The sequence below is a fragment of the Dellaglioa sp. BT-FLS60 genome (assembly GCF_054941065.1).
In genome coordinates, this window is sequence record NZ_JBSOLI010000030.1 from 57,672 (window position 1) to 146,274 (window position 88,603).

General features: G+C 34.9%; 89 protein-coding genes, 1 pseudogene, 1 riboswitch and 1 other annotated feature (1 of these 92 running past the window's edge). Of the genes and pseudogenes, 76 read left to right on the plus strand and 14 right to left on the minus strand.

What is annotated here, in order from left to right:
- Positions 1-708, plus strand: the 3' portion of a protein-coding gene (locus ACVQ8P_RS02885; RefSeq protein ID WP_462297480.1) for a D-alanine--D-alanine ligase family protein. Its footprint begins 399 nt before the window's first position; the window shows 708 of its 1,107 coding nt (coding positions 400-1,107); the start codon falls outside the window, past its left edge; its stop codon occupies positions 706-708.
- A gap of 78 nt (positions 709-786) precedes the next feature.
- Positions 787-1,344, plus strand: a complete 558-nt coding sequence (locus ACVQ8P_RS02890; protein ID WP_462297394.1) for a DNA-3-methyladenine glycosylase I — start codon at positions 787-789, stop codon at positions 1,342-1,344.
- A 37-nt stretch (positions 1,345-1,381) separates the two neighbouring features.
- Here the strand turns inward: ACVQ8P_RS02890 and ACVQ8P_RS02895 are convergent, their stop codons facing one another.
- The 4 genes from ACVQ8P_RS02895 to ACVQ8P_RS02910 form a co-directional block, all read right to left on the minus strand.
- The gene (locus ACVQ8P_RS02895) at positions 1,382-1,864 is read right to left on the minus strand and encodes a universal stress protein (protein WP_462297395.1); all 483 of its coding nucleotides are present in this window, start codon (positions 1,862-1,864) and stop codon (positions 1,382-1,384) included.
- An 83-nt stretch (positions 1,865-1,947) separates the two neighbouring features.
- Positions 1,948-2,229: a hypothetical protein gene (locus ACVQ8P_RS02900; protein ID WP_462297396.1), complete on the minus strand. Its 282-nt coding sequence runs from the start codon at positions 2,227-2,229 to the stop codon at positions 1,948-1,950.
- Positions 2,230-2,559: 330 nt separating this feature from the next.
- Positions 2,560-3,831 carry a replication-associated recombination protein A gene (locus ACVQ8P_RS02905; protein WP_462297397.1) on the minus strand — a complete coding sequence of 424 codons (1,272 nt, stop codon included), beginning with the start codon at positions 3,829-3,831 and terminating at the stop codon, positions 2,560-2,562.
- Positions 3,832-4,140: 309 nt separating this feature from the next.
- The gene (locus tag ACVQ8P_RS02910) at positions 4,141-4,587 is read right to left on the minus strand and encodes a YueI family protein (RefSeq protein WP_462297398.1); all 447 of its coding nucleotides are present in this window, start codon (positions 4,585-4,587) and stop codon (positions 4,141-4,143) included.
- Positions 4,588-4,656: 69 nt separating this feature from the next.
- On the opposite strand from ACVQ8P_RS02910, the gene ACVQ8P_RS02915 reads away from it, so the two are divergent.
- Positions 4,657-5,274, plus strand: a complete 618-nt coding sequence (locus tag ACVQ8P_RS02915; RefSeq protein ID WP_462297399.1) for a DUF1054 family protein — start codon at positions 4,657-4,659, stop codon at positions 5,272-5,274.
- A gap of 25 nt (positions 5,275-5,299) precedes the next feature.
- On the opposite strand, the gene rpsD is transcribed toward ACVQ8P_RS02915, so the two are convergent.
- Positions 5,300-5,908, minus strand: a complete 609-nt coding sequence (gene rpsD, locus ACVQ8P_RS02920; protein WP_462297400.1) for a 30S ribosomal protein S4 — start codon at positions 5,906-5,908, stop codon at positions 5,300-5,302.
- A 386-nt stretch (positions 5,909-6,294) separates the two neighbouring features.
- On the opposite strand from rpsD, the gene ezrA reads away from it, so the two are divergent.
- From ezrA to thiT, 17 genes are all read left to right on the plus strand, one after another.
- Positions 6,295-8,016, plus strand: coding sequence for a septation ring formation regulator EzrA (gene ezrA, locus ACVQ8P_RS02925; RefSeq protein WP_462297401.1), 1,722 nt, complete (start codon positions 6,295-6,297; stop codon positions 8,014-8,016).
- A 149-nt stretch (positions 8,017-8,165) separates the two neighbouring features.
- A complete protein-coding gene (locus tag ACVQ8P_RS02930; protein WP_462297402.1) occupies positions 8,166-9,314 on the plus strand; it encodes a cysteine desulfurase family protein in 1,149 nt (382 codons plus the stop codon).
- Between the two features lie 18 nt (positions 9,315-9,332).
- The gene (thiI, locus tag ACVQ8P_RS02935; RefSeq protein WP_462297403.1) at positions 9,333-10,550 is read left to right on the plus strand and encodes a tRNA uracil 4-sulfurtransferase ThiI; all 1,218 of its coding nucleotides are present in this window, start codon (positions 9,333-9,335) and stop codon (positions 10,548-10,550) included.
- Between the two features lie 110 nt (positions 10,551-10,660).
- Entirely contained in the window at positions 10,661-11,149 is a 489-nt protein-coding gene (tpx, locus tag ACVQ8P_RS02940; RefSeq protein ID WP_462297404.1) for a thiol peroxidase, read from the plus strand.
- 310 nt (positions 11,150-11,459) lie between these two features.
- Positions 11,460-14,105, plus strand: coding sequence for a valine--tRNA ligase (locus ACVQ8P_RS02945; protein WP_462297405.1), 2,646 nt, complete (start codon positions 11,460-11,462; stop codon positions 14,103-14,105).
- A 74-nt stretch (positions 14,106-14,179) separates the two neighbouring features.
- On the plus strand, positions 14,180-15,493 hold the full coding sequence (locus ACVQ8P_RS02950; protein WP_462297406.1) for a bifunctional folylpolyglutamate synthase/dihydrofolate synthase: 1,314 nt from the start codon (positions 14,180-14,182) through the stop codon (positions 15,491-15,493).
- A gap of 49 nt (positions 15,494-15,542) precedes the next feature.
- Positions 15,543-16,223: a RadC family protein gene (radC, locus tag ACVQ8P_RS02955; RefSeq protein ID WP_462297407.1), complete on the plus strand. Its 681-nt coding sequence runs from the start codon at positions 15,543-15,545 to the stop codon at positions 16,221-16,223.
- A 209-nt stretch (positions 16,224-16,432) separates the two neighbouring features.
- Complete coding sequence (locus ACVQ8P_RS02960) at positions 16,433-17,437, plus strand: rod shape-determining protein (protein ID WP_462297481.1); 1,005 nt, start codon at positions 16,433-16,435, stop codon at positions 17,435-17,437.
- 99 nt (positions 17,438-17,536) lie between these two features.
- Positions 17,537-18,388: a rod shape-determining protein MreC gene (gene mreC, locus ACVQ8P_RS02965; protein ID WP_462297408.1), complete on the plus strand. Its 852-nt coding sequence runs from the start codon at positions 17,537-17,539 to the stop codon at positions 18,386-18,388.
- 13 nt (positions 18,389-18,401) lie between these two features.
- The gene (mreD, locus tag ACVQ8P_RS02970; protein ID WP_462297409.1) at positions 18,402-18,923 is read left to right on the plus strand and encodes a rod shape-determining protein MreD; all 522 of its coding nucleotides are present in this window, start codon (positions 18,402-18,404) and stop codon (positions 18,921-18,923) included.
- Positions 18,924-18,942: 19 nt separating this feature from the next.
- Positions 18,943-19,614 (plus strand): septum site-determining protein MinC, encoded by a 672-nt coding sequence (locus ACVQ8P_RS02975; protein ID WP_462297410.1) that lies wholly within the window; start codon positions 18,943-18,945, stop codon positions 19,612-19,614.
- Positions 19,615-19,616: 2 nt separating this feature from the next.
- On the plus strand, positions 19,617-20,420 hold the full coding sequence (minD, locus tag ACVQ8P_RS02980; protein ID WP_462297411.1) for a septum site-determining protein MinD: 804 nt from the start codon (positions 19,617-19,619) through the stop codon (positions 20,418-20,420).
- 45 nt (positions 20,421-20,465) lie between these two features.
- Positions 20,466-20,699, plus strand: a binding site (T-box leader).
- Between the two features lie 161 nt (positions 20,700-20,860).
- Positions 20,861-21,517, plus strand: a complete 657-nt coding sequence (locus tag ACVQ8P_RS02985) for an amino acid ABC transporter permease (protein ID WP_462297412.1) — start codon at positions 20,861-20,863, stop codon at positions 21,515-21,517.
- An 11-nt stretch (positions 21,518-21,528) separates the two neighbouring features.
- A complete protein-coding gene (locus ACVQ8P_RS02990; protein ID WP_462297413.1) occupies positions 21,529-22,167 on the plus strand; it encodes an amino acid ABC transporter ATP-binding protein in 639 nt (212 codons plus the stop codon).
- Positions 22,168-22,189: 22 nt separating this feature from the next.
- Positions 22,190-23,032, plus strand: a complete 843-nt coding sequence (locus ACVQ8P_RS02995) for an amino acid ABC transporter substrate-binding protein (protein WP_462297482.1) — start codon at positions 22,190-22,192, stop codon at positions 23,030-23,032.
- 15 nt (positions 23,033-23,047) lie between these two features.
- A complete protein-coding gene (gene cls, locus ACVQ8P_RS03000) occupies positions 23,048-24,496 on the plus strand; it encodes a cardiolipin synthase (protein ID WP_462297414.1) in 1,449 nt (482 codons plus the stop codon).
- A gap of 52 nt (positions 24,497-24,548) precedes the next feature.
- Positions 24,549-24,650: riboswitch (TPP riboswitch) on the plus strand.
- 46 nt (positions 24,651-24,696) lie between these two features.
- Positions 24,697-25,251, plus strand: a complete 555-nt coding sequence (gene thiT, locus ACVQ8P_RS03005) for an energy-coupled thiamine transporter ThiT (protein WP_462297415.1) — start codon at positions 24,697-24,699, stop codon at positions 25,249-25,251.
- Between the two features lie 129 nt (positions 25,252-25,380).
- Here thiT and ACVQ8P_RS03010 read toward each other — a convergent pair whose 3' ends face one another.
- Positions 25,381-25,491 carry a DUF4044 domain-containing protein gene (locus ACVQ8P_RS03010; RefSeq protein ID WP_462297416.1) on the minus strand — a complete coding sequence of 37 codons (111 nt, stop codon included), beginning with the start codon at positions 25,489-25,491 and terminating at the stop codon, positions 25,381-25,383.
- 63 nt (positions 25,492-25,554) lie between these two features.
- Positions 25,555-26,505 (minus strand): magnesium transporter CorA family protein, encoded by a 951-nt coding sequence (locus tag ACVQ8P_RS03015; RefSeq protein WP_462297417.1) that lies wholly within the window; start codon positions 26,503-26,505, stop codon positions 25,555-25,557.
- Between the two features lie 197 nt (positions 26,506-26,702).
- Here ACVQ8P_RS03015 and asnB point away from each other — a divergent pair, with 197 nt between their 5' ends.
- The 27 genes from asnB to ACVQ8P_RS03150 all read left to right on the plus strand — a co-directional run bounded on the left by asnB (position 26,703) and on the right by ACVQ8P_RS03150 (position 54,111).
- Positions 26,703-28,589 (plus strand): asparagine synthase (glutamine-hydrolyzing), encoded by a 1,887-nt coding sequence (asnB, locus tag ACVQ8P_RS03020; RefSeq protein WP_462297483.1) that lies wholly within the window; start codon positions 26,703-26,705, stop codon positions 28,587-28,589.
- 22 nt (positions 28,590-28,611) lie between these two features.
- On the plus strand, positions 28,612-29,811 hold the full coding sequence (gene dapG / locus ACVQ8P_RS03025; RefSeq protein WP_462297418.1) for an aspartate kinase: 1,200 nt from the start codon (positions 28,612-28,614) through the stop codon (positions 29,809-29,811).
- Positions 29,812-29,822: 11 nt separating this feature from the next.
- Positions 29,823-30,188 (plus strand): DUF3397 family protein, encoded by a 366-nt coding sequence (locus ACVQ8P_RS03030; RefSeq protein WP_462297419.1) that lies wholly within the window; start codon positions 29,823-29,825, stop codon positions 30,186-30,188.
- Between the two features lie 177 nt (positions 30,189-30,365).
- A complete protein-coding gene (gene mraZ, locus ACVQ8P_RS03035) occupies positions 30,366-30,797 on the plus strand; it encodes a division/cell wall cluster transcriptional repressor MraZ (RefSeq protein WP_462297420.1) in 432 nt (143 codons plus the stop codon).
- A 27-nt stretch (positions 30,798-30,824) separates the two neighbouring features.
- On the plus strand, positions 30,825-31,772 hold the full coding sequence (gene rsmH, locus ACVQ8P_RS03040; RefSeq protein ID WP_462297421.1) for a 16S rRNA (cytosine(1402)-N(4))-methyltransferase RsmH: 948 nt from the start codon (positions 30,825-30,827) through the stop codon (positions 31,770-31,772).
- Positions 31,773-31,796: 24 nt separating this feature from the next.
- Positions 31,797-32,177: a cell division protein FtsL gene (gene ftsL, locus ACVQ8P_RS03045; RefSeq protein WP_462297422.1), complete on the plus strand. Its 381-nt coding sequence runs from the start codon at positions 31,797-31,799 to the stop codon at positions 32,175-32,177.
- Complete coding sequence (locus ACVQ8P_RS03050) at positions 32,174-34,339, plus strand: penicillin-binding transpeptidase domain-containing protein (protein WP_462297423.1); 2,166 nt, start codon at positions 32,174-32,176, stop codon at positions 34,337-34,339. Before ftsL ends, ACVQ8P_RS03050 begins: the two co-directional genes overlap by 4 nt.
- 18 nt (positions 34,340-34,357) lie before the next feature.
- Positions 34,358-35,830, plus strand: a complete 1,473-nt coding sequence (locus ACVQ8P_RS03055) for a UDP-N-acetylmuramoyl-L-alanyl-D-glutamate--2,6-diaminopimelate ligase (protein WP_462297424.1) — start codon at positions 34,358-34,360, stop codon at positions 35,828-35,830.
- Between the two features lie 21 nt (positions 35,831-35,851).
- A complete protein-coding gene (gene mraY / locus ACVQ8P_RS03060) occupies positions 35,852-36,817 on the plus strand; it encodes a phospho-N-acetylmuramoyl-pentapeptide-transferase (RefSeq protein WP_462297425.1) in 966 nt (321 codons plus the stop codon).
- A 17-nt stretch (positions 36,818-36,834) separates the two neighbouring features.
- Positions 36,835-38,211 carry a UDP-N-acetylmuramoyl-L-alanine--D-glutamate ligase gene (gene murD, locus ACVQ8P_RS03065; RefSeq protein WP_462297426.1) on the plus strand — a complete coding sequence of 459 codons (1,377 nt, stop codon included), beginning with the start codon at positions 36,835-36,837 and terminating at the stop codon, positions 38,209-38,211.
- Position 38,212: 1 nt separating this feature from the next.
- Entirely contained in the window at positions 38,213-39,313 is a 1,101-nt protein-coding gene (gene murG, locus ACVQ8P_RS03070) for an undecaprenyldiphospho-muramoylpentapeptide beta-N-acetylglucosaminyltransferase (RefSeq protein ID WP_462297427.1), read from the plus strand.
- An 18-nt stretch (positions 39,314-39,331) separates the two neighbouring features.
- A complete protein-coding gene (locus tag ACVQ8P_RS03075) occupies positions 39,332-40,180 on the plus strand; it encodes a cell division protein FtsQ/DivIB (protein WP_462297428.1) in 849 nt (282 codons plus the stop codon).
- Between the two features lie 122 nt (positions 40,181-40,302).
- On the plus strand, positions 40,303-41,619 hold the full coding sequence (gene ftsA / locus ACVQ8P_RS03080) for a cell division protein FtsA (protein WP_462297429.1): 1,317 nt from the start codon (positions 40,303-40,305) through the stop codon (positions 41,617-41,619).
- A 17-nt stretch (positions 41,620-41,636) separates the two neighbouring features.
- Positions 41,637-42,869: a cell division protein FtsZ gene (ftsZ, locus tag ACVQ8P_RS03085; RefSeq protein ID WP_462297430.1), complete on the plus strand. Its 1,233-nt coding sequence runs from the start codon at positions 41,637-41,639 to the stop codon at positions 42,867-42,869.
- Between the two features lie 33 nt (positions 42,870-42,902).
- A complete protein-coding gene (locus ACVQ8P_RS03090; protein ID WP_462297431.1) occupies positions 42,903-43,319 on the plus strand; it encodes a cell division protein SepF in 417 nt (138 codons plus the stop codon).
- Between the two features lie 21 nt (positions 43,320-43,340).
- Positions 43,341-43,634 (plus strand): YggT family protein, encoded by a 294-nt coding sequence (locus tag ACVQ8P_RS03095; protein WP_462297432.1) that lies wholly within the window; start codon positions 43,341-43,343, stop codon positions 43,632-43,634.
- A gap of 4 nt (positions 43,635-43,638) precedes the next feature.
- Positions 43,639-44,421, plus strand: a complete 783-nt coding sequence (locus ACVQ8P_RS03100) for a YlmH family RNA-binding protein (protein ID WP_462297433.1) — start codon at positions 43,639-43,641, stop codon at positions 44,419-44,421.
- Positions 44,422-44,440: 19 nt separating this feature from the next.
- The gene (locus tag ACVQ8P_RS03105; protein ID WP_462297434.1) at positions 44,441-45,136 is read left to right on the plus strand and encodes a DivIVA domain-containing protein; all 696 of its coding nucleotides are present in this window, start codon (positions 44,441-44,443) and stop codon (positions 45,134-45,136) included.
- Positions 45,137-45,417: 281 nt separating this feature from the next.
- A complete protein-coding gene (gene ileS, locus ACVQ8P_RS03110; protein WP_462297435.1) occupies positions 45,418-48,201 on the plus strand; it encodes an isoleucine--tRNA ligase in 2,784 nt (927 codons plus the stop codon).
- 118 nt (positions 48,202-48,319) lie between these two features.
- Positions 48,320-49,294, plus strand: coding sequence for a diaminopimelate epimerase (dapF, locus tag ACVQ8P_RS03115; RefSeq protein ID WP_462297436.1), 975 nt, complete (start codon positions 48,320-48,322; stop codon positions 49,292-49,294).
- Between the two features lie 82 nt (positions 49,295-49,376).
- A complete protein-coding gene (locus ACVQ8P_RS03120; RefSeq protein ID WP_462297437.1) occupies positions 49,377-50,300 on the plus strand; it encodes an alpha/beta hydrolase in 924 nt (307 codons plus the stop codon).
- Positions 50,301-50,326: 26 nt separating this feature from the next.
- Positions 50,327-50,887 carry an NUDIX domain-containing protein gene (locus ACVQ8P_RS03125; RefSeq protein ID WP_462297438.1) on the plus strand — a complete coding sequence of 187 codons (561 nt, stop codon included), beginning with the start codon at positions 50,327-50,329 and terminating at the stop codon, positions 50,885-50,887.
- Positions 50,880-51,131 (plus strand): hypothetical protein, encoded by a 252-nt coding sequence (locus ACVQ8P_RS03130; protein WP_462297439.1) that lies wholly within the window; start codon positions 50,880-50,882, stop codon positions 51,129-51,131. The genes ACVQ8P_RS03125 and ACVQ8P_RS03130 overlap by 8 nt, the downstream gene beginning before the upstream one ends.
- A gap of 23 nt (positions 51,132-51,154) precedes the next feature.
- On the plus strand, positions 51,155-51,838 hold the full coding sequence (locus tag ACVQ8P_RS03135; RefSeq protein WP_462297440.1) for a 5'-methylthioadenosine/adenosylhomocysteine nucleosidase: 684 nt from the start codon (positions 51,155-51,157) through the stop codon (positions 51,836-51,838).
- Between the two features lie 19 nt (positions 51,839-51,857).
- Positions 51,858-53,006: a cysteine desulfurase family protein gene (locus tag ACVQ8P_RS03140; RefSeq protein WP_462297441.1), complete on the plus strand. Its 1,149-nt coding sequence runs from the start codon at positions 51,858-51,860 to the stop codon at positions 53,004-53,006.
- Between the two features lie 13 nt (positions 53,007-53,019).
- Entirely contained in the window at positions 53,020-53,361 is a 342-nt protein-coding gene (locus ACVQ8P_RS03145; RefSeq protein ID WP_462297442.1) for a DUF1831 domain-containing protein, read from the plus strand.
- A 150-nt stretch (positions 53,362-53,511) separates the two neighbouring features.
- Positions 53,512-54,111 (plus strand): DJ-1/PfpI family protein, encoded by a 600-nt coding sequence (locus ACVQ8P_RS03150; RefSeq protein ID WP_462297443.1) that lies wholly within the window; start codon positions 53,512-53,514, stop codon positions 54,109-54,111.
- 104 nt (positions 54,112-54,215) lie between these two features.
- Here ACVQ8P_RS03150 and ACVQ8P_RS03155 read toward each other — a convergent pair whose 3' ends face one another.
- Together ACVQ8P_RS03155 and ACVQ8P_RS03160 are read right to left on the minus strand one after the other, a co-directional pair.
- On the minus strand, positions 54,216-54,599 hold the full coding sequence (locus ACVQ8P_RS03155) for a S24 family peptidase (RefSeq protein ID WP_462297444.1): 384 nt from the start codon (positions 54,597-54,599) through the stop codon (positions 54,216-54,218).
- A 99-nt stretch (positions 54,600-54,698) separates the two neighbouring features.
- Positions 54,699-54,761, minus strand: a pseudogene (locus ACVQ8P_RS03160) (helix-turn-helix domain-containing protein); the annotation flags it as partial.
- A 233-nt stretch (positions 54,762-54,994) separates the two neighbouring features.
- Between ACVQ8P_RS03160 and ACVQ8P_RS03165 the strand changes: the two are divergent.
- The 5 genes from ACVQ8P_RS03165 (at position 54,995) to recD2 (ending at position 60,409) form a co-directional block, all read left to right on the plus strand.
- Positions 54,995-55,228, plus strand: a complete 234-nt coding sequence (locus tag ACVQ8P_RS03165; protein ID WP_462297445.1) for a helix-turn-helix domain-containing protein — start codon at positions 54,995-54,997, stop codon at positions 55,226-55,228.
- A 141-nt stretch (positions 55,229-55,369) separates the two neighbouring features.
- Positions 55,370-56,509, plus strand: a complete 1,140-nt coding sequence (gene mnmA / locus ACVQ8P_RS03170; RefSeq protein ID WP_462297446.1) for a tRNA 2-thiouridine(34) synthase MnmA — start codon at positions 55,370-55,372, stop codon at positions 56,507-56,509.
- Positions 56,510-56,608: 99 nt separating this feature from the next.
- The gene (locus ACVQ8P_RS03175) at positions 56,609-57,265 is read left to right on the plus strand and encodes a histidine phosphatase family protein (protein WP_462297447.1); all 657 of its coding nucleotides are present in this window, start codon (positions 56,609-56,611) and stop codon (positions 57,263-57,265) included.
- A gap of 9 nt (positions 57,266-57,274) precedes the next feature.
- Positions 57,275-57,925 carry a tetratricopeptide repeat protein gene (locus ACVQ8P_RS03180; protein ID WP_462297448.1) on the plus strand — a complete coding sequence of 217 codons (651 nt, stop codon included), beginning with the start codon at positions 57,275-57,277 and terminating at the stop codon, positions 57,923-57,925.
- A gap of 15 nt (positions 57,926-57,940) precedes the next feature.
- Positions 57,941-60,409 (plus strand): SF1B family DNA helicase RecD2, encoded by a 2,469-nt coding sequence (gene recD2 / locus ACVQ8P_RS03185; RefSeq protein ID WP_462297449.1) that lies wholly within the window; start codon positions 57,941-57,943, stop codon positions 60,407-60,409.
- A 54-nt stretch (positions 60,410-60,463) separates the two neighbouring features.
- Here the strand turns inward: recD2 and ACVQ8P_RS03190 are convergent, their stop codons facing one another.
- From ACVQ8P_RS03190 to ACVQ8P_RS03200, 3 genes are all read right to left on the minus strand, one after another.
- Positions 60,464-61,408 (minus strand): diacylglycerol/lipid kinase family protein, encoded by a 945-nt coding sequence (locus tag ACVQ8P_RS03190; protein WP_462297450.1) that lies wholly within the window; start codon positions 61,406-61,408, stop codon positions 60,464-60,466.
- Positions 61,409-61,550: 142 nt separating this feature from the next.
- Positions 61,551-63,227: a ribonuclease J1 gene (rnjA, locus tag ACVQ8P_RS03195; RefSeq protein ID WP_462297451.1), complete on the minus strand. Its 1,677-nt coding sequence runs from the start codon at positions 63,225-63,227 to the stop codon at positions 61,551-61,553.
- Positions 63,224-63,442, minus strand: coding sequence for a DNA-directed RNA polymerase subunit epsilon (locus tag ACVQ8P_RS03200; RefSeq protein WP_462297452.1), 219 nt, complete (start codon positions 63,440-63,442; stop codon positions 63,224-63,226). Before ACVQ8P_RS03200 ends, rnjA begins: the two co-directional genes overlap by 4 nt.
- 232 nt (positions 63,443-63,674) lie before the next feature.
- Here ACVQ8P_RS03200 and ACVQ8P_RS03205 point away from each other — a divergent pair, with 232 nt between their 5' ends.
- Entirely contained in the window at positions 63,675-64,148 is a 474-nt protein-coding gene (locus ACVQ8P_RS03205) for a hypothetical protein (protein WP_462297453.1), read from the plus strand.
- 60 nt (positions 64,149-64,208) lie between these two features.
- Here the strand turns inward: ACVQ8P_RS03205 and def are convergent, their stop codons facing one another.
- Complete coding sequence (gene def, locus ACVQ8P_RS03210) at positions 64,209-64,757, minus strand: peptide deformylase (protein ID WP_462297484.1); 549 nt, start codon at positions 64,755-64,757, stop codon at positions 64,209-64,211.
- A gap of 235 nt (positions 64,758-64,992) precedes the next feature.
- Here def and ACVQ8P_RS03215 point away from each other — a divergent pair, with 235 nt between their 5' ends.
- From ACVQ8P_RS03215 to holA, 13 genes are all read left to right on the plus strand, one after another.
- Positions 64,993-65,280, plus strand: a complete 288-nt coding sequence (locus tag ACVQ8P_RS03215) for a UPF0223 family protein (protein ID WP_462297454.1) — start codon at positions 64,993-64,995, stop codon at positions 65,278-65,280.
- Between the two features lie 5 nt (positions 65,281-65,285).
- Positions 65,286-66,059 (plus strand): inositol monophosphatase family protein, encoded by a 774-nt coding sequence (locus tag ACVQ8P_RS03220; protein ID WP_462297455.1) that lies wholly within the window; start codon positions 65,286-65,288, stop codon positions 66,057-66,059.
- Between the two features lie 165 nt (positions 66,060-66,224).
- Positions 66,225-68,072: a translational GTPase TypA gene (gene typA, locus ACVQ8P_RS03225; protein ID WP_462297456.1), complete on the plus strand. Its 1,848-nt coding sequence runs from the start codon at positions 66,225-66,227 to the stop codon at positions 68,070-68,072.
- A 105-nt stretch (positions 68,073-68,177) separates the two neighbouring features.
- Positions 68,178-68,459, plus strand: coding sequence for a DUF1507 family protein (locus ACVQ8P_RS03230; protein WP_462297457.1), 282 nt, complete (start codon positions 68,178-68,180; stop codon positions 68,457-68,459).
- Positions 68,460-68,471: 12 nt separating this feature from the next.
- Positions 68,472-69,650 (plus strand): FtsW/RodA/SpoVE family cell cycle protein, encoded by a 1,179-nt coding sequence (locus ACVQ8P_RS03235; protein WP_462297458.1) that lies wholly within the window; start codon positions 68,472-68,474, stop codon positions 69,648-69,650.
- An 18-nt stretch (positions 69,651-69,668) separates the two neighbouring features.
- Positions 69,669-69,995 (plus strand): YlbG family protein, encoded by a 327-nt coding sequence (locus ACVQ8P_RS03240; RefSeq protein ID WP_462297459.1) that lies wholly within the window; start codon positions 69,669-69,671, stop codon positions 69,993-69,995.
- Positions 69,996-70,001: 6 nt separating this feature from the next.
- Positions 70,002-70,553 carry a 16S rRNA (guanine(966)-N(2))-methyltransferase RsmD gene (gene rsmD / locus ACVQ8P_RS03245; protein ID WP_462297460.1) on the plus strand — a complete coding sequence of 184 codons (552 nt, stop codon included), beginning with the start codon at positions 70,002-70,004 and terminating at the stop codon, positions 70,551-70,553.
- Position 70,554: 1 nt separating this feature from the next.
- Positions 70,555-71,037, plus strand: coding sequence for a pantetheine-phosphate adenylyltransferase (gene coaD, locus ACVQ8P_RS03250; RefSeq protein WP_462297461.1), 483 nt, complete (start codon positions 70,555-70,557; stop codon positions 71,035-71,037).
- Positions 71,027-72,085 (plus strand): SepM family pheromone-processing serine protease, encoded by a 1,059-nt coding sequence (locus tag ACVQ8P_RS03255; protein WP_462297462.1) that lies wholly within the window; start codon positions 71,027-71,029, stop codon positions 72,083-72,085. Before coaD ends, ACVQ8P_RS03255 begins: the two co-directional genes overlap by 11 nt.
- A gap of 103 nt (positions 72,086-72,188) precedes the next feature.
- The gene (locus ACVQ8P_RS03260; RefSeq protein WP_462297463.1) at positions 72,189-72,839 is read left to right on the plus strand and encodes a helix-hairpin-helix domain-containing protein; all 651 of its coding nucleotides are present in this window, start codon (positions 72,189-72,191) and stop codon (positions 72,837-72,839) included.
- 60 nt (positions 72,840-72,899) lie between these two features.
- Entirely contained in the window at positions 72,900-73,379 is a 480-nt protein-coding gene (locus ACVQ8P_RS03265) for a ComE operon protein 2 (RefSeq protein WP_462297464.1), read from the plus strand.
- Positions 73,380-73,543: 164 nt separating this feature from the next.
- A complete protein-coding gene (locus ACVQ8P_RS03270; RefSeq protein ID WP_462297465.1) occupies positions 73,544-75,649 on the plus strand; it encodes a DNA internalization-related competence protein ComEC/Rec2 in 2,106 nt (701 codons plus the stop codon).
- Positions 75,650-75,654: 5 nt separating this feature from the next.
- On the plus strand, positions 75,655-76,680 hold the full coding sequence (gene holA / locus ACVQ8P_RS03275; RefSeq protein ID WP_462297466.1) for a DNA polymerase III subunit delta: 1,026 nt from the start codon (positions 75,655-75,657) through the stop codon (positions 76,678-76,680).
- A 51-nt stretch (positions 76,681-76,731) separates the two neighbouring features.
- Here holA and rpsT read toward each other — a convergent pair whose 3' ends face one another.
- Entirely contained in the window at positions 76,732-76,986 is a 255-nt protein-coding gene (gene rpsT, locus ACVQ8P_RS03280) for a 30S ribosomal protein S20 (RefSeq protein ID WP_462297467.1), read from the minus strand.
- Between the two features lie 281 nt (positions 76,987-77,267).
- Here rpsT and rpsO point away from each other — a divergent pair, with 281 nt between their 5' ends.
- From rpsO to ACVQ8P_RS03330, 10 genes are all read left to right on the plus strand, one after another.
- Positions 77,268-77,537 (plus strand): 30S ribosomal protein S15, encoded by a 270-nt coding sequence (gene rpsO / locus ACVQ8P_RS03285; protein ID WP_462297468.1) that lies wholly within the window; start codon positions 77,268-77,270, stop codon positions 77,535-77,537.
- Positions 77,538-77,683: 146 nt separating this feature from the next.
- The gene (locus tag ACVQ8P_RS03290) at positions 77,684-78,736 is read left to right on the plus strand and encodes an aspartate-semialdehyde dehydrogenase (protein WP_462297469.1); all 1,053 of its coding nucleotides are present in this window, start codon (positions 77,684-77,686) and stop codon (positions 78,734-78,736) included.
- A gap of 21 nt (positions 78,737-78,757) precedes the next feature.
- Positions 78,758-79,630 carry a 4-hydroxy-tetrahydrodipicolinate synthase gene (gene dapA / locus ACVQ8P_RS03295; protein WP_462297485.1) on the plus strand — a complete coding sequence of 291 codons (873 nt, stop codon included), beginning with the start codon at positions 78,758-78,760 and terminating at the stop codon, positions 79,628-79,630.
- 20 nt (positions 79,631-79,650) lie between these two features.
- Positions 79,651-81,378 (plus strand): ribonuclease J, encoded by a 1,728-nt coding sequence (locus ACVQ8P_RS03300; protein WP_462297470.1) that lies wholly within the window; start codon positions 79,651-79,653, stop codon positions 81,376-81,378.
- Between the two features lie 60 nt (positions 81,379-81,438).
- Positions 81,439-82,359 carry a hypothetical protein gene (locus tag ACVQ8P_RS03305; RefSeq protein WP_462297471.1) on the plus strand — a complete coding sequence of 307 codons (921 nt, stop codon included), beginning with the start codon at positions 81,439-81,441 and terminating at the stop codon, positions 82,357-82,359.
- Positions 82,360-82,674: 315 nt separating this feature from the next.
- Positions 82,675-83,862: an elongation factor Tu gene (gene tuf, locus ACVQ8P_RS03310; protein WP_462297472.1), complete on the plus strand. Its 1,188-nt coding sequence runs from the start codon at positions 82,675-82,677 to the stop codon at positions 83,860-83,862.
- A gap of 151 nt (positions 83,863-84,013) precedes the next feature.
- Positions 84,014-85,312, plus strand: a complete 1,299-nt coding sequence (gene tig, locus ACVQ8P_RS03315) for a trigger factor (RefSeq protein ID WP_462297473.1) — start codon at positions 84,014-84,016, stop codon at positions 85,310-85,312.
- Positions 85,313-85,485: 173 nt separating this feature from the next.
- Positions 85,486-86,751: an ATP-dependent Clp protease ATP-binding subunit ClpX gene (clpX, locus tag ACVQ8P_RS03320; protein ID WP_462297474.1), complete on the plus strand. Its 1,266-nt coding sequence runs from the start codon at positions 85,486-85,488 to the stop codon at positions 86,749-86,751.
- A 144-nt stretch (positions 86,752-86,895) separates the two neighbouring features.
- Complete coding sequence (locus ACVQ8P_RS03325; protein ID WP_462297475.1) at positions 86,896-87,963, plus strand: DUF916 and DUF3324 domain-containing protein; 1,068 nt, start codon at positions 86,896-86,898, stop codon at positions 87,961-87,963.
- 34 nt (positions 87,964-87,997) lie between these two features.
- Entirely contained in the window at positions 87,998-88,450 is a 453-nt protein-coding gene (locus tag ACVQ8P_RS03330; protein WP_462297476.1) for a hypothetical protein, read from the plus strand.
- Positions 88,451-88,603: the final 153 nt, after the last annotated feature.

Sequence of the window (88,603 nt, forward strand, 5' to 3'; positions counted from 1 at the left end):
TCATTTGATAAAGATTTAACGAAAAAAATGTTAACGTTAAACAATATCAGAAATACAAAGTACTTAGTTGTTAAAGCAAATAACCGTGCCGAAATGACTTATGCACATATTAGTAAAGAACTTGGGGATGTTGTGTTTATTAAACCAGCTAATCAAGGTTCATCAGTGGGTATTCATAAAGCGCATAATGAAAAAGAATTTATTGAAGGCTTAGAAGATGCCTTTTTATATGACACAAAGATTTTAGTTGAAGAATCAATTGAAAATCCCGACGAAATTGAATGCTCAATTCTTGGGAATACTGATTTAAAGGCTTCAAAATTAGGTGCCGTTATTGTACCTAAATCTGATGTATTTTACGATTATAATAATAAGTTCGTTGATGCTTCAGGTGTCGAATTTGAAATGCCAGTAGAATTACCAGACGAATTAACAAAAGAAATCCAGGACATGTCATTACGTGCTTTCGAAGCATTGGGTTGTCGTGGTTTAGCACGAATTGATTTCTTAGTTAAAGATGGTATTCCATATCTTGGTGAATTAAACACATTGCCAGGCTTCACAAATATTTCACTTTATCCACAATTGTGGGAAGTATCAGGTATTGGTTATTCAGAATTGATTGATCAATTAATTCAATTAGCATTTGATGAACATGCTGCTGTTAAAGAATTGCATTATGATTTTACTGAACTACCTGAAATCTAAATCTAAAATGAAGAAGATTACTAGTCTGGGAACAGCGCTAGTAATCTTTTTTAGTTAAATGAAACAGGAGGAGAGCGTATGGAAAGATGTCCATGGGCACAATCTGGCAATCAATTGATGCAAGATTATCATGATAAAGAGTGGGGGAAACCACTCTTTGGTGATCAACAATTATTTGGATTATTAAGTTTGGAATTAATGCAGGCAGGTTTGAGTTGGCAAACCGTGTTAAATAAGCGTGGTGCTTTTAACGCTGCTTTTGAAAATTTTTCAATTCAGAAGGTGAGTCAGTTTGATGATAGTAAAGTTGCTGAGTTAATGGCAAATTCAAGTATTATTCGTAACCAACGTAAAATTTTAGCAATTATTACGAATGCACAAGTCATTGTTAAAATGAATCAAGCTGGGCAAACATTTGATGCATTTTTATGGCAATTTGTGGTTAATAAACCAATCAATAATCTTTGGGGACATGCAGAAGAAGTTCCAGCAGAAACAGATTTATCAAAGCAGTTATCTAAGGCATTAAAAAAGTTGGGATTTAAGTTTGTTGGTCCGAAAATTGTTTATTCCTTGATGCAAAGTATGGGGATGGTAGATGACCACATCATTTCATGTGAATTTAAGACAAAATAAAAAGAAATTAACCTGAGTTGGTTAATTTCTTTTTTTGTTATTTAAGATTACTTTTAAGTGCAGGTACATTATTTAAATCAGTTCTAACAACTAAGACATCACATTCTGCTACTCGAGTGACATATTCTGTAACGGAACCAATTAATAAGCGTTCAACGGCATTTAAGCCAGTAGCGCCGATTACGATTAAGTCAATATCTAAATTAATGGGCACGTTTTTTGCAATAATTACTTTTGGAGAACCATATTCAATGGCATAATCAACGTTTTTAAGACCAGCTTTTTTGGCTTGTTCAATATATTTATTCAATGTTTCTTTTGCTGTATCACTAACTTGTTCAACCATTGACGTATCAAAACTTGAGATATTTTGGAATGCTCGAGTATCGATGACGTGTAAAAGATGAAGTGTAGAATCTTCGCCATTTCTTAAAGCTACTTGTACAGCCTTTTCAAAGGCTAATTTTGCTTCATCCGAACCATCTACAGGGACTAAAATATTTTTATATTGTTGTAACATGGTCATCCACCTCTTTCTTTTGTATACTTCTATTTTACGACAAATTTAATGAAAATAGAAGTAAAAACGGTTACAAATCTAGCTTAATGCATAAAAAAAGATAAAATAATGGTTAAAGCGCCAACGGTAAGACAAGCTAGAGCGACTAGCAGACCACAGAATATTGGAATGAAAATTAAGACTGAAACTAACCCGATTAAACTTTCAATGCTGATAATTAAACTAAAAATGAGTAATATAGATCTTAAAATACTATTTGTTTCGGGTTTAAATATCATAAAATTTTTGTTGCGATGTGAGAATAGGTAATAGCCAATGGTTAAAAGTAAGACTGAAAGAATGGCTAAAAGTATCCGAATTAACATAAAAAAACTCCCTTATTATTAGCATAAAAAAAGCCTGAACAAACAGAGTTTGCTCAGACCATCAAAGCCAAAAGCTTTGGAAAATCCGCGTAGTGCCGTTAATCATCTTCGTGAGTTGAGCCCGCAATGAAGCAGGTGGCATCGACTGTACTAACTTCTAACTACCAAGTGAAATGGCTTGAAATCAGCTAGCCTATTAAGTTGACGCCTAGATATAATTATTTGTTCGGTCAACATTCTAATAAGATAACGCGTACACTTCAGAACTTCATCCTTAATATAGCACAGACTTTTAGAACGTGCAACATTTTTGATGTAAGCGTCAACAGATTATTTTTTTACTGGATGTAATTTGCGATATTGTTCTTTAAGCGCTTGTTCATAGCGACCATTTGATTTTGGTTCATAGTAATTAGCCTCTTTTAATTTATCTGGCAGATACTGTTGTTTAACCCAGTCATTAGGGTAGTCATGAGGAAATTTATAACCAATACCATGGCCTAAATCTTCGGCACCTTTATAGTGGGCATCTTTTAAATGAGCAGGAATATCGCCAAAACCACCTTTTTCAATATCAGCGATTGCGTTGTTGATAGCAACATTAGCTGAGTTTGATTTGGGTGAAAGGCAAAGGTCAATGACCGCATTTGATAACGGAATTTTAGCTTCCGGAAAGCCAATTTTTTCAGCAGCTTGTACGGCAGTTACGGTTCTTGCGCAGGCAGCAGGGCTGCTTAACCCAATATCTTCGTAAGCCATCGTAATTAAACGTCTAGCAATTGTAGGCAAATCACCAGCGAGAATTAAGCGGCCTAAGTAGTGGAGAGCGGCATTAACATCTGAACCTCTGACTGACTTTTGAAAAGCGGAAATAACATCATAATGTGCGTCACCATCTTTATCATGTGTTAGTGCCTTTTTCTGCAGACATTCTTCTATGATTGTTAACGTTAGAGTAATGAGACCTGAAGCATCAGGCGGTGTGGATTTGGCAGCTAACTCCAGTGCATTTAGGGAACTGCGTAAATCCCCATTAGTTGCCCGAGCTAAATGTAATCGGGCATTGTCTTCTAGGTTAATGTTAAGGTTCCCAAGTCCAATTTCTTTATTGGCTAAGGCACGATCCAATGCAATTTCAATATCTTTTTCATCTAAAGGTTTCACTTCAAAAATCTGTGTTCGACTTCTAATAGCCGGACTGATAGTAATATATGGATTTTCAGTGGTTGCACCAATTAAAATAATTCGACCGTTTTCTAAATGTGGCAATAGGAAATCTTGCTTTGGTTTTGTTAATCGATGAATTTCATCTAAAAGTAAAATGACAGTCCCACTCATTTTTGCTTCTTCAGCAACAATTTCAAGATCTTTTTTAGAATCGGTTGCCGCATTTAATTTGCGAAATGCATATTGCGTTGATCCGGCAATAGCACTAGCAATACTCGTTTTTCCAGTGCCAGGTGGGCCGTATAAAATCATAGAAGAAAGTAGTTTTGCGTCGACCATTCGTTTAATGATTTTACCTGGTCCGACGAGGTGTTGTTGACCAACAACTTCTTCAATTTTTGTTGGTCGCATTCTAAAGGCAAGTGGTTGTAACATAAATGGCTCCTTTCGCGTTGTTTACTAAAGAATAGTATAGCATATTGCTCTTAATTAATTGTGGGGAGGCAACCGTAAATATGAGAGGTTAGCTGGAATATTTGGTATACTATAATAGAAAAGTGAGAACTGTTAAGCATTGAGTCGAGTTAGTAGAAAGTGTAGTAAGAAAGGGTGTTTCAAAGTTACTTGGCTATACCAATAGTGGTGTTTAGAACGGGAAATTATTGGCATTTTATGAATCTCGTTAGTTCAAATAATAAAAAACTTGAATCAGCACTTTTATGATAGGTGCTGATTCAAGTTATATTAGTCAAATAAATTTTCAAAAAATGATTTTTTCTTTGCTGGAGCGTCACTTTTAATAATGGGATACTTGTCATTAATAGCAACAACTGATTCGTTGATTGCCGTTTTTTCAGTTGCGATAACTAATCCCATAATTTCAGCGCCAACAGGATTTTCACTATTCGATGTCAATGTGAAATTAACATTATGCTTATGGAGTAACGTAATGTAAGGTGCTAATGTTTTTTGATCAATCATGCCGTTAATTAGGGCATGATAATCAGGATGTGTAACGAGTTCTTGTTCAAAACCAGCCATATTGTTGGCCGCAGTTACTTCATCAATTGTCATTGTTAAGCTAACCCGTTCTCTAAAGGTACCTAAGTATTTTCTTTGTTCATCGGGGTGAAGTTGCGGCGTTCCGTAAAGTCCGGATTGAAGATGTGGATCTAAATCATTTTCAGCCATTTTAAAGTACCACCTTTCAGTAAGTTATGTTTTTAGCATACCATGTTTGGATCAAAAGGAGAGAGTGAAATGTTTATTAAAGATGATTTTTTAGTTTTTAACGATCAAACGTTGGATGGTCGGTTAGAAAAAATTCGAACAATTATTGATCCTAAGTTTGAAATAGTGGGATCTGAGTTGTTACCATTTTTAGAAGAGCAATTGGGTGTGGAACTTTATTTGCATATTGCAAAACATGCCCGAAGGTCGAAAAATCCGCCACCTGATACTTGGATGGCATTTAGTGAAAATAAACGTGGGTATAAAATGATGCCACATTTTGAGATAGGTTTCTGGAATGATCGATTATTTATTTGGCTGTCTGCATTAGCGGATATTAAGGACAAGAGTTTGTACGAAAAGGGAATCAACGAATCAATTCCGGCAATCCAAAAACTAGAAGAGACATTTTTGTGGTCAGTAGACCATACGAATAAAGAAACAATCACCTTAGCGAGAATGATAACGCAAGAAGATAGTCAAAAATGGGGCGAGGTAAAAACTAAAGAATTATTGATTGGTCAAAATTTAACTACTGAAAATAAGTTTTTCATTTTAGATGAATATAAACAACTTGATTATTTGAAAGAGACTTTGATACCGTTAATTGAAATTTATAAAATTTGGACAAAAAAAACATCTCATTAAAAATGAGATGTTTTTTAGTTTGAAATTATAATTTGTTGTAGTATTCAACGATAAGTGATTCATCGATGTCTGCTTCAAGTTCTTCACGTTCTGGTAAACGAGTTAATGAACCCTCTAATTTATCAGCATCAAATTGTACAAATTGGGGACGACCAACTAATGCGTCCATTGCGTCTTTAACAATTTGTAAACTCTTTGATTTTTCACGTAATGAAATTACTTGACCAATTTCAACAGCGTATGAAGGAATATCAACGCGGTTGCCATCAACAGTAATATGACCATGGTTTACCAATTGACGAGCTTGACGACGAGTAGAAGCCAAACCTAAACGATAAACAACATTGTCTAAACGACCTTCAAGTAAAATCATGAAGTTAACACCATGTTTACCTTCGCGAATTGTACCAGCTTTAATGAACAAGTTAGCAAATTGACGTTCTGATAAACCGTACATCATACGGAGCTTTTGTTTTTCTCGTAATTGTAAACCATATTCTGATAATTTACGGCGATTGTTTTGACCATGATCACCGGGTGCATAAGGACGACGAGCTAATTCTTTACCAGTACCTGTTAAAGAAAGACCTAATCGACGTGAAACTTTCCAACTTGGGCCAGTATAACGTGACATATATAAATTCCTCCAATATTTGTTTTGGAGTAAAATAATCCTTTGTGAACTTAGTATTCGTGCAGTTTGTTTTGCAATGTTCACCTTTGCAGCTGAAAGGGTACTAATTGAACCAAGAAACTTGGGCAACAAACTGTTGACGAGCTTACCGTTCACCGCTGCATTATTTTACACAAGACTTATCATACTGTCTTTGAAGGTCAATGTCAATCAGTTTTCATGTTTGTTTGCAGACTAAGTTAATGTGTATTAATTAAGATTTATTTCAATATATTATACAAAAGCTAGTGAAGGCTTTAAAAGTCTATGATATAATGATTAGAAGCATAAAATTTGAATGTTGGTATTGAATATAAATTTTAGTAAGCTAAAGGCGGGATTAGGGTATGACACAGATTTTTGTTGGAATAATAGTAGTAGCCATTATTATCTATGCAACGGCGTTTTTTCTTCAGAAACGCAATGAAAAAAAATTCGAAATATTTCGTGGCCAAGTAGAAGCCGATTCTCATTCTGAAGTTGAAAAACAACTTCAATTGACGGAAAATTTGGGTCTAACAGGCGAGAGCCTTAAAACCTTTTCAGCGTTACAATCAGATTTTAAAGAAGTTCAAGAGTCAAAGTTACCTAAAATTACAATGCAAATTGATGAAGCTTATGAAGCAAATTCTAAATATCAATTTCTTTCTAACCGTCAATTAACGGCAGAGATTGATGTTAAGTTGATGTCCATTGATAAAACGTATGACGGTATCAATAAGGCATTAACCTCTTTGAAACAAAGCGATGAAAGTAACCATCAAGCCGTTGATACACTAGAAAAAAAATATCAAGATTTACGTAAAACCTTGTTGTCAAAAAACTTTTCTTATGGACCTAGTATTGATAAGTTAGAAGATAAATTGACAGGTCTTGAAGATGATTTTGATCGTTTTTCAACATTAACTAGTGCTGGAGACCATGATACAGCAGAAAAAGTTTTAAGTAAGTTAAGAGAAGATACGACATCTTTAGAAAAAATTCTTGATGAGATTCCACCTTTATATAAGAGTTTAAAAAATGAGTTTCCTGGGCAGCTTGCTGAATTACAATCAGGCTACATGAAATTAACGGATGAAAATTACAACTTTCCAGTTGGAGATGATATTCCCAAACAAATTGCCGAAATTCAAACACGCGTTGATAAAGCATTAGGTGAATTGGAAGTTTTGGAAGTTGCGTCAACAACGGTTGAAGTTAATAATATGGCAAATCAAATTGATTATTTATATGATGTTATGGAAAAAGAATTGAAGGCAAAAGATAAAGTTGAACAGCAAGAAAAAGGGTATCGTAAATTTATCGATCATGCTGAAAAGCAAAGCCAAATGCTTTTAGTTGAGCTTGATAGACTAGGTCAAAATTATGAATTAAGTCATAATGAATTGGAAGATGCACAAAAATTAAATCAACAGATTAAAGATATTAATGTACAATATGAGACTGACCAAACTGCTATTGCTTCAGATGAAGCAGTTTATAGTGAGATTGCTGATTGCCTTGAACAAAATTCTAAAGCATTAGAAAAAATTGAATTGACACAACGAGAAATTAATAGCAGTATCCAAGATTTACGTAGTGACGAAAAGAAAGCCAGTGCAACCATTCAAAGATTTGATATTGAGTTGCATCAACTCAAACGACAAGTTGAACAGGTTAATTTACCGGGATTACCAAACAGTTATTTAGACTTTTTCTATGTTGTTAGTGATGAGATTGAAGAAGTAGAATCAGCAATTGGTAAGTTGAAAATTAATATGGGTGAAATTGCCAAACAAATTATCGATATCGAAGCGGATCTTGAAAGTTTGCAAGATAAGACACATGATTTAATTGATAGTGCGTCATTATCTGAGAATTTAATGCAATATGCGAATCGATTCAAAAATTCAAATGAAGAAATAGTCATCGCATTTGAAAAGTCAAAACGTTTGTTTAACACTGATTTTAATTATGCAGCTAGTTTAGAAACAATTGCTACTGCATTAGACAAAGTTGAACCTGGATCATATAAGAAAATAGAAAAACAATATTATGACAGTATGGAAGATAGCTTTGAAACTGAATAACAGCCATTAAGTGGGGACTGAGACAAAAATATTTGTTCAGTCCCCACTTTTATATTTCAGAAAGAAACACCAGGGATGAATAAATAGTGTCAATCTGATACGAAGTATATTATAATAAGAAAAGTATTTTTCAGAAAAGAAGGTAGCTAATGATTTATTTTGATAATAGTGCGACAACAAAAATCGCACCAGAGGTTTTAGACACATACAATAAAGTGAGTGAAAAAGTATGGGGTAACCCATCTAGTTTGAATAATTTAGGTGAAGTTGCCTATAATTTATTGGAACAATCACGACAACAAATTGCGAGTCTGTTAAATGTATTTGAAGATGAAATCTTATTCACTGGTAGTGGAACTGAAGGCGACAATTGGATAATTAAGGGAACTGCTATGGCTAAAATGGCTCATGGTAAGCATTTGATTACGACGACTGTTGAACATCCGGCTGTAATGAATACAATGGCTCAATTGGAACAACTTGGTTTTGAAGTTACTTACTTGCCAGTTGATGATGAAGGTCGTATTAATGTTGATGATTTAAAAGCAGCTTTGAAATCTGATACTATTTTGGTTTCAGTTATGGCAGTTAATAATGAAATTGGAACAGTCCAGCCTTTAGTTGAAATTGGAGATGCATTAAAAGATTATCCAACGGTTCATTTTCACGTTGATGCGGTTCAGGCTATCGGTAAGGGTGTTCAAGCGGCTTTTATGAGTGATAGAGTTGATTTTGTGACATTTTCAGGGCATAAATTCCATGCACCACGTGGTGTTGGATTTATTTATAGTAAGCGAGGCCGCCATATTGAACCACTGCTTACAGGTGGCGGACAGGAACATAACTTGCGTAGTGGGACTGAAAATGTTCCTGCAATTGCCGGGATGGCAAGAGCTTTACGCTTACTATTAAAAGATGAAACTGAAATGGTTGCAAAACAAAAAGCTGTTAAAAAGCTGATTTTTGATCATATTAGTGACTTTAGAAAGATTACAACTTTTTCTAAAATTCAGCCAGATTTTGCGCCGCATATATTATGTTTCGCAATTGAAGGCGTTCGTGGCGAGTCAATTGTTCATGCATTTGAGAGTGAAGGTATTTATATCTCGACGACAAGTGCTTGCTCATCAAAGAAAAATCAAGCATCTGGGACTTTGCTGGCAATGCATGTTCCAGAAGCACTTGCTAAATCAGCTGTTCGAATTAGTTTTGATGAAAATAATACATTAGAAGAAGCAGAAGAATTTAATCGCGTTTTTGATATTTTATATCACAAATTTGAAAAAATTAATTCTTAATAACGAAAGGATGTCGACATGCAATATACAGAAATAATGGTCCGTTACGGTGAATTATCAACAAAAGGAAAAAACAAGAGGAATTTTATTGATCGTTTAGGCACTAACGTAAACAATAGTTTACATGATTTTGATAAATTAGTTGTTAAAGCCAATCGCGATCGTATGCATATCAATTTAAATGGTGATGATAGCGAGTTAGTGATGCAACGCTTATCACAAGTTTTTGGTATTCAAAATTTCTCACCTGCAATTCGGGTTGAACAAGATTTAGATTTAGTTAAAGAAACTGCGGTAGCAATGGTAAGTGAACAATTTGTTGAAGGCACAACATTTAAAGTTAATACACGCCGTTCAGATCATGACTTTGAATTAGATACTAATGAAATGAATGATGAATTAGGTGGTTGGATTTTGGATCACGTACCTGGTATTACGGTTAAAATGAAACAACCAGATATTATTTTGCGTGTTGAAGTTCGGGCAAATGGGATTTTCTTATCATCTGAAACACGTCTCGGTGCTGGTGGTTTGCCTGTTGGGACTGCTGGTAAAGGGATGCTGATGTTGTCAGGTGGGATTGATTCACCAGTTGCTGGCTATCTTGGTATGAAACGTGGCGTTTCAATGGAAATGGTCCATTTCTTCAGTCCACCATACACAAGTGAACAAGCTTTAGCTAAGGCTAAAGAATTAACGGTTAAATTGACACCTTATGTTGGCACAATTCAGTTCATTGAAGTACCATTTACTGAAATTCAAGAACAAATTAAGCATGACGTGCCAGCACCATACTTGATGACAATTACCCGTCGTTTCATGTTACGTTTGACAGAAAAAATTGCTGAGATGCGTAATGGATTAGCCATCTTTAATGGTGAATCATTAGGTCAAGTGGCTTCTCAAACACTTGAAAGTATGGTCGCAATTAACGATGTCACAACAATGCCAATTATTCGTCCAGTAGTTTCAATGGATAAAAATGAAATTATTGATGTTGCTAAGAAAATTGATACGTTTAACCTTTCAATTAAACCATTTGAAGACTGTTGTACTATTTTTGCCCCACCAGCACCTAAAACAAAACCTCGTTTAGATCGTTCAAGAGAATTTGAAGCACGTTTGGACATTGATGGTTTGATGGAACGTGCACTAGCAGGCATTAAAGTCAGCAAGATTCATATTGGTGACGAATATTTGAATGAAAATAGTGATTTATTTGCAGAATTGTTATAGACCCTTTAAAGATTAGAAATTTTTCTAATCTTTTTTTGTCCAATCAAATAAGTCGCTTCTTGATTGATAATTGCGTAGAATAAGGATAAATAAAGAAAGGGTGGTCAATTATGAAAGTAACTCGTCATGGTAATGAAATGGATACAGTTGGTGAAGCACCTAAAGTAGGCGCTATTTTTCCTACGGTTGTTGCATATGATGAAAATGATCAAGCAGTAACATTGCCTAAGAAAAATGGTAAGAAATTGTTATTAAGTGTTGTTCCAAGTATTAATACACGTGTTTGTAGTATAGAAACAAAACGATTTAATATGGAAGCGGATCATTTTAAAGATATTGAATTTATCACAGTTTCGGATGATACAAAAGAAGATCAAAAGAATTGGTGTGCAGCTGAGGGCATCACTAATTTGCAATTATTGCATGCTGACAAAGGTGATTTTGCCAAAGTTACGGGATTAGATGTGCCTGAATTTGGCCACATGGCACGAATGGTTTTTATTTTGGATGAAACTGGACAGGTAATTTATGAAGAACTCGTCACAGAAATTTCAGATGAACCAGATTATGCGACTTTACTTAAAGAATTAAAAAAATAAGATATTGACGATTTTCAGAATAAACGCTAGAATATGACTACAGACGAAGAACGGGAACACCAGTCATTTCAGAGATAAAATGCTAGGCTGAAACATTTTAATCAGACACTATGGTGGTAGCTCGGGAGTTGTTATTCTGAAACAAAGTAGGAATAACCGGACATTATTGGTTCGTTAAAAAAGTAATTAAGAGGGGTTAAAACCCAATTTAGGTGGTACCACGGCACTGTCGTCCTAAAACAGAAATGTTTTTTGCTGACGGTGCTTTTTTATGCCTAAAAATAAAATTAATGAATGAAAAGGAGAACTCATGACAAAAGAAGTTGAATTATCAACAAAATATGATCCAAGTCAGGTTGAACCTGGTCGTTATGAAGAATGGTTGAAAAAAGATTTATTTAAACCTAACGCTAACCCAGAAGCAAAGCCTTATTCTATTGTTATCCCACCGCCTAATGTTACTGGTAAATTGCATTTAGGTCATGCATGGGATACAACGTTACAAGATATTTTAATCAGACAAAAAAGAATGCAAGGTTTTGATACCCTCTGGTTACCAGGGATGGATCATGCAGGAATTGCCACACAAGCCAAAGTAGAAGCAAAGTTAGCCGAACAAGGTGTGACGCGCTACGATTTAGGCCGTGAAAAATTTGTCCAACAGGTTTGGGATTGGAAAGATGAATATGCTGATGTTATCCACAAACAGTGGGCAAAAATGGGCTTATCTCTCGATTATAGTCGTGAACGTTTTACGTTAGATGATGGGTTGTCAGATGCTGTTAAAAAAGTCTTTGTTAAGTTATACAACAAAGGATTAATTTACCGTGGCGAATACATTATCAACTGGGATCCTAAGGCAAGAACAGCTTTATCAGATATTGAAGTTATTCATCAAGATGATGAGGGCGCCTTTTATCATGTTAAATACCCCTTTGCTGATGGTTCTGGCTTTATTGAAATTGCAACAACACGTCCGGAAACAATGATGGGCGATGTTGCGGTTGCGGTTCATCCTGATGATGAGCGTTACAAAGATATTGTTGGTAAAAAAGTTATTTTACCCCTTGTTAACAAGGAAATTCCGATTATCACAGATCATTATGTTGATATGGGATTTGGAACAGGGATGGTTAAAATTACACCAGCCCATGATCCTAATGACTTTGAGGTAGGTAATCGTCATAACTTGCCTCGTATCAACACAATGAACGAAGATGCAACGATGAACGAAAATGCTGGCAAATATGTTGGTATGGATCGTTTTGAAGCACGTAAAGCAATCGTTAAAGATCTTGAAGCTGAAGACTTAATGATTAAGATTGATCCAATTACACATAGTGTTGGACATTCTGAAAGAACTGGGGTTCAAGTTGAAGCCCGATTATCAACACAATGGTTCGTTAAAATGAAACCACTTGCTGAAGAAGCTTTAAAATTCCAACAGGGGGAAGATAAAGTTGGATTTGTACCAGAACGATTTGAAAATACCTTTACACAATGGATGGAAAATGTTCATGATTGGGTTATTTCACGTCAATTATGGTGGGGTCATCAAATCCCAGCTTGGTACCATAAAGAAACTGGTGAGATGTACGTTGGTGAAGTTGCACCAACGGATATAGAAAACTGGGAACAAGATAATGATGTGCTAGATACCTGGTTCTCAAGTGCGCTATGGCCATTTTCAACGATGGGTTGGCCAAATACGGATGCACCAGATTTCAAACGTTATTTCCCAACAAATACGCTTGTTACAGGCTATGATATTATTTTCTTCTGGGTATCACGTATGATTTTCCAAAGCTTAGAATTTACCGATGAACGTCCATTTGAACATGTGCTTATTCATGGGTTAATCCGTGATGAAAATGGTCGTAAAATGAGTAAATCACTTGGTAACGGAATTGATCCCATGGATGTGATTGAAAAATATGGTGCTGATGCGCTTCGTTGGTTCTTATCTAATGGATCTGCACCAGGCCAAGATGTTCGTTTTAGTTATACTAAAATGGACGCCTCTTGGAACTTTATCAATAAAATTTGGAATGCCAGCCGTTTTGTTATTATGAATTTAGATGGTGTTGATAAGATTGAATTACCAGCTAAATCAGAATGGCAACTAGTGGATAAGTGGATATTAAGTCGCTTGAACACAACGGTTTCTGAAGTCACACGTTTATTTGATACATTTGAATTTGGTGAAGCCGGTCGTGCTTTATACAACTTTATTTGGAATGATTTCTGTGATTGGTATATTGAAATGAGTAAAGAAAATCTTAATGGTGAAGATCAAGCTGTTAAGCAAAATACACAACAAATTTTGGCTTATGTGTTAGACCAAACATTGAAATTACTTCACCCAATTGTGCCATTCGTGACTGAAGAACTTTGGTTAACAATGCCGCATGAAGGGAAATCAATTGTTGTGGCAGATTACCCAGTTGTGCATCCAGAGTTTGAAGATGAACAATCAGTGACTGATATGAATAATTTAATTGAATTAATTCGTGCCGTTAGAAATAATCGTGCAGAAGTAAATGCACCTATGTCTAGTGCGGTTGATTTATTGATTAAAACAACGGATGCTAAAACGAAAGTTATTTTTGAGGATAATCAAGAATTTATTCAACGATTCTGTCATCCTAAAGAACTTCAAATCAGCCCAGATGTTGTTGCACCTAAATTAGCAATGACGTCTGTTATCACAGGGGCAGAAGTTTACATGCCACTTGCTGAGTTGATTGATTTGAATGATGAAATTGCCCGTCTTGAAAAAGAAGTTAAAAAACTCGATGGTGAAGTTATGCGCGGAACTAAAAAATTAGGCAATGAAAAATTTGTTGCCAGCGCACCTGAAGCTGTTGTAACAAAAGAAAAAGAAAAATTAGCTGACTACCAAATTAAGTTAGCAGCAACTAAGGAAAGAATTTCTGATTTAAAAGCAGAAGCCTAACCTAACAAAATAGAAGTATTTCGGGTACAATAGACCTGAGATACTTCTATTTTTGTAGAAAGCGGGATGGGGAATTGATTACAACTTATGAGGAAACAATCGCATTTATTCACGGTCGAACACAGTTTAAAAAAAGTCCATCTTTGAGTCGGATGCGATCATTTATGCAACGCTTGGGTAATCCACAAAATCAGATTGACATGATTCATGTTGCTGGAACGAATGGTAAGGGATCGACAGTTGCCTTCTTACGTGAGCTACTAATAGCGCAGGGATTGACGGTTGGAACATATACTTCGCCTTTTATTGTGAAATTTAATGAACGGATTTCATTAAATGGACAAATGATAGATGATGATGCGCTGTTGAGTTTAGTAAACATTGTAAAACCAATCGTTGATGAGATGGACGTTGAGCTAGCTGAGCATGAGGGTGGGCCAACTGAGTTTGAAATTATTACTGCAATGATGTTTGTTTACTTTGGTGTCGTAAATCCAGTAGATATTGTAGTTGTTGAAACTGGGCTAGGTGGCAAGTACGATTCAACCAATATTATTGACCCACTGGTTTCTGTAATTACAACAATTGGCTTAGATCATATGAAAATTTTGGGTGACACGATTGAAAAAATAGCACAACAAAAAGCAGGTATTATTAAGACTAAGCGTCCCATTATTGTCGGTAAAGTAACGGATGAGGTTTTTAAGGTTATTGCTACCGAAGCCGAATTGAAAAATAGTCCTATCATTCGTTTAGGGACAGATTTTGAAGTTAAATCTGAAGGACCCAAATCGTCGTGGGAAGAAATTTTAACGTATACATCCAATGAAATGCACATTAAACAGTTATCCATACCATTATTAGGAGAATTCCAAGATGAAAATGCAGCAACTGCTATTGCTGCTTTTGAGCAAGTTGCTAATATTCAGGGCTGGTCAATTAGTGTGAAATCAATTAGGCAAGGAATTAGTGCGACAACGTGGCCAGGTCGTTTTGAAAAAGTGAATGATGAGCCATTAGTTGTTTTAGATGGCGCACATAATAGTGCAGCAATAGATAGGATTTCGCAGTTACTCCGAACACATTTTCAAGATAAAGAAATAACGATTATTTTTGCGGTACTTGCTGATAAACAAGGTGAACAGATGCTTGAAAAGTTAGCAGCGTTACCGAATGTACACATTATAGTGACACAGTTTGCTGGCCCACGACAAGTGACAAGAATGGCTGATTTTAAAATAAATCAATTTAAAAATGTCTCCTTTCAAGATAGTTGGAAGGAAGCATTAGTTCAGAGCGTTGGCACAATGTCAGCTGATGATTTGTTGCTTGTGACAGGTTCACTTTATTTTATTTCAGAAGTCCGCGGCTATTTTGTGTCAGAATAATTTAAATGAGTGAATTTCTCGTATTTAGTTAAAAATAGGAGGAATTGTGATGTCACTTATTTCTAATTGTCCAAGCGAGTATTTATTAGAACAAATTCAAAAGTATCAATGTGATCATTTAACAGATAAAGAATTGTTGACAGTTATTTTTGGCTTATTGTTAACCAAATCTGCAGATATTGAAAAACGAATTGACTATTTTACATCAAGGTATCAATCTTTGAGTCAACTAAAAAAATGTTGTTTAACAGATTACCAGTTATTAATGGGTGAAAAAAATCAGACCTCAGCTTTACATTTACAAGCCATTGTGGCATTTGGTAAGCGAATTAATCGTGAATCACATTTTATTTGTGGTCAAATTTGTTCTAGTCAGGATGCTGGCGAAAAAATGGTTGCTGAACTAGGTGGATTGAACCAAGAGTTTTTAATTGGCCTGTTTCTGGATACTAAGAATCAAATAGTAAAACAGGAAACGTTATTTATCGGCACTTTAAATTCGGCAACAGTGCATCCAAGAGATATTTTTGCAGTTGCTTTAAAGTATGGTGCGGCCAAAATTATATTGGTTCACAATCATCCGAGTGGACATGTGACGCCATCTAAGAATGATATTGTATTCTCTAAAAGGGTTGAAAAATGTGGTATTTTGATGGGTATTGAACTTTTGGATCATATTATTTCGGGTAACACTAACTATCTCAGTATGAAAGAAGAGGGCGTCCTTTAGGGGTGCTCTCTTGTTCTATGAAAATAGATATGATAAACTTAATAACGTTGCGGGTTTAGGAGTAGGCAACACGCAATGATGCAATTAATTTAAGATAATCTTAATGAAATTTAGTAAGTATTGAATGAAATGTAACTTTTAATTATGATATAATATGGAAACTATGAATAAAAGCGCCTAAAAGGCTGACGATGAAGGGAAGAAAGACTGTGTTTGGATTTGGAACAAAGAATATAGGAATTGATTTAGGAACAGCTAATACAATCGTGTACGTTGAAGGAAAAGGAATCGTTTTACGTGAGCCTTCAGTCGTCGCTAAAAATGTTAAAACGGATGAAATTGTTTCTGTTGGAGAAGATGCTCGTGCAATGATCGGCCGTACACCAAGTAGCATTGTGGCTATTCGCCCAATGAAAGACGGTGTAATTGCTGATTATGACACAACAGTCGCTATGATGAAATATTACATTCAAAAAGCTTTAGGTAAATCATCAGGTAAACCTTACGTAATGGTTTGTGTCCCTAGTGGTGTGACAGAAGTTGAAAAACGTGCTGTTATTGATGCAACTCGAGTTGCAGGTGCACGTGATGCTTATGTTATTGAAGAACCATTTGCTGCTGCAGTTGGTGCTGGGTTACCAGTTATGGATCCAACGGGTAACATGGTTGTCGATATCGGTGGTGGTACAACAGATGTTGCAACAATTTCATTAGGTGGGATTGTTTCAAGTCGCTCTATTAGAATGGCCGGCGATAAATTAGATGAGTCAATTGTGTCATACATTCGTCAAAACTTTAATTTATTGATTGGTGAAAGAACAGCTGAACAATTAAAAATAGACGTGGCATCTGCCTCAGTTAAAGAAGCAGATAAGATTGAAGATACAACGATTAGGGGTCGTGATTTAATTACGGGTCTTCCTAAAACGGTAACAGTTAAGGCAACAGATATTGCAGTTGCGATTCAAGAATCAATCGTTGAAATTATCACAGCAATCAAGGAAACATTAGAAGAAACGTCTCCAGAAATCGCTGCTGATGTGATTGATCACGGTATCGTATTAACGGGTGGTGGTGCCTTATTGAAGAACTTATCAGAAGTTATCGCTGAAGTGACAAAAGTGCCCGTATTTATCGCTAATGATCCACTTGACTGTGTTGCAATTGGAACCGGTGAATCATTAAAAAGTATTGATGTCATGAAGAAGAAATAGTTCTAAAAATCACATAGATTAAAAATAAAGAGGTTGGAGTTAATTCATCCAGCCTCTTAATTTTTTAGTTAATTATAAGGCAAATGGAGGATAGCGAACATGCAGAAATTTTTTTCAAATAGAAGACTAATCATCATTTTAATTGCCATTATTGTGAGTCTTAGTTTAATTTCATTTTCAATTTCCGTTAGAAATAAAAAATCAACACCACCGCTAATTCAAGAATTTGGCAATGATGTTGTTGGTCTATTTGATAGAGCAGTTAGTTACCCTGCAAAAGGCTTAAAAGGGTCAGTTGTTGGCATATCTGATCTTTTGAATACATACCAAGAAAATCAAAAATTAAAAAAACAAGTTGATGAATTGACACAGGTTAAGGTGCAATCAGATACGGTTAGAAATGAAAATGCACAATTAAAAAAAGAGTTGAAGTTGACTAGTACGTTGACTGATTACACATCAATTAACGCCTCTGTCTTAACCCGATTACCTTCTGGTTGGTTGAACCAACTTGTTATCAGCAAAGGTAGTGCATCAGGCGTTAAGAAGAATGCGCCAGTAATGGCTGGTTCTGGCTTGATAGGTCGTGTTACTGAAGTCAATAAAACGAATAGTAAGGTTGAGTTGATATCAACCACGAATGATTCTGTGGATAGATTCGCGGTACAAGTAACCAACTCAAGTGGTGCGATTGTTAATGGGTTAATTACTGGCTATGATAAAACAGATAGTCTTTTAACTATGGGGCAAATTACGTCTAAAAAAGCCTTGAAAAAGGGTGATGCAGTTGTCACATCTGGTCTTGGCGGGACAACACCAAAGGGGTTAAATATTGGTGTTGTTTCTAAAATTGAAAAAGGCGATTATGGGCTTGCATCAAAAATTTATATCAAGCCAGCAGCTGATTTGAGTGATTTAACTGTTGTGACAGTTGCTCAGACGTTAGATTAAAGGTGATGGATAGATGATAAATAAAAATAAACAGTACATTTTCCCTGTAGGACTTATTATTTCCTTTTTCTTGGATGGGACGATACAGTTTGCTTTTTCAGCACAATTGGAATCGCAAACAACAATTATGGTTAGTCATTTACTCTTGTTGTGGTTAATAATGGGGGTATTTTACTCAGATAATAAGCATCTAGAGTTATGGGCATTTGGTATTGGATGGGCATTTGACAGTTATTACGCGGGTATTCTAGGAATCTATATGATTCTTTTACCCTTAATTGTTTATTTAACTAAAATTGCATATCAATATTTTGAACCCTCATTCATTGTTTTATTACTCATTTATTTTATTGATTTAACGGTTTTAGAAGTCTCATATTATAGTATCAATGAAATGATTGGATTTGCGAATGAGTCGGTAACAACGTTTATTAGTACTTCGTTTGGACCAACTTTAGCATTCAATCTGGTACTATTTGTTATTTTGTACTATCCAATATCGAAATTAATGAACTCAGGTAATCGATACAATTAAGATTCAGGGGTGAACATAGATGCAGAGTGTTATTTTAAAAGGATATAAAGATGGTTATGAAATCATTCTTAAACAGGATTTTGGTTTCGATAAGATTTTGGGTGAACTTAGAGAATTATTTGATAATTTGAATGCTGAAAAGAAAAATACTGACGATACGATTATTTCGTTTGATATTAAAACTGAAAATCGATTGTTTACGGCAGAAGAAAAGCAAAGAATTGAAAAAATTATTTCTGAGTATCATAACTTTAAAGTACACAAAATTGAATCTAAAGTAATGACTATAGAAGATGCTAACATTTTGAAAGAAAATGAGAACGTTCATCTTTGCTATCGAACCATTCGGAGTGGTCAAATTGTTGATTTAAAAGGTGATGTGCTCTTTTTAGGTAAATTACATCAAGGTGGTCAATTGCGAGCTGCTGGTAATATTTTTGTTATGGGCGAAGTTCAAGGTATCATTCATGCTGGATTTGAAAATAATACAGACAGTATTATTGTGGGTGATGTTTCAGCTGCTTCCCAAGTTAGAATTGGTGAATTAGTGGATATTATAGATGATGAAAAGGTGACAAATAGTCAGGATACGGTAATCTATGTGAATGATTTACATATTATTGATTACGGTACTCGGAATGAATTAAAGTCACTTCGACCAAAATTATTTAATCATGCGGGAGGATATTAGAGATGGGAAAAGCGATTGTTGTAACATCTGGTAAGGGTGGCGTTGGTAAAACAACGTCATCTGCGAATATTGGAACTGCATTAGCACTTCTTGAAAAAAAAGTTGTTTTAATGGATTTGGATATTGGATTACGGAATTTAGACGTTGTCTTAGGCCTTGATAACCGTATCTTATTTGATATTGTAGATGTGGCTGAAGGCCGGGCCCGATTACATCAGGCTTTAATTAAGGATAAGAGATTCAATGAATATTTATACTTATTACCTGCAGCACAAAATACTGATAAGTCAGCTTTAGTTCCTGAACAGGTAAAAGCAATTGTTGACGAATTAAAAAAAGAATTTGACTATGTGATTATTGATTGTCCTGCTGGGATTGAACAAGGCTTTATGAATGCTGTTGCTGGAGCAGATATGGCTATTATTGTAACAACGCCTGAAATTTCTGCGGTTCGGGATGCAGATCGTGTTGTTGGTCTGTTAGAACAAAATCCATTACTTGAACAACCCAAATTAATTATTAATCGTATTCGTCGTCAGATGATGCAAGATGGTCAAGCAATGGATGTTGATGAAATTACGCGTCATTTGTCAATTGATTTATTAGGAATTATTGTGGATGATGATGCGGTTATTAGTACTTCTAACCATGGTGAACCAATTGTCTTAGATTCTAAAAATCCAGCTGGATTAGGCTATCGCAATATCGCACGTCGCCTACTCGGTGAAACAGTCCCATTAATGACGATAAAACAGCCACAAAAAGGTTTCTGGAAAAAAGTAGGATCATGGTTTAAAAAAGACTAGCCTCTTGACACGGTTAATGTTTGTGTGCTAAGTTGTTATCAATTAAGAAAAACGTTGAACAGAAGATTAAGACTTGAGTAAACTTTTAAAGAGAGTATCGTTTGCTGGGAAGATACAGTTTTCAAGTCTGAAACACATCTGCGAGTTGATTTCCTCAACTAGTTAACTAGGGAAGTTCGGGATAAGCCCGTTATAGCTGTAGTTTAATAAACTCGTTGAGATTAGATTCGTGAGAATTTAGTGAAGCTTGAGGTGGTACCGCGACTTGTCGCCCTCTATAGTCAATTTTGACTATAGAGTTTTTTTAGTTACTTTTATTAATCTACATAAGTTATTTTTCGTGAGAAAAATATAAATTTGAGGTGGCACCACGGTTATCGTCCTCTTGAGTCAATTTGACTTGAGAGGATTTTTTTATTTAATTAAAAGGAGATTATTCAATGACTTATATATTAGAAATTTTACCTTCATTATTAGATGGTGCTAAATTAACGTTGGAAATATTTTTTTGGACGATTATTGGTTCAATTCCGCTTGGTTTAATTGTTGGGTTAGGTTTGATTTCAAAAATAAAACCAATTAAATATTTTTTGAATTTTTATGTTTGGTTAATGCGAGGAACGCCATTATTACTACAATTAATTTTTGTCTTTTACGGGTTGCCTACGTTACAACAATTTCATATTCATATCGTATTTGGTCGATATGACGCTGCATTATTCGCATTTATTTTAAATTATGGTGCTTACTTCGCTGAAATTTTCAGAGGGGGATTGCAATCAATTCCTAAGGGACAATATGAGAGTGCAAAAGTTCTACGTCTCTCATATTGGCAAACAATTCGCACAATTGTGGTTCCACAAGTCTTTAAAATTGTTTTACCATCAATTGGGAATGAAATTATTAATTTAGTGAAAGATTCGAGTTTGGTTTATGTTATTGGACTAGGTGATTTATTGAGAGCGGGGAATGTTGCGACAAGTCGAGATGTGACACTTGTACCGTTACTTATGGTTGGAGCAATCTATCTGTTATTAACAGCTATCTTCACACTTATCTTAAAGAAAATTGAAAAACATTATAGTTATTACAAATAAGGAGTGATTCTATGCTAGAACTAAAAAATCTGACAAAGTATTATGGAAAACGATTGATTTTAGATGATATTAATTTAACAGTTAATGATGGCGAAATTGTGAGTATCGTTGGGCCATCAGGTGGTGGTAAAACGACATTATTACGATGTATTAGTGGGTTAGAATCAATCGATTCTGGAGAAATTTTGATTGATGCGTCACCATTTGATCCGTACCGTAATAATACTAATGAAAGTGTTATAGGGGTTGTTTTCCAAGAATTTCAACTGTTTCCACATCTTTCAGTGCTAGATAATATAACATTAGCACCGAAAATGGTTTTAAAGACTCATAAAGTGCAAGCTGAAGAAGAGGCACAAAAATTATTGGATCGGTTGTCACTAGGAAACAAGGGACAACTGTATCCTTATCAACTTTCAGGTGGACAGAAACAACGAGTTGCCATTGCACGCGCATTAGCAATGAAACCCAAAATTCTATGTTATGATGAGCCAACTTCGGCACTAGATCCAGCGCTACGCCAAGAAGTAGAAGATATGATATTATCATTGAAAGCTGATGGGATGACTCAGATTGTGGTTACACATGATGTGCCATTTGCTGAAAATATTGCGGATAAATTGTTAAAAGTAAAACCGCTTGAAGATTAGAGGATAACAAATGACTCAATTAATGAAAAAAATTATTTTTCTTATGCTATTCATGTTACTCTTTGTGGGATTAGCAGGCTGTAGTAAAGCTGGAACAAAAAATAATAACCAAACAATGAATACAACTGATAGTTGGAAAGCAATTCAAAAAAAAGGGACCGTCGTTATTGGAATTGATGACAGCTTTGTGCCGATGACCTTTAGACAAAAAGATGGCAAATTAGTGGGATATGATGTTGATTTAGCTAAAAAAGTCTTTAAAAAATATGGACTCAAAGTTGATTTTCAAACGATTGATTGGTCTATGAAAGAAACGGAACTAAAAAATGGCACAATTGATTTAATCTGGAATGGGTACACAAAAACGACGGCACGTGCTAAAACGGTTGCGTTTAGTCGAACTTATTTAACTAATAAACAAGTATTAGTGACAAAAAAAGCCAGCAAAATTACATCATTTGCTAAAATGCAGCATAAAATATTGGGTGTTCAAAGTGGATCTGCTGGATTTGATAGTTTAAATTTGCATCCGCGTATTTTAAAAGATACAATTCAAAATAAGGAACCTGTTCAATATGATTCATTTGATAATGCATTTATTGATTTGAACGCTGACCGTATTCAAGGCCTTTTAATTGATGATGTTTACGCGAGCTATTTTATTAAACATCAAGCAGACTCAGATGCATATAATGTGATTGATGGCAAATTCAAAACTGAAGATTTTGCTGTTGGTATGAGAAAATCGGATAAAACAATGCGATTAAAGATTAATACAGCAATCACTGACCTACAAAAAAAGGGTCAACTAGAAAAAATAAATCAAAAATGGTTTGGTAAGAACACAACTGTTCAGAATAATTAATTTCGGAGGAACCAGATGACATATGTAAATATTGCCGTATTACTTGTTTTTGTATTGAACTCACTAGCTGCAATCGTGACCGTTTTTAGAGAAAAACGAGATATTGCTGCAACTTGGGCATGGCTACTGGTGTTGACAATTATTCCTATCTTCGGCTTTTTAATTTATCTTTTCGTGGGAAAGAAAATTTCTAAAGAAAAGATATTTGATATTAAAACCCAAGGTCATATGGGTGTTGATCAGTTAGTCGATAGGCAAAAGCAAGAATGGGCTAGAGGAGAACTAACCACGAGTGGTAAATTTACCGATGATGTGAATGAAATTATGCACATGTTTTTAGAAATAGATAAATCAATTTTAACAAAAAAGAATGATGTTCGATTATTGACTAATGGTCATGATAAATTTGAAGCATTATTTAAAGATATTCGTGAAGCTAAACATCATATTCATGTTGAATATTACACCATTGAAGATGGTCGCATCGGGAATGAATTGTTAACATTACTTGAGGCTAAAGTTAGTGAAGGCCTTGAGGTTAGAGTTATTTATGATGCACTAGGGTCAAAAGGGACAACGAAAAAGTTTTTCAAACATTTTGAAGAACTAGGTGGGAAAGCAGAAGCCTTTTTTGGGTCGCGTTTTTCATTTTCAGATTTTCGATTGAACTTCAGAGATCATAGGAAAATTGTTGTCATCGACGGTAAGATTGGGTATATCGGTGGTTTTAATGTTGGTGATCAGTACTTAGGCGAGAGTGAAAAGTTTGGCAATTGGCGTGATACACATATGCGTATTTTTGGAAGCTCAGTTAACTCAATGCAAAGTCGATTCATTATGGATTGGAATGCAACTGCAAGAAACGACCAAATTAATTATCGCTCAATTTATTTTCCTAAAACGGAATCTAAGGGTAAAGTGAATATACAAATTGTATCCAGTGGACCTGATTCGGAAATTGAACAAATTAAAAAAGGTTATATTAAGTTAATTAATTCAGCTAAAAAATATATTTATATTCAAACACCATATTTAATTCCGGATGATTCCGTTATGGAAGCATTGGACATTGCCGTATCGTCTGGTGTTCAGGTTAGAATTATGGTGCCTTCGATGCCAGATCATGCATTTGTTTATCGTGCGACACAATATTACGCGAAAGATTTAACAAATATAGGCGCGGAAATATACCAATATAATAATGGGTTTTTGCATGCAAAAACGGTTGTAATTGATGATATGGTTGCTTCTGTAGGCTCGGCTAATTTTGATTTTAGAAGTTTTAAATTAAATTTTGAAGCCAATGCATTTATTTACGATGCAGATGTCGCTATTTTACTTAAAAATATTTTTGAAATTGATATGGAACAAAGTGATCTCTTGACGAAGAAGTATTTCAATGATCAATCTTATTGGTTGAAGTTTAAACAACAGTTCTCAAGACTACTTTCACCTATTTTATAATAATGAAAACGTTTGACATTTGTGGAGTTGTATGTGATATTATTAATTGGAGACCAACACAAAGGGGAGCCAGATATTTGGCTGAGAGTGAAGAAATTCAGACCCTTGGAACCTGTTTGTTAATGCAAACGTAGGAATTGTGTGTAGAAGATTAACACCTTCTTTGTGCTTGGTTTACTAAGTCAAAGGAGGTTTTTTTGTTGGAAAGAAAAAGATTATTAATTTTGCTAGAAGGGGTCATTATGGCTGCTTTAGCAATGGCGCTGTCGTTTGTACCTAATCCACCGAACATTGATATTGCACTGGGTATTTTACCTATTGTGGTGTACAGTTTAAGGCGTGGTTTGAAAATGGGGTTAATTATTGGATTATTATATGGGACTTTACCTATTTTAATCGGAACAGCTTATGTTTTAACACCCGTTCAGGCTATTTTAGAATATCCTGTTGCTAATTTTGTGTTAGGATTTGCTGGATTGTTCTCAACTCGCTTTTTGGGTCAATTACGGGCAAAAAATATGCGAGGTGCGTTACAAGCACTAACTTGTGCCATTTTATTGGCTGTCTTTTTAAAATATTTTGCTCATTTCGTGGCGGGCATTATTTTTTGGTCAAAATATGTACAGTGGGGATTGTCACCAGTTGTGTATTCAGTCGTTATTAATGGTGGAAGTATGATCGTTAACATGATTATTGCGATGTTAATTCTTAGTGTTATGCTTAAAAAAAGTCCAGGAATTTTTCTTGATAAATAATGATTAAAGTGAAAGACGGATACTATTATCCGTCTTTTTTTATACAATAAATGACTTGTTAACCGTAAATTTTAGACAAAAAAATTCACGACATATTTCAGCCGTGAATTTTCAATCGTTTTCATCTTATTAAGCAATTGACATAACTGCGGTTAAAACAACGCCACCGACTGTTACGAGAATCATTAACCACACGACAACCATCGTGATTTTTTGGAACGTAGATTTCTGTTTTTTCATGATTTACACAACCTCTCAAATCTAATAGTGTAACTATAACTTTTTTGATAGTCATATGTCAACTTAAAAATAGTCGTTTTTCTTTAAATAATAAGCGGTTAATAGGCAGATAATAAGGGTTATTAACTGTAACCACCAGAATGAAAATGAAATATTTGCACCAGGAAGTTTAACGTTCATGCCATACATCCCACCCATAATGGTTGGGATCGTTAATATAATTGTCATAGATGTTAAAACCTTCATAACAATATTCAGATTATTTGAGATAACAGATGACACCATTTCACCATAATTATCTAAAATTTTAGTTTGAATACTTGTCATGGTTTCAGCTTGTTGATTTTCAATTAGGACATCTGTAAGTAAATCATCCGTGGCTTTTTGTTTGAAATGTTCGTTTGAATCGGCCATTGATTTTAGGACGGGATTATTTTTTGTAAGTGCTGCGTCAAAATAAACTAAACTTTTTTGCATGGACATCATTTGATAATATTGTTCATTTTTGGTTGCTTTAGCAAGTGTTTTTTCGAGATTTTCAGTTTCTTGAATGATGTTATTTAGTGCAAATACAAAGTTTTGTGATAAATACCAAAGTAACTTTAAAGTGAATTGATCAGATGTCGTTGTTTTAATTTTGTGAATGGGACTATCTGAAATAAACTCATTGATAAAGTCGGGAACACTATTTGATATCGTAATGATAGCATCATCTGCTAAAACGATTGAAAAGGGAAATGTTTGATATTCTAAGTAGCCTAATGAATTTCGAACACGATGGGGATATTGCATTAGGACTAAGTCGGGAACAACGTTTTGAGATAATCCTTCAGTTCTTGAATTTTCTTGATCATCTAAAACCGCAGTGACATAATCTCTGGGCATGGCATGTTCGCTAACAAGTTCATCGATTTCGGCGTCAGAAGGGTTAGTGACATTAATCCAGCAAAGTTTGCTATATTCTTTTATTTTTTCAATTTTTCCTGATTCAGTTGATTTGTAATATTCTATCAATTATAAAGACTCCTTTATTCGTGATTCCAGTACTCAGTATACCAAATTTTTAAAGCTTTCGTTAATTCAGACATCTAGTTGTTAAGATTACCCCAAATACGCTATAATGAAAAGCATAACGATAACCTAAATTGAAATATATTGTAGAAACATCTATAATATAAGACATTGATTTTATGAAAATGAGGGATGAATATATGTGTGGATTTGCAGGCGTATTAAGTGACAGACATAAAAATACAGACAAAGATTATGACAAAATTGTTCATAATATGACAAAAATGATTGTCCATCGTGGACCTGATGATTCAGGCTATTTTAGTGACGATGATATTACAATGGGCTTTAGACGATTAAGTATTATTGATATAGAAGGTGGACACCAACCCCTTTCATATGAAAATGAACGTTATTGGTTAACATTCAATGGTGAAATCTATAATTATATTGAATTACGTGAAGCCTTAATTGCTGATGGCTATGAATTTAAAACAGATTCTGATTCAGAAGTTATTCTTGGTATGTATGCTAAATATGGGGCAGAAGCGGTTAAACAATTCCGTGGGATGTTTGGATTTGTTATTTGGGATACACAAGAAAAAACGTTTTTTGCAGCGCGTGATCAATTTGGGATTAAACCATTTTATTATGCGACAGCTGATGATAGCTTCTATTATGGCTCTGAAAGTAAGGCTATTTACAAAGTATTAAAAAATAAGACATTTGATAAAGATGCGCTTCAAGATTATATGACCTTTCAATTTGTACCAGAACCAGAAACGTTAACTAAAGAAATTGATATGTTACAACCAGGCCACTATTTAACTAAAAAAATGGGCGAAAAACCAGTTGTAACACAATACTTTTCTGCTGAATTTCATCCAGTAGTTCGGCCAGAAGAAACGTATATTAAACGGATTAAAGATGTTTTAATTGATTCTGTTGAAAAACATATGCGTGCTGATGTGCCAGTTGGGTCATTTTTATCAGGTGGGATTGATTCATCTATTATTGTTGCCATTGCTAAAGAATTGAATCCAAATTTGGAAACTATTTCAGTTGGATTTGAACGTGAAGGTTATAGTGAATTGGATGTTGCACAAGAAACTGCCGAGAAATTAGACGTTGCTAACTTTAGTTCTGTTATTACGCCTGAAGCGTTTATGAAGGCCTTTCCACATTTCATCTGGAATATGGATGATCCCTTGGCTGATCCGGCTGCTGTGCCTCAATATTTCCTTGCCAAAGAAGCTAGAACACGTGTGAAGGTTGCTTTGACAGGTGAAGGTGCCGATGAATTATTTGGTGGGTATACAATTTATCATGAACCAGAATCATTAAAAGGGTTTAAATATACAAAACCAATTAATGGTGCGTTGAACAAAATTGCCCAAATGATGCCCAAAGGAATGCGTGGACAAAGTTTCCTTCTTCGTGGGACAACACCAATGGAAGATCGCTATGTGGGTAATGCGTTTATCTTTAATGAAAAAGAAAAACAAGCCTTCTTTAAAGACTACAATAAAAGCCATCCTTTCCAAAGTATTACTGGCCAATATTATGATGCATCAAAAGATTACAATAAAATTGATCAAATGCAATTTATTGATATGCATACTTGGTTAAATGGTGATTTATTGCATAATGCTGATCGAACAACGATGGCACATAGTATTGAATTAAGAACGCCATTTTTGGATAAAGAAGTTTTTGCAGTTGCTTCAGAAGTACCTGCAGATTTAAGAATTGCACATGGTACAACGAAATATATTTTGCGTAAAGCGGCTGAAGGAATTGTTCCTGATCACGTTTTAAATCGTAAAAAATTGGGCTTCCCTGTGCCAATTCGTTTCTGGTTAAAAGAAGAAATGTATGATTGGGCTAAACAAATCATCAATGATTCTCAAACAGATGAATTTTTTAATAAACAATATTTCTTAGATTTATTGGATGAACATCGTGATGGCGTTCGGGATAATTCTAGAAAAATATGGACTGTTTTAACGTTTATGGTCTGGCATCGAATTTACGTTGAAAGTGATATGTTAGTAGATAGCGAAACAATGACAGAGAAAGCTAAATAATAAATAGTGGGAGTTCAAAATAATGACAATTATGGTTCAGAAATTTGGTGGCACCTCGGTTCAAGATGACGAGTCAAGGCGTGCTGCCTTGAAACACGTAAAGTATGCAGTCGATAAAGGGTACCAAGTAATTGTCGTTGTTTCTGCAATTGGGCGTCAAGGGGCTCCTTATGCAACCGATTCATTATTAGGACTTGTCGATGGCGAACAATCGCTACTTTCAAATAGAGAGCTTGATATGATTGTTTCTGTTGGTGAAACTATTTCTGCTGCAGTTTTTTCTGAATTGTTGAATAAAGAAGGTATTAAAGCAGCTGCTTTGACTGGACAAGATGCTGGTGTTGAGACAAATGATGACTTCCAGAATGCTAAAGTGATTAATATTAATACTGATTTAATTGATGCTGCATTCAACGATGCTGATGTTTTAGTTGTAACCGGATTTCAAGGGGCTACGAGCCAAGGTCAAACGACGACAATCGGACGTGGTGGAAGTGATACAACGGCAGCCTTACTTGGAGCAGCGTTAAATGCTGAACGTGTTGATATCTTTACTGACGTTTCAGGGATGATGACGGCTGATCCTAGATTAGTTTCAAAAGCTAAATTTCTTAAAACCGTTAGTTATGAAGAAGTGGCCAATATGGCTCATGAAGGCGCAAAGGTTATCCATCCGCGTGCCGTAGAAATTGCCCAACAAGCTCACGTGCCTGTTCGAATTCGGTCAACTTGGCAAGGACCTGAAGAAATGGGAACGCTTGTCACGGATCGTAATTTAGGCGTTAAACATTACCGAAGTGTAACCGGAATTGCTCATGTAACGGGGTTAACACAATTTACGATTGAAACAGCTAACCATACTGCTAAAGATGTTTTCAATTTAATGGCAGATAATAATTTGAGTGTTGATTTCATTAATATCTCACCTGGTAAAGTTGTTTTTAATTTATTTAGTGATGATGAAGCAAAAGCAAAACAATTATTAGCAGATGCTAAAATGTCTGTTTCAATCCTTAATAATTGTGCAAAAGTGTCAATCGTAGGTGCTGGTATGACAGGGACTCCTGGTGTCACATCAAAAATTGTGACAGTATTAGATGAACATCATATTAATATTCTTCAAACGACTGATAGTTATACGACAATTTGGATTTTGGTTCAACAAGACGATTTGAAAACTGCCGTTAATGCGTTACATGACGTCTTTTTAAACACGATCTAAAGGAGTACTTTATGAAACTCTTAACTTTTTTTGGAACTTGGTATGGGTCAATTATTTTAGTCGTTAGTTACCTTTTAATTTTATTGTTACTTAAACGTATCTTACGAAAGTATTGGCCTAAAAGGCTAAAAATTGTTGACTTCTTACCACCACTACTTCTCTTATTAACACATCTGTTATCAGTACAAGAATATAATTTATCACTTGTACCATTTGTCATACTGGCTTGGTGTCTAATTGGCATTGCTAGTGCATTGATGTTTGCGTATCGAGATGGGGAATTGATTTATGCCAAATTTTTCACAGTTATCTGGAAAATCACTGACATTTATATGATTCTTTGGTATCTTATTGTGTTAACGATGATTTTAATTTAATATTACTTGCCCCACCTTAATTATTTTAAATAAGATGTTTAAATCACTTAACCTAAAAGGGTTGAGTGATTTTTTTTATCTATAATACTTTGAAAATATAATGTTTTGAAATTAGGTGGTGGAATGTGGGGCATTGTGGTAAAATTTAAATAGTTACTACGAAGGGGGGCGTGCACAATGTTTATGGGTGAATTTAAACACACATTGGATGCCAAAGGCAGATTAATTATTCCAGCTAAGTTCCGTGAGGAATTAGGTGAAAAGTTTGTTGTTACGCGTGGTATGGATGGTTGTTTGTTTGGATACACACAAACTGAGTGGACGCTCCTAGAAGAAAAAATAAAAGCACTTCCTTTAACAAAAAAAGATGCCCGTGCTTTTGTGAGATTTTTGTATTCAGCAGCAACAGAATGCGAGTTCGATAAACAAGGTCGGATTAATATTCCCGTTCCTTTGAGGACCCATGCTAATTTAGAAAAGAAATGTGTCTTAGTTGGGGTTTCAAATCGCTTTGAAATATGGAGTGAGGAACGTTGGGCTAGTTTCTCAGAAAATGCAGCAGAAAACTTGGATGAAATTGCAGAAAATATGATTGATTTTGGTTTTTAAATAATGGTATGAAAGGAGACAAAAACTATGACGGCATTTGAACATGAAACGGTTCTCTTAAATGAAGCAGTTGATGGATTGGCAATCAATCCTGATGGTGTGTATGTTGATTGTACTTTGGGCGGTGGCGGACATAGTGCCTTAATATTGTCTCAACTAAGTCTGAACGGGCACTTATACGCTTTTGATCAGGATCAAACAGCTATTACATATAATGAAGAACATTTAAAAAAATACATAGAAAATGGGCAAGTTACGTTTATTAAACGTAACTTTAAAGACTTAAAGGTTGCCTTGTTAGAGCTTGGTGTGACAGAAGTTGATGGGGTGCTCTATGATTTGGGCGTATCATCACCACAGTTTGATGTGGCAGAACGAGGGTTTAGTTACCAACATGATGCACCGTTAGATATGCGCATGGATTTGAGTGCAGAATTAACTGCTAAAGAAATTGTAAATAATTGGACTTATCAAGAATTAATTAGAATATTTTTTAGATATGGTGAAGAAAAATTTGCCAAGTCAATTGCTCGTCAGATTGAAAGTGCTAGAGAAACTGAAGAAATTGTGACGACTAGTCAATTAGTTGAATTAATCAAACGAGGAATTCCAGCTCGTGCAAGACGAACAGGTGGGCATCCAGCAAAAAAAGTTTTCCAAGCTATTCGAATTGCAGTTAACGATGAATTAGGGGTTTTAGAAGATTCATTAGAACAAGCCATTGATTTGATTGATGTCACGGGGCAAGTTAGTGTCATTACATTTCAATCGTTAGAAGATAGATTGGTCAAAACCATGTTCAAAGAACGAACGAGCCTTCCAGAGTTACCACCAGGTTTACCGGTAATTCCAGATAATATTCAACCAGATTATGCATTAGTTAATAGAAAACCAATTTTACCATCAGAACTAGAGTTGCAGAACAACAGACGTGCACACTCGGCAAAATTAAGAATTATAAAACGACTGAAATAATGATTAATAAAGGGGTTACATCGCATGGCACAAAATAGTACAGCAAGACCAATACCAACAACGCCGTCAAAGAAGTACAGAGAAAGCCCAAGACAGCAACCAATACATAAAACACAAGTTGGAACACAGCGTGTGGCACTTTCTAAAATTGAAAAATCATTATTTGGTTTGATTGGTGTTATTTCTTTGATACTGATGATCACGCTAGTTTCAGCACAGGTAAAATTATCGAATAGTAGTCAGTTTTTACAAAATATCAATAGTGAAATAACAGCTATTCAAACTAAAAGTTCTGATTTAACACAAGAAGTGAACGAACTTGCTAGTAACAATCGACTAAATGGTATCGCAGATAAGAATGGTCTTAACTTAAGCGAGAGTAGAATAAGGAATGTAACGAAATGAATAATCAAAAACAACGAATGATAAATAACATGAAAAAGAAACGTAGAAACAGGCAAAGGTTTGGTGTGTTACTGATCCTGACTATTTTAGCGATTCTTTTGATGTTTATCATTCGTTTTTCTTATATTGTGATTGGTGGGAAAGTTTCAAATGTTAATTTAAGCAGTCAGACGCAACTACTTTATGAAAATAGTCGGATTGATAAGGCAAGTAGAGGGACCATTTATGATGATTCTAATCAGCCCATTGCCGAAGATACAACAAATTATTCTGTCTATGCGGTTCTTTCAAAAAAATATGTTGGTGCGAACAATAAAGCTTTGTATGTTACTGATAAGAATGAAGCTGCAAAAGTTATTAGTGATGCTATTGGGATGAAAGAAACTAAAGTTTACGATATTTTGAATGCAAAAAAGGGGATTTATCAAGTTGAATTTGGGAACGCTGGTAAAAACTTATCATTAGAAACAAAAAATAAAATAGAAGCAGCTGGGTTAAGTGGTATTTATTTCACTAAAACGCAGGCAAGATTATATCCTAACGGTGTATTTGCCTCTCATTTAATTGGTGTGACAAAAAGTACATCAAAAAAAGGTAACGCAACGTTATCTGGTGTGATGGGCTTAGAATCAGCATTTAACAAACAGTTGAGTGGAACAGATGGTTTGAAAAAGGTTCAAAAAGATAGTTATGGCTATCAATTACCGAATGCAAAGACAAAAACTAAACAAGTTAAAAATGGAAATAATATTTACACAACAATTGATACTAAGCTACAAACCTATCTTGAAACAACTTTGACACAGGTTCAAAAAAGTTATCAACCAAAATCAATGAACGTTGTGATTATGAATGCTAAAAATGGAAAAATTTTAGCAGCCTCGCAACGACCTACATTTAATGCGGATACCAAAAGTGGTATTTCAAAAATGTGGCGTGATTCATTAATTGAAGATAGCTATGAACCTGGGTCAACAATGAAAGTCTTTACGATGGCCGCTGCGATTGAGAATGGCGCATATAATGAAAATGCACTGTATAAATCTGGTGTTTTAAAAGTAGGGACTAAAACAGTTCCTGATTGGAACACATCAGGTTGGGGCTTGATCACATATCGAGAAGGTTTCGCTCGTTCAAGTAATGTCGGTATGGCTAAGTTAGAACAAGCAATGGGTCCTACAGCATGGCTTAAATATATTAAAAAATTTGGTTTTCTCAAAAGTACTAACTTCGGGTTACCAAATGAAGCAAGAGGAAGCATTGAATTCCAATATCCAATTGAACAAGCTGATACAGCGTTTGGACAAGGGATTAATGTAACAACGATGCAGATGATGCAAGGTTTTACGGCTTTTGCAAACAATGGTAAAATGGTGAAACCAACACTTGTGAATAAGATTGTTGATCCTAATACAGGGAAAACAACTTATAAATCTAAAAAAACGGATTTGGGACAAGTGATAAAAAAATCGACGTCTAAAGAAGTTTTAAGCATGATGCAAGATGTCGTCTATAAAGATTATGGAACGGGTAATGCCTTCAAACTGGATGGCTATAGAATTGCTGCCAAAACAGGGACAGCGCAAGTTGCCAATTCTGATGCCACAGGTTACCTAACAGGTGATGCAAATTATGTCTTTTCAGTTGTAGGGATGGCGCCGGCTAAGAATCCTAAATATATCATGTATGTGACAATGAAACAGCCACAGAATATGCAAGGGACAACAGGCAATGCAATTTTGGCACAAATTTTTAATCCATTGATGAAACGAACATTGGAAGAGGATAGTTCAACAGCTAAAGTATCATCTAAAACCAATGTAACAGTTTCAGACGTCAAGGGTAATAAGACGTCTTCAGCCAAATCAACATTGAATGAACAAAATTTGGATGTGGCAGTTATTGGAAATGGTAGAACAGTAGCCAAACAATATCCAGCTGCTGGTTCCACGGTATTATCAGGACGTAAAGTACTACTATTAACTGACGGTGAGAGAGTGATGCCTGAATTAACGGGTTGGTCGAAGAGTGATGCCGTTAATGCCGCAGAATTAATGGGCTTAAAATTAAAAACAACGGGTAGTGGCTATGTATCATCTCAAAGTATTAAAGCTAATACAGTTGTGAAAAAATCAGCAACAGTTAAACTAACGTTAAAATAAAAAAGGTGAATGGTAGATATGAAAGCAGATAAATTAATTCAAAGTTTAAAATTTAAGCAAGTATCGATGGCGATTGATCCCAAATTAGAGATTAAATTACTCACTCAGGATACAAGAGAAGTTGTTGAAGATAGTATCTTCGTTGCTGTAGAGGGCTATACGGTTGATGGCCATAATTTTGTCAGTCAAGCAGTTGAAAAGGGCGCGAAAATCATTATTGCCCGTAAACCAATTGATGTATCGGTTCCCGTTGTTTATGTGCAGGATACAAACCGTGCAATGGCAATTCTTGCTGATGTTTTTTATGGTGTTCCAAGTCAACAGATGAGGATGATTGGTGTTACCGGCACAAACGGTAAGACAACGGTCACTCATTTGATTGAACAAATTTATCGTGATTTAAACCAAAAAACGGGATTAATTGGGACAATGTATCGCAAAATAAATGACACAATTTATCCTTCGAATAATACAACACCTGATGTGATTACACTGCAACGGACTTTGGCAAAAATGAAACAAGAAGAAGTTGAGACGGTTGCAATGGAAGTTTCGTCACATGCATTGGTATTGGGACGTGTATGGGGCATTGATTTTGATATTGCTGTTTTTACTAATTTAACGCAGGATCATTTGGATTTTCATAAAACTATGGATAACTATGCGCATGCCAAAAGTATGTTATTCGCTCAGTTAGGTAATCATTACACAGCTTCTGGTGATGCAAAAGTAGCTGTTTTAAACTTTGATGACCCAGTTGCGCGAACATTTACGCAATTTACGTCTGCTCAGATTTTGTCATATGGGATTGAAAATGATGAAGCGATGATTCAAGCAAAAAATATTGAAATTAAAAGTCATGGAACTGAATTTGATTTGGTTCTTTTTGGCAAAGTGACTCATGTGACCATGCAATTAATCGGTTTGTTTAATGTGTATAATATGCTTGCTGCATTTAGTGCTGCCTATGCTGCAGGATTAAATGAAACACAAATTATTAAATCACTTGAAAAAGTGACAGGCGTTAAAGGCCGTTTCCAATTAGTTCCTTCTAAAACGGGTGTTAGTGTTATTGTTGATTATGCACATACACCAGATGGTTTATTAAATGTTTTAGAAACCATTCAAGACTTTGCTCAAAACAAAATTTATTGTATTGTTGGTTGCGGTGGTGATCGTGACAAGAACAAACGACCTAAAATGGCAAAAATTGCTGCAGATCATAGTGATTATCCCGTATTTACAATGGATAATCCCAGAACTGAAGATCCTAAACAAATTATGGCTGATATGTTGACGGGGATTCCAGAAAATCGTGCGACTGTTATAATGGACCGACATGAGGCAATTGCTGAAACAATCAAGAAAGCACAACCAGGTGATGTTGTTTTAATTGCCGGTAAAGGTCATGAAGATTATCAAATTCTTGGTCGAGAAAAAGTTCATTTTGACGATGTTGAAGAAGCAACGAAAGCACTAAATAAAAAATAACAATTAAGTGAGGATAAGACAATGACAAAACCAGAAATGATCATTCCATTGGTGAGTGGCTTTGCATTAACATTTATGTTTATGCCATTATTTATTGGCTACTTTAGAATGCGCAAACAAGGCCAAATGATTAGAGAAGAAGGACCAAAATGGCATGAAAAAAAGTCGGGGACACCGACTATGGGTGGCTTTGTCTTTAATATTGCCATTATTATTACAGCCATATGGACATCATTATGGGCTCATGCCATGACGCCATCAACAATGATTATGGTTTTCATCTTGTTTTTATATGCTGTACTAGGATTTTGGGATGATAGTATTAAATTATTCAAACGACAAAATGAAGGCTTAAAAGCTTGGCAAAAATTGTTAGGGCAAATCATTGGTGGCATCATTTTAACAGCTGTTTATATGCATGAAAAGTTACCTCTTTCAATTAATATTTGGGGATTCGGTGAAGTCTCAATTGGGATTCTCTATGCCATTTTTATTATTATTTGGTTAGTCGGTTTTTCTAATGCCGTTAATTTAACTGATGGCATTGATGGCTTAGTTTCCGGACAAGCAATTATTGCTTTCGGTGCATACGCTGTTATTGCACAAGCCCAGCATCAAGAAGATGTCCTTATTTTTTGTTTATCAGTCATTGGTGCTTTAATTGCGTTTATTTGGTTTAATCATAAACCGGCTAAAGTATTCATGGGAGACATGGGCTCGTTAGCATTAGGTGGCGCATTAGCGACTGTCTCAATTTTATTACATCAAGAATTATCGCTGATTTTCATTGGGATTATTTTCGTTTGCGAAACGGCAAGTGTTATTTTACAAGTGGCTTCGTTCAAATTAACCGGTAAACGTATCTTTAAAATGAGTCCAATTCATCATCACTTTGAAATGAGTGGTTGGAATGAATGGAAGATTGATATTGTCTTTTGGACGATTGGTTTAATTGCTGCAATTTTGACGTTAATAGTTATTTTATAAAGGGAGATTTAATTGGAATGAAGAAAATTACGAATTATCAAAATAAAAAAGTTCTAGTTGTCGGTTTAGCAAAGAGTGGGTTGAATGCTGCAAAATTATTAAAAGATTTAGGCGCATTCGTGACTGTGAACGATCATAAGAAGATTGATGACAATCCTGAAGCAAAGGAACTTTTAGCTGAAGGTATCAAAGTGATTACTGGTGGTCATCCACTCTCTTTACTAGATGAGGATTTTGAGTTAGTCGTAAAAAACCCTGGCATTCCATATACAAATCCATTGATTGCTAAAGCAATGGAAAAAGGATTACCCATCATTACGGAGCCAGAACTTGCTTACGAAATTTCAGAGGCACCAATGATTGGTGTTACGGGAACGAACGGTAAAACAACGACTACGACTTTAATCTCATTGATGTTGAATCAAGAGAGAAAACAAGGGCAGGCGTTCATGGCTGGTAATATTGGTATTCCATCTGTTTCTGTGGCAAGAAAAGCAACTAAAAATGATATTATTGTGACAGAATTATCGAGCTTTCAATTATGTGGTATTGATCAGTTAAAGCCTGAGATTGCAGTTATTACTAATATTTATGAAGCACATACTGATTATCATCAAACACGTGAAAACTATGTGAAAGCAAAAATGAGAATAACAGAAAATCAAGATTCAGATGATTTTCTTGTTGTTAACTGGGATTTGGAAGAACTTCATGAACTTGTTAAAGCAAGCCGTGCCCAAATTGTACCGTTTTCTAGATTAGACAAAATTGAAACAGGTGCTTACGTAAAGGATGACAATATTTATTATCAAGACGAATTAATTATGAAAACAGCTGATATTAATATTCCTGGTGAGCACAATATTGAAAATGCGCTTGCAGCTATTACGGTTGTTAAAATTAAAGGTGTAACAAACTCGGCTATTAAAGAAGTTCTATCAACATTTACGGGTGTGCGTCATCGGACACAGTTTGTTAGTGTCTGGCATAATCGTAAATTTTATAATGATTCAAAGGCAACCAACATTGAAGCAACTGAGATGGCTGTTAAAGGTTTTTCACAACCAATTATTTTGTTGGCTGGTGGGTTAGATCGTGGATTTACATTTGAAAAATTAGTTCCTGTTCTTAAAGAACATGTGAAGGCAATGATTGTTTTCGGTGAAACTGCTGATTTAATGAGAAGTGCAGGTGAAGCTGCGGGGATTACCGAAATTAAGCAAGTGACTGATGTTGTTGCGGCTGTACCGGAAGCTTATAAATTAAGCGCTGACAATGATATTATTTTGTTGTCACCGGCAGCAGCTAGTTGGGATCAATATCCATCATTTGAAGTACGTGGTGATGAGTATATAGATGCAGTTGAAAAACTAATGCAAGAAAAGGATAACTAAAATGAAAATTATTGTTTCTGGTGGTGGAACAGGTGGGCATATTTACCCAGCCTTAGCCTTGATTGAAGCGTTAAAATTAAAAGATCCAACGGCTGAATTTTTATATATTGGGACTGAAAAAGGACTTGAGAGTCGCATTGTTCCGGATAATGGTATTCCATTTAAAACCATTAAAATTCAGGGCTTTAAGCGATCATTATCAATGGAAAATATTAAAACGATTCAATTATTTTTAAAGAGTGTAAAAGACGCAAAAAAAATGATCAAAGATTTTGAACCAGATATCGTTATCGGGACAGGCGGGTACGTGTGTGGTGCAGTTGTCTATGCTGCTGCTAGAATGCATATTCCAACGGTTGTTCATGAACAAAATAGTGTTGCAGGCGTTACAAATAAATTTTTGAGTTACTTTGTTGATAAAGTAGCCATCTCATTTGAATCTGTTGCAGATCAATTTCCAAAGAAAAAAGTTGTTTTCACCGGGAATCCTCGTGCACAACAAGTGGTAAATGAGAAGAAAATTGAAGCATTATCTGAGTATGGATTAGTAGATGATGTTCCAACAATGTTAGTTTTTGGTGGTTCAAGAGGGGCTGCGAAAATTAATCAAGCGATGGTTGATGCAATTCCAGAATTGAATAAAAAACCTTATCAAGTATTATTTGTGACGGGTAATGTTCATTACGATAAAATTATGACTGAGTTAAATGGTGTGGCATTAAATAAAAATATTATTATTAAACCTTACTTGAATAATATGCCTAATTTATTAAGCAATATTTCTGTTATTTTAGGTCGTGCGGGTGCGACAAGTATAGCTGAAATTACGGCACTTGGGTTGCCTTCTATTTTGGTACCTAGCCCTTATGTCACGAATGATCATCAAACGAAAAATGCGATGAGTTTGGTTAATAATCATGCAGCAAAACTCATTACTGAAGATACTTTAACGGGTTCGAAATTAATTGAAGTTGCCGATGAATTGATGCTTAACGATGACGTTAGAATGCAGATGTCTGCTAATTCACGCAAAATGGGTGTACCAGATGCTGCTGATAAATTAATTGCGGTAATGGTAGATTTAATTAAAGCAAAAAAATAATCTAGGAGGCCAAAAAAGATGTCAAAAAATAAATTTTTTAAAAGTCGAAAAACTGAATTGACACCTTGGGAGGCCTTACAAGGTAAAAAAGAAAATAAAAGTAAACGTTTTGATTTTTTTGGTAATCCCAAAACAATTAGTGACCGCTTACCAAAATTAAAAAAATACCAGCACCATGCGCTTTATCAAAAAATGACCATTATTATTGGGTCATTTTTAGTGATTGGGCTGATTGCATTGTATTTTGTGTCGCCGTTAAGCAAAGTACGAACAATAGGTATTTCGGGTGAAAAAACGGTATCGAAACAACAAGTTGAAAATGCAAGTCAATTACATGTTAATGATCCGTTGTCGCATGCATTATTTAATAATAAATCGACTTTAAAGGCGATAAAAAGTGACTTACCACAAGTGAAATCGTTAACAGTTAGTCGCAAAAAGTGGAATGATATCAAGCTTTCAATTACTGAATATGATCTTGCGGGGTACATTGCTAAAGACAAAAAATATTATCAATTATTTTTGAATGGTGCAATTGGGAGTCGAGTATTTGCACAACCCACAGGTAATTATCCAACCTATTCAAAGTTTAATCAGACCGATTTATTGCAAAAAATGGTCAAACAATATCGAAAAGTGCCAGCAAAAATTAGAAATGGTATTTCAGAAATTGATTACAATCCATCAAAAGTGAATAATCAAAGAATTTACATCTACATGAATGATGGCAATAAAGTCATAGCAAATATTGGTGATTTTGCAAATAAAATGGCCTTTTATCCAAGTATTTCCTCAAAATTGAAGAAAAAAAATGTCATTGATTTGGAAGTTGGCGCATATTCTTATCCAGATAATAAGAAAAGTTAACGAAACTGATGTAGACGTTGTTATATCCTTTCTAAATGCGGTCTTACTGTGGTAAAATATGAGTACTATATCTTATAAAAAATAATATTAAAAATTATACTGTAAGGGAGGTTCTTTTTCAAATGAGTGAAGCAGGTATATATGTTGGGTTGGATATTGGAACAACATCAATTAAAGTTATCGTGTCTGAATATGTTAACGGCCAGTTGAATGTAATTGGTATCGGTAATGAACGTTCAGCAGGCTTAAATAGAGGCATTATAGTCGATATTGATAAAGCAGTTGTTTCAGTCCAAAAAGCGATTAAACAAGCTGAAGAAAAAGCAAATATTCAAATTAGTGAAGTACATGTTGGCATTCCTGCTAATTTATTACAAATTATTCCTTGTAACGGTATGATTGCCGTTTCAGATGAATCAAAAGAAATTACAAATGAAGACGTTATAAATGTTGCAAGTGCAGCATTAGTTCAAAATTTACCACCTGAAAGAGATATGATCGATATCATTGCCGATGAATTCGTTGTTGATGGTTTTGATGGCATTAAAGATCCACGCGGTATGATTGGTGTCAGATTAGAAATGCATGGGTCCGTTTATACAGGGCCTAAAACAATTATTCATAATTTGAAAAAATGTGTTGAAAACGCTGGATTAACAATTAGAGAAACAATCGTAAATCCATTGGCACTTGCATCAGTTGCGATGTCAGATGGTGAAAGAGATTTTGGTACCGTACTTATTGATCTTGGTGGGGGTCAAACGACTGCTTCTGTGATTCACGATCATAAGTTGAAATTTACATATGTAGATCAAGAAGGTGGCGATTTTGTCACGAAAGATATTTCTGTGGTCCTTAATACCTCTGTCGAAAATGCTGAAAAATTGAAACGTAATTATGGCTTTGCCAATTCTGAATTAGCTTCAGAAGAGGATGTTTTTCCAGTTGATGTTGTTGGTCAAAGTGAACCAATTAATATCTCTGAAAAATATTTATCGGAGATTATTGAAGCAAGAATTTCTCAAATTTTGAGTAAAATAAAAAATTCATTGGATGCTATCAAGGCATTGGATTTACCAGGCGGTGTTATTCTGACTGGTGGTCTTGCAGCTTTACCAGGCATTGCAGAACTTGCATCTGAGATTTTACAAGTTCAAGTCAAAACCTATGTTCCAGACCAAATGGGACTACGATATCCTTCGTTTGCTCAAGCTTTAGGCTTGATTAATTATGCGGTTGGGCAAGATGAAGTCACATTGTTAACAAAGAGTGCAATGGGACTTGATATTGATCAAGCAAATTATAATGTTGTCGAACCAGACAGTGACAAATTTAAAAAGCAAGAAGCAAAAAGTAAAGTTAAAAAAACTAGAAAACCAAAAACATCGGGGGATACCTTAGAATCAGTTAAAAACTTTTTTAATGGGTTCTTCGATTAAACAGGAGGAAGTAAGTAATGGAATTTTCTTTGGACTCAAGTGAAGATAAAGGCGCAGTAATCAAAGTAATTGGTGTCGGTGGCGCTGGTGGTAATGCTGTTAATCGCATGATTGACGAAAACGTTTCAGGTGTTGAATTTATTGCATTGAATACTGATGTTCAAGCATTAGAAAGTTCAAAAGCAGAAGTTAAAATTCAATTAGGACCTAAATTAACTCGTGGTTTAGGAGCTGGTGCAACGCCAGATATTGGAAGTAAAGCTGCACAAGAAAGTGAAGAAGCAATCACTGAAGCAATTGACGGCGCAGATATGATCTTTGTTACTGCTGGAATGGGTGGTGGTACCGGTACCGGTGCTGCTCCTGTTGTCGCTAAGATTGCTAAAGATCAAGGCATTTTAACAGTGGGTATCGTAACACGTCCATTTACATTTGAAGGACCAAAACGTAGTCGTTTTGCTGCTGAGGGAATTGCCAATCTTCGAGATCAAGTCGATACATTAGTTGTTATTGCTAACAACCGTTTACTTGAAATTATTGACAAGAAGACACCAATGCTTGAAGCATTCCAAGAAACAGATAATGTTTTACGTCAAGGTGTTCAAGGTATTTCTGAATTAATTACATCACCTGGTTTAATTAACTTGGATTTTGCCGATGTTAAAACAGTGATGGCTGATCAAGGGACTGCATTGATGGGAATTGGTTCTGCTACTGGTGAAAATAGAACTGCTGAAGCAACGAAAAAAGCAATTTCTTCACCATTATTAGAAGTTTCAATTGATGGTGCAAAACAAGTGTTATTAAATATTACTGGTGGTGCTGACATGAGTCTTTTTGAAGCGCAAGAAGCTTCTGAAATCATTTCACAAGCAGCATCTGATGAAATTAATATTATTTTTGGAACATCAATCAATGAAGATTTAGGCGATGAAATTGTTGTAACAGTGATTGCAACTGGTATTGATGATGTTAAAGAAGAAAAAAAAGCAACCGTTCATACACGAACATTACCAAGAACTGATGCGCCTAAAGCAACACCAACTGAAAAACAAGAAGATCGTTTTGATGATTGGGATATTATGCATTCATCAAGTAAACCTGAAGAAAAGAAATCAACAGAGTTTGACAATGTTGAAAAGCCAAGCTTTGATGTCTTTAAAAATGATATCAGTAATGATGAAGAATCAGCCGGTAATGATGACAGTTTAAGTACACCACCATTTTTCAGAAGACGTCGTAAAGATTAAGTAAATTGAATCAGTGGGGAGGGTACAGTTATTATGGCTTTTGAAAAAATTGGTCGTTTTTTTGGACTAGCAGAAGATGATGATGATTTTGAAAATGATGGTTATCAAGCTGAAGAGTCTATGCAGACTTCGTCATTGAATAAAAGTAATAAGGTTGTTTCAATCAATGGTAAGCATAGCCAGCCACAAAAAATTAATTTATTTGAACCTAGAATTTATTCTGACGTTAAAGATATGGCAACGCATTTGTTACAAAATCAAGCAATTGTTGTCAATTTTCAAAAGATGGATGATGTTCAATCTAAACGCATTGTTGATTTTTTGTCTGGAACCGTCTTTGCTGTTAATGGAACAATTCAAAGAATTGGAGATAATATTTTTCTCTGTACGCCGAACTCATTTATTGTTGAAGGAAACATGGCGGATAATATTTTTGAAACATTCGAATAAAAGAAAAATCGAGGTGTATCTATGATTGAATTAATTCTACTTCTGGCTAGGGTCATTAGATGGGCGTTCAATGCTTATGAGCTGGCACTCTTTGTTTATGTTTTAATGTCATGGTTTCCGGGTGCGTATAATACACCAGTTGGTCATTTCTTAAGTAGAATTTGTCAGCCTTATCTTGCATTTTTTGATCGCTTTATTCCGGCAATTGGTGGTATTAGTTTTTCACCAATTATCGCGATTATTGCATTAGGTTTTATTCAAAATGGTATTATGGGACTTTTAAATACGTTAATTTCTCCTTTAATTGGAGGGTAGTAATATGAATGACATCATTTACCAACATTTTAGAGCTGATGAAAAAGACATTATTGATACATTGTCGGATTATATTGAACAAGCCAAATCAGAATATAGAGCTGTTTTAACACATTTTTTAAATCCTAGAGAAGCTCATATAGCAACTTATCTATTAGGTCAAAATGATGAAATTAGTATGAAATTGTTTGGTGGTACCGAAAATGCTGAGCGACAAAGATTGCTTTTTTATCCAGCATATTTTGATGTTCAGGATAGTGATTTTGATTTACAACTCATTGAAATCAAATATCCAGTCAAATTTGCGACGCTGAAGCATGGTCAAATTTTGGGTACATTGGCTAATGCAGGATTGGATAGAGAAGTTATTGGAGATATTTTAACGGATGGCCAGCAATGGCAGGTTGTTGTTGAGAAAAAAATGGCAGATTATTTGATAAATCAAATTGATCGCATTGGTAAAATTAAAGTTTCTCTTGAAGAAATTCATTTTTCTCAAATCGTTACTGTCATAGATGAATGGCAATCACAATCCGAATTGGTTGCATCATTGCGAATTGATTCAGTTATTTCAGCTGTTTATAATATGTCACGACAAAATGCTAAAAACTTAGTTAATTCTGAAAAAGTGAGTTTGAATTGGCAAGTTATTGATAAGCCTGATTATGAATTGGCAGAGTTTGATGTTCTATCAATTCGTGGATTCGGTCGAATTAAATTAGATTTCATTGCAGGTAAGACTAGAAAAGATAAATATAAATTAGAGTTATCAGTATTAAAAAAATAAATTTTGAAGGACGTGCAAAATGACTTTAAGTCCATTAGATATTCACAATAAGGAATTTAACGTAAAATTAAGAGGTTATGATCAAGATCAAGTTAATGATTTTCTTGACAAAATTATTAAAGATTACGAACTAACTTTGAAAGAAAACGAAAATTTAACTGATGAAGTTAAAACGAGTAATGAAAAATTGGAATACTTTAATGATTTGAAAGATTCATTAAACCAATCAATTATTGTTGCCCAAGAAGCTGCAGACCGTGTTAAGATTAATGCTAAACGTGAATCTGAAATTATTAACAAAGAATCACAAAAACAAGGTCATGATATTATTGATGAAGCCAACGAAAAGGCTAAACATATTATTGATATGGCTTCAGAAAAAGCTAAAAAATTAGCTGTTGAAACGGATGACTTGAAGAAACAAGCACGTATCTTCCGTCAACGTCTCAAAGTTATGATGGAATCACAATTAGAAGTTGTTAAAAGTTCTGATTGGGATGAAATTTTAAAACAAGGCGAAACAAGTACGTATTCTGAAATTCAAGACGTTTTAAAACGTGAAGAAGATAAAGAAAAACGTGAAGCCAAAGAAATTAAAGAAACAGTTAATAATGATGATGTCGTTGTTACTGAAATTATTGCTGAATCAGATGACAATAAAATTTCTGAAAAAAATGATCAAGATACAATGGTTATCTTCCCAGATAACAACTAGATTTGAGAACAATAATTATATGATATATTCTTAGCGAATCGATGATAGTGTAAGATCGATAATCACTGTTATATAATTTATCCTCTCAATGAGTTAAATTAAACTGAAATAATAAGTAAGTTTAATCGGATTCATCTCCGTTACCACGATGGTTGAGTGAAATAGGGCTTCTATGAAGTCGTATTTCTAAATTTGGGTGGTAACACGAAGACTTCGTCCCTTGTAACGGAGTCTTTTTTTTGTATAATGAAATAAAATAACTTTTAAAAGGAGTTCATACTATGAAAATGAAAGAAACCTTAAACTTAGGTAAAACAGAATTTCCAATGCGTGGAAACTTGCCCGTTAAAGAGGTTGAACGACAAGAGGCATGGAATGATGATAATGTTTATGAATTACGCCAAAAATTGAATGAGAACAAACCAAGCTTTGTTTTACATGATGGTCCTCCATATGCTAATGGAAATATTCATATGGGACATGCTTTGAATAAAATTACAAAAGATATCATTGTTCGCTCAAAATCAATGATGGGGTTCAGAGCACCCTATGTTCCTGGTTGGGATACTCATGGGCTACCAATCGAACAACAATTGGTTAAACAAGGTGTCGATCGTAAAAAAATGTCAAAAGCTGCATTTCGTGAACTTTGTGAAAAATATGCTTTAGAACAAGTTAATTTACAACGTGAAGACTTTAAACGTTTAGGAGTAGCAGCTGAATGGGACAACCCATACATGACGTTACAACCTGAATTTGAAGCTGAAGAAGTCAGAATGTTTGGTGAAATGGCTCAAAAAGGCTATATCTATAAAGGTAAAAAACCAATTTATTGGTCACCATCATCAGAATCAGCCTTGGCTGAAGCAGAAATCGAATATCAAGATATTAAATCACCATCAATGTATATTACATTTGATGTCGTTGATGGCAAAGATATTTTAGATACTGATACAAAAATGATTATCTGGACAACCACACCATGGACAATCCCAGCTAATTATGGTGTCGCTGTACATCCTGATTATAAATATATTCAAATTGATGCAGATGGCACAAAATATGTTGTTGCTGAAGAACGTTTGAGTGTTTTAAAAGAAGAATTTGATTGGGAAAATGTTGCTGTCTTAAAAGAATTTTCTGGTCGCGATATGGAATACATGACAGTTCAACATCCATTATATGACCGGACATCATTAGTTATTCTTGGTTACCATGTTACTTTAGATTCTGGTACTGGTCTTGTGCATACAGCTCCAGGACATGGTGAAGATGATTTTATTGCTGGACAAAAATACAAATTACCTGTTGTGTCTGTTTTGGACGAAAAAGGTGTTATGAATGAAGAGGCTCCTGGGTTTGAAGGTATCTTCTATGACAAAGCTAATCCATTAGTGACAGACCAATTGAAAGAAAATGGTCATTTACTTAAATTATCATTCTTTACGCATAGTTATCCACATGATTGGCGTACAAAGAAACCAGTTGTTTTCCGTGCAACAGCACAATGGTTTGCATCTGTTGAAATGTTCCGTGATGATATTTTAAAAGAAATTGATAAAGTTGATTTCAAAAATGAATGGGGTAAAGTCCGTCTTTACAACATGATTAGAGACCGTGGCGATTGGGTAATCTCACGTCAACGTGCTTGGGGTGTCCCATTACCTATCTTCTACGCAGAAGATGGCACACCTATTATTACACCAGAAACGATTGAACATGTGGCACAATTATTTGAAGAGCATGGATCAAATATCTGGTTCAAGCATGATGCTAAAGCATTACTTCCTGAAGGATTTACAAGTGAACATAGTCCTAACGGTGGTTTCACCAAGGAAGAAGATATTATGGATGTTTGGTTTGATTCAGGATCTTCACATCGAGGTGTGTTAGGAAAACGTGATAACTTAACGTATCCTGCAGATTTATATATGGAAGGTTCAGATCAATATCGTGGTTGGTTCAATTCAAGTATTATTACATCTGTTGCAACCAATGGGATTGCGCCATACAAACAATTGATGTCACAAGGTTTTGTACTTGATGATAAAGGCCATAAAATGAGTAAATCACTTGGTAACATTATTTTACCAAGCAAAGTTATCAAACAATCAGGGGCTGAAATTATCCGTTTATGGACAGCATCTGCAGATACATCTTCAGATGTCGCTGTTTCAATGGACATTTTAAAACAAGTTTCTGAAACATATCGTAAGATTAGAAATACATTTAAATTCATCTTGGCTAATACAACTGATTTTGAACCAAGTAAAAATGCCGTTGCGTTTGATGATTTAGCATCTGCAGATAAATATATGTTAATTAAATTAAATGCCTTTTCAAAAGAAGTTTTAGATGATTATGCAGAATATGATTTCTTAGCAATCTATAAAAAAGTCATTACATTTATTTCAAATGAACTATCAGCTTTCTATTTGGATATTGCAAAAGATATTGTCTATATCGAAGCTGAAGATAGTTTTGAAAGACGTTCAATGCAAACAGTTCTTTATCAGATTGTGATGACAATGGCGAAGTTGTTAACACCTATCTTGCCACATACAACTGAAGAAGTTTGGGACTATTTGAAAGAACCAGAAGACTATGTTCAATTAAGTGAAATGCCAGAAGTGTCACATTTTGATGGTGAAATTAAAATTGTTGAAAATTGGCAAGCCTTTATGAAGATTCGTTCATATGTCTTAAAATCTTTAGAGGATGCGCGTGATGCGAAGTTAATTGGTAAATCATTCGAAGCAAAGGTTAGTTTATATGTGACTGATTCTGACAAAGCATTACTTGATGCACTCGATACAGATGTTCGTCAACAATTGATTGTGTCTGCTTTGGATATTCTATCATTTGATGATGCACCAGAGGATGCTACTAAATTTGATGGCTTAGCTGTTAAAGTTGAAGTTGCAACTGGGGAAGTTTGTCAAAGATGTCGTATGGTTAAAACAGATGTTGGTGAGGATCCTGAATTACCAACACTTTGTCATCGTTGTACAACAATTGTTAAAGCAAGTTATCCAGAAGCAGTTACAGAAGGTTTTGAAAATTAAATAAGTCAAAAGGGGAATAACGTCAAGTTATTCTTTTTTTTGAGCTAAAATGATTACAAATTTTAAAATATAGGGTAAGATATAGGCTATACAATGACAGTGAGAGCAGGTGTTTAATGTGCAATTAATAAAAGTACATGGATCAGAAAACGATTTTTTTCTTTTAGATCAAACGAAATTAGAGAACCCTTTATCTGATGAAGCATTAAAAAATTTAGCCATTAAAATGTGTGACCGAAATTCTGGTCTACATGGTGGTTCAGATGGTATTTTAGTTGTTAATAAATCAGCGCATACTGATGTTTTAGGCCAAATGAGAGTGATTAATGCTGACGGGACAGAAGCAAGCATGTGTGGGAATGGCTTGAGAACGGTTGGCCGTTATTTAGAAAATCAATTTGGAAAAACAGAATTTAAAGTTGAGACGATGCACGCTGATTTAAAGGTTAAGAAAGCACCAAACTTGAAGTCAGACGTCGCTGCGTACAACGTGGAAATCTCACCCGTTAGTTTTGCGGCAGAAACATTACCACTATTTTTGAACCGAGAAACGTTGATTAATGAAATTGTGCCTGAATTTTCAAAGACGTTAAAATTTTCAGCTGTTTCGGTGCCTAATCCACATTTAATTACGTTTGTTGATCATGAAACATTGGAAGGCCCAGAACTTGGAAGAATTGCCACTTATTTAAATGGTGAGAATCCTTATTTCCCTGATGGCGTCAATGTCAGTTTTGTTGAAAAATTAACGAGTAATTCTATTTTTGTTAGAACCTATGAACGTGGGGTTGGTTTCACAAATGCTTGTGGGACAGCCATGTCTGCTTCAAGTTTAATGTTTGTGTTATTGAGTCATGACCAAGTGCCTTTTGAAACTGAAATAAAGGTTAAAAATCCTGGTGGAATGGTTAAAACGATTGTGCATCAAACGGAGCAAGGCAATTATTGGATGTCTTTAATTGGGAACGCAACTAATGTTGCTAATGTGACGGTTGATTTAGATGCTGCCATGATTGGTGATTTTTCTAATGCAGAATGGGTTCCAACGAATGAACAAGATGCTTATTTAGATTTTATCGCAAGTATCGTATAATTTAATTAGGATAAGGGGCATAAATGACTGTCTTTTATCCTTTTTTTAATTTAAAATAAAAGGAAACGCTTGGGGAAAATGAATGAAAAAATGGCTTATCGGAATTTGTATGGCACTTTTAATAATTGGTCTTGTGATTTTTGGAATCAGTTACTATTTGTTTAATTATGCTGAAACACCGACCACTAAAGGATTTATTAAGCCTGAACCAATCAGTGCCGAAGTGAAGAAAGAAAATGCATGGTTAAAACAAGTTAAAAAGCTAAATTGGGAAATCACGTCCAAAGATCATTTAAAACTTAAAGCAATTTATGTGCCAGCGGACAAAACAACGGAAAAAACGGTCTTTGTGGCACATGGCTTCATGAGCAATAAAGAGGGAATGGTCCGATTTATCCATTTTTATCATGATCTGGGATATAACGTTATCGCGCCAGATGCTAGGGCACACGGTCAAAGCCAAGGTAAGTATATTGGTTACGGTTGGTTAGAAAGAAAAGATAATTTACAGTGGCTTAACAAAGTGGTTGATTATCAAGGTAAAAATGCAAAAATCACTTTATTTGGGATTAGTATGGGTGGCGCTACGGTCATGATGTTGAGTGGTGAGAAGAAGTTACCAACACAAGTGAAGGCTATTATTGAAGATTGTGGCTATACAAGTGTGGCTGATGAGCTGACTTATCAGTTAAAACAGATGTATCATTTGCCTAAAATTCCAATCATTCCAGTTGCTAGTCTCATCTCTAAAGTGAAGGCTGGTTACTCATTTTATGAAGCAAGTTCAATTAAGCAATTACACAAGAATAAGTTACCAGTGTTATTTATTCATGGTGGTGCGGATACTTTTGTGCCAACTGAGATGGTTTACAAAAATTTTGCGGCAACAAAAGGACCTAAAGAAATCTTTGTTGTGCCAGGTGCAAAACATGGTGCTTCGTTTACCAAAGATAATGTTGGGTACCAAAAGAAAGTAACCCATTTTTTAAAGCAATATTTTAACTAAATAAAGTAAGATGACGAGGTAATTAAATGAATTTAGAAGAAAAAGTTTTAGCTGAAGATTCAATTTTTAAAGGCCATGTCATAGAAGTTGTCAATGAAACAGTTGCGTTACCTAATGGTGAACAATCGCATAGAGAAATCGTGCATCATCATGGCGCTATTGGTGTGCTGGCGGTAACGGATGAAGACAAGATTGTTTTAGTTAATCAATGGCGAGCACCCATTAGAAAAACATCCTTAGAAATTCCAGCTGGTAAAATTGATAGTGCTGATCATGACTTAATTGAGACAGCGACACGTGAACTTAATGAAGAAACCCGCTATAAAGCAAAACAGTTAACTAAAATTTATGGATTCCATTCTGCATTAGGCTTTGCTGATGAGTATTTAACGTTATTTAACGCAACTGGTTTGGAACCTGTGGAGACTGAGCTACCGCAAGATACTGATGAATTTTTAAATTTGATTGAGTTGACGTTTGATGAGGTTCAGTTTAAGATTAAATCTGGTGAAATCACAGATGTTAAAACTATTTTAGCGGTTGCCCATTGGGAAATCGAACGATTAAAAGGTGAGAGACATGGATGATGAAACAAAATTATCAAGAAGTGAGTACCAAAGATTACAAGAATTAGAGAATGAGCCTGAATCTCGTCAGAAAGAACGACAACGGGTTGAAGAACAGGATGAGTATCCTACAAGAAGCTCTTTCACAGAACAACCAAATGAAACACCTAAAAAGAATCGATTAAATCGCGCTTTGAATTGGACCATTGGTATTCTAGTAGTCGCAATTGTGATTGTGTTTTTAATTTTATTCTTTTTACCCTAAATATAAAACGGAGGTCATGAATAATGATATATGGTATTTTATGCGCAATGGAAGAAGAAATTATTTCACTTAGGAGTCATTTAGAAAATCGAACAGATAAAGAAATTGGTGGGATTGCTTTTTATACTGGCCAAATTAACAAAAATGACGTTGTTTTGGTGAGATCAGGTATTGGTAAGGTTCAAGCAGGAATGACAACTGCACTTTTAATTGCCGAATTCGGTGTAACAGCAGTGATTAATTCTGGTTCAGCTGGTGGGATTGGCCAAGGCCTTAAGATTGGTGACGTTGTTTTAGCGACGGAGGTTGCTTATCACGACGTTGATGCAACTGCATTCGGATACGAAATTGGCCAGTTACCACAGCAACCAACTAAGTTCTTGGCAGATACAAGTTTAAATGCTGCCATTCAAAAAGCAGCGCAAGATAATGATTTGGTTATCAAACCAGGTCTTATTGTGTCAGGGGACCAATTTATTGCTAGTCAGAAACAAACAGACGTCATCCTTAATCATTTCCCAGATGCGCTTTGCAGTGAAATGGAAAGTGCAGCAGTTGGTCAGGCAGCCTATCAATTTGGCGTGCCATTTGCCATTGTGAGAGCCATGTCAGATGTTGCCGACCAAGAAGCTGGTCAAACATTTGACGAGTTTATTATTGAAGCTGGCCAAAAATCAGCTCAAATGATTTTATCCCTATTAAATTAAAGGAGACCAAAGAAAATTAATGTCAGGAATATACTTAGATAACGCAGCAACTACACCAATGGCTAGTGAAGTCATTGAAGTCATGACAGATGTTATGAAGAATACTTTTGGAAATGCCTCAAGTCCTCACCAATTTGGACGTTCGGCACGAATGGTGCTTGACGATAGTCGACAAGTTATTGCTGACAGTATTCATGCCAAGGACTCAGAAATTATTTTTACAAGTGGTGGAACCGAGAGTGATAATACGGCTATTATGCAGACCGCAATTCAAAGAAAATCACTTGGAAAGCATTTAATTACGACAGCAGTAGAACATCAGGCTATTTTAAAATCGATGCAGTATTTAGAATCCATTGGCTTTGAAGTTACTTATCTACCAGTTAATGAAGATGGTGTTATTAATCTGGAAGATTTTAAAAATGCTTTAAGGGATGATACGATTTTAGTGTCAATTATGATGGGAAACAATGAAACGGGGAGTCACATGCCGATTCATGAAATTGGTGAGATTTTGAAAGATCATCAAGCTTGGTTCCATACGGATGCAGTTCAAGCATATGGTCTATTGGATATCGATGTTAATGCAGATCATATCGATCTGTTATCAACATCAGCGCATAAATTGAATGGTCCGAAGTTTTTGGGTTTCTTGTATAAACGAGAATCAGTCTTTTTCCCATCATTTGTTAAAGGTGGAGAGCAAGAAGATAAAAGACGTGCGGGGACAGAAAATGTACCAGCCATCGCAGGTTTCGCTAAAGCAGTGTCATTGGTTTCTGATGATGAGAAAAAAGCACGTCAAGTGAAATATCAGGGATTTAAGCAACAAATTATAGCAGGCTTACATGCTAATCAGATTGATTTTGAAATTAATGGGTTACTTTCGGATGATAACTTACAACATGTCTTTAATATCTGGATTAAAGGCGTTCAAACCGAAGTCCTACAAACCCGTTTGGATTTGGCTGGTGTTGCCGTCTCTGGTGGTTCTGCATGTACTGCGGGTAATTTGGAACCTTCTCATGTGTTAATAGCCATGTATGGTGAAAAAAGCCCACGAGTGGCTGAATCTATCCGTTTGAGCTTCGGAAAAGACAATACGGCTGAAGAAATTGATCTGTTTGTCAGTCAACTTACTAGAATCGTTAATCGGTTAAAAAAATAGGAGGTCGTTCATTATGGCATTTGAAAAAAGCGTTCAACTTTTGGGAGACACAGCAACTTATGAGTTAAGTCTTAATGTAAAAAAATACACATTAAGAGATTTAGGGTTTGCAGAAACTAAAGCAGGCAATTTTCAATTGGAGAGATCTTTAGATCCTAATTCACCTTTTAATCAAGGAATTAAAGTTAAAATTATTGTTGATAAATCTTTAAGTGGGTTCAAAATGTCAACGACAACAGCGAACGGACTTAAAGCAGTTAATATTTTTAAAGATGAAGATAAAAAATCTGAAACTGAACAATTTAATTATGTGATTGGACAGCTGATTGATCGGGATGTCTTGAAGAAAAACTAATCGCATTATTAATAATTAATAGAATCAATAATTAAAAAGCCTACTCATTTTAATCAAAAAATGAGTAGGCTTTTTTTGTAATCTCAGGAAAAACGTTTACAGTACGAATTAATTCGTATATAATAATTTTAACAAGGAGGGGATTTAACCATGAGTAAGATAATGTTATTGTTGCCAAATGGGTTTGAAGCAATTGAAGCTGGCGTTTTTACCGATGTGATGGGCTGGAATATGATGGAAGGAGACCATTCAACTGAGCTTGTGACAGTGGGCTTGCATCCAATTGTAAAAAGTACATGGAATATGCAAGTAAAACCTGAATATCAGTTGCATGAAATTGAGTTAGATACATTTGATGCGCTGGTTATTCCCGGTGGTTTTGAGGAATCTCATTTTTATGATGATGTTTTTAGAGATGAGGTTACTAAGACCATTAATTATTTTAATGAACATAATAAAATAATAACGACTGTTACTGTTTGTTATGGCGATTTATCGTTTGAACGGGCCAACATCCTTAAAGGTAAAACAGTCACATCCTATATTTATCCAACTAGTTTAGGTTTTAAGCAATTGAGTGGTTTCAGAGACAGTCTGCCGCAATACAACGTTATCAAACAGACAAAGGGAAAAGTTATTGCGTCTGTTAATCCTGGAACAGCTTTTAAGGCTGCTTTTTTGTTACTTGAAAAATTAACAACTTATGAAAATGCAAAATACATCAAAAATATAATGGGATTTAGTGCGTAAAATATTAGTTAAGGCTCAGAATTATGTCAAGGCGTTGTTGTATCTTAAATGTTGTGACCTGATAGTTATTATATTTGAAAATTTATGAGTTAGATAAAAATGAATTATAACTGAACTTTTAACATTATTGCTTTACCCAAAATTTTAGCCGAATTATCAAGAATAATTGGATCAAAGGCAGGATTATCAGATAGTAAATTTAAAGTATCTTTTTGGTATTTAGCTCGTTTTAAAATGATTTTTGAATCAGAATTAACTAATATAGCGGCAATCTCACCATCTTCAATGGTTGATTGCATATGTATTAATATGACACTATTCATTGGAATAGTTGGTGCCATAGATTCATCATCAGCTTTTAAATAGAATAAATTGTCTGTAGGAATCGATTCAGCGGTTTCGCTAATATAATTGGATATATTTGTATCTGAAATAATTGGGCCATTAAAAGGGCCTTGATTAATGACAGGAATGCGAATAATATTCAATGTATCATTTTTGATGTTTGCGAAACGTGGATCAATAAAAGATTTTGGAACATTGAAAAAGTCAGCGATTTTTTGAATATTACCGGGTGTTGGTGTAGAAGTACCTTTAACATACCCCGTTAAGGTACTTTTTGGTATTTTTGTAGAATTGGAAATATCTATTTGTTTTTTATTTTTTTAGATAATAGATTATTGATATTATTAGAAATAATCTGTCGTGTTTCAATCTCTCGTGGCGTTAATTCACCTCTTGCCATAGGACATCTCCTTCTTGCTTTCTTTGTTCTTGTTATTATAACCTACTTAATTCGAACTTTTCAATAAATGGTTGATTGATGATGAATTACGATTTAATACATATATTAGTGCGTTGCTAATTTAATGGAGGAAATGAAATGTTTCAAATGACTCTAGGTGACTTACGCAGACATATAGGTTGTACAGTTGAAGAACTATCGGAAATTTTAGATATAGATGCAACATTATTAGTGAATTATGAAAAAGATAGTTCAAATATTCCAATGAATTTATTAATTAAAATAGAAAAACTATATGGAATTTCAGCAGATTATGTATTTTTAGGTAAAGAGGTAGATTTTAAAGTAAGTCAGAATAAAATAAAAAATTAATGGATGCAATAAATGAATCAACCTTTTACGACACGCTAGGCTTGTATTAGTTCAAATTATTGGTATAATAGTATTTACTGAAATAGTGCGACCTTCAAATCGTAGATTTTTTCAGAATCTAATTGAAATGATGGTGATAGTATGCCAGATAATAGTAAAACTCGTGTCGTTGTTGGGATGAGTGGTGGTGTCGATTCGTCAGTTGTGGCTTATTTATTAAAGCAACAAGGTTATGATGTTGTCGGTGTCTTCATGAAAAACTGGGACGATACGGATGAAATGGGTGTCTGTACGGCAACGGAAGATTACAAAGATGTTGCTAAAGTAGCCAACAAAATCGGAATTCCTTATTATTCCGTTAATTTTGAAAAGGAATATTGGGACCGTGTCTTCACTTATTTCTTGGATGAATATAAAAAGGGTCGGACACCGAACCCTGATGTGATGTGTAACAAAGAAATTAAGTTCAAAGCATTCTTTGACTATGCAATGGAACTTGACGCTGATTACATTGCAATGGGACATTATGCACAAGTTGAGCAAGATGCTGACGGGATTATGCATATGTTACGTGGTGATGATAGCAACAAGGACCAAACTTATTTCTTAAGCCAATTATCACAAGAACAAATTCAAAAAGTAATGTTCCCAATCGGAAACATTGAAAAACCAGAAGTGAGACGAATTGCTGAAGAAGCAGGTCTTTCAACTGCAAAGAAGAAAGATTCAACCGGTATTTGTTTCATCGGTGAACGTAACTTTACGAAGTTCCTTGGCGAATATTTACCTGCACAACCAGGTAATATGATGACAGTTGACGGTGTTAAAATGGGCGAGCACTACGGCCTAATGAACTACACTATTGGTCAACGTAAAGGTCTTGGTATTGGTGGTACAGGTGAAGGTAACGATCCTTGGTTCGTTGTTGGGAAAGATTTAGCAACGAATACATTGATGGTGGGTCAAGGCTACCATAATGATTTGCTTTACGCAGATTATCTTGAAGCTTCAGAGTTAAGTTTCATTTCACCCATTGATCGTTTTGGTAATGATTTCCATATCACTGCTAAATTCAGATATCGTCAGACAGATGTCGGCGTAACCGTTCATTTAAATGACGCGCATACAGAAGCGACCGTTACTTTTGACGATCCAGTACGTGCCATTACACCTGGACAAGCTGTTGTCTTCTATGACGGCGCAGAATGCTTAGGTAGTGGTATCATTGATGCTGCATTTAAAAGTTCAAATGAAGGTTCAAAACAATTACAATACGTTTAAAATTAATGAAGGTATCAACAAAACAAATGTTTTGTTGGTGCCTTTTTATTTTTGTGGCATAATATAATAGAGATGAAAAACGAAGGGGTCTATTGACTGATGGTTAAACTATATTTTATTCGACATGGTAAAACAGAATGGAATCTTGAAGGCAGATATCAAGGTGCAAATGGTGATTCACCATTATTGAAGCAAAGTTATACTGAAATTCAACAACTGATTACCGCGCTTAAAACAACGCAATTTGCTGCGATATATTCAAGTCCCATCAAACGGGCCAAAGATACCGCAGATTTGCTTAATGCTGGACTGAATCAAGGATTAAGCGTCGTTTTAGATGCACATTTAGAAGAATTCCATTTAGGCAAGATGGAAGGGATGGCGTTTACTGATGTGGCGGTCAAATACCCAGCAGAGCTTGATGCCTTCCGTAACCACCCAGATAAATATGATCCTAAAAATATTAATGGTGAAACTTTTGAAACTTTATTAGCACGAATGGTGCCAACCATTAAAAAAATTGTGGCACAAAATAATGTGGATGCGAATATCTTGATTGTGAGTCATGGAGCTGCGCTTGGGGCCTTGATTCAAACTTTATTAGGGGTTCCTTTAAAAGACTTACGTAAACATGGTGGTTTATCGAATACCAGCACCACTATTTTAGAAACTAAAAATGGTACTGAGTTTAACTTAATTAAATGGAATGATACGAGTTATTTAGACAGAGAGCGCGACGAAAGTGATGTCGTTTAAGGAGTAACAATGAGTAAGAGAGCAGAAAAAGAAGCAGAATCAAAACAGCTAATTCATCAATTGGTTGAAAAGGTTGAACAAGAGCCAGATAATCAACAGGCCTATTATGAACTAGGCAGTTATTTAACAAAATTAAAAGATTACCCTCAGGCCGAAGAATTGTATAAAAAAGCACTCTCACATTTTGATGGGCAAAGTGATTTATTGCAATACGGCCTTGGTAATGTCTTTTATGAGGCGGAGCTTTATTCTGAAGCCATTCAATCGTTTCAAAAAATAACAAATCAAGCAATGAAAGAAAACGCCTTTTTAATGCTTGCTCAATCATATATGGCGCAAGAACAGTATCAACAAGCCTTGGCGTTCGCTATTACGGCGCAAGAAATAACTCCTAAAAATCCGGATACCAATGAATTAATTGGGGATATTTTCTTGGCATTAGGTCAATTTGAAAATGCGGCACGCTACTACGATTTAGTGCTTGAAGTAGATGCGCATCAGGCAAAAGCTAACTTTCAACGAGGTCTTGCCAATATGGTTTTAGGCCTTGAATTTGAGCCCTATTTTGAACTTGCTAAAGCTTCAGATCAAGCCTATTTTGCTGCTCAAAAACAACGCTTAAGTGAAATAGAAGCCTTTATAAAATTACGTGATAAATAAGAAGGATGTGAAAGAATGGTTGCTCAGAAACTAAGTTTATTTAATGATGGTTCTCAAAACGATGATGCCCAAGCTTATTTAGTTGGGAAAGTTGCAACCATTTTTTTTCAAAGCCAAGATAGTTTTTACAAAGTGATTTTAATTCACAGCGTTGAAAGTAATTTGGAATGGCCGGAAGATGAGGTGGTTGTTACTGGGAATTTTGCTGATATTAAGGAAGAAGCTATTTATCGTTTTTATGGTCAACAAGTGGAACATCCTAAATATGGAAAGCAATTTCAAGCTAGTAATTATCAAAACGAAACGCCGACTTCAAAAATGGGGCTCATCACTTATTTATCTGGTGCGGAATTTAAGGGAATCGGTAAAAAAACGGCGGAAGCAATTGTTGACAAGTTAGGGACGCAAACGATTGATAAGATATTAGCAGACGATACGGTGCTTGATTCATTAGAGCTATCGAATAAGCAGAAAACAACACTCTTAGAAACCGTTCGAGTGAATAATGGGATGGAACAAATTATTATTGGCTTAAATGGTTTTGGATTTGGGAGCCAATTAGCTGCAACCATTTATCAAACGTATAAAGAAAAAACATTGGATATTATTCAAGAGAATCCCTATCAATTGGTTAATGATATTGAAAATATTGGTTTTAAAAAAGCAGATCAAATTGCTGAAGAATTAGGCTTTGCGGCTGACTCATCTGGGCGCATTCAAGCCGGTATTTTACAAAGTATTAATGATTTATGTCAACAAGATGGCGATACTTATGCAACGGCAGAGCCATTGATGACGGCTTCGTTACAATTATTGGAGAGTAGTCGACGCGTTAGAATTGAACCAGAAGCCATTTCAAAAGAACTCATTAATCTAGCTAAGTCTGGGATGGTTGTGGGTGATGAGCAACGGATTTATCTGAAAAACTTATACCATGCAGAATATCAAATTGCTGAACATTTAAAAAGATTGCTGTCATCAGGTAAAGAAAAAGCCGGCTTAGCAGAAAAAGACCTTGATAAAGCAATTCGCAAAATTGAGAAAAAGCTTGATATGAATTATGGGGCATCACAGATTGATGCCATTAAAGCTGCGATGCAAGCGCAAGTATTTTTGTTAACAGGTGGGCCCGGAACAGGGAAAACGACTGTTATTAACGGTATTGTTGAATTGTTCGCTGAATTAAATGACTTTTCTCTTGATATTAATAGTTATGGTGAAGGACAAACGTTCCCAATTCTTTTAGCTGCGCCGACTGGTCGAGCTGCAAAAAGAATGACTGAGACAACGGGCTTGCCAGCCAGCACAATTCACAGACTTTTAGGTTTAACGGGTAGAGAATCAACTAATGACGTTGAAACGAGAGATTTAGAAGGTGGGTTATTAATTATTGATGAAATGTCGATGGTTGATACCTACTTACTGAATACGTTACTGAATGCGATACCTACGGATATGAAAGTTATTTTGGTGGGGGATAAGGATCAATTACCTTCAGTTGGACCTGGACAAACCTTTTACGATTTATTAAAAAGTGATTATCTTGAACGAAAAGAACTAACGGATATTTATCGTCAAGGTGACGGTTCATCCATTATTTCACTTGCGCATTCAATTAAAAAGGGTGAATTACCCGCTGATTTTACGCAAAATCAAAAGGATCGTTCATTTTTCGCAAGTCGTGAATACCAAGTTGAATCCATTATTAAACAGGTGGTCGAGCGAGCTAAGTCTAAAGGGTTTACGTCAAGTGATATTCAAGTTTTAGCACCGATGTATCGTGGGGCTGCAGGTATCAATCGCTTGAATGAGATGTTACAGGATATTATGAATCCACTGGAAAATAGTCGACAAAAAGAAGTTCTTTTTAGAGATCAAAAATTTAGAATTGGCGATAAAGTATTACATCTGGTTAATAGTCCTGAGAATAACGTTTTTAATGGTGATATTGGAAAAATTGTTGGGATTACATTGGCGAAAGATAGCGAGGATAAGGTTGATGAACTCGTTATTGCGTTTGACCAAACCGAAGTGACCTACAGACGAAATGAATGGCAGAAGATTACGTTGGCTTATTGTACATCCATTCATAAGTCGCAGGGTAGTGAGTTTAAAATGGTGATTTTACCGATGGTTTCGCAATATAAACGCATGCTTAAACGTAATTTACTTTATACTGCCATTACACGGGCTAGTGAGTTGTTAATTTTACTTGGCGAAGAGCGATCATTTGAAGAGTGTGTGGAGAATGAATCAGCTAACCGAAAAACCACTTTGTTATTACGCATTGAACAGATTTTTGATGGTGATATCAAAAAAGTGGTTGAGGTGACTGAGCCTATGCAAGCAGAAAAAACGACTACTAAAGTGGAAAAAGTCGTTCAGCCTATGCCAGATGTCATTGAAAAATTTGTTTTAACGAAGACTAATATTATGGATGGTTCAATCGATCCCATGATTGGGATGGAAAATGTGCACCCATAGAAAAAAGCTTAATTATCTCATTAGAGGTAATTAAGCAGAGGTAATTAAGCTTTTTTAGGCAATCCAGAATGGATACGATGAGACCGTATAGGTGATTTCAAAGAAACGTGTGCCTAAATCTTCACCATCAATTTGACCATATTCTAAAGAGTTGACGGTAAGTTTTATTTTATCTGATGTAAAGTGATGAACCCCTTTTTGGGTCACATGTCTACCAGAAAACATTAAAATAGCTAGATAGAGTAATTTAAGGGTCCTCGATTTTTCTATGATAATTAAATCTAAATTATTTTTAGCGGGATCCGCCATTGGTAAGATTGGAACGCCACCACCAAAGTAGGGATGATTGGATGTTGTTAAAAGAAACGCATTTTGATAGAATTTTCGCTGACCATTAACGTGAACGGTCACCGGAAATGAGCCTTGTTTTGATAGGGTGCTCAACAAGGCACTTAAGTAGGTAAGCGAGCCTAAATGGAGCTTATTTAATATTTTTTTTGAGCTTGATTGGTTTGCGATGCTAACAATTTGGGCATCAAAGCCTATGCCAACATTATTAACAAAGTATTTCTTTTCATGACGTGAAAATTCTTGTAGAACGCCAAGATTTAATAACTTAGGCGAAGTTGTCTTTAATATTTGTTCAAGTGCCACTAGTGGTGACTTAGGAATGCCAACGCCTCGAGCAAAATCGTTTCCAGATCCGGCGGGGATATAAGCAATAGGGATATCAAATGTGTCAGCGTTTTTAACGCCGTTAATACATTCATTTAAGGTACCATCGCCGCCAATGACTAGTATAATATGAGTATTATTTATTTCAGGCTGATAGTGTCTGGCATAATTTTCCGTTAAAAGGGAAGCATGACCAGTATATTTTGTTAAATGCGCGTTAAAATTGATTTGTTGTGTTACTAAAACTTTTTTGATGGATTGCCAAACTGATTTAGCATGACCGCTTCCAGCAGATTCGTTGACAACAATAAAATACTGATGCATGAGCTTCCCTCCTTAATGAGACACTAAACAAGTATAACTAAAATCTATAAAAATTTAAAGACAAAATTGCGTTAACGCCAGTTTAATTTTGTGATTGCACAAAAAAAGGACAACATTCTGAAATAAATGTTGTCCTTTTTCGTTAAACGATCACTAACATTGGTAAAATCATTGGTTTACGTTCAGTTTGTTCATATAAGAATTTTTGTAAGTCATCAACAATTGCATCATTGATCATGGCTTCCGTAATTTTATCGTTTTTCAATAAGCGACTCATGACACGGAATAAGCGACGGCGACCTTGGTTAATTAATTCACCAGATTCACGCATGTAGACAAATCCTCGTGATAATAAATCAGGTCCTGCTTGAATTTCATGTTTCTTCATGTCAATTGTTGCCACGACTACGACAAGACCTTCTTCAGAAAGAACTTGTCGATCATTTAACACAGTGCTACCAATATCGCCGATACCTGAACCATCAACATAGATATCGTCAGCTTCAAAGTGACCAGCAATTCTAGCAGAATCACTCGTTAAAGCTAAAACATCACCATTTTCCATGATGAAGCTGTTTTCTCTTGGAACACCAATTTGTTCAGCTAAGCCTGTGTGAATTTTAAGCATTCGATATTCACCATGGACAGGGACGAAGTACTTAGGTTTCATCAAGCTAAGCATTAATTTTTGTTCTTCTTGGCCACCATGACCAGAAGTATGGATGTTATTTATTTTACCATGAATAACCGTTGCACCAGCTTCTGAAAGTTCGTTGATAACGTGGTTAACACTAATTGTGTTACCAGGAATTGGTGAACTTGAGAAGACAACGGTATCGCCAGGTTGAATGGAAACTTGACGATGAGTTCCGTTAGCGATACGGCTAAGTGCAGCCATTGGTTCGCCTTGTGAACCAGTACATAGAATCAAAATTTCGTTTGCAGGCAATGAGTTGATATCGCGTGCATCGATTAAAGCGTCATCTGGAATGTTTAAATAGCCCAATTCACGACCGTTGACAATTGCAGCTTCCATACTACGTCCGAAGACGGCAATTTTACGACCTTTGGCAACGGCAGCTTCAGCAGCTTGTTGAACTCGAGAAATATTTGATGCAAAAGTAGCGAATATAATCCGACCTTCACCTTTTTCAAAAATTCGACGAATTGATTTCCCAACAAATCTTTCTGATTTTGTGAAATTAGGAATTTCAGCATTTGTACTATCAGATAGTAAACAGAGAACACCATCAGCACCAAGTTGGGCCATTCTTTGAAGGTTAGGCGGCTGATTAGTAACAGGTGTCAGATCAAATTTGTAGTCCCCAGTGACTACAATGTTACCGGACGGCGTTTTGATTGCAACACCTAAGGTATCTGGAATTGAATGAGTTGTTCTAAAGAAAGACACACTTGTTTTTCTGAATTTAAGAACAGTATCTTCATCAATTTCATGCATTTCTGTTGTGGCAAGTAACCCATGTTCTTCTAATTTTCCTTTGATTAATGCGGAAGCCAAGGGGCCAGCATAAATCGGTACGTTAATTTGTTTTAATAAGTAAGGGATACCACCAATATGATCTTCATGACCATGGGTGATAACTAATGCTTTAATTTTTTGTTGATTGGCAACTAGGTATTGAAAATCAGGAATAACGTAATCAATTCCTAATAATTCATCCTCCGGAAACTTAATGCCCGCATCGACGATAATGATTTCATCTTGAAATTGAACACCATACATGTTTTTACCAATTTCACCTAAACCACCGACTGCGAAAACACCAGTTTCGTTATTTTTAACATTTATCTTTTTCATTCAGAAAACTCCGTCATTTTGAAAGCCGGATTTTCCTTTTCGTATGCTAAAGCTTTTTCTGATAATGTTTCGATGAATTCAATGTTATGTGTTGTTTGGTGACCAACAATACTTTGAGCTTCAATTTCAGAACCTGCTTCAAGGAAAAGTGACTTTGTTTCTTCTCTTTGTGGATTTCTATCTTGTGTTTCTTGATAATAAACTTTAAAAATCATGTGTAAAACTCCTTTAAATTAATTGATATCATTTTGCTTAAAATGATTTGGAATGAAAATTAGAAACCGAACTGGGGGTTGTTTGCACAACATATAATTTATATTTTATCATATATTATTATTTAAGTATAGAATTGTAAGACCTCAATGGGCTTATAAAGGATAAATTTTAATAGACATGGTATAATTGTAGAAAATTATGGCATAAGAAAGCGTGGTATTTCATATGTGGATGATAGTGAAGATAATTATTGTAATCGTTCTAATTGTTAGTATCATTCTTAATTATGGTCGATTAAAGAGAAATAGACGGATTACTGTTTTTAAAAATGAAAGCAAAAACATAACTGATGCTGCGGTTAAATTTGCTTTGAATCATCTTCAGGAGAATGGGTATGGGATTGATTCAGGGCTTTTAAAAGTGACAGAAATTGTTTCAAAAGTTTGGGGCAAAAAAGTTATGGTATTTGAGTATCAATTTAAAATGAAGGATCCTTCAAAAAAAGAGATTGAAAAAATAAGAAAAAACTTTTTGGATTTATTTGAAGAATTTGAAAAAATGACTTTTGTTAAAAAAAATGCGGAGGCTAAAACGGCGTTTGAAGTGACAGATCTCTGGTATCTAGAGGGTATCTTACATTTAGACGTTGCTTACTTAGCTAATGAAGAAACCATTTTGTACACTAAAGATTTAAAGAAAGTATAGTTTGTTTTAAGGCAAATAAAAAAGTTCCCTCAATTATTGAAGGAACTTTTTTTTCAATGATTATTCAAGCATGACAGCGTCATCTGGTATTGCAAAAGGTTTGTCATCATTAATATGATCAAAGAAGAGGATACCATTTAAATGATCGATTTCATGTTGAACAACGATTGCTTCATAATTTTTTAAGCGAATCTTGTGTTTAGCGCCTTCGAGATCGAAATAACGAAGGGTGATTCGATCGGCTCTGGGAACGTAACCAGGGACGTCTCGATCAACTGACAAACAGCCTTCACCTTCTGAAAGTGCAGCAACTTGAACTGATTGACTTAAAATAGTTGGATTGATTAAGACTTGTTTAAGTGTGGGTTCTTCACCTTCTGGTCCAGGGATTAGAACGGCAGTCATTCGTTTAGAGATGGCTAATTGTGGTGCAGCTAGACCAACACCAGCACGTAGATGGTATTTTTTAGCTATTTCTTCATCTTGGCTATTTTCTAGAAATTCCATTAAATCATGTGCTAATTGTTTATCATCATCTGAAAGCGGAAAAGTCATTTCGCTTGAGCGAGCTCGTAAAATGGGATTGCCTTCACGAATGATGTTTTTCATTGTAATTTTAATCAAAATAATACCTCCAAATTAATATTCTACCGTATATTGTAGCATAAAATAATCATACTGTGGGGTTTTGAAAATTGGTGGCATGTTTCATTCTTTTAGTTTTTACAAGATTGCTGTAAAATGAATCTTAAATAATAAAATAAATTAATTTTAAGTCTAGTGCTTTAATGAGTTATAGATTAAAATGAGAAAAATACGTTAGCAAATAAGAGGAGTTTAACCTATGAATAATAAAATTAGTTACCCATTAGAGTCACATTGGACTACCGAGGATATCATTTCTGTTAGTGAATTCTATAAAGCAATAGAATTAGCAAATTCCACAGGTGTTGATCGCGAAGAATTACTTTATAACTATCGCGAGTTCAAAAAAATTGTTCCGTCTAAAATGGAAGAAAAACAGTTAGGCAGAGCTTACGAAGATGAATCAGGGTTTAGCATCTACCGGACAATCAAATTTGCAAGGGAAAGTACAAGAGATATAATTAAAATTAATCAACTAAGGAGCTGAAAGATTTGAACATTGATGAAGTTAATCGTCAAGTTAAAAGTTGGCTAAGGGAAGCACGTGAAAATATTATTTTAGCATTCGGAGATCCATTGTCTGTCGAGACAAAAAGTAGTCGAGTGGATCTTGTCACGAATATGGATAAACAAACCGAAAAATTTTTAGTCAGTAAAATTAGAACATTTGATCCAAAAGCAAAAATTCTTGGTGAAGAGGGATTTGGGGATGATGTCACAAATCTAGAGGGGACCGTTTGGATTGTTGATCCTATCGATGGCACAATGAATTTTGTTAAACAGAAGGATCATTTTGCAATTATGATTGGTATTTATGAAAATGGTATTGGAAAATTGGGATTTATCATGGACGTTATGAATAACGTTTTGTATTCGGGTGGCCCAGATACCGGTGTTTTTGCAAATGAAAACAAACTTGAAAAACCTGAAAATACATCGCTTAAGGATGGCTTATTAGGTTGCAGTTCACCAATGTTAATGATGGATTACAAACACCTGCAAACAATCGTTAAGCACAGTTCTGGTGCTAGAGTATACGGTAGTGCAGGGATTGAGTTCGTTCATATTTTGCGTGGACAAGAAATTGGGTACGTTTCTCACTTGAAACCATGGGATTTTGCGGCTGGTAAAATATTGGCAGAAACTCTTGGTATCACGGTGAAAACAATTGACGGTACAGAGCTTGATATGTTACAATCAGCAGATGTATTAATAGCAACGGAAAACGCACAAGAGGACATTTTAAAACTGCTCAATAGTTTTTAGTAGAATCGCGTTGTGGCTGTGACTAACAAGTCGCAGTTTTTTTATGCGATTTATTTATGAAAAAGTATGAAAACTTTTAGTAAGTGTGTTAATTGTCTGCTATAATAGTGAACTGTAGTTATTATTCGTAAAAATATTAAGGCTCCAACGAAAGGAAGAACAAACTTGAAAACAAGAGATGACATTCGTAACATCGCGATTATCGCCCATGTCGATCACGGTAAGACGACTTTAGTTAATGAATTATTAAAACAATCAGATACATTGGACGGCCATTCAGAAATTAGTGACCGTGCTATGGATACAAATGATATTGAAAAAGAACGTGGTATTACTATTTTATCAAAAAATACTGCTGTTAGAGTTGGCGACAAACAAATTAACATTTTGGATACACCTGGACATGCCGATTTCGGTGGTGAAGTAGAACGTATCATGAAAATGGTTGATGGTGTTTTACTTGTCGTTGATGCTTTTGAAGGAACAATGCCACAAACACGTTTTGTTTTGAAAAAAGCTTTAGAACAACAATTAGTACCTATTGTTGTTATCAACAAAATTGATCGTATGGGCGCTCGTCCACAAGAAGTTGTTGATGAAGTTCTTGATTTGTTTATTGAGTTGGGCGCTGATGAATCACAACTTGATTTCCCTGTTATCTATGCTAGTGCTTATAACGGTACATCAAGTATGGATCCAGATATTGAAACACAAAAACATTCTATGGATGATGTTTTCAAAACAATCATCGATACAATTCCTGCACCAATTGATAATAGTGACGAACCATTACAATTCCAAGTGTCAATGTTGGATTATAATGAATATGTTGGTCGTGTTGGTATTGGCCGTGTATTCCGTGGCAAAATCGCTGTTGGTGATCAAGTTTCTGTTATTAAACTTGATGGCTCAGTTCAAAATTTCCGTGTTTCAAAACTTTTCGGTTTCTTCGGTTTAGACCGTGTTGAGATTGAAGAAGCTAAAGCCGGTGATTTGATTGCTGTTTCAGGGATGGATGACATCTTCGTTGGTGAAACTGTAACACCAACTGATCATCAAGATGCTTTACCATTATTGCGTATTGATCCACCTACACTTCAAATGACATTCAGAACGAATGATTCACCATTTGTTGGACAAGATGGTAAAAACATTACTGCTCGTAAGATGGAAGATCGTCTTAAATTACAATTGCATACTGATGTTTCATTGAAAATTGAAGATACAGATTCTCCTGATGCTTGGGTTGTTTCAGGTCGTGGAGAATTACATTTATCAATCTTAATCGAAACGTTACGTCGTGAAGATTTTGAAATTCAAGTATCACGTCCAGAAGTTATTTATCGTGAATTTGATGGTAAGATGCAAGAACCTTTTGAAAGTGTCCAAATTGATACACCTGATGAATATTCTGGTGGTGTTATCGATACAATGGCTCAACGTAAGGGTGAAATGATTAACATGGAGACTGGTAATAACGGTCAAACACGTTTAACATTCTCAGCTCCTACACGTGGTTTAATTGGATATGATTCACAATTCCTTTCAATGACTCGTGGATATGGTATCTTGAACCATACTTTCTCTGAATACAAACCTGTTATCCGCAACTGGGAACCTGGTCGTCGTAATGGCGCATTAGTTTCAATCAATTCCGGAAAAGCAACAACATATTCAATCATGAGTATCGAAGAACGTGGAACGATTTATGTAACACCAACTACTGATATTTATGAAGGAATGGTCGTTGGTCAAAGTAGCCGTGAACGTGATATTTCTGTAAATATTACTAAAGGTAAAGCTATGAGTAATGTTCGTTCTGCTAATAAAGATCAAACAGCTTCAATTAAGAAACCAACTATTCTTACACTTGAAGAATCATTGGAATTCTTGAACACCGATGAATTATTGGAAATCACACCAAATAATCTTCGTTTACGTAAACGTATTTTGAATACAAATATGCGTGAAAAAGCTCAAAAACAACATAAAACAGATTCTAAAAAAGCATAATTAAAAAAAGAGTTAAAAATGATTAAGTTCATTTTTAACTCTTTTTTTAATTTATGATAAGCGGTAGTATGGTATACTATTAAAAGTTACGAGAGGAGAAAACCGATGAAAAACAACATTTCTAAAGAAGATGTGATGACTGTTTTACAAGAAGATGCAGATAAAATAAAAAATCTTGTCAATAAACAACGAGACACGCTGTGTTTATTAAGTTGTCCTGCATTTGAAGAAGTGATTGACACGCAATTATTCGGTTTTTCTCGTGAAGTAGATTTTGTAGTGAAGTGTGAGCTCATTGAAGAGAAAACGGGTAAGAAACTGATTAAGGATCTTGAGTCAGTTTTAAATGGACACTTTAATGCTAAATTTGAAAAAATGAAGAAATAAGTTGGATTGAAAATGCAAATTTTAAAAAGAATGGTACAAAAATTACAATATCTTGATTATTTTATTTTTATTCCTTATATTATATTATCGGGAATTGGTGTAGTAATGGTTTATTCGGCTAGTTCATATAAAGTCCAAATGGCTGGTGGTGATCCAACAACCTATTTAAAAAAGCAGTTACTTTTTGCTATCTTGGGTTTATTAGTTGCCTTATTTGTGTATGCAATGAAACTTAATTTTTTTAAGAGTTCTGGATTTATAATGTTATTTGGTCTGGTATCCATTAGTGCCCTTTTATACGTAGTGGTCAGTGGTAAAACGGTTAACGGTGCGGCAGGATGGATTAATCTGGGTCTTTTTAACGTTCAACCTGCGGAAATAAGTAAGATTTTTTTGGTCTTATTTATGTCTCAACAAGTTGCTTTTCGTGAAAACAAAGAATTAAGTTACGACAATAGATATAAACGCCGTATGATGTATGGACTTACAGTGGGATTACCCTTATTTCTAATTTTAATTGAACCAGATGTTGGTGGATTTATGATTAATCTTAGTGTGGTTATCCTTATTATTTTGGCGAGTGGGTACTCAATTGGGATTACGTCACTGATTTCCGTTGGAGGGATGGGTGGCTTAGTCCTGCTGTTATCGAAATTAAAATCTGTTTCGCCTAATGCTGGTGGTCCGTTAGCTTATATGGCTAGCCGTTTCGAGTCCTTTAGTGACCCATTTAAATATAAGCAATCTAGTGGGCAACAGTTAGTAAATTCATATTATGCGCTCAGTAATGGTGGGATTTTTGGTGTTGGACTAGGGAATAGTATTCAAAAGCGAGGGTACTTACCCGAAGCTTATACTGATTTCATTTTATCAATTACGGGTGAAGAACTGGGTTTAGTGATGGTAATTTTCATCTTACTATTATTTTTCGGGATGATTGGCCGAATTATTTTTATTGGGTCTAAAAGCAAGGACACCTTCCATACACTTTGTTGTTACGGAATTGCGATGTTTATGACAGTACAAACGGTTTTCAATGTGGGTGGGGTAACAGGGATGTTGCCTATCACGGGTGTAACATTCCCATTTCTTAGTTATGGTGGCTCAAGTATGCTTATTCTTAGTTTCTGTATTGGCTTAGTTTTAAGCATATCAGCTTTAAGAAAAAAAGAATTATTAAATAGTAAATAAAAAGGAGGTCGCAGTTAGATGCCTGATGAAGAAAATGCTATCAAATTAGTTATTCAAAAAAGACAAGGTGTTATTGTCTTTTTATATCATATGAAACAAATTAAGCAGTTAAAACGATTTGGTATTATTCAGTATATTTCAAAGAAAATGAAATATGTTGTGATATATATGAATCGAGAAGACCTTCCCGAGACAGTCAAAAAAATTCAAAATTTGAAATTCGTTAAAAAAACAGAAGTCTCTCATCGTCCTGATATTGATATGGATTTTGGATCACGGATGGGTGAAAAAGCATTTAAGTTAACGGATGAAGATCAAGAAAAATTTAAAAATAAAAGTGAGTAAAAAATTATGCGAATAATTGCTGGTGAATATGGTGGCAGAAAATTAAAAGCGGTCCCAGGTATGGCAACGAGACCCACAACCGATAAAGTTAAGGAATCAATGTTTAATATTATTGGTCCTTATTTTGATGGCGGTAAATCGCTAGATTTATTTGCAGGGAGTGGTGGCTTAAGTATTGAGGCAGTTTCTCGAGGAATTGAGCATGCTGTTTTAATTGATAGGCAATATCAAGCAATCAAAACAATTAATGACAATATTGCGGTTACAAAAGAAGACGATAAATTTACCGTGTATAAACAAGATGCCGATAAGGCTATTGGCCTTTTAAAAGGTAAAGAATCTTTTGATGTCGTTTTTTTAGATCCACCTTACAAGACGCAAGAAATTATTGATACGATTCAAAAGTTAGAAAATAATGCGTTATTAAATGAACGTGCTTTAATTATTTGTGAAACAGATCAATATGCTAAGTTACCTGACGATATTTCTGGCTTTAATTTATTTAGAAGACAAGATTATGGTATTACTCAGGTAACCATTTATCAAAAGGAGAACTAAAATGAATGCCGTTTTTCCAGGAAGTTTCGATCCATTAACTAATGGACATTTAGATATTATCATTCGTTCAAGTCAGATTTTTGATAAGGTGATTGTCGCAGTAATGACGAATACCAGTAAAAAAGCTATGTTTACAGCTAGTGAAAAGGTAGATTTAATTAGTGAATCTGTTTTTAAACTACCTAATGTGGAAGTAGTTGCTGTTGAGTCTGACTTAACGATTAATTTAATGCATGATTTATCTGCAAAAATAATTATTCGTAGTGCCAGAAATACGGCAGATTTCGAATATGAAAAAGATATTGCATTGATGAATAAAGAATTAGATAACACAGTTGAAACGATATTAATGTTAGCAAGTCCTAAATTTGCGCATGTTTCATCAAGTTTAATGAAAGAAATTTTTAAGTTTGATGGTGATATTACAAAGATGGTACCTGAACATGTTAAAACAGCTATGATTGAAAAACGTCATGAAAAATAAGTCTTTTTGGGTACGATATAAACGCTGGATTTTTACTTATTTGGGCATAGCTATCTTTATAATTTTGCTGTCAGTGCCATTGCCATATTATATTGAATCGCCTGGTACGGCGGAATCAGTGGGTAGTCACTTAGTTGTAAATAACAAAAAAGATCATAAAAAGGGCGATTTCTTACTGACAACGGTTTATGTTCAAAAGGCCAGACCTTTGACACTTTTATATAGTCGGTTGTTTGGTAAGTATAATGAGATTTTGAAGCAAGAAGATGTGACTGGTGGCAGTTCAAATGAAGCGTATAATATGCTTCAAAAATATTATATGACAGACTCAATTAATCAGGCTAAGTTTGTTGCTTTTAAGGCGGCTAACGAAAAAGTGTCCTTAAAATTTCAAGGTGTTTATGTTATGTCAGTGTTGACTAAATCTAATTTCTACCATGATCTTAAGCCTGGGGACGTCATCACTGCTATTGATGGCAAGCAATTTGCTAGTGAAAAAGGGTTTATCACTTATATTAAATCTAAAAAAGAGCTGGCAAAAACGACTGTTACATTTAGGCGTGATGGTGTTTTAAAAAGGGTTACGAAGAAATTAATACCGTTGGATAAAGGTAAGACACCTGGTTTAGGAATCACTTTAATCAATAAAACGGATGTCAAAACGAGCATACCGGTTAAGGCGAATGTAGCATCGTTAGGTGGTCCTTCTGGTGGATTAATGTTTACGTTACAAATTTATTCGCAGTTAACGAAAGCTGATATTCGACATAATCGGACGATTGCTGGAACTGGAACGATGTCTGCTGATGGCGAAGTTGGTGATATTGGTGGCATTGATAAAAAAATTGTTGCTGCTGATAAAGAACACGCCAAACTCTTTTTCGCACCTGATAATAAGCTTTCTAAAGCAGAGCTCAAAAATGACCCAGATGCTTTAAATAATTATGAATTAGCAAAGAAAACGGCCAAGCAAATTGGTACAAAAATGAAAGTTATTCCTGTTAAAACTTTTGATGATGCACGGCATTATTTAGAAAAAACAAAATAAAACGAATCTCAGTCCAATGAGATTCGTTTTTTTGCGTATTTAAGAGGTGAAAGGGGTGAAAAAAATGGATAAAATAAAAAATAGTTGAATTGAACATCGAAAAATGATCCTTATTTGTGCGTTAGCTGTCATTTTGTTAGGTATTTATTTGTTAGTGACACAACATAAAAGTAGTGTCGCTAATGATATGACGCTGGCTAATGTGGATAGTGTGGCATCTAGTTCGAAAAAGACCGTTTCAAGTCACTCGGAGACTACAAATGTTGGTAAGATTGTTGTTGATATTAAGGGAAATGTAAAAAAACCGGGTATTTATACAATGAAAACGGGGATGAGAATTAGTCAGGGGATTGATTTAGCTGAGGGATTTTTATCTAGTGCGGACCAGAAACAAATTAATTTAGCTCAAAAAGTGACAGACGAGATGGTAATTTATGTTCCGGCAAAAGGAGAAATAAAAGCAACTGCAGCGTCTAATAGCAATGCACAGCCATCTTCTGTTGGAGGGATAGAATCCAGTTCAGATACAGACACAGACACTAAGGAAAAGCCGGCTAGTGATTCAACGGTTAATTTAAATACCGCAACAAAAGAACAACTGCAAGAATTGACAGGAATTGGACCAAAAAAAGCAGAACAAATCTTACAATATAGAGAAGAACATCAATCGTTTAAAACGACGGATGAAATAAAAGAAGTTGGCGGTATTGGTGACAAAACGTTTGAAAGTCTTAAAGACTCATTAGCAGTCTAACTTTTTTTAGAGACCTATTTTTGATATACTATAAAAAAATGAAAGAAGGAAATGCATAAAATGTCTGATAATAGAATTCCTTGGGATCAATACTTCATGACACAAGCAGCATTACTATCATTAAGAAGTACATGTGAAAGACTATCTGTTGGCGCAATACTTGTCAGAGATAAGCGTATCATTGCGGGTGGCTATAATGGTGCTGTTTCAGGCGATGTACATTGTATAGATGAAGGCTGTTATCTTGTTGATGGTCATTGTGTGCGCACGATTCATGCAGAAATGAATGCCATTTTACAGTGTGCAAAATTTGGTTCAGTAACAGATAATTCAGAAATCTATGTAACAGATTTTCCTTGTTTACAGTGTACAAAAATGCTCCTTCAGGCCGGTATTAAGAAAATACATTATTTACGTAATTACCATAATGATGATTACGCTATTTCATTATTAGAAAGAAATAATGTTCGTTTTGAACAGGTAAAAGTTGATAAAAATTATATTGAAGAAATTGTTCTGAATAAAATCTTTTCCGAATAAAATCAATTGAAGCAGTTGATCTCTTTTTTGTGACAGTCCTTGTCGGAATAAGCAGTCTATGGGTGATAACATTTAATCTTATTTGGCTTATATTTGCTAGTATTATTTTTATCCGAATGATTGCCTTAAAACGACCCATAACGCTTTATATGTGTGTTATTTGTATGCTGATTTTTGGCATTTATTTTTACGTTAATGCGAAAGAAGTTCGGCAACAGGTTTTAGTTGAAAAAGAAGTCAGCCAGGTCATGATAAAAATTTATCCTGATGATTATTCAATTAATGGAGATTTGGTCAGCTTTGAAGGCCAGATAATTTCTGATTCTCAAAAAGTTCATGGCTTTTATAGCTGTAAGTCACAAGATGAGCTTGATAAAATTAAGCAAAATAAACAAACGCAACTTATTAATAGTGACATTAAAATTCAGGCGATGAAGCCAGCAACAAACGAAAATGAATTTGATTATCAAAGCTTTATGCGAACAAAATCTATTTATAATAATGTCACAGTTGTAAAGATTAACAGTCAAATAAAAGATCAGCAAAAATTTTCAATTGCGACTGGATTGAACAAATTGCATGAAATACGTGCGAACTTAAAAAGTTATTTTGATTCGTTATCGCATCCGTTAGATAAGTTTTTAAATGCCTTGATAATTGGCGAAAAAACACAGGACTTCAACCAAGAATTAGCGTCAATAAGGCAATTAGGGTTAATTCATCTATTTTGTTTATCAGGTTTGCATGTGTATTATTTTGTCATGCTAATAGGGATGTTAGGAAATTGGCTATTCATTCCACGAGAAACCATGAATCGTGGCTTACTTTTCTTATTGCCATGTTATTTAGTTATCGCAGGAGAATCAAGCAGTTTACGACGTGCAATTTTTATGTGTATGGTTCAAATTGTTTGTGAATTAATGGGTAAGCCTGTTCAAGGGATTGTCGTTTGGTGTCTTGCTTTACTACTTGGGTTATTGATTGAACCACAGTTGCTAGCTACATTTGGTGGACAACTTAGTTATTTAATGTCGCTGTTATTAATTTTCATGGGAAATAAAAGTAATCTTGAATCAGGTGTTTGGTTAAATTTATTTAGTTTACCTTTTGTTTTGTTCAATGTTTATCAGTGGCATATTTTATCGGTTGTGCTTAGTATCTTTATTATTCCTATTTTTGAGTTTTTAATTCTGCCAATTGTGATTCTTGGTGGGCTAATTGGACACCATTTTCCATATGCAACTGATGTCATAAATCACATATTAAGTGCGTTTATTGGTTTTTGTGATCAATTGGCGCGTTTACCGTTGACAATAACCTTTGGTAAACCGAATTTATATATGTGTGCCTTGCTTTTAGTTTGTTCTCTTGGCTGTTTTCTACGTCAGTCGAGTATGAGACGTTGGATAATGCTTATTAGCTTATATATAGGGATATTTTTGTGGATTCACTTTCCAATTCGACAAGAAGTTGTCTTTTTTGATATTGGACAAGGGGATTCCACCTTAATAAGAAAACCATTTAATAGACAAATTACATTGGTAGATACTGGTGGGAAAGTGCATTTTAAAATGGATGATTGGCGAACTAGAAAAGAGTATCAAACTTCTGGTGAGCGGGTTATTGCTAATTATTTACTCAGTAAAGGTATTACCCATTTAGATTGTTTATATTTAACACATCAAGATGCGGATCATATCGGTAATTTTCCCTCCATTTTAACCAAAATTACGGTTGATAAGATGATTGTTCCGTCTGGAATGGAGCAATTACCACAATTTATTAAAAAAATTCAGTCGACTCGGCCACCTAAGGTATTGATACCTATGACGGATGCAAGTAAAAAATATGATTCCAGTTTAATGGTGTTACATCCGTTTGCTGCTGGTGCAGGAAAAAATGAGGATTCACTTGTTTTGCTAGGGTCAATTGGAGAACGCAATTATCTGATTACTGGTGATTTGGATCGAGCAGGTGAAAAAAAGGTTATTCAAAAATATCCTAATTTACACGTGTCTATTCTTAAAACAGGGCATCATGGGAGTAAGACAGCAACTGATCCATTATTCGTTGCTCATATTAAACCAAATTTAGCTGTGATTTCTGCTGGAAAGAATAATAGATATGGCCATCCGCATAAAGAAACACTGGATACTTTAAAAAAATATCGGGTACCATTTGTTAGTACAGCAGAGCATGGTATGATAAAAATTAGTCAGTTTCAGAATTCTAAAGAAAAAATTGAAGTTTTTAACAATGAAAAGAGTTGATAAATATGAATTCACAAACAATTATTTCATCATTATCCCTTGAAAATGTGAAACCGGTAAACCTCGTATTGGGAAATGAAACTTATTTGATGGAAGATGTAAAAAAAGCATTTACTGATTTGATACCTGAAGAAGAGAGAACGATGAATTTGGGTAAATATGATATGGAAGAAGTTCCTTTGGCTAAAGCATTAGATGATGCAATGTCTGTTCCTTTTTTTGGTGATAAGCGCCTTATTTTTATTCAAAATCCTATTTTTCTCACATCAGATACTAAAAAAAGTAAAATTGAACATGATATTAATGGATTTTTGGATTATTTAGCTCATCCAGAGCCAACCAGTATTTTGGTTATATTGGCACCCTATAAAGAATTAGATGGGCGTAAAAAAATTAATAAAGTCCTTAAAAAGTCTAGTTTAATGATTGACAATCAACCTTTGAATGAGCATGCGACGCGTCAATTTATTGTTCAAGAAATGGCAAATAAGTCGTTTGAAATAGATAAAGATGCGTTAGATTTATTTTTAGAAAGAACAAATGCAAAATTATCAACGATTATGAATGAGTTACCCAAATTATTTTTGTATAATTTTGAGACACATCGAATTACGTTGTCATCTGTTGAAAGTTTAATTTCAAAAACTTTAGAACAAAATATATTTGATTTAGTAGATGTTGTTATTGCAAATAATATTGAAAAGTCGGTAACGTTATATCATGATTTAATTTTGCAGAATGAAGCACCTATTAAAATAAATGCGATATTACTCGGACAATTTAGATTATTATTGCAAGTAAAAGTATTACAAGATAAAGGCTATTCGCAAGGGGATTTAGCTAGTGTTTTAAAAGTACATCCTTATCGGATTAAACTGGCACTTCAAAAAGTAAAAAAATTTAAGCGAAATGATTTACGAAAAATTTATTTAGCGTTAGTTAACTTAGAAAAAACAATGAAAACGACGCAACAGGATCAAGAGGGGTTATTTTCATTATTTATGCTTCAAATTAATCGAGTTAATGCATAAGACAAAAAAAGTCCTAGTAGACTATTCATCTACTAGGACTTTTTTGAAAACTTATTTAGCGTAACGAGCAGCCATACGAGACTTATCACGAGCAGCTTTGTTTTCTTTGATCAAACCTTTAGAATGTGCTTTGTCGATTGCAGTAATAGCAGCTTTGTATAAAGCATCTACGTTATCGACACCAGCAGTCTTAGCTTGTTCAAATTTCTTTACAGCAGTACGCATTGTGCTTAATTGAGCAGCATTTTTAACGTTTGCTTTTTCATTCGTTTTTACACGTTTAATTGCAGATTGAATAATTGGCATTTAAGTCACCTCCACTTATCATGATCACCTTATTGGTTCTCAACAAATATTTCAACAACCATTATTATACCTAACCAAATTAGTTAATGCAATGAAAACTTGTAAAGGATTTTTACTTGATAGTAATCGGTAACGATTGAAAGTAACAAAAAGCTTGCATTATGCTATAAATTTTAGTAAAGTTAGGTTTGTTCCAATTAACCTTTAACTGAGTTTGTTGACGTCTCACCGACGACTTACTCGGTTTTAGGCATTTAGATTCAGAAAGGTGGGAAACACTAATGGCAATTACAAACGAAAAGAAAACAGAAATTATGAAAGAATATGCTCGTCAAGAAGGCGATACAGGTTCTGCTGAAGTACAAATCGCTGTACTTACTGCAGATATCGTCGAATTGAATGCACATATTGGCGTTCATAAGAAAGATTTCGCTTCACAACGTGGTTTGATGAAGAAAATCGGACATCGTCGTAACCTTTTAGCATATTTACGTAACAAAGATATTCAACGTTACCGTGAATTGATCCAACGCTTAGGTCTTCGTCGTTAAAACTAAAAGCAAAACTCTTAATAGGAGTTTTGCTTTTTTTATTTTAAAAATTAAGATAAGTCTAGTAGAAGTGAGCTAAATGTAAAACGTTCATAAATTTTATGGTATAATTAAGATTCAAATAAAGAAAAAGAAGGTTTTTTTCAATGGACGGATATAGAGTTGCAGTAGTCGGCGCTACAGGCGCCGTTGGAACAAGGATGATTCAAATGCTTGAGGAAACGAGTTTACCCATCATTAGCATCAAATATTTGGCATCTAAACGTTCTGCAGGAAAAGTATTAAAATTTAAAGATCAGGCTGTTATCGTAGAAGAAACAACACCTGATTCTTTTGAGAACGTTGATTTGGCTTTATTTTCTGCTGGTGGTGGCGTATCGAAAAAATTTGCCCCCGAGGCCATTAAACGTGGTGCAGTTGTTGTAGATAATACGAGTGCATTTAGAATGGATCCAGATGTACCATTGGTAGTTCCTGAAGTTAATGAGCAAGCCCTTTATGAACATAAAGGTTTAATTGCTAATCCTAATTGTTCAACAATTCAAATGGTGGTTGCGCTAGAGCCAATCCGTAAAGCTTATGGCTTGAAAAAAGTTGTTGTTACAACGATGCAAGCTGTTAGTGGGGCTGGAAACTTAGCTATCCAAGAATTAAAAGATGAAGCGCAAGCTTACCTCAATGGTGAAGAAATGGAAGCCAATATTTTACCGGCTTCTGGCGATAAAAAGCATTATCCAATTGCTTTTAATCCGCTACCTCAAATTGATGTTTTTGAAGAGACTGACGGCTACACACATGAAGAATGGAAAATGATTCATGAAACAAAGAAGATTATGTCTGACCAAGCTATTCAAGTAACGGCAACTTGTGTCCGTGTACCAGTTGTTGTCAGTCATTCAGAGTCTGTTTGGTTTGAAATTGAGAGTCATGATGCATCTGTTAAGCAACTTCAAAATGTTCTTTCAGATGCGCCTGGTGTTGTCTTACAAGATGATCCAGAACATCAAATATACCCACAAGCAATCAACGCTACGGGTAAAAAAGAAACATTTGTTGGCCGAGTTAGAGCAGATTTGGAACAAGATAATGCATTCCAATTATGGGTTGTTTCCGATAACTTATTAAAAGGTGCTGCTTGGAATTCAGTTCAAATTGCTGAAAAATTACATGAATTAAATTTATTAAGAGTTCCAAAATAATAACGAAAGGAGTGAGTTAATCTGATGTTTGAAAATGTAGATATTATGACTGCAATGGTAACGCCATTCAATGATCAGAACCAAGTGGACGAAGAGCGCTTAGAAAAATTAATTGAACATTTAATTTTGACGGGTTCAAAAGGTATCTTGGTAAATGGGACTACTGGTGAGTCACCAACATTAAAGGATGCTGAAAAGCTTAATTTAATTAAAAAAACGGTTGTTTTTGTTAACGGTAGAGTGCCTATCATGGCAGGGACTGGATCAAATAATACGATGGAAACAATTGATTTTACAAATGAAGTCGCTAGTATTTCTGGTGTTGATGCAGCTTTAGTTGTCGTGCCATATTATAATAAGCCTAATCAAAAAGGGATGATTGCGCATTTTGAAGCAATTGCAAATGAAACGAAGTTACCTATCTTTATTTATAATATTCCAGGTCGTACCGGTGTTACTATGACGGTTGAGACTATTGTGAAATTGTCTGCCAATCCGCATATCATTGGTATTAAAGACTGTACTGGTAGTGAAAACTTGAGTAATATTGTTGACCAAACGCCAGATGAGTTTCTTGTTTATACGGGTGAAGATACTGACAGTCTAAGCGCCAAAGTGATTGGGGCAAATGGGGTTATCTCCGTTGCAAGTCATATTTTTGGTACTGAAATGACAAACATGTATCAAGCGGTATTAGACGGGAACATTAAACTTGCGGGGAATATCCAAAGAGAGTTGACGCCAAAAATGGCTGCCCTTTTTGCTTTTCCATCGCCTGGTCCAGCCAAAGCTGCTTTAAATAATCAAGGTATTTTAGTCGGCGGGTGTCGATTACCAATCCAAGCATTAACTGAAAATGAAACAAAGCAACTAATAGAAACATTAAAAATATAAAATACGTAAGAGGTGAAGTAATGAGTAAAGTTAAAATAATTCCACTTGGTGGCGTTCGAGAAAATGGTAAAAATATGTACGTTGTTGAAGTGGACGAAGATTTATTTATTTTTGATTCTGGGTTAATGTATCCAGAAAATGGCTTATTGGGTATTGATATTGTGATTCCTGATTTTAGTTATTTAAGAGAAAATAAAGATCGCATTGTTGGTGTTTTCTTAACACATGGACATGCGGATGCAATTGGTGCCTTGGCCTATTTCGTGAGTGAATTTGATGTGCCTGTTTTTGGATCAGAGCTAACGATTGCTCTAGCAAAACTTAATATTGAAAGTGACCCTAAAGCAAGTAAGTTTAACGACTTCCATGTGGTTGATGATCAAACTGAAATTGATTTTGGTAAAACAACGATTTCGTTTTTTAAAACAACGCATTCAATTCCTGAATCATTGGGAATTGTTTTGGGTACTGATGAAGGACAAATTGTGTACACTGGGGACTTTAAGTTTGATCAAGCTGCAGTACCAGCTTATCAAACAGATTTTGGCCGTTTAGCCGAAATTGGTAAAAATGGGGTTTTGGCATTGTTGAGTGACTCAGCTAATGCTGAAAATCCATTTCCAACAGTTAATGAAAGTGCAATAGACGAATATATCAATGAAACTTTTGAATATCAAAAAGGACGGATTATCGTCGCCTGCGTTGCATCGAATATATTACGCGTACAACAAATTTTAAATGCCGCTAATGAAAGTCATCGTAAAGTCATTTTAACTGGCCATGATGTCGAAAAAATCGTTAAAACGGCTATGAATTTGAACAAATTGATTTTACCTGATGAGAACGTGATTGTTCCGATGAGCGATATCAGTAAATATGATGATGACCAACTCATTATATTGGAAACAGGTAAGATGGGCGAACCCCTAAAATCATTACAACGAATGGCTTTGAACCAACATTCAGCTATTAACATTCATGAAGGAGATCTTGTCTTTATTACGACAACAACGTCAAAAGCAATGGAAACGAATGTTGCCAAGACAAAAGACCTTATCTATCGTGCTGGAGCTGATGTAAAAGCTATTTCTGATGAGTTAAATTCATCAGGACATGCTGGGCAAAATGATTTACAATTAATGATTAATTTAATGCAACCAAAATATTTGGTACCTATTCAAGGTGAATACCGTTTACTTGCAGCACATGCTGATTTGGCACATGTTTTAGGGATGCCATATGATCATATTTTCATTACTGGTAAAGGTGACGTTTTAAGTTACTCAGATGGTAAAATGAATTTAGGATCACAAGTTGAAGCAGGTAATACCATGATTGATGGGATTGGTGTTGGCGATATTGGTAACATTGTCTTGAGAGATCGTAAAATTCTTTCTGAAGATGGTATTTTTATTGCAGTTGTGACAATTGACCGCAAAAAGAAAAAAATTATCAATAAACCTAAAATTACATCGAGAGGTTTTGTTTATACAAAAACAAGCCTTGATTTAATTGAAAAAAGTGCTGAGATTGTTTCAGAGACAGTACAAGATAATTTAAATAATAAAGAATTTGACTGGGGACACTTGAAACAAGATGTTCGTGAAAAAATGAGTCATTTTCTATATGAACAGACAAAAAGACGTCCAGTTATTTTGCCTGTAATCATGGAAATTAATCAATATCACAGAAAACCAGCTCAACCTAAAGAAGTTAAAACAAGTGATGCAAAAAGTAGTGAAAAATAATCAAAAAGGGATAACACAAAATGTTGTTATCTCTTTTTTTAGAAATAAATAGAGGATATTATGGCAGAAATCATTCCGTTTCCCGACCAAGAAAAACAAAATTATCAGTTGGCAAAAAAAGCGATAGAAGATAAAGATTACCAGTTAGCTACACAACTTTTTACAAAAAATTATGCGGGTCATCGGAGTTTTAAAACAAATAAATTGTTAGTGAATGCGTTAATTTTAGATGCTCAATTTGAGGAGGCACTAACGATTGCTGATGAATTTTACAGTGATTATTTAAAACGAGGGAATCAATTTGCTGTTTATTTAACTGTTTTATTGAAAAATAATAAATTTATTCGAGCTTGGCAATTAGTTAAGTCACAATCTTTTGCAATGCCAATCGTTGAAAGTGCTGAAAATGATTATCGTGAAAAGTTTGATAAGCAACTGCGACAAAATGAGCGACAATTCTCACATTTAGGAGCCGTTGATTTCTTTGGGCAGCAGCAAATTGTGCAGAGTGGATTAGAATTACCTAAAAAAGAATTTTTAACTGCTTGTCAAAATATATTTATGGATAAAGACGTGCATCCAATTATCAAATCAAGTTTGTTACAAGAAGTTCAAAGTATCCCTAGTAATTTTGGTGCAATAGATTATTTGTGGATTGATGGGATGCAGAAAAAAATTGAAATGAAAAATTTGATCGCAAATGAAAATGAACCTGTTCTTCGGAAAATTAATCAGTTAACTAAAAATGAAGATGGCTCTATTGACGTCCAATTAAATAAATCATTGAATCATATGTTAAATTTAAAATTAGGGATGATGTATCCTTTCGCAGATAAATTTGCGGGTGTCGAAGAAGAGTGGATTGAGCTAGTAAAGAGCGAACTAGGCATTGCATCTACTTTTAAAGGGACTAATGATTTAAAAAATATGATTGAATTGAATCAACTCCTTTCAAAGGAATTAACTGAAATAATGAATTAATAATAGGTAAGGCTAGCCGTTTTTAATAATCTATGATATTCTAATAAAGAATCCAAAAATTCTGCTTAGATTAGTTGTATGAGTGTAGATTTAACCAGGTTATTTTAAGACGAGATAAAAAGTTTCAGTATTCTTTAAATAGGTATTTACAAAACTCTAAACAGTCTATATAATATTTTAAGGATTCTTCTTTAATTAAATAACATTGTATTTTGTTATTTAATGGGGAAGTAGTATAATAAAAACAAAGAATCATCAGGGTTAGATTTTCTAAAACTGTTTTATTCTTACAAAAACATTAGGAGGCTCTTATTCATGGCAAAAGAACATTACGAACGAACAAAACCCCATGTTAATATTGGTACTATCGGACATGTCGATCACGGAAAGACAACTTTAACAGCTGCAATCAGTAAAGTATTATCAGACAAAGGTTTCGGTGAAGCAGCAGATTTCGCTTCAATCGATGCCGCTCCTGAAGAACGTGAACGTGGTATTACTATCAATACTGCCCATGTTGAATACGAAACAGCTGCACGTCATTACGCACATATCGATGCTCCAGGACATGCTGATTACGTTAAAAACATGATCACTGGTGCTGCACAAATGGATGGTGCTATCTTAGTTGTTGCTGCAACTGATGGCCCTATGCCTCAAACACGTGAACATATCTTACTTGCTCGCCAAGTTGGTGTTGATTACCTTATCGTGTTCTTGAACAAAACTGATTTGGTTGATGATGAAGAATTATTAGACCTTGTAGAAATGGAAGTTCGTGAATTATTAAGCGAATATGATTTCCCAGGCGATGATATTCCTGTTATCCGTGGTTCAGCTCTTAAAGCCCTTGAAGGCGATCCAGAAGCTGTAAAACAAGTTGAATTGTTAATGGATACTGTTGATTCATACATTCCAACACCAGTTCGTCCTACAGACCAACCATTCTTGATGCCAGTTGAAGATGTATTTACAATTACTGGTCGTGGTACTGTTGCTTCAGGTCGTATTGACCGTGGTACAGTTAAAGTCGGAGACGATATTGAAATTGTTGGTTTACATGATGATGTTCTTAAAACAACAGTTACAGGTATCGAAATGTTCCGTAAGACACTTGACGAAGGTGAAGCCGGCGATAACGTTGGTGCTTTACTCCGTGGTATCGATCGCGAACAAATTGAACGTGGACAAGTTCTTGCCCAACCTGGTTCAATCAAAACTCATAAATTATTCAAAGGCGAAGTTTATATCCTTTCTAAGGAAGAAGGTGGACGTCATACTCCATTCTTCTCAAACTACCGTCCTCAATTCTTCTTCCATACAACTGATGTTACTGGTGTTATTGAATTGCCAGAAGGCGTAGAAATGGTTATGCCTGGTGATAACGTTACATTTACAGTTTCATTAATCGCCCCAGTTGCTATTGAAAAAGGTCTTAAATTTACTGTTCGTGAAGGTGGCCGTACTGTTGGTGCCGGAGTCGTTTCAGAAATTGACGATTAATTTTTAATTAAATTAAAAATAAGAAATTCGGAAAGCTTTTGCTTTCTGAATTTTTTTTTATAATCATTTACAATCTAGTAATGATACGGTAAAATAGACAAGTATATAAATAGTACGAATATAAAATTTTTGTTCTATCGGAGGGAAAACAATGTCAGCAAAATTTGAAAAAACAGGTAAAAACAATGGAGAAATCACATTCGAAATTGAAACTGATAAAATTAAAGAAGGATTAGAAAAAGCTTTCTTGAAAGTTAAGAAAGATTTAACTGTTCCTGGATTCCGTAAAGGAAAAGTGTCACGTCAAGTATTTAACAGAATGTATGGTGAAGAATCATTATACGAAGATGCTTTAAATATCTTATTGCCTGAAGCATACGAAAAGGCACTTGAAGAAGTTAAAGTATCACCAGTTGATCAACCTGATATTAACATTGACAGCTTAGAAAAAGATTCTACATGGGTACTTAAAGCTAAAGTGACACTTCAACCAGAAGTTGAATTAGGTGACTACAAAGGCTTGACTGTACCTAAACAATCACGTCGAGTAACAAAAAAAGACGTTGAAGATAACTTAGAAGCAAAACGTCAACAACAAGCAGAACTTGTGCTTAAAGAAGACGAAGCAGCTGTTTCTGGCGATACGGTTATTATTGACTTTGAAGGTAAAGTTGATGGTGTTGCATTTGATGGTGGTAAATCAGAAAATTATACTCTTGAATTAGGTTCAAACTCATTTATTCCTGGATTTGAAGACCAATTAGTTGGGCATAAAGCAGGAGAAGATGTTGACGTAACTGTTACATTCCCTGAAGATTACCAAGCAGAAGACTTACGCGGTAAAGAAGCCATATTTGCTGTTAAAGTTCATGAAGTCAAAGGCAAAGAACTTCCAGAAATGGATGATGAATTTGCTAAAGATATTGATGAAGAAGTTAGCACACTTGAAGAATTACAAGCAAAAACAAAAGATCAAATTAAAGAAGCAAAAGAAGCTACAGCAAAAGAAGCCATTCAAGATGCTGCAATCGAATTAGCAGTTGATAATGCTAAAGTAGATGAAATTCCTAACTCAATGATTGAAGAAGATGTTCATCGTCAAATGGATCAATACCTTGCAAACATGCAACAACAAGGAATTGATACAAAGATGTACTTCCAATTGACAGGAACATCTGAAGATGACTTACACAAACAATTTGAAGAAGGCGCAGAACGTCGCGTTAAAACAAACCTTGTGTTAGAAGCTATCGTTGCTGCTGAAAAAGTTGAACCTTCAGACGAAGAAGTTTCAGCTGAAATTTCAAACTTAGCAGAACAATATGGGATGGAAGAAGATGCAGTTCGTTCTGCTCTTTCAGACGATATGGTTAAACATGATATTGCTATCAAAAAAGTTGTTGATGAATTAGCTGATTCAGCAGTTGAAGAAGCAAAAATGAAAAAATAATCACTTAATCGATTGTCCTGATTAGTTGATTTAAAAGAATGAGATTGAAGCGAGTTTTTGGCTTCAATCTTTTTTGTTAAATACATCTAAAAGCAAATGTTCGCGAAATATCGCTAAATTTGATAGAATGTATATATTAAAATAAAAGAAATTGAAAAATATGAGGTGGTAAAATGTTCGAAAATACTGAAGAAGGCGGACCCGTAAATTGCTCCTTTTGCGGTAAGTCACAAGATCAAGTTATGAAAATTGTCGCTGGACCAGGCGTATATATTTGTAACGAATGTGTGGATTTATGTAAAGAAATCATTGATGAAGAATTTAGAGAACAAATGGATTCTGAACCATTACTTGTTTTAAAACCACAAGCTATCATGAATAAACTTAACAACTATGTGATTGGACAAGAACAATCTAAAAAAACATTGTCAGTAGCTGTTTATAATCATTACAAACGAGTTAATCATATGCTTGATGTTGAAGAAAATAGTGATGATGAAACAGAGTTACAAAAAAGTAATATTTGTTTAGTTGGTCCTACAGGATCAGGTAAAACATATTTGGCTCAAAGTTTAGCTAAAATCTTAAATGTCCCATTTGCAATTGCAGATGCGACAACTTTAACTGAAGCTGGATACGTTGGTGAAGATGTTGAAAATATTCTTTTGAAATTATTGCAAAGTGCAGATTACGATGTTGCAAAAGCTGAAAAAGGAATTATTTATATTGATGAAATTGATAAGATTGCTAAGAAAAGTGAAAATGTTTCAATTACGCGAGATGTTTCAGGTGAGGGTGTTCAACAAGCTCTTTTGAAAATTCTTGAAGGTACAATTGCAAGTGTTCCGCCTCAAGGTGGCCGTAAACATCCACAACAAGAATTAATTCAAATAGATACTAAAAATATTTTATTTATTGTTGGTGGTGCATTTGCTGGAATTGAAACAATGGTAAAAAATCGTTTAGGCGATAAAACAATTGGGTTCGGTGCTGAAGTTAGCTCTGCTGAAACGGTTGATGAAGACAATAGTATTATGCAACAAATTATTCCAGAAGATTTATTGAAATTTGGCCTAATCCCTGAGTTTGTTGGTCGTTTACCAATTATGACTGCTTTAGAGGAATTAAAAGAAGAAGATTTGGTTCGAATTTTAACAGAACCTAAAAATGCTTTGGTTAAACAATATACGAAACTTGTCGAGTTAGATGGTGTAACGCTTGAGTTTGAACCTGAGGCATTATCACGAGTTGCTGAACTTGCTATTAAACGAGACACCGGTGCACGTGGATTACGTTCAATCATTGAAGAAACAATGCGTGATGTGATGTTTGATATTCCAAGTCATGAAGACATTACTCGCGTCATTATTACTAAGGCAACGGTTGATCAAACACAGGGGCCTGTAATAATTAAAGGTAACGAGAAGGCAGCATCTTAAATCTGGAAATTAAGTGAAGGTATATTTATTTGGATGTTCAAAAAAAGTGAGTACACCCTCAAAAAAAGATATAGCTGTGAACGTTAAGTGTAGTATAATGAATTTTAGGTTAATAATTTTAATAAATAATAAAGGGTGGACGTCATGAACAAAATATTAAAAAAGGCAATTTTATTTGGATTCTCTGGGGCATTATTGGGTGGACTTGGATTATTCAACAAATCTGTTGAAGCTAAGGCTCCTGCAAATAATATTGGATATAGTGTTCAAAGTATTCAATCTGACAAGCAAGTTAAAGCAAGCTTGAAACAATCTTACTTTGATATGCAATTGGATGCTAAAGAAAAGGAAACAATTTCAGTTAAGATTTTTAATTCTTCAAATAAGGCATTAAAAATTCGTAACGCTGTTTACACAGCTTCTACGAATGATAATGGTCAACTTGAATATACTAAAAAATTAGCTAAGAAAAATATTGATAAATCAATGAAATATCCTTTAGCATCACTTACTAAGCTAGATTCAGGTAGTGTAGTGACTGTTCCTGCTAAGGGGAGTAAAGTTGTTAAGGCAACAATTACAATGCCTAAAAACAGCTTTAATGGTGTTCTTTTAGGTAGTTGGTACTTTGAAAAAGTTGATAATTCAGCTAAGACGAGTAGCAAGGCAAAAGGAATTTCAATTTCAAATGCTTATTCATATGCAATCGGAATTAAAATTTTAGAAAAGAAAACGGTTGAACCAAATATGAACTTACTATCAGTTAAAGCTGGTATGAGAAATTATCGTAAAGGGGTATTTCCTGTATTCCAAAATGATACAGCCGTTATTATTCCTAAGTTAACAATCAAATCTGAAATTACGAAAAAAGGTTCTTCAAAAGTTTTGAAGAAGACAACATTAAAGAACCTATCAATGGCACCAAATTCACATTTTAATTTTCCAATGCTTTATGATAAAGGTCAATTAGAAGCTGGAGATTATACATTAAAAGCTGTAGCAACAAGTGGTAAGCATACTTGGAGATTCGATAAGAACTTTACTATTACAAATGACGATGCTAGCAAGTATAATAAAAAGGCCATTGCTGATCCTAAAAAACCAACAAATCCATTATGGTATGTTGCTTTAGGTCTTGGTCTTGCAATCTTAGTCATCTTAATCTTCTTCCTTATTAAAAGATACGTTGATAAGAAAAAAGCTGATAAGTAGATTTCTAATATTATTATTTATTTTATTTTTCAACATGTTTGTGACGGCTAAGATGGTGTCTGCGGACATTTTGTATGGGTATAGTACACTACCCACTACGGTTAACTCACATGTTGAGGAAGGTGAGTCAGGGTACCATATTTATTCTGATAGTAATAATATGAAATCGCCTTATTTACAAATTGTTGCTACAGATGGGTTAACGCCATCTTGGCAGTTAAGAGGTAGACTAAAAGCTAAGTCAAATGATATTGTACATGTTGATTTATTTTGTCCAGAATTACAAGCGGGACTAAAGAATATACCAGAGACTTACGGTAATTTAATTTCTGGGGATTCGATTAATTTATCGACAAACGCAAAAGATAGTAGCGGGGAATATTTATTTTATTGGCCCAATACGTTAGTTCAGATTTTAACTACTGATGTAGTCGCACATGCTGAAATGCAAATGGTCTGGATTATTCAAATGGCAGCAACAAAATAAAAGCTTTACAACTTCGGATATTTTGGGGCTCTTCGTCAACTGTTGTTGGTGAAATTGTCATTGAGAAATCTGTTATTTGATAACAGGTTTCTTTTTTTGCTTAAAATTTAATTGTACTCAAAATACGTAAACGATACTGGCTAAAATTTTTAA

What these genes read in the sequence shown, in the direction of transcription:
- ACVQ8P_RS02890 (WP_462297394.1), top strand. Translation starts at nt 787, where the DNA reads ATGGAAAGATGTCCATGGGCACAATCTGGCAATCAATTGATGCAAGAT.
- ACVQ8P_RS02895 (WP_462297395.1), bottom strand. Translation starts at nt 1,864, where the DNA reads ATGTTACAACAATATAAAAATATTTTAGTCCCTGTAGATGGTTCGGAT.
- ACVQ8P_RS02900 (WP_462297396.1), bottom strand. Translation starts at nt 2,229, where the DNA reads ATGTTAATTCGGATACTTTTAGCCATTCTTTCAGTCTTACTTTTAACC.
- ACVQ8P_RS02905 (WP_462297397.1), bottom strand. Translation starts at nt 3,831, where the DNA reads ATGTTACAACCACTTGCCTTTAGAATGCGACCAACAAAAATTGAAGAA.
- ACVQ8P_RS02910 (WP_462297398.1), bottom strand. Translation starts at nt 4,587, where the DNA reads ATGGCTGAAAATGATTTAGATCCACATCTTCAATCCGGACTTTACGGA.
- ACVQ8P_RS02915 (WP_462297399.1), top strand. Translation starts at nt 4,657, where the DNA reads ATGTTTATTAAAGATGATTTTTTAGTTTTTAACGATCAAACGTTGGAT.
- rpsD (WP_462297400.1), bottom strand. Translation starts at nt 5,908, where the DNA reads ATGTCACGTTATACTGGCCCAAGTTGGAAAGTTTCACGTCGATTAGGT.
- ezrA (WP_462297401.1), top strand. Translation starts at nt 6,295, where the DNA reads ATGACACAGATTTTTGTTGGAATAATAGTAGTAGCCATTATTATCTAT.
- ACVQ8P_RS02930 (WP_462297402.1), top strand. Translation starts at nt 8,166, where the DNA reads ATGATTTATTTTGATAATAGTGCGACAACAAAAATCGCACCAGAGGTT.
- thiI (WP_462297403.1), top strand. Translation starts at nt 9,333, where the DNA reads ATGCAATATACAGAAATAATGGTCCGTTACGGTGAATTATCAACAAAA.
- tpx (WP_462297404.1), top strand. Translation starts at nt 10,661, where the DNA reads ATGAAAGTAACTCGTCATGGTAATGAAATGGATACAGTTGGTGAAGCA.
- ACVQ8P_RS02945 (WP_462297405.1), top strand. Translation starts at nt 11,460, where the DNA reads ATGACAAAAGAAGTTGAATTATCAACAAAATATGATCCAAGTCAGGTT.
- radC (WP_462297407.1), top strand. Translation starts at nt 15,543, where the DNA reads ATGTCACTTATTTCTAATTGTCCAAGCGAGTATTTATTAGAACAAATT.
- mreC (WP_462297408.1), top strand. Translation starts at nt 17,537, where the DNA reads ATGCAGAAATTTTTTTCAAATAGAAGACTAATCATCATTTTAATTGCC.
- mreD (WP_462297409.1), top strand. Translation starts at nt 18,402, where the DNA reads ATGATAAATAAAAATAAACAGTACATTTTCCCTGTAGGACTTATTATT.
- ACVQ8P_RS02975 (WP_462297410.1), top strand. Translation starts at nt 18,943, where the DNA reads ATGCAGAGTGTTATTTTAAAAGGATATAAAGATGGTTATGAAATCATT.
- minD (WP_462297411.1), top strand. Translation starts at nt 19,617, where the DNA reads ATGGGAAAAGCGATTGTTGTAACATCTGGTAAGGGTGGCGTTGGTAAA.
- ACVQ8P_RS02985 (WP_462297412.1), top strand. Translation starts at nt 20,861, where the DNA reads ATGACTTATATATTAGAAATTTTACCTTCATTATTAGATGGTGCTAAA.
- ACVQ8P_RS02990 (WP_462297413.1), top strand. Translation starts at nt 21,529, where the DNA reads ATGCTAGAACTAAAAAATCTGACAAAGTATTATGGAAAACGATTGATT.
- ACVQ8P_RS02995 (WP_462297482.1), top strand. Translation starts at nt 22,190, where the DNA reads ATGAAAAAAATTATTTTTCTTATGCTATTCATGTTACTCTTTGTGGGA.
- cls (WP_462297414.1), top strand. Translation starts at nt 23,048, where the DNA reads ATGACATATGTAAATATTGCCGTATTACTTGTTTTTGTATTGAACTCA.
- ACVQ8P_RS03010 (WP_462297416.1), bottom strand. Translation starts at nt 25,491, where the DNA reads ATGAAAAAACAGAAATCTACGTTCCAAAAAATCACGATGGTTGTCGTG.
- asnB (WP_462297483.1), top strand. Translation starts at nt 26,703, where the DNA reads ATGTGTGGATTTGCAGGCGTATTAAGTGACAGACATAAAAATACAGAC.
- dapG (WP_462297418.1), top strand. Translation starts at nt 28,612, where the DNA reads ATGACAATTATGGTTCAGAAATTTGGTGGCACCTCGGTTCAAGATGAC.
- ACVQ8P_RS03030 (WP_462297419.1), top strand. Translation starts at nt 29,823, where the DNA reads ATGAAACTCTTAACTTTTTTTGGAACTTGGTATGGGTCAATTATTTTA.
- mraZ (WP_462297420.1), top strand. Translation starts at nt 30,366, where the DNA reads ATGTTTATGGGTGAATTTAAACACACATTGGATGCCAAAGGCAGATTA.
- rsmH (WP_462297421.1), top strand. Translation starts at nt 30,825, where the DNA reads ATGACGGCATTTGAACATGAAACGGTTCTCTTAAATGAAGCAGTTGAT.
- ftsL (WP_462297422.1), top strand. Translation starts at nt 31,797, where the DNA reads ATGGCACAAAATAGTACAGCAAGACCAATACCAACAACGCCGTCAAAG.
- ACVQ8P_RS03050 (WP_462297423.1), top strand. Translation starts at nt 32,174, where the DNA reads ATGAATAATCAAAAACAACGAATGATAAATAACATGAAAAAGAAACGT.
- ACVQ8P_RS03055 (WP_462297424.1), top strand. Translation starts at nt 34,358, where the DNA reads ATGAAAGCAGATAAATTAATTCAAAGTTTAAAATTTAAGCAAGTATCG.
- mraY (WP_462297425.1), top strand. Translation starts at nt 35,852, where the DNA reads ATGACAAAACCAGAAATGATCATTCCATTGGTGAGTGGCTTTGCATTA.
- murD (WP_462297426.1), top strand. Translation starts at nt 36,835, where the DNA reads ATGAAGAAAATTACGAATTATCAAAATAAAAAAGTTCTAGTTGTCGGT.
- murG (WP_462297427.1), top strand. Translation starts at nt 38,213, where the DNA reads ATGAAAATTATTGTTTCTGGTGGTGGAACAGGTGGGCATATTTACCCA.
- ACVQ8P_RS03075 (WP_462297428.1), top strand. Translation starts at nt 39,332, where the DNA reads ATGTCAAAAAATAAATTTTTTAAAAGTCGAAAAACTGAATTGACACCT.
- ftsA (WP_462297429.1), top strand. Translation starts at nt 40,303, where the DNA reads ATGAGTGAAGCAGGTATATATGTTGGGTTGGATATTGGAACAACATCA.
- ftsZ (WP_462297430.1), top strand. Translation starts at nt 41,637, where the DNA reads ATGGAATTTTCTTTGGACTCAAGTGAAGATAAAGGCGCAGTAATCAAA.
- ACVQ8P_RS03090 (WP_462297431.1), top strand. Translation starts at nt 42,903, where the DNA reads ATGGCTTTTGAAAAAATTGGTCGTTTTTTTGGACTAGCAGAAGATGAT.
- ACVQ8P_RS03095 (WP_462297432.1), top strand. Translation starts at nt 43,341, where the DNA reads ATGATTGAATTAATTCTACTTCTGGCTAGGGTCATTAGATGGGCGTTC.
- ACVQ8P_RS03100 (WP_462297433.1), top strand. Translation starts at nt 43,639, where the DNA reads ATGAATGACATCATTTACCAACATTTTAGAGCTGATGAAAAAGACATT.
- ACVQ8P_RS03105 (WP_462297434.1), top strand. Translation starts at nt 44,441, where the DNA reads ATGACTTTAAGTCCATTAGATATTCACAATAAGGAATTTAACGTAAAA.
- ileS (WP_462297435.1), top strand. Translation starts at nt 45,418, where the DNA reads ATGAAAATGAAAGAAACCTTAAACTTAGGTAAAACAGAATTTCCAATG.
- ACVQ8P_RS03120 (WP_462297437.1), top strand. Translation starts at nt 49,377, where the DNA reads ATGAAAAAATGGCTTATCGGAATTTGTATGGCACTTTTAATAATTGGT.
- ACVQ8P_RS03125 (WP_462297438.1), top strand. Translation starts at nt 50,327, where the DNA reads ATGAATTTAGAAGAAAAAGTTTTAGCTGAAGATTCAATTTTTAAAGGC.
- ACVQ8P_RS03130 (WP_462297439.1), top strand. Translation starts at nt 50,880, where the DNA reads ATGGATGATGAAACAAAATTATCAAGAAGTGAGTACCAAAGATTACAA.
- ACVQ8P_RS03135 (WP_462297440.1), top strand. Translation starts at nt 51,155, where the DNA reads ATGATATATGGTATTTTATGCGCAATGGAAGAAGAAATTATTTCACTT.
- ACVQ8P_RS03140 (WP_462297441.1), top strand. Translation starts at nt 51,858, where the DNA reads ATGTCAGGAATATACTTAGATAACGCAGCAACTACACCAATGGCTAGT.
- ACVQ8P_RS03145 (WP_462297442.1), top strand. Translation starts at nt 53,020, where the DNA reads ATGGCATTTGAAAAAAGCGTTCAACTTTTGGGAGACACAGCAACTTAT.
- ACVQ8P_RS03150 (WP_462297443.1), top strand. Translation starts at nt 53,512, where the DNA reads ATGAGTAAGATAATGTTATTGTTGCCAAATGGGTTTGAAGCAATTGAA.
- ACVQ8P_RS03165 (WP_462297445.1), top strand. Translation starts at nt 54,995, where the DNA reads ATGTTTCAAATGACTCTAGGTGACTTACGCAGACATATAGGTTGTACA.
- mnmA (WP_462297446.1), top strand. Translation starts at nt 55,370, where the DNA reads ATGCCAGATAATAGTAAAACTCGTGTCGTTGTTGGGATGAGTGGTGGT.
- ACVQ8P_RS03175 (WP_462297447.1), top strand. Translation starts at nt 56,609, where the DNA reads ATGGTTAAACTATATTTTATTCGACATGGTAAAACAGAATGGAATCTT.
- ACVQ8P_RS03180 (WP_462297448.1), top strand. Translation starts at nt 57,275, where the DNA reads ATGAGTAAGAGAGCAGAAAAAGAAGCAGAATCAAAACAGCTAATTCAT.
- recD2 (WP_462297449.1), top strand. Translation starts at nt 57,941, where the DNA reads ATGGTTGCTCAGAAACTAAGTTTATTTAATGATGGTTCTCAAAACGAT.
- ACVQ8P_RS03190 (WP_462297450.1), bottom strand. Translation starts at nt 61,408, where the DNA reads ATGCATCAGTATTTTATTGTTGTCAACGAATCTGCTGGAAGCGGTCAT.
- rnjA (WP_462297451.1), bottom strand. Translation starts at nt 63,227, where the DNA reads ATGAAAAAGATAAATGTTAAAAATAACGAAACTGGTGTTTTCGCAGTC.
- ACVQ8P_RS03200 (WP_462297452.1), bottom strand. Translation starts at nt 63,442, where the DNA reads ATGATTTTTAAAGTTTATTATCAAGAAACACAAGATAGAAATCCACAA.
- ACVQ8P_RS03205 (WP_462297453.1), top strand. Translation starts at nt 63,675, where the DNA reads ATGATAGTGAAGATAATTATTGTAATCGTTCTAATTGTTAGTATCATT.
- def (WP_462297484.1), bottom strand. Translation starts at nt 64,757, where the DNA reads ATGAAAAACATCATTCGTGAAGGCAATCCCATTTTACGAGCTCGCTCA.
- ACVQ8P_RS03215 (WP_462297454.1), top strand. Translation starts at nt 64,993, where the DNA reads ATGAATAATAAAATTAGTTACCCATTAGAGTCACATTGGACTACCGAG.
- ACVQ8P_RS03230 (WP_462297457.1), top strand. Translation starts at nt 68,178, where the DNA reads ATGAAAAACAACATTTCTAAAGAAGATGTGATGACTGTTTTACAAGAA.
- ACVQ8P_RS03235 (WP_462297458.1), top strand. Translation starts at nt 68,472, where the DNA reads ATGCAAATTTTAAAAAGAATGGTACAAAAATTACAATATCTTGATTAT.
- ACVQ8P_RS03240 (WP_462297459.1), top strand. Translation starts at nt 69,669, where the DNA reads ATGCCTGATGAAGAAAATGCTATCAAATTAGTTATTCAAAAAAGACAA.
- rsmD (WP_462297460.1), top strand. Translation starts at nt 70,002, where the DNA reads ATGCGAATAATTGCTGGTGAATATGGTGGCAGAAAATTAAAAGCGGTC.
- coaD (WP_462297461.1), top strand. Translation starts at nt 70,555, where the DNA reads ATGAATGCCGTTTTTCCAGGAAGTTTCGATCCATTAACTAATGGACAT.
- ACVQ8P_RS03255 (WP_462297462.1), top strand. Translation starts at nt 71,027, where the DNA reads ATGAAAAATAAGTCTTTTTGGGTACGATATAAACGCTGGATTTTTACT.
- ACVQ8P_RS03260 (WP_462297463.1), top strand. Translation starts at nt 72,189, where the DNA reads ATGATCCTTATTTGTGCGTTAGCTGTCATTTTGTTAGGTATTTATTTG.
- ACVQ8P_RS03265 (WP_462297464.1), top strand. Translation starts at nt 72,900, where the DNA reads ATGTCTGATAATAGAATTCCTTGGGATCAATACTTCATGACACAAGCA.
- ACVQ8P_RS03270 (WP_462297465.1), top strand. Translation starts at nt 73,544, where the DNA reads ATGCTGATTTTTGGCATTTATTTTTACGTTAATGCGAAAGAAGTTCGG.
- holA (WP_462297466.1), top strand. Translation starts at nt 75,655, where the DNA reads ATGAATTCACAAACAATTATTTCATCATTATCCCTTGAAAATGTGAAA.
- rpsT (WP_462297467.1), bottom strand. Translation starts at nt 76,986, where the DNA reads ATGCCAATTATTCAATCTGCAATTAAACGTGTAAAAACGAATGAAAAA.
- rpsO (WP_462297468.1), top strand. Translation starts at nt 77,268, where the DNA reads ATGGCAATTACAAACGAAAAGAAAACAGAAATTATGAAAGAATATGCT.
- ACVQ8P_RS03290 (WP_462297469.1), top strand. Translation starts at nt 77,684, where the DNA reads ATGGACGGATATAGAGTTGCAGTAGTCGGCGCTACAGGCGCCGTTGGA.
- ACVQ8P_RS03300 (WP_462297470.1), top strand. Translation starts at nt 79,651, where the DNA reads ATGAGTAAAGTTAAAATAATTCCACTTGGTGGCGTTCGAGAAAATGGT.
- ACVQ8P_RS03305 (WP_462297471.1), top strand. Translation starts at nt 81,439, where the DNA reads ATGGCAGAAATCATTCCGTTTCCCGACCAAGAAAAACAAAATTATCAG.
- tuf (WP_462297472.1), top strand. Translation starts at nt 82,675, where the DNA reads ATGGCAAAAGAACATTACGAACGAACAAAACCCCATGTTAATATTGGT.
- tig (WP_462297473.1), top strand. Translation starts at nt 84,014, where the DNA reads ATGTCAGCAAAATTTGAAAAAACAGGTAAAAACAATGGAGAAATCACA.
- clpX (WP_462297474.1), top strand. Translation starts at nt 85,486, where the DNA reads ATGTTCGAAAATACTGAAGAAGGCGGACCCGTAAATTGCTCCTTTTGC.
- ACVQ8P_RS03325 (WP_462297475.1), top strand. Translation starts at nt 86,896, where the DNA reads ATGAACAAAATATTAAAAAAGGCAATTTTATTTGGATTCTCTGGGGCA.
- ACVQ8P_RS03330 (WP_462297476.1), top strand. Translation starts at nt 87,998, where the DNA reads ATGTTTGTGACGGCTAAGATGGTGTCTGCGGACATTTTGTATGGGTAT.